The 115343-nt window shown below is 65.2% G+C and carries 98 protein-coding genes and 3 pseudogenes (2 of these 101 running past the window's edge); 34 read left to right on the top strand and 67 right to left on the bottom strand.

Annotated elements, in window-relative coordinates; genetic code table 11:
- A protein-coding gene (locus MB901379_RS01855; RefSeq protein ID WP_158015058.1) for a hypothetical protein crosses the window boundary here: on the top strand, nt 1-571 show its 3' portion. Its footprint begins 1205 nt before the window's first position; the window shows 571 of its 1776 coding nt (coding positions 1206-1776); its start codon lies off the left edge, out of view; the stop codon is at nt 569-571.
- Here MB901379_RS01855 and MB901379_RS01850 read toward each other — a convergent pair.
- Nucleotides 555-1718: a glycosyltransferase family 4 protein gene (locus MB901379_RS01850; RefSeq protein ID WP_158015057.1), complete on the bottom strand. Its 1164-nt coding sequence runs from the start codon at nt 1716-1718 to the stop codon at nt 555-557. The genes MB901379_RS01855 and MB901379_RS01850 overlap by 17 nt on opposite strands.
- A 106-nt stretch (nt 1719-1824) precedes the next feature.
- Between MB901379_RS01850 and MB901379_RS01845 the strand changes: the two genes are divergently transcribed.
- Together MB901379_RS01845 and MB901379_RS01840 are read left to right on the top strand one after the other, a co-directional pair.
- Nucleotides 1825-2604, top strand: coding sequence for a class I SAM-dependent methyltransferase (locus MB901379_RS01845; RefSeq protein ID WP_162334298.1), 780 nt, complete (start codon nt 1825-1827; stop codon nt 2602-2604).
- A 44-nt stretch (nt 2605-2648) separates the two neighbouring features.
- Entirely contained in the window at nt 2649-4124 is a 1476-nt protein-coding gene (locus tag MB901379_RS01840; RefSeq protein ID WP_158015055.1) for an aldehyde dehydrogenase, read from the top strand.
- Nucleotides 4125-4130: 6 nt separating this feature from the next.
- Here MB901379_RS01840 and MB901379_RS01835 read toward each other — a convergent pair whose 3' ends face one another.
- The gene (locus MB901379_RS01835; RefSeq protein ID WP_158015054.1) at nt 4131-4952 is read right to left on the bottom strand and encodes a crotonase/enoyl-CoA hydratase family protein; all 822 of its coding nucleotides are present in this window, start codon (nt 4950-4952) and stop codon (nt 4131-4133) included.
- Nucleotides 4953-5255: 303 nt separating this feature from the next.
- Between MB901379_RS01835 and MB901379_RS01830 the strand changes: the two genes are divergently transcribed.
- On the top strand, nt 5256-5873 hold the full coding sequence (locus MB901379_RS01830) for a TetR/AcrR family transcriptional regulator (RefSeq protein ID WP_158015053.1): 618 nt from the start codon (nt 5256-5258) through the stop codon (nt 5871-5873).
- Nucleotides 5874-5875: 2 nt separating this feature from the next.
- Here the strand turns inward: MB901379_RS01830 and MB901379_RS01825 are convergent, their stop codons facing one another.
- The 11 genes from MB901379_RS01825 to MB901379_RS01775 form a co-directional block, all read right to left on the bottom strand.
- The gene (locus MB901379_RS01825) at nt 5876-6172 is read right to left on the bottom strand and encodes a hypothetical protein (protein WP_158015052.1); all 297 of its coding nucleotides are present in this window, start codon (nt 6170-6172) and stop codon (nt 5876-5878) included.
- Nucleotides 6169-7674, bottom strand: a complete 1506-nt coding sequence (locus MB901379_RS01820) for a class I adenylate-forming enzyme family protein (protein WP_158015051.1) — start codon at nt 7672-7674, stop codon at nt 6169-6171. Before MB901379_RS01820 ends, MB901379_RS01825 begins: the two co-directional genes overlap by 4 nt.
- A gap of 196 nt (nt 7675-7870) precedes the next feature.
- Nucleotides 7871-8653, bottom strand: coding sequence for a crotonase/enoyl-CoA hydratase family protein (locus tag MB901379_RS01815; protein ID WP_158015050.1), 783 nt, complete (start codon nt 8651-8653; stop codon nt 7871-7873).
- A gap of 40 nt (nt 8654-8693) precedes the next feature.
- Nucleotides 8694-10103 carry a WS/DGAT/MGAT family O-acyltransferase gene (locus MB901379_RS01810; protein WP_158015049.1) on the bottom strand — a complete coding sequence of 470 codons (1410 nt, stop codon included), beginning with the start codon at nt 10101-10103 and terminating at the stop codon, nt 8694-8696.
- 42 nt (nt 10104-10145) lie between these two features.
- Nucleotides 10146-11345 (bottom strand): alpha/beta hydrolase, encoded by a 1200-nt coding sequence (locus MB901379_RS01805; RefSeq protein WP_158015048.1) that lies wholly within the window; start codon nt 11343-11345, stop codon nt 10146-10148.
- A gap of 93 nt (nt 11346-11438) precedes the next feature.
- Nucleotides 11439-11960, bottom strand: a complete 522-nt coding sequence (locus tag MB901379_RS01800) for a hypothetical protein (RefSeq protein WP_158015047.1) — start codon at nt 11958-11960, stop codon at nt 11439-11441.
- Between the two features lies 1 nt (nt 11961).
- Nucleotides 11962-13290, bottom strand: a complete 1329-nt coding sequence (locus MB901379_RS01795) for a molybdopterin-dependent oxidoreductase (RefSeq protein WP_158018876.1) — start codon at nt 13288-13290, stop codon at nt 11962-11964.
- 11 nt (nt 13291-13301) lie between these two features.
- A complete protein-coding gene (locus MB901379_RS01790) occupies nt 13302-13961 on the bottom strand; it encodes a class I SAM-dependent methyltransferase (RefSeq protein WP_158015046.1) in 660 nt (219 codons plus the stop codon).
- Nucleotides 13962-14362: 401 nt separating this feature from the next.
- Nucleotides 14363-15667, bottom strand: coding sequence for an amidohydrolase family protein (locus MB901379_RS01785; protein ID WP_158015045.1), 1305 nt, complete (start codon nt 15665-15667; stop codon nt 14363-14365).
- On the bottom strand, nt 15661-16842 hold the full coding sequence (locus MB901379_RS01780) for a CoA transferase (protein WP_158018875.1): 1182 nt from the start codon (nt 16840-16842) through the stop codon (nt 15661-15663). Before MB901379_RS01780 ends, MB901379_RS01785 begins: the two co-directional genes overlap by 7 nt.
- Nucleotides 16843-16940: 98 nt before the next feature.
- Nucleotides 16941-17951, bottom strand: a complete 1011-nt coding sequence (locus tag MB901379_RS01775; RefSeq protein ID WP_158015044.1) for a MaoC family dehydratase — start codon at nt 17949-17951, stop codon at nt 16941-16943.
- A 94-nt stretch (nt 17952-18045) separates the two neighbouring features.
- Here MB901379_RS01775 and MB901379_RS01770 point away from each other — a divergent pair, with 94 nt between their 5' ends.
- Entirely contained in the window at nt 18046-19179 is a 1134-nt protein-coding gene (locus tag MB901379_RS01770; RefSeq protein ID WP_232022064.1) for an acyl-CoA dehydrogenase family protein, read from the top strand.
- A gap of 95 nt (nt 19180-19274) precedes the next feature.
- A complete protein-coding gene (locus tag MB901379_RS01765) occupies nt 19275-19676 on the top strand; it encodes a CD225/dispanin family protein (RefSeq protein WP_158015042.1) in 402 nt (133 codons plus the stop codon).
- A 54-nt stretch (nt 19677-19730) separates the two neighbouring features.
- Here the strand turns inward: MB901379_RS01765 and MB901379_RS01760 are convergent, their stop codons facing one another.
- The 5 genes from MB901379_RS01760 to MB901379_RS01740 form a co-directional block, all read right to left on the bottom strand.
- Nucleotides 19731-20675: an enoyl-CoA hydratase/isomerase family protein gene (locus MB901379_RS01760; RefSeq protein WP_158015041.1), complete on the bottom strand. Its 945-nt coding sequence runs from the start codon at nt 20673-20675 to the stop codon at nt 19731-19733.
- Nucleotides 20676-20678: 3 nt separating this feature from the next.
- Nucleotides 20679-22202 carry a fatty-acid--CoA ligase FadD4 gene (fadD4, locus tag MB901379_RS01755; RefSeq protein ID WP_158015040.1) on the bottom strand — a complete coding sequence of 508 codons (1524 nt, stop codon included), beginning with the start codon at nt 22200-22202 and terminating at the stop codon, nt 20679-20681.
- A gap of 70 nt (nt 22203-22272) precedes the next feature.
- The gene (locus MB901379_RS01750) at nt 22273-24102 is read right to left on the bottom strand and encodes a phosphoenolpyruvate carboxykinase (GTP) (RefSeq protein WP_158015039.1); all 1830 of its coding nucleotides are present in this window, start codon (nt 24100-24102) and stop codon (nt 22273-22275) included.
- A 221-nt stretch (nt 24103-24323) separates the two neighbouring features.
- The gene (locus tag MB901379_RS01745) at nt 24324-25895 is read right to left on the bottom strand and encodes a hypothetical protein (RefSeq protein WP_158015038.1); all 1572 of its coding nucleotides are present in this window, start codon (nt 25893-25895) and stop codon (nt 24324-24326) included.
- On the bottom strand, nt 25892-26989 hold the full coding sequence (locus tag MB901379_RS01740) for a P-loop NTPase family protein (protein WP_158015037.1): 1098 nt from the start codon (nt 26987-26989) through the stop codon (nt 25892-25894). Before MB901379_RS01740 ends, MB901379_RS01745 begins: the two co-directional genes overlap by 4 nt.
- 156 nt (nt 26990-27145) lie before the next feature.
- On the opposite strand from MB901379_RS01740, the gene trmB reads away from it, so the two are divergent.
- The 3 genes from trmB to MB901379_RS01725 all read left to right on the top strand — a co-directional run bounded on the left by trmB (nt 27146) and on the right by MB901379_RS01725 (nt 31739).
- The gene (gene trmB / locus MB901379_RS01735) at nt 27146-27970 is read left to right on the top strand and encodes a tRNA (guanosine(46)-N7)-methyltransferase TrmB (RefSeq protein WP_232022063.1); all 825 of its coding nucleotides are present in this window, start codon (nt 27146-27148) and stop codon (nt 27968-27970) included.
- 37 nt (nt 27971-28007) lie between these two features.
- A complete protein-coding gene (locus tag MB901379_RS01730) occupies nt 28008-28751 on the top strand; it encodes an NYN domain-containing protein (RefSeq protein WP_158015035.1) in 744 nt (247 codons plus the stop codon).
- A gap of 93 nt (nt 28752-28844) precedes the next feature.
- On the top strand, nt 28845-31739 hold the full coding sequence (locus MB901379_RS01725) for an MMPL family transporter (RefSeq protein WP_158015034.1): 2895 nt from the start codon (nt 28845-28847) through the stop codon (nt 31737-31739).
- An 11-nt stretch (nt 31740-31750) separates the two neighbouring features.
- Here the strand turns inward: MB901379_RS01725 and MB901379_RS01720 are convergent, their stop codons facing one another.
- Complete coding sequence (locus MB901379_RS01720; protein WP_158015033.1) at nt 31751-32902, bottom strand: AI-2E family transporter; 1152 nt, start codon at nt 32900-32902, stop codon at nt 31751-31753.
- Nucleotides 32903-33117: 215 nt separating this feature from the next.
- Between MB901379_RS01720 and MB901379_RS01715 the strand changes: the two genes are divergently transcribed.
- The 3 genes from MB901379_RS01715 to MB901379_RS01705 all read left to right on the top strand — a co-directional run bounded on the left by MB901379_RS01715 (nt 33118) and on the right by MB901379_RS01705 (nt 38059).
- Nucleotides 33118-34356: a lysylphosphatidylglycerol synthase transmembrane domain-containing protein gene (locus MB901379_RS01715; protein ID WP_158015032.1), complete on the top strand. Its 1239-nt coding sequence runs from the start codon at nt 33118-33120 to the stop codon at nt 34354-34356.
- A gap of 182 nt (nt 34357-34538) precedes the next feature.
- Nucleotides 34539-37544, top strand: a complete 3006-nt coding sequence (locus MB901379_RS01710; protein ID WP_158015031.1) for an MMPL family transporter — start codon at nt 34539-34541, stop codon at nt 37542-37544.
- Nucleotides 37541-38059: an XRE family transcriptional regulator gene (locus tag MB901379_RS01705; RefSeq protein ID WP_158015030.1), complete on the top strand. Its 519-nt coding sequence runs from the start codon at nt 37541-37543 to the stop codon at nt 38057-38059. Before MB901379_RS01710 ends, MB901379_RS01705 begins: the two co-directional genes overlap by 4 nt.
- Nucleotides 38060-38067: 8 nt before the next feature.
- Here the strand turns inward: MB901379_RS01705 and MB901379_RS01700 are convergent, their stop codons facing one another.
- Both MB901379_RS01700 and MB901379_RS01695 read right to left on the bottom strand, forming a co-directional pair.
- Nucleotides 38068-38757 carry a hypothetical protein gene (locus MB901379_RS01700; RefSeq protein ID WP_158015029.1) on the bottom strand — a complete coding sequence of 230 codons (690 nt, stop codon included), beginning with the start codon at nt 38755-38757 and terminating at the stop codon, nt 38068-38070.
- Nucleotides 38754-39395 carry a hypothetical protein gene (locus tag MB901379_RS01695; RefSeq protein WP_158015028.1) on the bottom strand — a complete coding sequence of 214 codons (642 nt, stop codon included), beginning with the start codon at nt 39393-39395 and terminating at the stop codon, nt 38754-38756. The genes MB901379_RS01700 and MB901379_RS01695 overlap by 4 nt, the downstream gene beginning before the upstream one ends.
- 42 nt (nt 39396-39437) lie before the next feature.
- Between MB901379_RS01695 and MB901379_RS01690 the strand changes: the two genes are divergently transcribed.
- Entirely contained in the window at nt 39438-41432 is a 1995-nt protein-coding gene (locus MB901379_RS01690) for a M13 family metallopeptidase (protein ID WP_158015027.1), read from the top strand.
- A 53-nt stretch (nt 41433-41485) separates the two neighbouring features.
- Here the strand turns inward: MB901379_RS01690 and MB901379_RS01685 are convergent, their stop codons facing one another.
- The 5 genes from MB901379_RS01685 to ricR all read right to left on the bottom strand — a co-directional run bounded on the left by MB901379_RS01685 (nt 41486) and on the right by ricR (nt 47263).
- Complete coding sequence (locus MB901379_RS01685; RefSeq protein WP_158015026.1) at nt 41486-43735, bottom strand: molybdopterin-dependent oxidoreductase; 2250 nt, start codon at nt 43733-43735, stop codon at nt 41486-41488.
- Nucleotides 43722-44318: a TetR/AcrR family transcriptional regulator gene (locus MB901379_RS01680; protein ID WP_158015025.1), complete on the bottom strand. Its 597-nt coding sequence runs from the start codon at nt 44316-44318 to the stop codon at nt 43722-43724. The genes MB901379_RS01685 and MB901379_RS01680 overlap by 14 nt, the downstream gene beginning before the upstream one ends.
- Nucleotides 44319-44440: 122 nt before the next feature.
- Entirely contained in the window at nt 44441-45457 is a 1017-nt protein-coding gene (locus MB901379_RS01675; protein ID WP_158015024.1) for a L,D-transpeptidase, read from the bottom strand.
- A 119-nt stretch (nt 45458-45576) separates the two neighbouring features.
- Nucleotides 45577-46842: an MFS transporter gene (locus MB901379_RS01670; protein WP_158015023.1), complete on the bottom strand. Its 1266-nt coding sequence runs from the start codon at nt 46840-46842 to the stop codon at nt 45577-45579.
- A 130-nt stretch (nt 46843-46972) separates the two neighbouring features.
- Nucleotides 46973-47263, bottom strand: a complete 291-nt coding sequence (gene ricR / locus MB901379_RS01665; RefSeq protein ID WP_158015022.1) for a copper-sensing transcriptional repressor RicR — start codon at nt 47261-47263, stop codon at nt 46973-46975.
- A 158-nt stretch (nt 47264-47421) separates the two neighbouring features.
- Between ricR and ilvD the strand changes: the two genes are divergently transcribed.
- The 3 genes from ilvD (at nt 47422) to mymT (ending at nt 52997) form a co-directional block, all read left to right on the top strand.
- Nucleotides 47422-49116: a dihydroxy-acid dehydratase gene (ilvD, locus tag MB901379_RS01660; RefSeq protein ID WP_158015021.1), complete on the top strand. Its 1695-nt coding sequence runs from the start codon at nt 47422-47424 to the stop codon at nt 49114-49116.
- Nucleotides 49117-49372: 256 nt separating this feature from the next.
- Nucleotides 49373-52711, top strand: coding sequence for a PE family protein (locus MB901379_RS25140; protein ID WP_158015020.1), 3339 nt, complete (start codon nt 49373-49375; stop codon nt 52709-52711).
- A 124-nt stretch (nt 52712-52835) separates the two neighbouring features.
- Nucleotides 52836-52997 (top strand): copper-binding metallothionein MymT, encoded by a 162-nt coding sequence (gene mymT, locus MB901379_RS01650; RefSeq protein ID WP_158015019.1) that lies wholly within the window; start codon nt 52836-52838, stop codon nt 52995-52997.
- Between the two features lie 36 nt (nt 52998-53033).
- On the opposite strand, the gene MB901379_RS01645 is transcribed toward mymT, so the two are convergent.
- Genes MB901379_RS01645 through MB901379_RS01630 form a run of 4 tightly spaced genes read right to left on the bottom strand, consistent with a single transcriptional unit; the run spans nt 53034 to nt 57310 of the window.
- A complete protein-coding gene (locus tag MB901379_RS01645) occupies nt 53034-55115 on the bottom strand; it encodes a beta-glucosidase family protein (RefSeq protein ID WP_158018874.1) in 2082 nt (693 codons plus the stop codon).
- Nucleotides 55116-55171: 56 nt separating this feature from the next.
- Nucleotides 55172-55684 (bottom strand): TIGR04338 family metallohydrolase, encoded by a 513-nt coding sequence (locus MB901379_RS01640; RefSeq protein ID WP_158015018.1) that lies wholly within the window; start codon nt 55682-55684, stop codon nt 55172-55174.
- Nucleotides 55681-56430 carry a DUF2786 domain-containing protein gene (locus MB901379_RS01635; protein WP_158015017.1) on the bottom strand — a complete coding sequence of 250 codons (750 nt, stop codon included), beginning with the start codon at nt 56428-56430 and terminating at the stop codon, nt 55681-55683. Before MB901379_RS01635 ends, MB901379_RS01640 begins: the two co-directional genes overlap by 4 nt.
- A 46-nt stretch (nt 56431-56476) precedes the next feature.
- Complete coding sequence (locus MB901379_RS01630) at nt 56477-57310, bottom strand: alpha/beta hydrolase (protein WP_158015016.1); 834 nt, start codon at nt 57308-57310, stop codon at nt 56477-56479.
- A 39-nt stretch (nt 57311-57349) separates the two neighbouring features.
- On the opposite strand from MB901379_RS01630, the gene MB901379_RS01625 reads away from it, so the two are divergent.
- The 5 genes from MB901379_RS01625 to MB901379_RS01605 all read left to right on the top strand — a co-directional run bounded on the left by MB901379_RS01625 (nt 57350) and on the right by MB901379_RS01605 (nt 63279).
- Nucleotides 57350-58414 (top strand): sigma-70 family RNA polymerase sigma factor, encoded by a 1065-nt coding sequence (locus MB901379_RS01625; protein ID WP_408632327.1) that lies wholly within the window; start codon nt 57350-57352, stop codon nt 58412-58414.
- A 101-nt stretch (nt 58415-58515) separates the two neighbouring features.
- A complete protein-coding gene (locus MB901379_RS01620; RefSeq protein WP_158015015.1) occupies nt 58516-59940 on the top strand; it encodes an alpha/beta hydrolase domain-containing protein in 1425 nt (474 codons plus the stop codon).
- A gap of 5 nt (nt 59941-59945) precedes the next feature.
- Entirely contained in the window at nt 59946-60671 is a 726-nt protein-coding gene (locus MB901379_RS01615; RefSeq protein WP_158015014.1) for a pirin family protein, read from the top strand.
- Between the two features lie 35 nt (nt 60672-60706).
- Entirely contained in the window at nt 60707-62089 is a 1383-nt protein-coding gene (locus MB901379_RS01610; protein ID WP_158015013.1) for a YhgE/Pip domain-containing protein, read from the top strand.
- A gap of 86 nt (nt 62090-62175) precedes the next feature.
- Nucleotides 62176-63279, top strand: coding sequence for a phosphodiester glycosidase family protein (locus MB901379_RS01605; RefSeq protein WP_158018872.1), 1104 nt, complete (start codon nt 62176-62178; stop codon nt 63277-63279).
- 28 nt (nt 63280-63307) lie between these two features.
- Here the strand turns inward: MB901379_RS01605 and MB901379_RS01600 are convergent, their stop codons facing one another.
- The 13 genes from MB901379_RS01600 to fadD5 all read right to left on the bottom strand — a co-directional run bounded on the left by MB901379_RS01600 (nt 63308) and on the right by fadD5 (nt 78062).
- The gene (locus tag MB901379_RS01600; protein ID WP_158015012.1) at nt 63308-64069 is read right to left on the bottom strand and encodes a mammalian cell entry protein; all 762 of its coding nucleotides are present in this window, start codon (nt 64067-64069) and stop codon (nt 63308-63310) included.
- The gene (locus tag MB901379_RS01595; protein WP_158015011.1) at nt 64036-64590 is read right to left on the bottom strand and encodes a mammalian cell entry protein; all 555 of its coding nucleotides are present in this window, start codon (nt 64588-64590) and stop codon (nt 64036-64038) included. The genes MB901379_RS01600 and MB901379_RS01595 overlap by 34 nt, the downstream gene beginning before the upstream one ends.
- Nucleotides 64587-65564, bottom strand: a complete 978-nt coding sequence (locus MB901379_RS01590) for an RDD family protein (protein WP_158015010.1) — start codon at nt 65562-65564, stop codon at nt 64587-64589. The genes MB901379_RS01595 and MB901379_RS01590 overlap by 4 nt, the downstream gene beginning before the upstream one ends.
- On the bottom strand, nt 65561-66286 hold the full coding sequence (locus MB901379_RS01585; protein ID WP_158015009.1) for an Mce protein: 726 nt from the start codon (nt 66284-66286) through the stop codon (nt 65561-65563). Before MB901379_RS01585 ends, MB901379_RS01590 begins: the two co-directional genes overlap by 4 nt.
- Nucleotides 66256-67809, bottom strand: a complete 1554-nt coding sequence (locus MB901379_RS01580) for a virulence factor Mce family protein (RefSeq protein ID WP_158015008.1) — start codon at nt 67807-67809, stop codon at nt 66256-66258. Before MB901379_RS01580 ends, MB901379_RS01585 begins: the two co-directional genes overlap by 31 nt.
- Entirely contained in the window at nt 67803-68954 is a 1152-nt protein-coding gene (locus MB901379_RS01575; protein ID WP_158018871.1) for a virulence factor Mce family protein, read from the bottom strand. The genes MB901379_RS01580 and MB901379_RS01575 overlap by 7 nt, the downstream gene beginning before the upstream one ends.
- Before the next feature lie 5 nt (nt 68955-68959).
- Nucleotides 68960-70567, bottom strand: a complete 1608-nt coding sequence (locus tag MB901379_RS01570) for a virulence factor Mce family protein (RefSeq protein WP_158015007.1) — start codon at nt 70565-70567, stop codon at nt 68960-68962.
- Complete coding sequence (locus MB901379_RS01565) at nt 70564-72129, bottom strand: virulence factor Mce family protein (RefSeq protein WP_158015006.1); 1566 nt, start codon at nt 72127-72129, stop codon at nt 70564-70566. Before MB901379_RS01565 ends, MB901379_RS01570 begins: the two co-directional genes overlap by 4 nt.
- Nucleotides 72126-73166 (bottom strand): virulence factor Mce family protein, encoded by a 1041-nt coding sequence (locus tag MB901379_RS01560; RefSeq protein WP_158015005.1) that lies wholly within the window; start codon nt 73164-73166, stop codon nt 72126-72128. The genes MB901379_RS01565 and MB901379_RS01560 overlap by 4 nt, the downstream gene beginning before the upstream one ends.
- Entirely contained in the window at nt 73163-74482 is a 1320-nt protein-coding gene (locus MB901379_RS01555) for an MCE family protein (protein WP_158015004.1), read from the bottom strand. The genes MB901379_RS01560 and MB901379_RS01555 overlap by 4 nt, the downstream gene beginning before the upstream one ends.
- 4 nt (nt 74483-74486) lie before the next feature.
- Nucleotides 74487-75356: an MlaE family ABC transporter permease gene (locus tag MB901379_RS01550; RefSeq protein ID WP_158015003.1), complete on the bottom strand. Its 870-nt coding sequence runs from the start codon at nt 75354-75356 to the stop codon at nt 74487-74489.
- 1 nt (nt 75357) lies between these two features.
- Nucleotides 75358-76161, bottom strand: coding sequence for an MlaE family ABC transporter permease (locus tag MB901379_RS01545; protein WP_158015002.1), 804 nt, complete (start codon nt 76159-76161; stop codon nt 75358-75360).
- A gap of 215 nt (nt 76162-76376) precedes the next feature.
- Nucleotides 76377-78062, bottom strand: coding sequence for a fatty-acid--CoA ligase FadD5 (fadD5, locus tag MB901379_RS01540; protein WP_158015001.1), 1686 nt, complete (start codon nt 78060-78062; stop codon nt 76377-76379).
- A gap of 160 nt (nt 78063-78222) precedes the next feature.
- Here fadD5 and MB901379_RS01535 point away from each other — a divergent pair, with 160 nt between their 5' ends.
- Nucleotides 78223-78915: a GntR family transcriptional regulator gene (locus MB901379_RS01535; protein ID WP_158015000.1), complete on the top strand. Its 693-nt coding sequence runs from the start codon at nt 78223-78225 to the stop codon at nt 78913-78915.
- A 23-nt stretch (nt 78916-78938) separates the two neighbouring features.
- On the opposite strand, the gene MB901379_RS01530 is transcribed toward MB901379_RS01535, so the two are convergent.
- The 9 genes and pseudogenes from MB901379_RS01530 to MB901379_RS01490 all read right to left on the bottom strand — a co-directional run bounded on the left by MB901379_RS01530 (nt 78939) and on the right by MB901379_RS01490 (nt 87379).
- Complete coding sequence (locus MB901379_RS01530) at nt 78939-79379, bottom strand: SRPBCC family protein (RefSeq protein WP_158014999.1); 441 nt, start codon at nt 79377-79379, stop codon at nt 78939-78941.
- 101 nt (nt 79380-79480) lie between these two features.
- Nucleotides 79481-79987, bottom strand: a complete 507-nt coding sequence (locus MB901379_RS01525) for an acyl-CoA thioesterase (protein WP_158014998.1) — start codon at nt 79985-79987, stop codon at nt 79481-79483.
- A gap of 439 nt (nt 79988-80426) precedes the next feature.
- A complete protein-coding gene (locus tag MB901379_RS01520; RefSeq protein WP_158014997.1) occupies nt 80427-81098 on the bottom strand; it encodes a class I SAM-dependent methyltransferase in 672 nt (223 codons plus the stop codon).
- A gap of 407 nt (nt 81099-81505) precedes the next feature.
- Nucleotides 81506-82447: an alpha/beta hydrolase gene (locus MB901379_RS01515; RefSeq protein WP_158014996.1), complete on the bottom strand. Its 942-nt coding sequence runs from the start codon at nt 82445-82447 to the stop codon at nt 81506-81508.
- Nucleotides 82444-83964 (bottom strand): annotated as a pseudogene (locus tag MB901379_RS01510) (flavin-containing monooxygenase). The gene MB901379_RS01515 and the pseudogene MB901379_RS01510 overlap by 4 nt, the downstream one beginning before the upstream one ends.
- Nucleotides 83946-84131, bottom strand: a complete 186-nt coding sequence (locus MB901379_RS24305; protein ID WP_232021962.1) for an SDR family oxidoreductase — start codon at nt 84129-84131, stop codon at nt 83946-83948. Before MB901379_RS24305 ends, MB901379_RS01510 begins: the two are co-directional and overlap by 19 nt.
- The gene (locus tag MB901379_RS24300; RefSeq protein WP_232021961.1) at nt 84119-84667 is read right to left on the bottom strand and encodes a hypothetical protein; all 549 of its coding nucleotides are present in this window, start codon (nt 84665-84667) and stop codon (nt 84119-84121) included. Before MB901379_RS24300 ends, MB901379_RS24305 begins: the two co-directional genes overlap by 13 nt.
- Before the next feature lie 108 nt (nt 84668-84775).
- A complete protein-coding gene (locus MB901379_RS01495; protein ID WP_158014993.1) occupies nt 84776-85945 on the bottom strand; it encodes a CoA transferase in 1170 nt (389 codons plus the stop codon).
- 126 nt (nt 85946-86071) lie between these two features.
- Nucleotides 86072-87379, bottom strand: coding sequence for a hydroxyacid-oxoacid transhydrogenase (locus MB901379_RS01490; protein ID WP_158014992.1), 1308 nt, complete (start codon nt 87377-87379; stop codon nt 86072-86074).
- A 129-nt stretch (nt 87380-87508) separates the two neighbouring features.
- Here MB901379_RS01490 and MB901379_RS01485 point away from each other — a divergent pair.
- Nucleotides 87509-88697: pseudogene (locus MB901379_RS01485) on the top strand (phosphotransferase).
- Nucleotides 88694-89371: a DUF427 domain-containing protein gene (locus tag MB901379_RS01480; RefSeq protein ID WP_158014991.1), complete on the top strand. Its 678-nt coding sequence runs from the start codon at nt 88694-88696 to the stop codon at nt 89369-89371. Before MB901379_RS01485 ends, MB901379_RS01480 begins: the two are co-directional and overlap by 4 nt.
- Here MB901379_RS01480 and MB901379_RS01475 read toward each other — a convergent pair whose 3' ends face one another.
- The 3 genes from MB901379_RS01475 to MB901379_RS01465 are packed head-to-tail and all read right to left on the bottom strand — an operon-like array spanning nt 89372 to nt 92361.
- Nucleotides 89372-90535 carry an acyl-CoA dehydrogenase family protein gene (locus MB901379_RS01475; protein ID WP_158014990.1) on the bottom strand — a complete coding sequence of 388 codons (1164 nt, stop codon included), beginning with the start codon at nt 90533-90535 and terminating at the stop codon, nt 89372-89374. It lies immediately after the preceding gene.
- Nucleotides 90536-91456, bottom strand: a complete 921-nt coding sequence (locus MB901379_RS01470) for an LLM class F420-dependent oxidoreductase (protein WP_158014989.1) — start codon at nt 91454-91456, stop codon at nt 90536-90538.
- A gap of 14 nt (nt 91457-91470) precedes the next feature.
- A complete protein-coding gene (locus tag MB901379_RS01465; RefSeq protein ID WP_158014988.1) occupies nt 91471-92361 on the bottom strand; it encodes an acyl-CoA thioesterase in 891 nt (296 codons plus the stop codon).
- A gap of 138 nt (nt 92362-92499) precedes the next feature.
- Here MB901379_RS01465 and MB901379_RS01460 point away from each other — a divergent pair.
- The 3 genes and pseudogenes from MB901379_RS01460 to MB901379_RS01450 all read left to right on the top strand — a co-directional run bounded on the left by MB901379_RS01460 (nt 92500) and on the right by MB901379_RS01450 (nt 94643).
- Nucleotides 92500-93190, top strand: a pseudogene (locus MB901379_RS01460) (SMP-30/gluconolactonase/LRE family protein).
- A 31-nt stretch (nt 93191-93221) separates the two neighbouring features.
- Nucleotides 93222-94037 (top strand): thioesterase family protein, encoded by an 816-nt coding sequence (locus MB901379_RS01455; RefSeq protein ID WP_158014987.1) that lies wholly within the window; start codon nt 93222-93224, stop codon nt 94035-94037.
- Nucleotides 94038-94094: 57 nt separating this feature from the next.
- Complete coding sequence (locus tag MB901379_RS01450) at nt 94095-94643, top strand: TetR/AcrR family transcriptional regulator (protein ID WP_158014986.1); 549 nt, start codon at nt 94095-94097, stop codon at nt 94641-94643.
- Between the two features lie 226 nt (nt 94644-94869).
- Here MB901379_RS01450 and MB901379_RS01445 read toward each other — a convergent pair whose 3' ends face one another.
- The 3 genes from MB901379_RS01445 to MB901379_RS01435 are packed head-to-tail and all read right to left on the bottom strand — an operon-like array spanning nt 94870 to nt 98061.
- The gene (locus MB901379_RS01445) at nt 94870-96210 is read right to left on the bottom strand and encodes an FAD-binding oxidoreductase (RefSeq protein WP_158018870.1); all 1341 of its coding nucleotides are present in this window, start codon (nt 96208-96210) and stop codon (nt 94870-94872) included.
- An 8-nt stretch (nt 96211-96218) separates the two neighbouring features.
- Nucleotides 96219-96959: a glucose 1-dehydrogenase gene (locus tag MB901379_RS01440; RefSeq protein ID WP_158014985.1), complete on the bottom strand. Its 741-nt coding sequence runs from the start codon at nt 96957-96959 to the stop codon at nt 96219-96221.
- 19 nt (nt 96960-96978) lie between these two features.
- Nucleotides 96979-98061: an NAD(P)H-dependent amine dehydrogenase family protein gene (locus tag MB901379_RS01435; protein WP_158014984.1), complete on the bottom strand. Its 1083-nt coding sequence runs from the start codon at nt 98059-98061 to the stop codon at nt 96979-96981.
- A 101-nt stretch (nt 98062-98162) separates the two neighbouring features.
- Between MB901379_RS01435 and MB901379_RS01430 the strand changes: the two genes are divergently transcribed.
- Together MB901379_RS01430 and MB901379_RS01425 are read left to right on the top strand one after the other, a co-directional pair.
- Nucleotides 98163-99068, top strand: a complete 906-nt coding sequence (locus MB901379_RS01430; RefSeq protein WP_158014983.1) for an alpha/beta hydrolase — start codon at nt 98163-98165, stop codon at nt 99066-99068.
- A gap of 120 nt (nt 99069-99188) precedes the next feature.
- A complete protein-coding gene (locus tag MB901379_RS01425) occupies nt 99189-100685 on the top strand; it encodes a PE family protein (RefSeq protein ID WP_158014982.1) in 1497 nt (498 codons plus the stop codon).
- A 177-nt stretch (nt 100686-100862) separates the two neighbouring features.
- Here the strand turns inward: MB901379_RS01425 and MB901379_RS01420 are convergent, their stop codons facing one another.
- Nucleotides 100863-101486, bottom strand: a complete 624-nt coding sequence (locus tag MB901379_RS01420) for a TetR/AcrR family transcriptional regulator (RefSeq protein ID WP_158014981.1) — start codon at nt 101484-101486, stop codon at nt 100863-100865.
- 163 nt (nt 101487-101649) lie between these two features.
- Here MB901379_RS01420 and MB901379_RS01415 point away from each other — a divergent pair, with 163 nt between their 5' ends.
- Nucleotides 101650-101775 (top strand): hypothetical protein, encoded by a 126-nt coding sequence (locus tag MB901379_RS01415; protein ID WP_158014980.1) that lies wholly within the window; start codon nt 101650-101652, stop codon nt 101773-101775.
- 8 nt (nt 101776-101783) lie between these two features.
- Here the strand turns inward: MB901379_RS01415 and MB901379_RS01410 are convergent, their stop codons facing one another.
- The 4 genes from MB901379_RS01410 to MB901379_RS01395 all read right to left on the bottom strand — a co-directional run bounded on the left by MB901379_RS01410 (nt 101784) and on the right by MB901379_RS01395 (nt 105265).
- Nucleotides 101784-103208: an NAD(P)(+) transhydrogenase (Re/Si-specific) subunit beta gene (locus tag MB901379_RS01410; RefSeq protein WP_158014979.1), complete on the bottom strand. Its 1425-nt coding sequence runs from the start codon at nt 103206-103208 to the stop codon at nt 101784-101786.
- Nucleotides 103205-103552 carry an NAD(P) transhydrogenase subunit alpha gene (locus MB901379_RS01405; RefSeq protein ID WP_158014978.1) on the bottom strand — a complete coding sequence of 116 codons (348 nt, stop codon included), beginning with the start codon at nt 103550-103552 and terminating at the stop codon, nt 103205-103207. The genes MB901379_RS01410 and MB901379_RS01405 overlap by 4 nt, the downstream gene beginning before the upstream one ends.
- Entirely contained in the window at nt 103552-104652 is a 1101-nt protein-coding gene (locus tag MB901379_RS01400) for a Re/Si-specific NAD(P)(+) transhydrogenase subunit alpha (RefSeq protein WP_158014977.1), read from the bottom strand. The genes MB901379_RS01405 and MB901379_RS01400 overlap by 1 nt, the downstream gene beginning before the upstream one ends.
- 142 nt (nt 104653-104794) lie before the next feature.
- Nucleotides 104795-105265, bottom strand: a complete 471-nt coding sequence (locus tag MB901379_RS01395; RefSeq protein ID WP_158014976.1) for a nuclear transport factor 2 family protein — start codon at nt 105263-105265, stop codon at nt 104795-104797.
- Between the two features lie 169 nt (nt 105266-105434).
- Between MB901379_RS01395 and MB901379_RS01390 the strand changes: the two genes are divergently transcribed.
- From MB901379_RS01390 to MB901379_RS01375, 4 genes are all read left to right on the top strand, one after another.
- Nucleotides 105435-106655 carry an acyl-CoA dehydrogenase family protein gene (locus tag MB901379_RS01390; protein ID WP_158018869.1) on the top strand — a complete coding sequence of 407 codons (1221 nt, stop codon included), beginning with the start codon at nt 105435-105437 and terminating at the stop codon, nt 106653-106655.
- The gene (locus MB901379_RS01385; RefSeq protein WP_158014975.1) at nt 106648-107478 is read left to right on the top strand and encodes a tyrosine-protein phosphatase; all 831 of its coding nucleotides are present in this window, start codon (nt 106648-106650) and stop codon (nt 107476-107478) included. The genes MB901379_RS01390 and MB901379_RS01385 overlap by 8 nt, the downstream gene beginning before the upstream one ends.
- A 136-nt stretch (nt 107479-107614) precedes the next feature.
- A complete protein-coding gene (locus MB901379_RS01380) occupies nt 107615-109267 on the top strand; it encodes a PE family protein (protein ID WP_158014974.1) in 1653 nt (550 codons plus the stop codon).
- A gap of 273 nt (nt 109268-109540) precedes the next feature.
- Nucleotides 109541-111322: a PE family protein gene (locus MB901379_RS01375; protein WP_158014973.1), complete on the top strand. Its 1782-nt coding sequence runs from the start codon at nt 109541-109543 to the stop codon at nt 111320-111322.
- A 51-nt stretch (nt 111323-111373) separates the two neighbouring features.
- Here MB901379_RS01375 and MB901379_RS01370 read toward each other — a convergent pair whose 3' ends face one another.
- The 4 genes from MB901379_RS01370 to MB901379_RS01355 form a co-directional block, all read right to left on the bottom strand.
- On the bottom strand, nt 111374-112342 hold the full coding sequence (locus MB901379_RS01370) for an NADPH:quinone oxidoreductase family protein (RefSeq protein ID WP_158014972.1): 969 nt from the start codon (nt 112340-112342) through the stop codon (nt 111374-111376).
- A 4-nt stretch (nt 112343-112346) separates the two neighbouring features.
- A complete protein-coding gene (locus tag MB901379_RS01365; RefSeq protein WP_158014971.1) occupies nt 112347-113207 on the bottom strand; it encodes an SDR family oxidoreductase in 861 nt (286 codons plus the stop codon).
- Between the two features lie 72 nt (nt 113208-113279).
- The gene (locus MB901379_RS01360) at nt 113280-114755 is read right to left on the bottom strand and encodes an aldehyde dehydrogenase family protein (RefSeq protein ID WP_158014970.1); all 1476 of its coding nucleotides are present in this window, start codon (nt 114753-114755) and stop codon (nt 113280-113282) included.
- 158 nt (nt 114756-114913) lie between these two features.
- Nucleotides 114914-115343, bottom strand: the 3' portion of a protein-coding gene (locus tag MB901379_RS01355) for a class I SAM-dependent methyltransferase (protein ID WP_158014969.1). The gene runs 509 nt beyond the window's last position; only the last 430 of its 939 coding nucleotides appear in the window; the start codon falls outside the window, past its right edge; the stop codon is at nt 114914-114916.

Below are 115343 nucleotides of genomic sequence, written 5' to 3'. Positions count from 1 at the left end.
GGCGTGGGGTGCGTGGGGCAAGGTCGCGCCGGTGCACTACCCGGCCGGGTGGGCGGCCGTCGCGGCGGAAATCAACCGCCAGCCCGGACCGGTTGCGGTCCTGCCAACCGGCACAATGCGGCGTTTCTCCTGGTCAGGTTCCACACCGGTGCTGGATCCGCTGCCCCGCTGGGTTCGCGCCGATGTCCTCGTCGCCGGTGATCTGGTCATTTCCGGGGTAACCGTTCCCGGAGACGGCGCACACGCTCGGGCCGTGCAGGAATTGCTGCTTACCGGACCGGATTCGTCGACCCTGGCCGATGCCGGCGTCGGCTGGGTAGTCGTGGAATTGGGCGCCGCCGGCGCGATGGGCGCTGCTGCCCGCACGCTCAATAAGCTCACACCGGCCTATCGGGACGACGAGTTGGTCCTTTATCGGATCGGCGGCCACGGTGTCGGTGTCTCGTCCGGCCGCCTTCGAGCGACGCTGCTTGCGCATTGGGCGTGGCTGTTGATGCTGCTGGTGGGCGGTGCCGGCATGGCGGCCTGCCGGATACGCCTACAGGTAACCCGGTTTACACCACACCGTTGACGCGGTGGCCGGCTATCACCGATTCCAGCACGGTGCGCAGCGCTTCGGCGCTTTGCTGCCACGAGAATTCGGCACTGCGCACCTGGGCCTTGGCGCCAAGTTGATCACGCAGCACCGAATCGGACAGTAGCCGCTCGAGCCACTCCACCAGTTCGGCGTGACTGTCGACCAATATGCCGGTGACGCCGTCGATGATCGAGTCCGACAGGCCCCCGGAAGATCGGTATCCGACGGTAGGCACGTTGTGCTGGCCCGCTTCCACTACTGCCAGGCCCCAACCCTCCTTGCGGGACGGCAGCAGTTGCACCCAAGATCCTTGCAGCACATGATGTTTGGTTATGTCATCGACATGGCCATGGAAGGTCACCGCATCGGAAATGCCAAGTCGCTGTACATGGTCGACGAGTCGCTGCCGCCACCAGCCGCCACCGACCACGTCGATGTGCAGATTCGGTATCCCCGGGGTTCGTCGACGCAGCTGCGCGACCGCCTGCAAAGCGTCCTCGATCTGCTTGTGCGGCACCAACCGGGACAGCACTACCACCCGCGGCGCGGACGCACGCGGGCCGCGCAACGTTTGCGCTGGCGCCTCGTCGAGACCGTTGCGGACCACCGCAATCCGCTGGCTGTCCACACCGAGGGCGACCAGATCCCGCGCCGACGGCAACGAGACCGTCACGTATTGGTTGTGCCGGTTCAACCGCGGCGACAACGTGGACTCGACAAACCAGCCGAGTCGCCCAAGCACCGGGCCGGCCACCGGCCACTGCTCGCGATGGCAATGGTGCACCAGTAGTACCGTCCGCTGCCCGTAGAGCAGCCGGGCAAGGAACGGCAGACCGTTCTGGGTGTCGACAACCACATCCGGACGTACCCGTCGCAGTGGCCCCAAGCCGAATCGCGCGGCAGCCATCGCCAGCAACGCCCACACGTACACCGAGTAGCGTCCACCGGCTCGGCTGATTCGCACCCCGTCGACCACTTCGCGTCGAGGCGCACCTGGGTAGCGGGCGGTGCGCAGTGTGACCTCAATGCCGGTGGCGGCTAGCTGCGCGCCGATCCGCTGCAAGTAGGTTTCGCTGCCGCCGCCCTGCGGGTGTCCGGTATCGCGCCAGCACAGCAGCAACACCGAGCGCAGTTCAGACATCAGTGGTCAGCCTAGCCTGTCGACGCCATGCGCCAAGCGGAGCGCCCGGGACACTCTCGGCGGCCGGAGCCACCCTCGCGTTAGGCTCGCGGCGATGCGGTGGCGGATGAGCATTGCCCCAGGTGTTACCGACGCTTTCGCGCGGCGGGCAACGCTGCGGCGGTCCCTACAACTGGCGTCGAAATTCCGCTACGAACAGACGGACCCGGCACGCTTCTACGGCGCACTCGCGGGCGACACCGCAACCATGGTCGGCGATCTCTGGCGTGCCACCCATGGCGGCCCCCTCGCCGGCCGTAGTCTGCTCGATGTCGGCGGGGGGCCTGGCTATTTCGCATCGGCATTCGCTGACGCCGGTGTCCGGTATATCGGCGTGGAACCCGACCCCAACGAGATGCACGCGGCGGGACCGGCTCATGCACCTGCGCCGGGCTCGTTTGTCCGGGCCTCGGGTATGGCACTGCCGTTCGCCGACGACGTCGTGGACATCTGCCTGTCGTCCAATGTGGCCGAGCACGTGCCACGCCCCTGGCAACTCGGCGCCGAGATGCTGCGGGTGACTCGGCCGGGCGGACTGGTCGTGCTGTCCTACACCGTCTGGCTCGGCCCGTTCGGTGGCCATGAGATGGGGCTGACCCACTATCTCGGCGGTGCCCGGGCCGCCGCCCGCTATGCGCGCAAACACGGCCATCCAGCGAAGAATAACTACGGGTCGTCGTTGTTTGCGGTGTCCGCCGCCGAGGGGCTGGACTGGGCCACCAGCACTGGAGCCGCGATAGCTGCATTTCCCCGCTACCACCCGCGATGGGCATGGTGGCTAGCGTCGGTGCCCGTGCTGCGGGAGTTCTTGGTGAGTAATCTGGTGCTGGTCCTTCGGGCACCATAATGGAACGTGTTCTCGTTTTGCTTCGGCTTGGGTAGGGTGGCGCCATGGGCGAGAAGACCGAATACGACAAACTCTTCATCGGTGGCAAGTGGACACAGCCATCGACCTCGGACGTCATTGAGGTGCATTGTCCGGCCACCGGGGAGTATGTGGGCAAGGTGCCGTTAGCGGCAGCCGCCGACGTCGACGCCGCCGTGGCGGCGGCTCGCGCGGCATTCGATCACGGGCCCTGGCCCGCGACGCCGCCAAAGGAGCGTGCAGCGGTCATCGCGAACGCCCTCAAGCTCCTCGAGGAGCGCAAGGACCACTTCGCCAAGCTGCTCGCCGACGAGACCGGCCAGCCGCCCACCACCATCGAGACGATGCACTGGATGGGCTCGATGGGAGCGATGAACTTCTTCGCCGGCCCGGCCGTCGACCAGGTCAAATGGAAGGAAATCCGCACCGGCTCCTACGGGCAGACCATCGTCCATCGCGAGCCGATCGGCGTGGTGGGGGCGATCGTGGCGTGGAACGTGCCGCTGTTCCTGGCGGTTAACAAGCTAGGCCCGGCACTGTTGGCCGGCTGCACGGTCGTGCTCAAGCCGGCGGCCGAAACACCCTTGACTGCAAACGCTTTGGCGGAGGTGTTCGCCGAGGCCGGCCTGCCCGACGGTGTGCTGTCGGTGGTGCCCGGCGGGGTTGAGACCGGACAAGCGTTGACATCCAACCCTGACGTCGACTTGTTCACCTTCACCGGCAGCTCGGCGGTCGGCAAGGAGATCGGCCGCCGCGCCGCAGATCTGCTCAAGCCCTGCACACTGGAGCTGGGCGGAAAGTCCGCGGCCATACTCCTCGAGGATGTCGATCTGACCACCGCGATCCCGATGATGGTGTTTTCCGGGATCATGAACACCGGGCAGGCTTGTGTGGGCCAAACACGCATCCTGGCACCACGCTCACGCTACGACGAAATAGTGGACGCGGTAAGCGCTTTCGTGCAGGCCCTACCGATGGGTCCGCCGTCGGACCCCGCCGCCCAGATCGGGTCGCTGATTTCGGAGAAGCAGCGCGCCCGGGTAGAGGGCTACATTGCCAAGGGTATCGAGGAAGGTGCCCGGTTGGTGTGTGGCGGCGGCCGCCCGGAAGGCTCGGACGTCTTAGACAAGGGCTTTTACGTGCAACCCACGGTTTTCGCGGACGTCGACAACAAGATGACCATCGCGCAAGAGGAGATCTTCGGGCCGGTGCTCGTGGTAATCCCCTATGACACCGAGGAGGACGCGGTCACGATCGCCAACGATTCGGTGTACGGCCTGGCCGGCAGCGTATGGACCAGCGATATCGCCAAGGGCATCGAGATCTCGGAGAAGATCCGCACCGGGACCTTCGCCATCAACTGGTACGCCTTTGATCCGTGCTGCCCGTTCGGCGGTTACAAGAATTCCGGCATCGGCCGAGAGAACGGGCCGGAAGGCGTTGAACACTTCACGCAGCAAAAGAGCGTGTTGATGCCGATGGGCCACACCATCGAGGGCTAGCGGCGGTTAGCGGCCCACGAACCGGGCTTGCCGCCGTTCGATGAACGATTGCACCCCCTCGGCGGCATCCTCACTGGTGAACAACGCCCTCATGTCGGGAATCAGCCGCTTGATCGCGGCATCCTCGCCTTCTTGACGCGCCAGGTGCGCCGAGGCCAGGGTGGCCTGCACTCCTAGCGGTGCGGCGCGGTCGGCGATGGTGTGCGCAATTTCGCGGGCCCGGGCCAACGCCGCCGGCGCATCGTCGGCCACTTCCTGCACCAGCCCCACGCGGTGGGCCTCGACCGCGTCGAACTCGTCGCCGGTGAGCAGCCACCGCATGGCGTTACCCCACCCGGCTTCCCGAGGCAGCCGGATCGTCGCCCCGCCGAAGGGGTAGATCCCGCGCTGCACTTCCAGCTGACTGAAGCGGGTTCCCGCCGCCGCGATGCGAATATCGGCGGCCAGCAACAATTCGATGCCCAGCGTCATGCACCAACCGTGGGCCACGGCGACCAAGGGGGTGGTCCACTGGCCGTCCAGTCGCCATGGGTCGCGGCCGTCATCCGGGAACGGCGTCTGCCCGGCCGCGATGCTCGGGCCGACGTCCACGAGATCCAGACCGCCGGTGAAGTGGTCGCCATGGGCGAACAGCACCCCGGCGCGCACCGAGCTGTCGGATTCCAGCAGCGCGTAGGCACGGGACAGATCGGCGAACATCGTCCGATCGAACGAGTTGCGTTTTTGCGGTCGGTTCAGGCCGATCAGCAGGACGTGCCCGTCCCGCTCGAGGGTCACGGTCGATAGCTCAGGCAGGGCGGATTGCGGAACATGCGAAACGGTGGTCATCGGCTCAGTAAATCGCAGAAATATTTACTATGCAATAGAACATAGAAAATTGGGGTGCTATGGGCGGGCCGCCAACTCTTGCGCCGGTGTTCAGCCTAGGAATATGCTGACTTGCATAATCAATGGGCCGGGGGCCCCGGCGCATGAAAAACCACACCTGCCGGGAGTAGTCATGTGGATCGTCGAACTCAACATTGCCGGCTATCGATTCACCCGAGAACTGCGGTTCCGGCCAGCGCGGTTGCGCCCACGCAACCTGCATTTGCCGGTCGCCCGGCACGCACACGGGCACGTGCCCGCCGCATGACCCCGCCCGGCAGCACCCCCGCAAAGCGCGGCGGCACCCGCAACAAGATGCTGATCAGCGCTGCCCAAGTGATGCGTGAACGAGGCGCCGCGGGGGTGACCATTGACTCGGTGCTGGCGCGCAGCGGTGCCCCGCGCGGCTCGGTGTACTACCACTTTCCCGACGGGCGCAATCAGATTCTGATCGAGGCGCTGCGTTACGCGGGCGACTCCATCACTGCCGTGATTGACAAGGCCGCCGGCAAGGGTGCTCGAGTGCTGCTGCGCGAGTTCGTCAATTTCTGGGAACATTTGCTCACCGAGGGCGGCTTCACCGCCGGTTGCCCGGTGGTGGCAGCCGCGATCAGCCCCGCCGACGACGAACTCGAACTAGCCGCCGAGGCCGGCGCCATTCTGAATCGCTGGTGTGCGGCGTTGACGCGGGCATTCGTCACCGACGGTTTTGCCGAGTCGGCCGCAGCCTCGCTGGCGGTGACGTCCGTCGCCGCGCTAGAAGGCGCCATCATCTTGTGCCGGTCGACACGCAGCGTCGAACCGTTGCGCGAAGTCGGTGATCAGCTCGAATTCTTGGTCAAGGCAAGGGAGTTCGTCGCGCGAAACAAAGTCGTGCAGTGAACTCAGTCGCTAGCCGGTAGCGGCTTGACCTCTTTGAGTTGCAGCTTGGTGGCACCGATACTCAATGACCCAGCACCGGGTTTGGTGACCAGCAGTTCGGCGCCGTTGTCGTCGACATAGCGCTTGCCCATCACCGAGCCGTCGGCAAAGTCCGGGTCGAGCTGCCCCGACCGTTCGGCACCGATCGCCACCATCGATGCACCCCCGCATCGCAGGTCATCGAGGCTGTCGGCCGTTCTGACGACGATCACCTGGGTGTCGCATACCTGGCTGGCGAGACGGGTTCCGTTTTTGATCATGATTTCGTTCCTGCTAGTTCTTCGATGATCTCCCGGCGAAGTACCTTGCCGGTGGCGGTCGTTGGCAGCTCGTCGCGAAACACTACCCGGTCGGGGGTGCGCGACCCGCGCAAACTCTTTCGCACGTAGTCGCGCAATTCCGCCGGATCAGGATCAATCCCGCGCTCGGGCACCACCACGGCGACAATGGCCTGCCCCCAATGCGGGTCCTCCACACCAACCACGGCGACATCGCGCACCTGCGGGTGCTCGATCAGCACCTCCTCCAGCTCCGCCGGCGCGATGTTCTCGCCGCCGCGAATGATGGTGTCGTCACTGCGTCCACCAATGAACAGATAGCCGTCTTCATCGAGCATGCCGATGTCCTTCGTCGCGAACCAGCCGGCTTCATCGAGGACCGAACCGATCCCGGTGTAGCGCCCGGATACCTGCTCGCCGCGGACAAACAGCTCACCGGTTTCACCGGGCCCCAACACGGCATCGTCGGGACCGCGGATCTGCAGCTCGATGCCCGGCACCGGACGTCCTACCGACGCCAACCGCCGGGCGACGGTGGCGTCCGAGGCGCACTGCGCCGCCCGGTGATCGTCGGGGGTCAGCACCGCGATAGTCGAGCTGGTTTCGGTCAGGCCGTAGGCGTTGACGAAACCTACGTCCGGCAACAGTTCCAGCGCCCGGCGGACCAGCGGCAGGCCCACCCTAGAACCGCCGTAGGCCAGGTTGCGCAGCGAGGGCAGCTTGTGCTCGCCGGTCTCTAGCACGGTGACGATGCGATCCAGCATCGTCGGCACCACGGTCGCGGTGGTGACCTGCTCGGCATTAACCAGCCGAACCCATTCCGCGGGATCAAAGTTGGTCAGGTAAACCATCTTTCGACCGGCATACAGATTAGACAGCGCGGCACCGATACCGGCGACATGGTAGGGCGGCACACAGATCAGCGCGGCATCGGTCGGTGCGGCCGACTCGAATTCGACCGTCCCGGTGATGTAGCTGGTCAGGTTGTTGTGGGTGAGTTCGACGGCCTTGGGCTGCGACGTGGTACCCGAGGTGAACAACACGATCGCCACCGAATCCGGGTCGGGGAACTCAGCTGCCGGCTCGACGCTACGCGCGGCACGGAGAAATTCGCCGGAGTCCAGCAGCTGCGCCGACCAACCCGCGAGCAGGTCCCGGTAGCGGTCGTCGACGATGACCACGGGCCGCGGCAACCGCCCGATCAGGGCCTGGACACTCGCCGCGGATAGCCGGTAGTTGATCGGCGTGAACGGTAGTCCGGCGCGCGCCGCAGCGAAGACCAGCAGCGGCAGCATCGCGCCCCCGGCGCCAACGTACACCACATGCTCAGCGGCCGATGCCGCAATGACCCCGGCGCCCCCGTCGGCCAGATCACTGAGTTGTTGCGTCGTCAGCCGCGCGTCACCCGACACGTCATGGGACACCAAAGCCACGCGGTCAGGGTTGCTCGACGCAGCCATCTCGAGGAGCAACGCAATGCTCATCCGCAACCCTTCCGGATGCCCGCCTTTACAAAACTAGCTCTTAGTGTAACTTATCTCGGCGGTGGCGAGCCGCCCGGATAGCTCCATCACCCCACGGCCTGCCCCGCTTGCCGAGTTGCGCCGGCAAGCGACCAGATGACTGACGCAACGATCGCGAAAAATGTTGCGGACCAACGCCGTAGCCAACCTGAACCGGCTAGGTACCGGTCCAGCGGGGCGGACGCTTCTCGGCGAACGCGATCGCGCCCTCCTTGGCGTCGTTGGACATGAAGACCGGCGCCAAGATCTTCATTTGTTCGGCGAACCGGGCGTCCAGGCTCCAACCACGGGATTCGGTAATGATCCGTTTGGTGGCCGCCACCGCCAGCGGCCCATTGGCGGTGATCTTTTCAGCCAAAGCGACCGCAGCCTCTAGGGCGGCCCCGGGGTCGGCCAAGACATTGACCAACCCGAGCTCGTGGGCGCGTGCGGCGGGCAGGCTGTCTCCAGTCAGGGCCAGCTCCATGGCGATCGCATAGGGGATGCGCTCAGGAAGGCGCAACAGTCCCCCGCCGCCGGCCACCAAACCACGTTTGACCTCGGGGATTCCGAACGCCGAGTCACTAGCCGCCACAATCATGTCGGTGGCCAACGCCAGCTCCGTACCACCGGCCAACGCGTATCCCTCCACCGCCGCGATGAGTGGTTTGGCGGGCGGCCGTTCGGTGAAGCCCAGCCCCCGGCCCTGGACGACAACGTTCTCGCCGCGGGCGAACGCCTTGAGATCCATGCCCGCGCAAAAGGAACCGCCCGCGCCGGCCAGGATCCCCACCGACAGCCCGGCGTCGTCGTCGAGCCGATCCATCGCATCGGCCAGACCCCGGCTGACCGCGGCGTTGACCGCGTTCTTGGCCTTCGGCCGGTTGATCGTGATGATTAGGATCCGATCGCGTTGTTCGACCAGAACTGCGGGTTCGGCGTCGCCGGATTCTTGGCTCACAGTGCGTCACAGCTCCTTCCGATGTGGATGATGCCCTAGCTCAAGCTTGCGCCATCGCGTCCTCGACGACCGTCAGTTCTTCAGAAATCCCTGCGGCCCTGCGTATTTCGATAAAGTCAGCGATCATGGCCTCGGTCACCTCGTGCGGGTCCTCTACGGTGGCACCGTCTGTGAGTACCGAGATGTTGAGCTGATCGACATAGCTCCACACGGTGATGTTCAGCCCGCTACCAGCGGTCAACGGTCCCACCGAATACAACTCGGTCACCAGCGCACCGCCCACTCGGCCGCGTTCTCGTGGGCCCGGGACGTTCGAGATATTCAAGTTAAGGACCTTGTTCTGCCCGTCGCGGGAAGACATCCACCGAAACGCGGCTTCGGTGCCCGCCGGTGGCCAGTACGCCGCCCAACGGCTGACCAGTTCCGGCCCCAGCAGCTGGTGGCTCTCTTTTGCTGACACCGCGTTTTCGTGTGTCGCCTGAACCCTTTCCAGCGGGTCGTCGCAGTCGACCGGCAGCGCCACCAACATCCCGCTGAAGTGGTTGCCGGATATCCGCTCCGGCGAAAAGTCGTAACTCACCGGGACCGAAGCCAGCAACGGCTCGGCCTTGCCGTCGTAGCGCAACAGCAGGTTGCGCAGGGCTCCGCTGGACATGGCCAGCACCATGTCATTGATCGTCACCCCGAGCTTCTTTCCGGTCACCTTCACATCGGCGAGGGCCAACGTTGCGGTCGCAAACCTGCGCTCCGGGGTGAGCAGGTGGTTCATAAAGGTTGGGGGCGGGGTGAACGGCCGAGTCAGCTCCGGAGATAGCTTCCGTGAGCTGCGCCGCACCCGGGCCAGACCCTGCGCGGTATAACGCATCGTCGCCGGAATCCGTCCAAGATGGCGCAGATGGTCCACCATCGCGGAGCTAATCAACTCCCGCTTGGTGGGAGCCGGATCGGAGACATAGGGGTTACCTTCGGGTCCGGGCAGCAGGCCCATCCCGCGCGCCATCAGGTTTGCCGAGGCCACGCCGTCGGCAAGCGCGTGATGGATTTTGGCAACCACCGCCACTCGGCGGTTGGCAAGCCCCTCGACGAAATACATCTCCCACAACGGATACCGACGATCCAGCGGTGTGCTGGCAATGTGACCGATTGCGTCATCCAATTCGCGCCGGCCGCCTGGGGCGCCGAGCTGCCAGGGCCGGATGTGGTAATCGAGATCGACCGCGCAGTGCTCACGCCACATCGGGTGGTGGAACTTCCACGGGATATCGACCAGCTGATAGCCCAGCGGCTCAAGCTTGCCCAGGCGTTCGCCGATCACGTCACGGAACGCCTCGACACCGAATGGGCGCCGGGCGGGGTCGAGTTCGATCACGGCAACCTTGAGCGTGTGCATGTGCACATTGGGCGTCTCGCTGTATAGCAGTACGGCGTCCCAGCCACTGAGCCGTTTCACCCCAGCCCCCTAGTCATAGCCCGACCATCAGTCGGCCGACCCTCAGATGACCTCTTTCGCAATTCCTCTTCGACCGCGATAGACCTCGTTGAGAAACAGCGAAATCGCATGCGTGGCAGGCCCAGTGCGAGCGCCATCCAGTAGGTCAAAGCCGTGGCCGGCACCCGGAAGCTCCAGGTAAGCGACCAGTGACCGCGATACCGCGCGTAGTCGCTCGACGAAGCTGCGCGCCTGGGCCACCGGAATGACGCTGTCACTGCTGCCGTGTATCACCAGGAATGGCGGCGCGTTGGTATGCACCCGGGCGATCGGTGACGCGTCGCGGAACACCTGCGGATGGCGTCTGATCGACCGTTTGACCACCACTCGCTCCAGGAAGTCCACGAACCGGATGCGTTCGGGAGTGGAGCGGTCCTCCCAGTCGTACCGACCGTAGATGCCGACTACGGCATCGACCGACGTGTCGGCTTCCGGCAGCTCGGGCTGGTAGCCGGGGTCGTTGGCGGTGAGGCCGGCCAACGCGGACAGGTGGCCGCCGGCCGAACATCCCGCTACCGCGATGAAGTCGCGGTCGCCACCAAATTTGTCGACGTTGGCCCGTGCCCACGCGATCGCGGCCTTGACGTCCTGGATATGGCGGGGCCAACGGTGATGCGGCGAGACGCGATAGTCAATAGCCAGGCAGACCCACCCTTGTTCGGCCAACCGTGACAGCAGCGAATAGCCCTGGATGGTGCGACTGCCGTGGATCCAAGCGCCGCCCGGGACGAATAACAGCACCGGCGCGGGTTCGGCCGGCAGCTCCTTGCGGCGCCACACGTCAAGCAATTGGGCCGGACTGTTCCCGTAGTGAACGCCGCTCCGGTGCAAGTAACGGCGGTGCCGCAGGGCGCCCCACACCGGGGGCGTGCGCTGTGGTTCCGGCCAGTCAACGTCTAGGTCGGCGGCCGACACGATGCCGCGCAGCGCCGCTGCCGATACCGCGGTCACGCTCGCCCGGTCGCGACGGCGGACGTCGTTGAGGCCGGGGGTGAGCAGTTCTTTCGTCCTGGCGGAGAGAAATACCGGCGCCTGCCGGGCACCCCAGACACTCATCGCGGTAGCTCCGCCCAGCGGCTCGAGATGCTTACCCACCACCGGCAGCGATGCACCAGCAACACTCAAAGCCAGCAGGTAATCGGCCGGACGGGCGCGTAGCAACCACTTCATGCGGGACATCATTGTCGGACCGCTCGCCGTCATGTGGGGGAGCGTACTCCTTCAGATTGGCAAGGCCTTGAGACTTCTTGAGACTTCTTGAGCCTGTCGCCAAGTTTCCCGCTGCGCCAACCGGCGCTAGGGCGCAGAACCTATTCGCTGAGGATCCTGCCGACGCTCCAGGACGAGTCGTGCCCCGTATGCGAGGGCGCTGACGGCGAAGATCACCGCGGTCAGCAGCAGCCATCTGCCCAAGAATGGCTGTTGTGTCTGGCCGGTCGCCGCCTGATATGTCGCAGCACCCTGTTCGATGATGCCCGGCAAGAAGACGAGCAGGGTGAGGCCGGCGGCCAGCACCGGGACCCGAAGGTAATTGCGGGCCGACACCGCCGGGCGATACCGACGGGTTCTACGCCCGACCAGTCTGTCCAGAATCCAGTCGGCCAGCGCATAGAGGGGAAAGAGCACCAGGTCGTGGCAGATGACCGCGGCGGCGAGCCACACCACAATCGACTGCCACCAGGTCCCTGGATTCCACAGCGCCGCCGGCGTGAAGGTCGCCACCAGGTAGCCCAGCAACGCGAAGCCGGACAACATGGTCAGCAGGTGCAACGGATGCGCTCCGTAGTATTCGCCCAACCGCTTGCCGAATTTCCGCATCTCAGCGCGCCTCGAATTCGATCGACGCCACCCATTTGGTGTTGTGCACGCCCGGCAACGCGGGAACGATGATGCGCGCGGGGTAGCCATGATCCAGGGGCAGGTCCTGGCCGTTAACCCGCAACGCCAGCAGCGCATCGGGATCGGTGACCTGGTTGGCCTGCAGGACCGCCGAGCCAAAGGCGCCACCGCGCTGCAGTGACGCCACCCGAGCCGAGCGTGGTTGCGGCACCCCGGCCATCCGCGCCAAGTCCGTCAGACGCACCCCGCCCCAGGTCTGGACCGTCGACCACCCTTCGACGCAGGCGATCGGCAGCCGCGCAGTATGTTGCGGCAGTGCGGCCAGGGCGGCGCGATCCAGATCCACCTGCGCGGGTCCGCCACGCAGCAGCAGCCGCCAACCCGCCCCGACGCTGTCCGGCGTGATGCCGGCCGTTGCGGCGGTTTTGTTGACCGGGAAGTCACCGCCGGCTCGGGCCGACCGACCTCGGGGCAGCAGCAGAGCGAGATTGCGGGTGGCCCCGCCGAGGGTCTGCCCGACGGTCAGTGCCGCGATCAGCAACACACCGGAACCAACCAAAGCCAGCGACCCGCGCCGGCTCATCGTCGGTTCGGCCGGGTCGGCGGCCACCAGGCCGGTGGCATCGGGCGGTTCTGGGTGGGTATCAGTCACGTTGGTGCGCAGCACTTCTCGCAACGACAACGACCGCAGCCCGGTGATCATATGCGGAATTTTGACCACGATGTGCAGGAGAAAACCGGCGATGAACACCCAGGCCCCGAAATAGTGCCCGGTGTAGAAGCTGAACCCGAAGATGTAGTCATATTGGATGTTGAGCACACCGGTGACGATCTCGAACAACACCCCACCGACCAGCATCAACAGCGACAGCCGCTCAAGCAGCTGGGCGATCGAACGAGCGGGTGGCCAGACGAACAATTTCGGAATCACCGACCAAAGCTTGGCCAGCACCACCGGGATGATCACCAGGCCCAGCCCCACATGCACGCCCTGGGTCAAACGATAAAGCCACGACGGGCGGGTGGGCCAGGCGAAGCTGGGCAGTCGCAGCCAGCCGACATCGCCGGGAATGGCCTGACCGAACTGCGGCGCGTAGGCCACGTAGGACAGCAGTCCAGTCAGGGTCACGATCGGCAGTGTCACCAACAGCACCAGGCCGAACACCGATGTCAGCCACGGGCCGCGCAGCGGGCTTCGAAACCGAGCCAACCGCTGCACTCCCGGCGGCGGATGCCCTTCCAGCGTCCGCCATAGCCGAGCGGGGAACCCGTAGCCGTTATCTTGTTCGCCCTCTTCGGGGTCTGGCACCTCGTGCTCGCTCATAGGGCCACCAGATCCGCGATGACCCGGCCACCGACCAATTCAACGCTGGTCAGTGTGAGACCTACCTGCGCGGCCAGCAGGGCCGCGCTGTCCACCCCGACCGAGGCCCACCGAAACCACGGGCCGACATCGCACGCCGACTCCAGCCGAACCCAGCGGGCGTGAATACCGATGGTCTGGGTGTCGAACTCGGCCACGCAACGCCCACCGGGAGACAGTAGCTCGGCGGCGCGGCCCAGAATCCTAAGCGGGTCTCCGCCGAGCCCCACATTTCCGTCGATCAACAGGACCGTCTGCCAGCAGCCCATGCCGGGCAACGGTTCGAAGACGTCACCCAGCATGGCCGGGGCACCCCCGCGGCCGGCCAGCCGGATGGCGGCCGCAGATCGGTCGATGCCCAGCGCCGGGATCCCCCGCTGCACCAATCGTGCGATCAGCCGTCCGGGCCCGCAGCCCAGCTCGATGGTCGGGCCGCTGCACCTCTGCGCCACCGCCTCGTCGAAGATCTCATCGCTGGAGGAATCCGAGGCGGAAACCTGCCGGGACGCTCGGTCGGCCAGCCAACGGTGCGTCGGTAACAGACGCAACTCACCGTCGTCATGACGGAGCCAGCATCGCTCACCGCTAAGTGCCCGATCGTACAGATGCCCCAGCATTCCACGCCCCTTGCATCGTGCCCGACCAGGTCCACGCCCGGCTACCACGCTGGCACTATCCAAGCGCGCCAGCAAGTCCCTCGGTACCCCGATCGTCAATCGTCTACACCAAAGCCTGCCAAGAGGCACGTCCGCAAGAGGTCAAATGGTTCAGCAAGCGCCACGTTGCGGCGGAACTCGGGGATCGGCTGACACGCCGCGTGGGTTAGGCAATAATCGAACATTCGGCAGTTGGATCAGCGCCGGACACGCGCGGAGGGCATGCCGGTATCGCGGGCTCCGGTCACAGCTGTGGTTTGCCGAGCTCCCGCTGGCCGGTGATCTGCCCGGTGATCCACCCACCCACGCTGGTCGCCAAGGCCCCTGGGCACCGCTTCGCTGATTTATCACATGCCGGCGAGTCATTGTGCGTTGTAAACAATTTCACCACCGATGATGGTCGCCCGCACCATGTCGGCACTCAACTCGGCCAGCACCGCCGCGGGTGGCTGCGAAAGCACACATAGGTCGCCCGGCTGTCCGGCCGCTATGCCGCGCGGCCGGCCCGGTGCTTCTGGGAACCCCAGGAACATCGCCAAAGCCGCTTGTGCAGAAACGCATTCGCCGATGTTGAGGACGGCACCACTGGGTGTGGTGCGGTGCACTGCCGCGCGCATGGCCGCCCACGGGTCGCCCTGGCCGAACGGCATGTCCGTGGAAAATGCAACGCGAACATTTGCGTTCAACAACGACGCGACCCGCCACAGTTCACCCTGCTCGGCCGGCGGGATTTCGGCGAGGTACTGGTCGCCACGCTCGGCAACGAAGTTGGGTTGCGTCACCACTGTGACGCCCAGGTCGGCCAGGTCGGGCAGGGCGTCGTCGGGCACCACGGCGGCATGCTCGATCCGATCGAGCGGATGGCTGCCGGCGGCACGCAATGCCGCGATGGTCACCACCAGTTGTGCCGCGGTGACGCTGTGGACGGCGACCGGTCGATTTGCGTTGTGGCGGCACGAGATCCACGCGGTCAGATCGTCCAGATCCAACCGGTCGTCCTGCAGGATCTTTTTGCCCGGGGATAAGAACCGTAGCCGCGGCCGGAATTCGCCCCGCCGATGCGCCACCATCAGCGCGACCATGTCTTCGGCGCCGACATCGGGGGTGGCATCGGTGACCCCGGTGACACCGACCGCGGCGAGTCGATCGCTCAACTCCGCAAGGCCGGTATCAGCTGGCCGCAGTGCATCGGACCAACCGGGATCGGTGCTGCGCAGCCGACCGTCGACGTGGTCAACCAACCCAATTTGGCTCAGCGCGGCGGAGTTGAGGAACCACATCGCTCCGCTGCGGTGCTGCACCCGCAGGGGAACATCGGGCACCACGGCATCGAGGAGATGGCGATCCAGCCGTCCGGCCACCGATTCGTGATAGCCGACGGCGCGAATCCAGCCATCCACGCCCGGCTCCGCTTGCGAAAGGGCTTGGGCGAACAGATCTTTGGTAACCACGCCAGGCGGCCCAAGGGCCAGCGATTCCAGAGCGGAAGCCGCCGAGCGCAGGTGCACGTGGTGGTCATGCAGACCGGGCACAACGGCCCCCCCGGCGGCGTCGAGCACGCCCTCCCCCGGCCACGTGGCCAGGGCTTCGCCGACCTCGTCGATCCGGGCTCCGACCCGGATATCACACATCGTCTCGTCCAACAATGTGGCCCGCCGAATCAGCATGCTCGACCGAGCCTTTCAGAGACAAGGCGACGCACTGCGGCACCGTCGGCCCCCAGCTCGGCGGCGGCGCTGGCCGGTGGTGGCGGCGGCGCCGGCGGCCCAACCGGCTCGGCCGCGGCCGGTGTCTCGACAGGCAGCGCCGCGTACGTCGCGGCAACGGCGGCCATGGACACGTCGATGAGTTCGCCGCCCCCGCGGCGCAGCGACTCGCTGACCGCACGCGTCGCCTCCAGCCCGGACAGTGGGTCAGCGATCGCGTCGCCGCAGAATACCGGTCCTTGCGCGGACGAGCCGACCAAGCCACCGGCCACCGCCGCATCGTCACCAAACGCGGGACGGCCGGAATGCTCGCCATATCCGTTGATGCGCAGCCAGATTCGTCCAGAACGCGGGGCGACATGGTCAGGGCCAAACCCTCGGCGGGCCAGCGCGGCCGGCCGCGATCCCTCGATGACGACATCGGCAACCGCTAACAGGTCTCGTAGCTCACCGGCCTGCTGGTCGAAATCTAGGCAGTAGGACAACTTTTCACCGTTGATCCAGTCGAAGAAGCCACGATTTCCGGCGCGAGTCCCGTCCGGGCGTCGGGGGCTTTCGACCTTGACGACGGTTGCTCCGGACCGGGCCAGCAGGTACCCGCAGAGGGGGCCGGCCCACATCGACGACAGGTCGGCGACCAGCAGGCCGGCCGGGCCGCCCATGTACCCCGGCGAAGCGATGCGACGTGTCCGCGGCCGTTCGGCGACAACTTCACCGAGAGCCGCCGCGGGAATGTCCAGCAACTCGGCCCGCTCGACGATCGTTGACACCGAACGCGAGGTGGCCCACCGCCGCAGCACCGGCCAGGGATCTTCGGGGCGCTGATCGACTTGCACCAGCGCCGGAACCGCGTCAATGTCCTCGGAGCGCGAAAGAGTAACGGCAAACCAGCCGTCCATTGCTGGTAGCAACCGGCTCGCACCCCCGGGTGACGTCCGGCCCGCGCGTGCCAGCCCGAGTAATCCGGCTCGTCCAGTCAACAGAGTGGCCGCATCAGCAGCGATCGCTTCGGCGCGGGCGAGCACGTTGCAGCGAGAGAAGTCCGGCGGCCCACCGGGCTGGCCGGTCAGGTAGGCCAGCCCGCTGCTACCCCACTTGGGGGCCCACGGAGACGGCACCGAGCTCACACCACCAATGGTGCTCGCGGCCCGCGCGACGTGTCGACGGTGAGGAACATTTGCAGATCGTCGCACTTGACCGAGGCGGGCCTGAGGCGCCCCCCTAGGGAAGCCTGCTAGAACTGCAATGCGCTGAAACGCCAGTCCAACACCGGCCGGTCGGCCTCGTCCGGTGAGCCGCTGACCGCGTAGACCAGCGACCGTAATCCCAGCACCCCGCCCTGGGAGGTCGCCCCGGCGGATTCGACGTGCACCTCGCTATACAAGGTGTCACCCTCGCGCACCGGACCGGTGTGGTCGCAGTGCTCCCAACCCAGGACCGTCACCAGGTTGGGCATCAGCCGACAGGCCTGCGCAAACGCCAGACCGATGGTGTGCCCTCCGTAAACCAGGCGTTGACCGCCGATCCGCGAATCATGATGGGTGGCAGCGATGTTCAGCGTTAGTCGGGCCAATTCCGGTGCGCTACCGACCAGGTCTGCGGTGCTATGCATGACGGTACCGGCCAAGCCGGTGTCAAAGTGCGGGCCGGGCACCCGGCGTCGGAATGCGTCGGCGTCCCATTGGGCGGTGGCATCCACGCCGGCTGGGCCGACATCTGCGCCGATCGACGACAAGTCATCGCCGGGCCCACCGGGACGCCACTCGGGGCTGGCCGGCAGCATGGCACACCGGTAGAAGTCGAGCACCAACCGATCGGCCTGATCGATAGTGGTCATCCGCAGCGCCGCCATACCGGTTGGAGCCCGACCAGGTTTGGCCGCGTTGGCACGCAGCCCGACCACCTCGGTGCGCGTGTAGATGGTGTCGCCGATCACCGGGAACCGGTGAAAGGTGAGCCCACGGTAGAACAGATTCGCCTTAACCCGTTGGGTCACCAACGTCGACTGGCCGATCGCCACGTTGCACACCAGGCCCGGGTGCGCCAGCGCGGCGGACGCACCGGTCACCGCCGCGCACAGGGGCGCATCCAGCGCCAGTCGCAGCCGGTCGCCCAGGATCGCCTGATGGGCCGCCGCCAATCCGGCGGACAGCGTCATCGCCGGCGCCCAGTCGAACACCTGGCCTACGAACAAATCATCGAAGTAGGGCCCGCCCTCGCGGATGCCCGCGTACCCGGTATGCACAACGCCACATGCTGGCAGGCTGTCCAACCGAGGGTCAATACGGAGGGGCGCAAAGGTGAGCAACAAACGACACGACCTCAACAACGAAGAAGCGATGCTGGTCGCCACGGTGCGGGCATTCGTAGACCGCGATGTGAAACCCACCGTGCGTGAGGTCGAGCACGCCAACACCTATCCCGAGGCATGGATCGAGCAGATGAAGCTCATCGGCATCTATGGCCTGGCCATTGGTGAGGAGTACGGCGGATCGCCGGTATCGATGCCCTGCTATGTACAGGTCACCCAGGAGCTGGCCCGCGGCTGGATGAGCCTGGCCGGTGCGATGGGCGGCCACACAGTCGTGGCCAAGCTGCTGGCGTTGTTCGGCACCGCCGAACAACGCCAGGCCTACCTGCCACCGATGGCTACCGGCGAGCTGCGCGCAACGATGGCGCTAACCGAGCCCGGCGGCGGCTCCGATCTGCAGAACATGTCGACCACCGCACTGCCCGATGGCCCCGACCGGTCCAGCCTGGTGATCAACGGTGCCAAGACCTGGATCAGCAACGCGCGCCGTTCGGGATTAATTGCTTTGCTGTGCAAGACCGATCCGGATGCCATTCCGCAGCACCAGGGCATATCGATCGTGCTGGTCGAACCCGGACCGGGCCTGACCGTGTCGCGCGACCTACCCAAGCTGGGCTACAAGGGCGTCGAGGCGTGCGAGTTGTCGTTCGATGGCATGCGGGTACCGGTGTCGGCCGTCCTGGGCGGCAGCATGGGTAACGGTTTTGCTCAGATGATGAAAGGCCTTGAGACCGGCCGTATCCAGGTCGCGGCTCGCGCCCTGGGGGTGGCAACGGCGGCACTGGAAGATGCGCTTGCCTACGCGCAGCAACGCGAGAGTTTCGGTCAGCCGATCTGGAAACACCAAGCCGTCGGGCACTATCTCGCCGAGATGGCAACCAAACTCACCGCGGCCCGCCAACTCACCCGCTACGCCGCCGAGCGCTACGACAGCGGGGCGCGCTGCGACATGGAGGCCGGAATGGCCAAGTTGTTCGCCTCGGAGGCCGCCATGGAGATTGCCCTCAACGCCGTACGCATCCATGGCGGCTATGGCTACTCGACCGAATACGACGTAGAGCGCTATTTTCGCGATGCCCCGCTGATGATCGTCGGCGAGGGCACCAACGAGATACAGCGCAATGTGATCGCCGCACAGCTGGTCGCCCGCGGCGGAATCTAGCCGGTGCCCGAACCGCCCGTGCTGTATATTTGCCTGACTTCGCCCGCCAGCAATGCGGTGCGGGAACCCTAGCAAGGCAAGGGAAGGCAGTCCTCATGAGTTATCCGCCAGGGCCTTACGGAGGTTCCCCAGAGTGGCAGAACCCGCAGCCCGGTTGGCAGGGCCAGCAGCCGGGCTGGCCGGCTCAGCAACCCGGCTATGCACCGGAGCCGGACAACTATCTCGTTTGGGCGATTCTGAGCACGCTGTTGTGTTGCCTGCCGTTTGGCATCGTTTCGATCGTGTACTCCACCAAAGTTTCCGGGCTGTGGGCACAGGGACGATACGCCGAGGCGCAGGCCGCCTCCGCCAACGCCAAGAAGTGGGCGATCATCAGCGCAATAACCGGGGCCATCCTCGGCGTGATCTTTGCGGTGATCTACGTTGCCATCATCATGGTGGCAGTGTCGGTCGATCACAACATCCCATCCACGATCACCACCTATTCCGGCTACTGAGCCGATTACACATCGACCCTTCATGTGATGCCTTGGGCATCATCATATTTGCTGCTAGTTCGGCTCGATCGCATCGACCAGTCGCCATGCCAACGCCGTTTCGGCATCGATGGTTCGACCGGAGAGTACAAGATATGCCGTTCGCCAGCGCCCTATTCGGCGAGTGACGCTGACTGTGCCACCCGCGCCGGGTATCAGCCCGAGACTTAACTCCGGCAGCCCGAATACCGAATCTTGTTGAGCCTGAACCCATCCACAAAACGCCGCCATCTCTAAACCGCTACCCAGCACATGACCGTGCACTTCAGCGCGGCAGGCCCGGCCGAGCCGGGAGGTAAGCTCGTCAAGCGCAAGAGCCGGGCTGCACCGGGTGCGGGCGAGGTGAGCGCTAACCGGGTCGGCGAAGGTGCCGAACTCGGCGAGATCACCACCGCTGCAAAATGATGGCCCGTTGCCGCCCAGCACCACCTCGGTGATCGATGGATCCAACTGCGCAACGGTCAACGCCTCCAGCAGCGCGGCGCGAGCGGCGGTGCAAAACGCATTGTGCCGTTGTGGCCGATTGAATGTGACATGCAAGGTGCAGCCGGCACGTTCGGCCTGCACCAGTCCGTCGGCGTCCAGGTCGGGTGCCTGCGCCGGTCCACGCTCGGCGAGCCAGCGCGCGAACTCGGGCCCTGCTTGCAGCGTCGAATAGGCAAACGACTCGGTCGTCACGCCAGCCAGCACGGCACCGGTAGGATCCACGGCGCGCAACACGTCGCCGCAGACGGCACTGGCTTGTGGCCAGCGCTGGCAGCGCCGGCTCAGCTCGGCCAGCGCATCGGGCACCGAGTCCACGGTGACTACCCGCGGATCGTTGCTGGCATCTTCGGTTAGCGTGAAAGTTGCTGCATTCAACCAGGATTCATCTGATATTGGGCCATGTGCGATGATCAAACCCGCTGGCACGTCGACACCGGGGTCTGCGGCGCTCGACAGGTCGACGATCCTGAGCATGAGTCATCCCGAATATTTCTCGACCAGTCCGTTCTTGTAGAGCTTACCGGTGTCGGTGCGCGGCAATTGCTCCTCGAACGCAATGACCTGGGGACATTTGAAGTGCGACAATCGTTCTCGCAGCCAAGACAGCAATTCGTCGGCAAACGGCTCGCTGGCGTCGGCTGGATCTACGGTCTGCACGGCGGCCATAACCCGCTGACCCATCTCCTCGTCGGGGATTCCGAACACCGCGGCGTCGAGCACCTTGGGGTGTGTCACCAAGAGATTCTCGGCTTCCTGTGGGTAGATGTTGACCCCACCGGAGATGATCATATGGTGGCGCCGATCGGTCAGGAACAGATAGCCCTCGTCGTCAAGGTAACCGATATCGCCGACCGTAACCCAGCCGTTCTTGTTGTGCGCGGCAGCCGTTTTCGACGGGTCGTTGAGATACTCGAAGGAGTATCCGCCTTCGAAGTAGATCTCTCCCGGTTGGCCCGCCGGTTGTTCGTTGCCGTCCTCGCCGACAATGTGTACTGCACCCTGCATCGGGCGGCCGACCGATCCCGGATGCGCCAGCCAATCCTCGGCGGCGATCAACGTGGACCCGATGGCTTCCGAGGACGCGTAATACTCGTCGATAATCGGTCCCCACCAGTCCATCATCTGTTTTTTGATCTCAACCGGACACGGCGCGGCGGCGTGCATCACCCGCTTCAGACTCGAGATGTCATACGACTGACGAACGGATTCAGGAAGTTTCAGCATCCTGGTGAACATGGCTGGTACGAATTGTCCGTGCGTGACCCGATAGCGCTGGATGGCGTCGAGCGCCCCTTCGGCGTCGAATTTTTCCAGCACAACGGTGGTGATGCCGCCGGCCTGTGCGCTCATCGACCACACCGACGGCGCGGTGTGGTACAACGGGGCGGGACTCAAATAGACAGAATCGGGGTCCATCCAGATGTCGATCAGTACCGACATCATCCCTTGAGCGGCATCCGGGGTGACATGCTGCAGTTCCCGTTTGATTCCCTTGGGCCTACCGGTGGTTCCCGACGAGTACTGCAGCAGATCGCCCTCGCGCTCGTCGGCTATCGGTGTATCAGGTTGATCCCCAACACATCCCGGATAGGCCTCCCAGCCCGGCAACTGTCCCTCGGGTCCGGCCAACAGCAACAGGTCCGGGAGCCCGCCGGGCAGATATTCGGCCAGACCCGCGCAGGTATCTCGCAGGGCCGCGGAACCGATGATCGCCTTGGCGTTGCTGTTGTCGACGATGTAGGCGGCCTCGGGCGCGGTCAGGTGGGTATTGATCGGCACGTAATAGAGCCCACTGCGCCGAGCCGCCCACATCACCGCGTGGATGTGTTCGTTGTTTTCCATCAGGATGGCGACGGCGTCGCCCTCGCGCAGGCCCGCCTGACGAAACCGGTGCGCCAACCGATTGGCCCGCACTTCCAGCTCGTCGAAACTGACTACCGTCCCGGACGGATGCAGGATGACAGCCGGCTTGCCAGCGCCGACATGCTGGCGTATCTGCATGGGCCGACTGTACGACGGACACCCGGTCGGGCCACAACGCGGGCACTGACACCCGCCGGTCGATCCGACCTTAGTCGGCCTCGGCCAACCGCTCCTTTAGCGCGTCGAACTCGTCCTTGACGCCAGTCGGCAGCTTCTCACCGACGAATTCCAGCCACTCCTCGATCAGCGGCAGTTCCGCACGCCACTCCTCGGCATTGACTTTCAGCGCCTCGGCAACGTCGTCGGGTTCGGCGTCCAGCCCCTCCAGGTCCAGGTCCTCGACCGCAGGAACGGTGCCAATCGGGGTGGTCCGGCCACCGGCCTTGTGCTCGATGCGGTCGACGATCCACTTCAGCACCCGGCTGTTCTCGCCGAATCCAGGCCACAGGAAGCGTCCGTCGTTACCGCGGCGGAACCAGTTGACGAAGAAAACCTTTGGCATCTTGGACTCGTCGGCGTTCTTACCCAGGTTGATCCAGTGCTGGAAGTAGTCGCCGACGTTGTAGCCAAGGAACGGCAACATGGCCATCGGGTCGCGGCGCACGTTGCCGACTTTGCCCTCGGCCGCGGCGGTCTGCTCGCTACCCAGGGTGGCACCGATGAACACACCGTGCTGCCAGTCACGCGCCTCGGTCACCAACGGCACGGTGGTCTTGCGACGGCCACCGAACAGGATTCCCGAAATCGGCACACCCTGCGGGTCGTCCCATTCGGGCGCCAGGATCGGGCACTGCGACATCGGGGTGCAGTACCGGGAATTCGGGTGCGCCGCGTTGGTTTCCGTCTCGCGGAAATACCAGTCGTTACCCTTCCAGTCGATGAGGTGCTGGGGGTCGCCTTCCAAGCCCTCCCACCACACGTCACCGTCATCGGTCAGGGCGACGTTGGTGTACACCGTGTTGCCCGCGGCCAGGGTGCGCATGGCATTGGGGTTGGACTTCCAGTTGGTGCCCGGCGCCACCCCGAAGAAGCCGAACTCCGGGTTGACCGCATACAGCCGGCCGTCCTTGCCGAACCGCAGCCAGGCGATGTCATCGCCGAGTGTCTCGGCCCGCCACCCCGGGATGGTCGGCTGCAGCATTGCCAGGTTGGTCTTGCCGCACGCCGACGGGAACGCCGCCACAAAGTAGTAGGCCTTGTTCTCCGGCGAAATCAGCTTCAGGATCAGCATGTGCTCGGCCAGCCAGCCCTCGTCGTGGGCCATCGCCGAGGCGATACGCAGGGAGTAGCACTTCTTACCCAGCAACGCATTGCCGCCATACCCGGAGCCGTAGCTCCAGATTTCGCGGGTTTCCGGAAAGTGGGTGATGTACTTGGTTTCGTTGCACGGCCACGGAACGTCTTTCTGACCCGGCTCCAGCGGCGCGCCCACCGAGTGCAGCGCCTTGACGAAGAAACCGTCGTCACCCAGCTTTTCCAGCGCCGCCTTGCCCATGCGAGTCATCGTGCGCATCGAGACCACGACGTACTCGGAGTCGGTGATCTCCACGCCCAGCTTGGGGTCGTCGGCACCAAGGGGGCCCATACAGAACGGCACCACGTACATGGTGCGCCCGCGCATACAACCGCGGTACAGATCGGTCAGCGTGGACCGCATTTCGCTGGGATCCATCCAGTTGTTGGTGGGGCCAGCGTCGATCTCGCGCTCCGAACAGATAAATGTCCGAGACTCCACCCGCGCGACATCGGAGGGATCCGAAAGTGCCAGGTAGGAGTTTTGGTGCTTTTCCGGGTCGAGCCGGACGAACGTGCCGGCCTCGACCAGCTGGTCGGCGAGGCGCTGGAACTCTTCTTCGGAGCCGTCCGCGAAGACCACCCGGTCGGGCTGCGTAAGTTCGGCGACCTCTTCTACCCAGGACAGCAGCCCCTGGTGATTTGTCGGCGCGGTGTCCAGACCGGGGATGGTCGCTGAGGTCATCGAACTCTCTCCTGTTTGCTACGTAGTCGTCGGGTAGTCGTCGGGTAGTCGTCGGCTAGTTGTCGGCTAGTTATCGGCTCGCTGTCGGCTGCTGGGATTCGGTGGGTGTGCTAATGCGTTCGCTAGCACAACTGTTGACCCGGTGCCGCTTTTATACAGGTTAACGCGCATCACTTGTCGGGGAAGGCCTGGGCGGGTATAAGCCTCCTCACAGGACCGATTCAGAAGGGTCGGAAACCCTCGGAAATAGCTGTCGCCGGCGTCGACGTGTCGGTCGACGTGTCGCCGGGCTCGGCCACCGACTCCGACTTCGCTGAATCCAATGTCGTATCGCGTATACCCGATTCAGCTAGTTCTGCACGCACCGCGTCGAGCGCGGCCTGGATCGCCGGCATCTCCCGGTCCCGCGATGCGGCCGCGCGGGCCGCCGCGATGGCGTGTTCCCGCAGTTCGCTGTCGATGGCGTTGACGCGGTCTTCCACCCGAGAGTCCTCCACCTCGTCGTACGCACTCAGCGCCGTACCCAACAGCGCTTCGGCGGCCAGCACCCGACTGGCGACCAGTTGCTCGAGCGCCGACCTCAGCGATGACGTCACCTCGGCCGTCCAGCGATCCAGCATGGCGCGGTCGCTCAGCAGGCCGCGTGTGTTCACCACCCACACGGTTGTCAGCAGCCCGAGCGTCACACACACCACGATTCCGGCCGCGGTGAGGCCCGCGCCCAGGCCCGCGGCCAGACCTGACAGCAGCCGGATCAGCGTCAATGCCAGGCCCAGCCCGAAGCCGGCCCCCAACACCATCATCAGTTGGGTTTCCGGCCGCCGAGATCTCAGTGACGGCGCCGAGATGGACACCGTCGGCAGCGCATCGATGTGCGGCAGTTGCACGGGCATACTCATCGCTTCGGCTATGTCGCGCAGTTGCACGGAGATGCCGTCAGCGACCTCCGCCACCGCCTCCTCGACGCGGCGACGCGTGTACGTCTCGAATTCGGCGATCCCGCGCCGAGGCAGGCTCGCGATGTCCTCCTGCAGTTCCGCGCGGACGGATGCGCACCGGTTGTGCGAGAAATGGGACAACTCGACCCGCGCCTGCTGGATCTGGCCTCGCAGCGCAATGCCGCGCTCGGTCCGCGATTGGCGTCGGTGCCGCAGGGCCGCACTGCGTTGCTCTCGCAGCCCGCCGACCCGGGCCCCGCGCCCGGCGCCGACGGCATCACGGTCAAACCTTTCTGACACCGTCCGCAGCCTTGACTCCCAGGCCCGCAGCCTATTCCGCCGGGCGCTGTCGGCATCGGCGAGGCGGGCCTGCACCGTCGCCACCAAGTCGTCCACGTGCGGTATGCCCAGATCCGGTGCGGCCGCCACACCCAACCAGGGCACGGCGCCGTAGCGCGGCGCGTGGGCGGCCAGGATGTCCTGGTTGGCGGCCAGCACTTCCCGCCAGCTCCGGTGTATGTCGATCTTCGACACCACGCCGATCACCACATCGGTGTGTTCGGCGGCGACATCCAACAGCATGCAGTCGGATGCGGTCAGCGGGGTGGCCGCGGAAACCACGAAGACCACCGCCGTGGGAGCGTCGCCGGCAGCGAGCTCGCGTGCCTCGATGAACCGGTACGCCGGGACGCTTTCGCGCAGGGCCTTGAGCACGCTGGTTACCCCGGACAGCCAGGGGCCGGTCACCACGACCACGTCGCGGCGGTGGACCATCGGCGAACCGATGTTGGGCACGATCGCTGTCACCAGGGCGTCCACCGGGGCGGCTGGATGGTCGCCGGTCGCGCCGATCACGGAAATACCCCGGACTCCGCGGCTTCGGGCAAACCACCAGCGCGCGCCCAGAGCCGAAGCGATCCTCTGGCGATATCGGCACTGCACGCACGCAGCGCATCGCCGGCCGGGGCCGAGCTTTGCTCGCTGTGTCGGCGCCAACGCACCGCCCGCCGCAGGTGCTGGGCCGGATCGCGGGCCGGTCCGGGCTCGGCGGGTAGCCCAAACGCGCGTGCCGCATCCAGAGCGGCCGTCATCCGGGCGATCACCGTCTCGTCGCACCGCAAGAACTCGGCTATCCGCTGGTCGGTCACGGCCAACGCCTCGAGTGCGGCGACCGCGTCGAGGATCCTGCGGTAGCGCACCCCGGCACCGGCGGCGACGATGTTGGCGACCACCGCGTCGACGCCGCTGACGCGGCGCAACAGGGCAAGCGCCTGCGACCGGGTGCCACCTTGCCGCAGCGCCGCGATCGTCAGCGCGATGCCGAACAGGTCCAGGCCCTCGAGCAGCCGCAGCCTGATTGGGGCCGGCACCGGGAGTGTCGCCGCCAGGAAACCCTCGAAGGATCCATCGAGGCAGGCGACCCCGTCAGGATGAGCGGCCAGCGTCCGCAGCGCGCACCAGGACGGCTCGTCCAGATCAGTGAGAGCGGTGACCGCGAGCACCCCGATCATCGGCTGGACGGGCAGCCCGACCAGCGCAGAAAAATCCGAACATCGAGTGTGCGCCGCCGCCAGCGGCCCGGCGCCGCCGAACCCGGCCAGATCTGCCTTGTTCAGGATCACCAACGTGGGTTGTTGCGCCGCCGGTTCGGGGTGCCGGGCAGCCAGGGCGGTGCGGTCTTCAGGCTTGAGTACCTCGGCGACGACGTAGACGTGGATGTCGGCGTCGGCCGGCCGGGCGGTGACCGCGCAGCCCGACGCCGCCACGGCGCGGTGCAAGGCGCGGGTCACCGTGCTGCAACCTGCCCCGCGACGTCCATGGACCAGCACCCCAAGCGGTTCGGCGGTCCGCTGTGCAATCGCCTGAATGCGCCGGTCACCGGTACCGGCCGCGAAACCCGTCAGCTCGTCGACAAAAATGGTGAGTCCCCTGTCCGGTGCTATCCCCATGTGCGCCCATGCTCGCCGGCGGCGATCCCACCGGCGAATAGCCCCACCGAATGGTGGCAGCTGCGCCGCCGCGACGCGAGCCAGGACTCATCTGTTACCAGCCGAAGGCAACTGTTGGGTATCAATCTGGACCAGGAGCGGCTACACCCGGGGTCGATAGGCCACGATGGACGAATGCGTGCGCAACCCGGGGTGGGGTTTCGAGCCGAGTCCTCCGAAGCTGGCCAAGGGCTGGACTCCAGCAACCAGGACAGCGCGTGGGGCTACCTGCCCGCCACGAGCTTTCGCTCGCGCCGTTCTGCGCTGTCCAATGCTCAGCGCCAGACCTGGGAACGGCTGTGGCCGCGGCTGGGCATGGAGGCTATCGGGCCCTCCCCCGCCAGGTCCGGCGGCAACGGGCCGCTAGACACTCGGGCCTGGTTCGGCCGCGACGCACCCTTGGTGCTCGAGATCGGCTGCGGTAGCGGTAAGTCGACCCTGGCGATGGCACAGGCAGAACCCGAGGTGGACGTGATCGCGGTAGAAATCTATCGCCGCGGGCTGGCGCAGCTGCTCTGCGCGATCGACAAGCTGGGCGACGAGACGAGTTCCGCCGGCACCAATATCCGCTTGATCCGAGGTAATGGTATCGACGTCCTGAACAACCTGATCGCCCCGGATACGTTGACCGGTGTGCGGGTCTTCTTCCCCGACCCCTGGCCCAAGGCACGCCACCACAAGCGCCGCATGCTGCAGCCCGCAACGATGGCTCTGATCGCCGACCGGCTGCTGCCCGGAGGCATTCTGCACGCGGCCACCGACCACTCCGACTATGCCGAGCACATCGGTGTAGTCGGCGATGCCGAAGAGCGGCTGATCCGGGTCGATCCAGACACCGAATCCCTGCCGATTTCGGCGGTCCGACCCACTACCAAATACGAAAGGAAAGCCCAAGACGCGGGCAGCGTCGTCGCCGAGTTCTTATGGAAGAAGCATGGTTGATCCCGGCTGATAGGGAAAAGACTCGAGATCAGATGAAATGAGCCTGACCGAAGAAGTGACCACACCCACGTCTGAACCATTGGCTCCGACGGCAGCGCCGGTGCTGGCCGAGGACGTAGCCCAGGGCGGCCTGACGGGCTTCTCGCCGCCGGTAGCGCGCGTCCTGCTGGTCTGGGATGCCCCGAACTTGGACATGGGGCTGGGTTCAATCCTGGGCCGTCGGCCGACGGGCCAGGAACGGCCCCGCTTCGATGCGCTGGGCCGCTGGCTGCTCACTCGTACCGCCGAGGTCGCCGCCGCGACAGCGAGCGACCCGGAGATCCGAGTCGAACCCGAAGCCACCGTCTTCACCAACATCGCGGCTGGCAGCGCCGAAGTGGTACGTCCGTGGGTGGACGCGCTGCGCAACGTTGGGTTCGCCGTCTTCGCCAAACCGAAGATCGACGAGGACAGCGACGTCGACCGCGACATGCTCGAGCACATCGAGCTGCGGTACCAGGAGGGACTGGCCGCACTGGTGGTGGCATCCGCGGACGGCCAGGCCTTTCGGCAGCCGCTGGAGGAGATTGCCCGCGGCGGAACCCCAGTTCAAGTGCTTGGATTTCGTGAACACGCTAGTTGGGCGCTAGCGTCGGATACCTTGGAGTTCGTCGACCTGGAGGACATTCCTGGTGTTTTCCGGGAGCCGCTCCCGCGAATCGGCCTTGATTCGCTACCTGAGCAGGGGGCTTGGCTGCAGCCTTTCCGGCCGCTGTCCTCGCTGTTGACCTCGCGTATATGAACAGACCTCGCGTCTGAGAAGACCGAGCGTCTGACAATCGAAAAGCAGAGCAATGCAGTGCGCGGGTCGGTAACGATCCAGTAAGGAGCTTACGTGTTCGCCTGGTGGGGTCGAACTGTGTACCGCTACCGGTTCATCGTAATCGGCGTCACGGTGGCTCTGTGCCTCGGCGGCGGCGTTTTCGGGCTGAGCCTGGGTAACCACGTCACACAGAGCGGGTTTTACGACGACGGCAGCCAATCGGTGAAAGCCTCTGTGCTGGGTGACCAGGTCTACGGGCGCGACCGAACCGGCCATATCGTGGCCATCTTCCAAGCCCCCGACGGCAAGACTGTCAACGACCCGGCTTGGTCGAAAAAGATCACCGACCAGCTCAACCAGTTCGTGTCCGACCACGCCGACCAAGTCCTGGGATGGGCCGGCTACCTGAGAGCACCCGACAGCACCAGCCCGGTCATCAAGGGGATGGCGACGGAGGACAAGAAGTACACCTTTGTGTCGATTCCGCTTAAGGGCGACGACGACGACACCATCCTGAACAACTACAAGGACATCGCGCCTTCCCTGCAGAAGCTCGACGGCGGCACGGTTCAGCTCGCTGGCCTTGAGCCGGTGGCCGAAGCGCTGACCGGCACCATCGCCACCGACCAGCGACGGATGGAAGTGCTGGCCCTGCCGCTGGTGGCCGTGGTGCTGTTCCTGGTGTTCGGCGGCGCCGTCGCGGCCTGCCTTCCGGTGATGGTGGGCGGGCTCAGCATCGCGGGCGCCTTGGGTATCTTGCGGCTGATTGCCGTGTTCGGACCGGTGCACTTCTTCGCTCAACCCGTCGTCTCGCTGATCGGTCTCGGTATCGCGGTGGACTATGGGCTATTCGTGGTGAGCCGGTTCCGGGAAGAGATCGCCGAAGGCTACGACACCGAGACCGCGGTACGGCGCACGGTCATGACCGCGGGACGAACTGTTGCTTTCTCAGCGGTGCTGATCATGGCCTCCGGGGCCAGCCTGCTGATGTTGCCCCAGGGCTTCGTGAAGTCGCTGACCTACGCCTTGCTGGCCGCCGTCGGCCTGGCCGCCCTGCTGTCGATCACCTTGCTGCCGGCCTGCCTGGGCGTGCTCGGCAGGCACGTCGACGCGCTCGGCGTGCGGACCGCGTTCCGGGTGCCGTTCCTGCGCAACTGGAAGGTGTCGCGGGCCTACCTGAACTGGCTGGCCGACCGCCTGCAGAAAACCAAGACCCGCGAAGAGGTCGAGGCCGGCTTCTGGGGAAATCTCACCAACTTCGTGATGAAGCGGCCGCTGATGTTCGCCATCCCCATAGTCATCGGGATGATTTTGCTGGTCATCCCGCTGTTCAACCTCTCACTCGGCGGCATGAGCGAGAAGTATCTGCCACCCGATAATGCGGTGCGCCAGTCCCAGGAGCACTTCGACAAGCTCTTTCCCGGGTACCGCACCAATCCGCTGACCCTGGTCATTCAGAGCACCAATCACCAGCCCGTCACCGACGGGCAGATCGCGGACATCCGTAGCAAGGCGATGGCGATCAGTGGGTTTATCGAGCCGGACAACGACCCCGCCAACATGTGGCAGGAGCGCTCGCAGGCACCGGGCGGATCGAAGGATCCGTCGGTCCGGGTCCTGCAGAACGGGTTGACCAACCCCGGTGACGCGGCGAAGAAACTCGACGAGCTGCGCGCGATCACGCCCCCCAAGGGGATCGACATATACGTCGGCGGCACACCCGCGCTGGAACAGGATTCGATCCACAGCCTGTTCGACAACATGCCCGCCATGCTGGTCATCCTGCTCACGACCACCACGTTGCTGATGTTCCTGGCATTCGGTTCGGTGGTGCTTCCGATCAAGGCGGCGGTGATGAGCGCACTGACGCTCGGGTCCACCATGGGCATCTTGACGTGGATATTCGTCGACGGGCACGGGTCGGGCGTGCTGAACTTCACCGCCACCCCACTGACCGCGCCCGTCATTGCGCTGGTTGTCGCGGTGGGATACGGGTTGGCCACCGACTATGAGGTGTTCCTGGTCTCGCGGATGGTCGAGGCACGGGAAAACGGCATGTCCACTCAGGAGGCCATCCGGATCGGCACGGCAACCACCGGGCGCCTCATCACGGCAGCCGCGCTGGTGCTGGCCGTGGTCGCAGGCTCGTTCGTGTTCTCCGATCTGGTGATGATGAAGTACCTGGCGTTCGGGTTGATGGCGGCACTGCTGTTGGACGCGACCGTGGTGCGGATGTTCTTGGTGCCGTCGGTGATGAAACTGCTCGGCGACGACTGCTGGTGGGCACCGCGCTGGATGCGGCGGCTGCAGACCCGGATCGGGTTGGGGGAAATACACCTGCCCGATGAGCGCAAGCGGCCGGTGAGCAGCGGTCGGCCCCCCGTGACTGCGGGGCTGGTCGCCGCCACCCCGCGCCCAGCCCACGACCCCACGCACCCGTCCCCCCCGGAGTCGGCCCGGCAGGTCTCGGGCACCAGCGCCCGTCCGGAGCTGGGCCCGGCGCAGAGCGGGCCGTCCAGTGCCGGGACCAAGCAGATCCAGGTCAAGCCCAACCAGCCCAGCGAACCGCCGACCACTCGTCTCACCACGCCCGGCAAGCCGCCGGCGCGCGGTGTGAGTGGCCGGCCCTCGGCGCCGCCGTCGTCATCGCCGACACGACCACCGGCACCGGTACCGCCCCCGCCCCCACCGGCGCCCTCGCCCCCACCGGCGCCCTCGGCCGGTCAGACCCGGGCCATGCCCGTTCCGCGGAATCGGTCCGACGAGCCGGCCGGCGATCCAGCGGATCCAACGGCGGCGTTGCCGATCCAACGCCCCGAGGGCACCGACAGCGAGGCCGCGACCGAGCAGCTCAACGCGCGGGGTGGCAAAGGCGCGGAGAACGGCGCAGAAAATCCGCGTCAGCGCCGCCGCGGTGCCGGCGGCCTGAGCGCGCAGGATCTGCTGCGACGTGAGGGACGCTTGTAGGTCCGCGGCGCCTAGTCGGGCCCCTGGCCAGCGCCGGCATCGGGGTCATCGGGTTCGGCGGCGACCAGCGCCGGGGCATCCTCGGCCTGCTGTTCGGCTGCCACGGCCGGATCCTTGGCCAGGAGCACCTTCATCGCGTTGTTGAGGAAGGCGACCGTCGGAACGGCCAGCAGGGCCCCGATGATCCCGGCGAGCACCCCACCGGTGGATATGGCTAACACCACCCCCAGCGGGTGGATCGACACCGCGCGCCCCATCACCAGCGGCTGCAGCAAATGCGCCTCCAGTTGGTTCACCGTGATGAGCAAACCGAGGGTGATCAACGCGTACACGATGCCCTTGGCCAGCAACGCGACCACCACCGCCACCAAACCCGAGACCAGGGCACCGATCAGCGGAATGAAGGCACCCAGGAACACCAACGACGCAAGCGGCAACGCGAGCGGGATCCCCATGACCGCCAACCCCGCACCGACACCGGCGGCATCGGTCAACGCCACCAGGAAGGTGGCGCGCACGTAACCGATCAACGACCCGTACCCGGCGCGCCCGGCATCGAGCACCTTTTGCCGCGACTCGGCGGGAATGACCTTGGCGACGTACTGCCAGATATTGCGCCCCCCGTAAAGGAAGAAAATGAGCGTGAACAGCACCAATACCGCCGCGGTCAATAACTCGGTGATGGCCGCCGCGGTGGAGATCGCGCCGCTGGTCAACTTCGCTTGATGGCTGCGCAACGCCTCGATGGCGGCATTGCCGGCGTTCTCAATCTGTTCGCGGCGCAGGTGCGCCGGCCCCTCGATCAGCCATCGGCGACTGGAGTCGATGCTGTGCTCCACCTGCTCGACCAGATCCGGCAAACCAACGATGAACTGACTGATGACGAACGCCAGCAGGCCGCCCAGGACCGCGAACCCCCCCAACAACACCAGCGCCACCGCCACCCCGCGGGGCACCCCTCGGTGGTCCAGCCAGTCCACCACCGGCACCAACAGCGCGCTCAGCATTAGCGCCAGCAACACCGGAACGACAATGATTTCGAGCTTCTTGATGACCAACAACAGCGCCACGGCCGCCGCCAGGATGACCAACAAACGCCACGACCACGCTGCGGTCTTACGGACCAGAGGAACTACCGATGCATCGTCGAGGCTTGCCGACATCCGGCAAGCCTAGCCGGGTGCCTCGGGCTTGCCGGGCGCGAATCCTGACCGAATGGTCGGCCGTGTCGGGCGGCCTCGCCTGGTGATCGTTGGTGATCGTTGCTGAGTGATCGTTCGTGATCGCCGGCACGATCCGGTCACGACCCCAGAACGAGCCCGACACAGTCCGCGACGTGCGGCGATCGTTGCACCAGGTGCACGGTTACCCTTATTCGGTGTCATACGACGCCTCGGTCCGCAAACCTCGCCAGCGCGTGGGCGTGCTCACCCGCAAGCGGGTGGGGCCAGCCGCCGCGTGCGGTGGTGACCCACCGCGCGGCAAGTACTGGTGGATCCGGTGGGTCGTGCTGGGCATCGTGTCCATCGTGCTTGCCGTCGAGGTGGCGCTGGGGTGGGACCAGCTGGCCAAAGCCTGGATGAGCATGTATCAGGCCAAATGGTGGTGGCTGCTGGCGGCGATGGGAGCCGCGGCAGCATCGATGCACAGTTTCGCCCAAATCCAGCGCACGCTGCTGAAATCCGCGGGCGTCCACGTCAAACAGTTGCGGTCGGAAGCCGCCTTCTACGCGGCCAACTCGCTGAGCACCACGCTTCCCGGCGGTCCGGTGTTGTCTGCCACCTTCCTGCTCCGACAGCAGCGGATATGGGGCGCCTCGACGGTGGTGGCGTCGTGGCAGCTGGTGATGTCGGGGGTGCTACAGGCGGTGGGACTGGCGCTGCTCGGCCTGGGCGGCGCGTTCTTCCTGGGCGCGAAGAACAACCCGTTCTCGCTGCTTTTCACCCTGGGCGGGTTTCTCGCGTTGCTGCTGCTCGCCCAGGCGGTGGCCTCCCGTCCGGAGTTGCTTGAGGGCATCGGCTGCCGAGTGCTGTCGTGGGTCAACTCGATCCGGGGCCGCGAGGCCGAGACCGGGTTGGAGAAATGGCGTCAGATACTCATCCAGCTCGAATCGGTGAGCCTGAGCCGGCGTGACTTGGGGGTGGCGTTCAGCTGGTCGCTATTGAACTGGATCGCCGATGTCGCGTGCCTGGGCTTTGCCGCTTACGCCGCCGGCGACCACGCCTCGGTCGCCGGGTTGACGGTTGCCTACGCGGCGGCCCGCGCAGTCGGGACCATTCCGTTGATGCCCGGTGGTCTGCTGGTCGTCGAGGCTGTACTGGTGCCGGGCCTGGTCTCGAGCGGCATGGCCCTACCTAATGCCATCTCGGCGATGCTGATCTACCGGCTGATCAGCTGGCTGTTCATCGCCGCGATCGGGTGGGTGGTGTTTTTCTTCGTGTTTCGCACCGAGAAAACCGCGGGCTCAGACACCGACGATCCCCCGACCGATCCAGGCCTGGGACGCGTCATCAACGTCCCGGCCGATTTTTACGACGACCCCGTCGACACGGCGCTTCAGGGTCCGTTGCCACCGCCCGAGTATGGCGCCCAAAGCGATTGCGGTCAGTCCCGCTAGCTCATCGGGTGCGTCGGTCGGTGGCGGACCTCGAGGCGGTCCGCCGACCGCGGGCGGCCTCTGGCGGTGTCGGCGTTGTTGCAGCTCAGCAACCAATAATCGGACCTAGACCGGGTCGCCCTGCGGTAGGCTCGCGTGCACGCACTGCGTGAGAAAAACGGGGAGATACCATCCAGCAGTTCATGATGCGCCTAAGCCGCAACCTACGCAGATTCCGCTGGTTGGTTTTCACAGGCTGGTTGCTCGCACTGGTCCCGGCAATCTATCTGGCCATGACGCAGTCCGGGAATCTGACCGGCGGTGGCTTTGAGGTAACCGGCTCGCAGTCGCTGCAGGTCCACGATGTCCTGGTCGCCCAATACCCCGACCAGGGCGCATCGTCGTTGGCGTTGGTGGCGACCCCCCGCCCGGATGCCAGCTACCAAGACATCAACGACGCGGTGGCGCAGCTGCGGCGCATCGCCAGCGAGTTTCCGGGCGTATCGGAAGTGCCCAACCCTACCCAACGGCCGCCGCAACCCGACCGGCCGTATGTGGTGTCGTTGCGATTGGACGCCCGCAACGCCGGCACCAGCGACCTCGCCAAGAAGCTGCGCGCACGAGTTGGGGTGACCGGTGACAAACCCGGTCAAACGGCGGATGGCCGGGTGCGGCTATACGTCATCGGCCAAGGTGCCCTGAGCGCGGCCGCGGCGGCAAACACCAAGCACGACATCGCCGCCGCGGAACGCTGGAACCTGCCCATAATTCTGATCGTCTTGCTGGCGGTCTTCGGCTCGCTCGCCGCCGCGGCTATCCCGTTGACCCTCGGCATTTGCACGGTCGTGGTGACCATGGGTTTGGTCTATGCGTTGTCGATGCACACCACGATGTCGGTGTTCGTGACATCGACGGTGTCGATGTTCGGCATCGCACTGGCCGTCGACTACTCGCTGTTCATCCTGATGCGCTTCCGGGAGGAGCTGCGTTCCGGCCGTCAGCCGCAGGAGGCCGTCGACGCCGCCATGGCCACCTCCGGGCTGGCGGTGGTGCTGTCCGGCATGACCGTCGTCGCCTCACTGACCGGCATCTACCTGATCGACACCCCGGCGCTGAAGTCGATGGCCACCGGAGCGATCCTGGCGGTCGTGGTGGCCATGCTGACCTCCGCCACCCTGACGCCGGCCGTGCTGGCCACCTTTGCCAGGGCGGCGGCCAAGAGATCGGCGCTGCTGCACTGGTCGCGGCGGCCGGAGAGCTCCCAGTCACGATTCTGGACTCGCTGGGTCGGCTGGGTAATGCGCCGGCCATGGATAACCGCGTTGTCGGCGTCGATCGTGCTGTTGCTGATGGCATTGCCGGCGACGTCGATGGTGCTCGGTAACAGCCTGCTGCGCCAATTTGATTCCTCGCATGAGATCCGGGCCGGTGTCTCCGCGGCGGCACAAGCGCTTGGACCGGGCGCGCTGGGACCGGTGCAGGTGCTGGTCACGTTCCCGAATGGCGACGCGTCTGCACCGGCGCACCGCGACGCGATCGCCGCGATCCGTCAGCAGATGGCGCAGGGCCCCAACGTCGACTCGGTGGCGCCGCCAAAGTTTGCCGACGACAACCGTAGCGCGGTGCTCAGCGCGGTGTTGTCGGTCGATCCCGAGGACATGGGCGCCCGCCACACCGTCGACTGGATGCGTAACCAGCTCCCAACGGTTGCCGACGGCGCACACATCGACGTGGGCGGACCGACGGCCCTGATCAAGGACTTCGATGACCGGGTGGCGCAGACCGAGCCGCTGGTGCTGGTCTTCGTCGCCGTGATCGCGTTCTTGATGCTGCTGATCTCGATCCACTCGGTGTTCTTGGCGTTCAAGGGCGTCCTGATGACCTTGCTCTCCGTGGCGGCGGCCTACGGCAGCCTGGTCATGATTTTCCAGTGGGGCTGGGGGGAAGGACTGGGCTTCCCACAGCTGAGTTCGATCGACAGCACGGTGCCGCCGCTGGTCCTGGCGATGACATTTGGGTTGTCCATGGACTACGAGATTTTCCTGCTCACCCGAATCCGGGAGCGTTTCTTGCACACGGGCCAGACCCGCGATGCGGTCGCCTACGGGGTGAGCACCAGCGCACGGACCATCACCAGCGCCGCCCTGATCATGATCGCGGTGTTCTGCGGATTCGCGTTCGCCGGCATGCCGCTGGTGGCCGAGATCGGCGTCGCCTGCGCCGTCGCCATCGCCGTGGACGCCACCGTCGTGCGACTCATCATGGTGCCGGCCCTGATGGCGATGTTCTCGCAGTGGAACTGGTGGCTACCCCGATGGCTGGCCCGCATGCTGCCGTCGGTCGACTTCGACCGGCCACTACCCGAGGTCGACCTCGCCGACGTCGTGGTGATTCCCGACGACATCGCGGCGACGATTGCACCCAGCGCCGACCTGCGCGTGGTGCTCAAGTCGGCGGCCAAGCTCAGGCACCTCGCCCCCGACGTCATCTGCGTGGCAGACCCGCTTGCGTTCACCGGGTGCACCCGCAACGGCAAGGGGCCCGAGCAAGTTCCAGAACTCGTCAAAGACGGGCCCGACATCGCCGACTTCGGTGCGCCAGACAGCTCCGGAACGGAGCAGAAGACCAGCACTCAATCGGCCGCCCGGCGGGCGGTCGGCCTGGCCTACCGCACCGGCATCGCGCGCGCGATGTCGTGGACCGAGCGCCCCGTGCATCCGGTTACCGTGTGGCGCGGGCGCCTCACGGTCGCCCTCGACGCGCTCGAAGCCACCGCCGCCGAGCGCCGGGAGTTGACCAACGGAACCCGGCAAACCAGATATCAGCGGCGAGGCCCATTCGAGGCCACCAATGTCCAGTTGCCCACCGGCGACCGGCTGCTGATCCCCACCGGCGCGGAGACGTTGCGGCTCAAGGGCTACTTGATCATGAGCCGTAACAGCAGCCGTGATTATGCCGAATTTGCTGACATGGTCGACGCCATCGAACCCGAGACCGCGGCCGTGGTGCTGGCGGGCATGGACAGGTACTACTGTTGTCAACCACCCAGGCGGCACTGGATGGCCACCCAGCTGGTTCGTCGACTGGCAGACCCGCATCCGTCCGATGTCGACGACGAGTGGCCTCAACCCGATGCCAAGGCAGACTGGGAGGAGGTCAGGCAGCGCTGCCTGGCGGTGGCCGTAGCGATGTTGGAGGAGGCGAGGTGACGTTGGCAACCGACCAGCGGAAACCTGCGCCCACACCGGCATCGCAAGGGTCCAGCATCGAAGCCGGGGGGCCCGGTGTCGACCGGCCGGTCGAATTCTGGCCGACCGCCGCCATCCGCTCCGCGATCGCCGGCGGCGACATCGCCACCTGGAAGCGCATTGCCGCCGCGTTGAAGCGCGACCCCTACGGGCGGACCGCCCGCCAGGTCGAAGAAGTCCTGGAAGGGTCCCCGCCGTACGGCATCTCCAAAGCGTTGTGCGAAGTACTGGACCGAGCGCGTACCCAGCTGGAAGCCAACGAGCGCGCCGAGGTCGCGCGTCACGTGAAGCTACTGGTGGATCGGTCGGGTTTGGGTCGGCAGGAATTCGCATCGCGCATCGGCGTACTGGCCGAGGACCTGGCCTCTTACCTGGACGGCAGTGTCAGCCCGTCCGCCTCGGTGATGATCCGGATGCGGCGATTGTCCGACCGATTTGTCCGGGTCAAAAACACCCGCGCGGCGGATTCCGGCTAGAAGTCCGATCAGCGGGAGCTGATCGGCGTCACGTCGAGCACCAGCCAGTCACTGCCCCGCTTGGTCAGCGCCACCCGCAGCGCCGGCGCGGCCTGGTTGGTCGGCTGACCGGGAGTGTTTTGGGTAACTCGCAAGATCACCGCCACACTGGCCGCCGATGGCCCAAGAGCCTCCACACCGGCCGACAGCGTGTCGGCTTGCGCGGTGACCTTGCGTTGCGCCAGGTCGGCGCTTGACTTGGCATATTGCTCCTTGAACGCCGCCACTCGCTCCGGCACCATCATGGCCGCCGCCCGGTCGACCGCGGCGTTGGGAACACCCGGCGCGAACGACGCCACCGCCTCGGCCATCTCCGTGGCGACCTGTACCACCCTTCGGGAGTCTCGGTTGAAGTCTTGATCCGGCATCGTCCAGTGCGTGTATCCGGTCAGTACCGCCGCCACCAGAGCCGCGGCGCATACAAACACGACCGCTAACCGCAGCCCGGGAGCTTCGTCGTCGGTTCCCACGGTCACCGCATCACGGCGCAATAACCAGAAGTTGATCGCCACGCCTTCGGTAATCAGCAGCACCAGCACCGAACACGCCGATATCCACCACCACGGCCAACCCAGGACGAACCCGATCGTCACCAGTGCCGCGATCGCGGCCAACGGCGCTGCGATATCGAATGCGGCCAGCCGCCACGCGTTTCTCATCGAATCGATTCCAGGCCCGAGATCATCGGCTTGCCGTCCACCGCGGAGACCTCGATCCGCAAGCTCCAATGCACTGTTTGCGGCTTGACACCGGCATTTTCGGCGACCGACGTCGCAACGAGCAGCACCGAATCCGTCCTGGTGGCAAAGGGCGGCAACTTGGTGGTCACCACAGACCGGGCGGCTCCGGGCCGGGTGTCCAGGTCCCGGTGCACCGTTTCGATCGCCACCGCCTCTATCCGGCCGCTGCTTTGGGTCTGCAACTTCTCCACCACCTGCCGGTAGGGCAACACCGCGGCGTCGAAGTCAGTGTTGAGTTGGCCGACCGTTCCGTCGTGCAGCCGCTGCAGGCTGGCGTCCACGTTGCCGGCATTCATGTTGATCAGCACATCAGTCCATTCGGCCGCCGCCTGCATCACCCGGGTCAGATATACGCGCTCGGCCACCTCGTCACGATGGCCCGACCAGATGAGGACACCGAGCACGACCGCGACGACCGCCACCACACCGAGAATGGTCGACCCGATGCCGAAGTTGGAGAGCATCTCAGCAGGTGAATCGTCCGGTTCGGCAGCGGCTTCATCGGAATCCTCATCGGCTTCTTTCACCGGAGCTACCGCGGAATCATCGTCTGACATGGCCCGATCGTCGCACCCGAATCGAGATGGAAGGATGGCGGGGTGACGAATACCGCTGTTCGCTCCGGTATCGACCTGAGCTATATCGACCCTGACGCCCGCCCGCAAGACGACCTGTTCGGCCACGTCAATGGCCGCTGGTTGAAGGAATACGACATACCCGCGGACCGCGCGACGGACGGCGCTTTCCGCCACCTGTTCGACCGTGCCGAGCAGCAAGTGCGCGACCTAATCATCGAAGCCAGTGAACGAGCGGCACCAGCCGGCACCGACGAGCAGCGGATCGGCGACCTCTACACCAGCTTTCTGGACGAAGAGGCGGTCGAGAGCCGGGGCGTGCAGCCGCTGCGCGACGAGCTCACCATGATCGACGACGCCGCCGATCGCGACGCATTGGCCGCGGTCATCGGCGCCCTGCAACGCAACGGGATGGGCGGCGGCATAGGGCTGTATGTCGACACCGACGCCAAGGACTCGACCCGCTATTTGGTGCACTTCACCCAATCGGGCATCGGACTACCCGACGAGTCCTACTATCGCGACGAGCAACACGCCGAAGTGTTGGCCGCCTACCCCGGGCACATCGCCCGGATGTTCGCCCTGGTATTCGGTGGGGAAAGCGCAGGGCACGCCGATGTCGCAGCGACCATCGTGTCGCTGGAGAGCAAGCTGGCGGCCGCCCATTGGGACGTCGTCAAGCGTCGCGACGCCGAACTCACCTACAACCTGCGCACGTTTGCTGACATCCAGATCGAGGGGGCGGGTTTTGACTGGGCGAGCTGGCTGGCCGCGCTGGGCACCACCCCGGAGGCGGTCGCGGAACTGGTGGTGCGCCAGCCCGACTACCTCAACGCCTTCGCCACGCTGTGGAACAGTGAAAATCTCGAGGATTGGAAGTGTTGGGCGCGTTGGCGCTTGATTCGCGCGCGTGCCCCCTGGCTGACCCATGATCTGGTGGGCGAGGACTTCGACTTCTACGGCCGCAGGTTGACCGGTGCCGAGCAGATTCGCGAGCGCTGGAAACGAGCGGTGGCGCTGGTCGAATCCCTAATGGGCGACGCGGTCGGAAAGCTCTATGTCGAGCGGCATTTCCCGCCGGGCGCCAAGGCCCGCATCGATGCTTTGGTATCCAACCTGCAAGAGGCGTACCGAATCAGCATCAGCGAACTGGATTGGATGACGCCGCAGACTCGTGAGCGTGCACTGACCAAGCTGGGCAAGTTCACCGCCAAGGTTGGCTATCCGATCAAATGGCGGGATTACTCAAAACTGGTGATCGATCGCAACGACCTCTACGGCAACTTCCAGCGTGGCTACGCGGTCAACCACGACCGCGAGCTTGCCAAGCTCGGCGGCCCGGTCGACCACGACGAGTGGTTCATGACACCCCAGACCGTCAACGCCTATTACAACCCGGGCATGAACGAGATCGTCTTTCCGGCAGCGATTTTGCAACCCCCATTCTTCGACGCTGACGCCGATGACGCGGCCAACTACGGCGGAATCGGCGCGGTTATCGGACACGAGATCGGGCACGGCTTTGACGATCAAGGCGCCAAATACGATGGCGACGGCAACCTGGTCGACTGGTGGACCGACGATGACCGCACCGAGTTCGGAAGCCGCGCGAAGGCATTGATCGAACAATATGACGCATACGCGCCCCGCGATCTAGTGGATCAACCCGGTCCCCCTCATGTCCAGGGCGCGTTCACGATTGGAGAGAACATCGGCGATCTGGGCGGGCTCTCGATCGCGCTACTCGCCTACCAGCTATCGCTGAACGGTGAGCCCGCCGAGGAGATCGACGGCCTTACCGGTGTACAGCGGGTGTTCTTCGGGTGGGCCCAGGTTTGGCGGACGAAATCGCGTCAGGCCGAGGCGATTCGGCGACTGGCGGTCGATCCACACTCCCCGCCGGAGTTCCGGTGCAACGGCGTCGTGCGCAATGTGGACGCGTTCTACGAGGCCTTCGATGTCACGGAGGACGACGCCCTATTCCTGGAACCACAGCGCCGCGTCAGGATCTGGAGCTAGGTCCGCGCGTCGCCTTCTTGCGCGAGCAGACACAGAATCGCGCAATTTAGCCGTCAAACATGCGATTCTGCGTCTGCTCGGCAGGCTTCGATGCGCGCGGGCACGTGCTTGTGCCAGGGCGTGCCGGCATATGGGTCGCGCCATTGAGTCGATGTGAGCGAGTTGGGGGCTACCCCCGGAACAACGGTACGGCCATCCGCGTCGACGTAGTCGAGCCCAAAGCCGTTGGGCAGCGCGGCATGCCCGGGCAGCATTGTCTCGCTGATCTCGATGGTGGCTTCCGCACTACCAGCCGCGGTGGTGATGCGGGCCCGACATCCGTCCACCAGCCCGAGCGCATCGGCGTCCTCGACACTGACTCGCAACGCTCCGTCCACATCACGTTTGCGCCAGGACGGATCACGGAATATGTCATTGGCTGTATAGGCGCGGCGTTCCCCCACGGATAGCACGATCGGCATCTCCGGGGTTGTCAGCTGCGCCGGTGCGTGAGTCAACGACCGTATCTCGTCCAGCAATTCGGGAATCTCCAACGAGATCTTGTGGTCGGTGTAGTTGATCAGCGCAAAATCATCCTGGTAATTGTGCGCGGTAAAGGTGACTCCGGAACGGCTGTTGAGAATCGCGTCGAACAACGCGTTGCCGTCGGCGTGCCCGGCTCGCCGGACTGCATCGGGATAGGTCATCGCGGTCTTCTGGGCTAACCCCCATAGCGCCGCGGCCCCGGCCAGGCCGTCAGGCAGTGTCGGGCCCAGCGTTTCGTAGAGCACGTAAGGGAGCAGCTTGGCCATCGAAGGGTTGGTGGCCGCGGCGCCCATAACTGCTTCGGCATACGCTTGACGACCCTGCGCCGCGGCCTCGTGCAGCGGCCGCAGATCCGCGTCATCCACGACACCCAGGGCCCGCACCAATCGCGCCCAGATTTCGGGTTCGGGCAATGTCCCCGGCAATGGCTCGAATAGCGGGTGCCGCAAATGCACGGCGTTATGCGGAAATTCCAGATTGAAGAACGTGGTTTCGGGCTTTTCGAACTGCGACGCTGCGGGCAGCACGTAGTGGGCCAATCTGGCCGTTTCGGTCATCGCGACATCGATAACCACCAACAGTTCCAGCGCTTCAAACGCCTCTCGGCAGGCAGCCGAGTTAGCAAGGGAATGCGCGGGATTGGCGCTCTCGACAATCATGGCGCGGAATCGGTCCGGGTGGTCGGTGAGGATCTCCTCGGGAACCACGTTGCCCGGTACCAGCCCGGCGATGATGCGAGCACCGGTGACAGGTGTGCGGCCGGAGACCATGCTGAACAACGGTGCGAACGACGAGTGCAGATGTTGGCCACCTTTTTTCGCGAAGTTACCGGTAAGAATCCACAGCATCTTGTTCAGGTACGAGCACACCGTGCTATTAGGCGCCTGTTGGATGCCAAGATCTTCGAATACCGAAACGCTGCCTGCGGTGCCGATGCGGCGAGCCGCCGCACGCAGCAGCTCTTCGTCCACCCCGCAATGCTGCGCGTAGTCACCGACCGGAATCTCGCCAAGTACCGCGCGGACAGCGTCGGCTCCGTGTACGTGTTCGGTGAGAAATTGTTCGTCACAAAGGCTTTCCTGCACCAGGACGGCCGCCAACGCCGCGATGCACCAGGCATCGGTACCAGGGCGCACCCGCAGATGGAAGTCGGCCATCTTGGCGGTGTCGGTAACGACGGGATCGACCACGATCATCGACCGCGCGGGGTCTTTGGCGATCTCGTTGAGCACCACCCGAGCTCTGGGGAAACTCTGCGACATCCACGGGTTTTTCCCGATGAAAACCGACACTTCGGCATGCTCGAACTCACCGCGCGTGTGACCGCCGTATAGCTGGCCGTCAACCCACGCCTCGCCGGTTTTCTCCTGCGCCAGTGCATTTGACCGGTACCGTGAGCCCAGCGCCTTGAGGAATGCTCCGCTATACGCGCCGCCCAGGTGATTGCCTTGGCCGCCACCGCCGTAGTAGAAGATTTTGTCCCCGCCGTAGACATCGCGGATATGCTTGAACCCTTCTGCGATCTCGACAATTGCGGTGTCCCAGTCGATCTCCTCGTAGGTCCCGTCGGGACGGCGCCGCAGCGGCGAGGTGAGGCGGCCGCGGTTGTTCTGGTAGTGATCCAGCCGCAACGCCTTATTGCAGGTGTAGCCTTGCGATGCCGGATGAGCTTTGTCTCCCCGGATGCGCGCTAGCCTGCCATCTTCGACTTGCACGACGATGCCGCAGTTGCATTCGCACAGGATGCAGGCAGTGGGCTGCCAATCAGTGGTGGTCATCGGTTTCCCTTTCCGGCAGCTCTGCCAGCAGCAGGCCGTGCAGCTGGCGATGAACGACATCCAGCGGCGCCAGGTCTCGCCGCACCCGGGCCAGCAGAAGCGCGCCCTCCAGCGCCGACGTTGCCAGCACCGCTAATTCCGCGGCCCGGTCCGCCGCTATGCCGTCGGCGAGGAAGCGTTCGGCGATCAAGTCGGACCACCGGTCGAACACCGCCGCCGCATGCTCGATCACCGGCGCCATCCGCTCCCCGTCCGCCGCCTCGCCGGCTTCAACGGACACCGCCGCGATGGGACAGCCGGCGCGGAAGTCGCTGGCGAGCAGCTGCTCCCGATATTTAGCGACCAGCGTGTTCAACAGATCGAGGGACTGATCGGCCTCGGTGATGATCTTCGCGACGTGCTCGCCTGCGAAGTCGACCGCCTCGCACAACAACTGCGTTCGTCCACCCGGGAAGTAGTGGTAGGCCGACCCGCGCGGCGCACCGCTGTGCTGCAGAACGTCGGAGATGGCGGTGGCATGCGCGCCGCGTTCCCGGATCAGCAGGGCGGCGGACACCACCATCCGGTCGCGAGGGCTGCGCATATGTATGATGCTATACATAATCGGCACCCAACGGGAGTGCCCTACGGTGAACTTCACCGACCATGCAGAAGCTATCGCTGGCGAAATCCGAGCCGGCTACCTCAACCGCCCGGGGGTGGGTGCTAGATCTGCCAGTCCTGGGCGCCGTCGTTTTTGTTGTAGGTTCCCACCGAGTTCTTGACGACGATCGGGTCACCACTGCCGAAGTTGTCGTAGAACCACTTAGCGTTGCTGGGGCTCAGATTGATACAGCCGTGGCTGACATCGCGCTTACCCTGATCGCCCACCGACCACGGCGCGCTATGCACGAAGTTGCCACTGTTGTCGATGCGGACGGCGTCCGACACCGTCACCTTGTAGCCCTGCGGTGAGTTGACCGGAACACCGTACGTCGAGGAATCCATCACCACCGTGGGCATCTTCTCGAGCACGTAGTACGTGCCGTTGGGGGTCTGGTGGTTGCCGGCCGCCATACCCATGGACATCGGGAAGGTCTGCTGTACGACGCCGTTGCGGCTAATCGTCATCTGGTGGGTGGCATCGTCGGCGGTGGCCACCAGCGAATCACCGGTCCGAAAACTGGATTTGGTGCCGGCGGCATCGATGTTCACCGCGGTGTTGGCCGGCCAGAATTCAAAAGGCCGCCAGCGGACCTGGGTGGGACTCATCCAGTAGAACTTGCCCGGCACCGGCGGGATCGACGAAATGTGGATGGCGCTTTCGGCCATCGGTCGGTCGGCGATGGGCACCTCGAAGTTGATGATGATCGGCTTGGCCACCCCGACCATCGCACCGTCGACGGGATTGAACGTCGGCGGCCGGAAAGGCGGCGGACCGATAAACGGCGTCGGATCCTGTCCGGCGACCGGGCCGGCCGCCGCGGGCACCGCCAGCGGGTTGGGCGGTGGTGGCGTAAGCGGGTCCGGCATCGGCGGCAACGCCAGCGGATCGGGCCCCGGCGGCGGCGCCAATGGGTCCGGCGCGGGCGGCGCCGGAGCAACCACTACCGGATCGCCGGGCGCGTCATCTGGGTCCGCAAGAGCTGGACCGGTGCCCAGCACCAGCACAGCAATCACTCCGGCCGCGTTCGCAGCGGCAAAGAGGCTTCCCCTCGTGCGGCCCCTTGTCCAGCGCGACATAAATCATCCCTCCGGTCACGTTCTGCAACCCAGTGTGGCATAGCACAACGGCCCGTTGCCTCTTCCACCGCCTCCCGATAGCGCTTCAATCGCGTGATTCACGCCGCTGAGCTGCACCGTTAGCGCGTGTGTGAAGTTGCCTCCACGGCCGGCGCATCGAAGGCCGGCGCATCGAAAACGTACCTGGCAGCGGTCATCGCGGCCAGAGCCATCGCCATCAGGCCCGCCGACGCGGTCAGCATGAGGGCCACACTTCGTTGGTATAACAGGCCACCGGCCAGTGAGCCCGCCATGATGCCGACCTGAAACGCGGTCACATAGAGGCCCGAGGCGCCGTCGGGGTCGTCGGCCGCACTACGCATCGCCGCACATTGCAGCATCGGCGACACGGCGGTGGCCGCAGCACCCCACAGCACGATCGCCGCGATGCCGGCCACCAAGGCCGTCACCGGCGACCAACGACCGCCGAATGCCAGCGCGGTCAGCAGGACAAATGCGGCCGTCAGTGCGGTCAAGCAGAAGATGATGGTGGCCTTGGGCCGGCGGTCCAGCGGGCGCGCCACCAGCCCCACCGCAATCACACCCGCGACACCATAGGCGGCCAGCAGCCACGCCTGGTTCGGGCCACGCACACCGACGACCTGACGGATGATCACCACGATGTAGGTGTAGGAGACAAAATGGCCGGCCACACCGACCATGGTGATCAGGCTGACGATGACCAGCGCCCGGTTGCGGTGGTGCCGCGACTTCGCCCCCACATGTTGCAGCTGGTCGGTGGTGAGCACCATCTCGGGTAGCAGCAGCCGCGCCGCCACGGTGACGATTGCTGCCGCGACGGTGATGCCTACGACCGCCAGTCGCCAACCCCACATCAGGCTCAGGGCGGCCGTGAGCGGACTACCGACGATCAGCGCCAGGCTGGTTCCGATGTAAATCGACGTGGTGGCGCGGCCGGCGTGACTTGGGGGCACCAGCCGGGCCGCGATCGGGGCGATGACCGACCACAACAAACCGTGGGTGACCGCGCAGAACACCCGCCCAACGGCCAGTACCGCGAAGGTAGGCGCCAGCGCGGAGATGAGTTGCGAGACCGTCAGACAGACCAGGCTGATCACCAGGGCACGGCGGCGAGGCCAGTGCGCGGTCCAGCGCACCAGGACAACCGTCGTCACCGCCGCGACCAGTGCGTACCAGGACAGGAGGGTGCCCACCACGACGACACTGACGTGCAGATTCCGCGCGATCACCGATAACGCGCCGACCGGCAAGATCTCCGCGGTCACATAGACAAATGCCGCGGCGGAGAGCACGGTCAGCTGCGCAGCGACCCGTGGCGTCCACGGTCCTGCGGGCGCGGTGGCGGTTCGGGTATCGGCAGTCATGAGCTGGGCCGCGGCGTCGTTCGGGAACTGGTCGGGAAATGCTCCAACCCGCCGAGTGACGGCGCTGCTCTCACCGTACGTTCCGCGCGGACGGGTTCAAACCAGTTCCCGCGTCAACACGCCAGCGCTCTTAAGAACGAACCAGGCGCGCGATCGCCGCGGAGGCTTCGGCGACCTTGCCGTCGGCCTCGGTACCACCCTCAGCCACGGCGCGGGTGACGCAGTGGCTCAGGTGCTCGTCGAGCAGATTCAACGCGACCGATCGCAGGGCGCTATTGATCGCGCTGATCTGGGTAAGGACATCTATGCAGTACTTGTCCTCCTCGATCATGCGCGCGATGCCGCGTACCTGCCCTTCGATCCGGCGCAGCCGCTTGGCGTAGTTGTCCTTCTGCTGCGAATAGCCGTGTGCGGTTTCCATGACTCTCCCAAAGATCGGAACGCTCTAAACCTGCGGAACGCAGCAATCCGACGGAAATTCCCGATCAGACCGAGTTGGACCCCGATTGTACTCCGTACCCGGCCCGGGTATTCGACCCGAGTTTTGGCAACGGCGACCGCGCTGCGCATACTTGGACCATGTCCAAACCCGATATCAAACCGCGTAGCCGCGACGTCACCGATGGCCTGGAGAAAGCGGCCGCCCGGGGCATGTTGCGGGCGGTAGGCATGGGCGACGACGACTTTGCCAAGGCCCAAATCGGGGTCGCGTCCTCGTGGAACGAGATCACGCCGTGCAACCTTCCCCTGGATCGGCTCGCCAAGGCCGTCAAGGAAGGGGTGTTCGCCGCGGGCGGCTACCCACTTGAGTTCGGCACGATCTCGGTTTCCGACGGCATCTCGATGGGGCACGAGGGAATGCATTTCTCGCTGGTGTCCCGCGAAGTCATCGCCGACAGCGTCGAAACCGTGATGCAGGCGGAGCGCCTGGACGGCTCGGTGCTGCTGGCCGGGTGCGACAAATCGCTACCCGGGATGCTGATGGCCGCCGCGCGGCTGGATCTGGCGGCCGTCTTCCTGTACGCGGGCTCGATTCTTCCGGGGGTAGCCAAACTTTCCGATGGCAGCGAGCGCGAGGTCACCATCATCGACGCATTCGAGGCCGTGGGGGCGTGCGCGCGCGGCTTGATGTCACGCACGGACGTCGACGCCATCGAGCGCGCGATCTGCCCGGGCGAGGGTGCCTGCGGCGGCATGTACACCGCCAACACCATGGCCAGCGCCGCCGAGGCGCTGGGCATGTCACTGCCCGGCAGCGCCGCGCCGCCGGCAACCGATCGCCGCCGCGATGGGTTCGCGCGTCGCAGCGGTCAGGCCGTCGTCGAATTGTTGCGCCGTGGCATCACTGCCCGAGACATCCTCACCAAGGAGGCCTTCGAGAACGCCATAGCTGTGGTGATGGCTTTTGGCGGGTCAACCAACGCGGTGCTCCACCTGCTGGCCATCGCCCGCGAAGCCGAAGTCATGTTGACCCTCGAGGACTTCAGCCGGATCGGGTCGAAGGTGCCCCACCTGGCCGATGTCAAGCCGTTCGGCCGCCACGTCATGTACCACGTCGACCACATCGGCGGCGTGCCGGTGATCATGAAGGCACTGCTGGACGCCGGCCTCTTGCGCGGCGACTGCCTGACGGTCACGGGCCGGACGCTCGCCGAGAATCTGGCCGACATTGATCCGCCGGACCCGGACGGCAAGGTACTGCGCGCATTGGACAACCCGATACACCCGACCGGGGGAATCACCATCCTGCGTGGGTCGCTTGCACCCGAGGGCGCAGTGGTCAAGACGGCCGGTCTGGAATCGGAGGTGTTCGAGGGCACGGCAAGGGTTTTCGACGGCGAGCGAGCCGCCCTGGACGCGCTCGAGGACGGCACGATCACCAAAGGCGACGCGGTGGTGATCCGCTATGAAGGACCCAAGGGCGGCCCGGGAATGCGCGAAATGCTGGCGATCACCGGCGCGATCAAGGGAGCCGGGCTCGGCAAAGACGTCATGCTGCTGACCGATGGCCGGTTCTCCGGTGGCACCACCGGCCTCTGTGTGGGACACATTGCGCCGGAGGCCGTCGATGCCGGACCGATCGCGTTCCTGCGCGATGGCGACCGGATCCGGCTGGACGTGGCAAATGGCACCCTCGAGGTGCTCACCGACCCAACTGAATTCGCAAATCGGCAGACGGATTTCACTCCCCCGCCGCCGCGGTACAAGACCGGGGTGCTGGCCAAGTACGTCAAGTTGGTCGGCTCGGCCGCGACTGGCGCGGTCTGCGGTTAGCCGGACCGCATTCGGCCCTGGGCAACCGGTCGCCGGGTGCGGTTCGAATCCGCGGATGGGTCGTTGCATCGCATTGCTGAATGCCCAATGGCAACAGCGCTTTTTCGCCAGCGGCCAGCCGAATCCGGCGCACCAGTCCGGCACGTGGCGAACCCGGTGATTCTCAGTAACCGTCCAGCCGCGGCAGCTAGCATCATGCAATGCTCCGCTCGGCCCAAACCGGGCGATGTTCGTCGTGAGTGCAGCGAGGTGCCCGATGACATACGTGCTTGTCTCACCGGAGACCATGGCCTCGGTAGCCATCGATCTGCAGTTCATCGAGACGACGGTGTCCAATGGGAACGCCGCGGCGGCCGGCGCGACGACGCTCGTGGCCAGCGCGGCCGGCGACGAGGTATCGAAGGCAATCGCGGCGTTGTTTTCCCGGCACGCCCAGGAGTATCAGGGGTTGGCCCGGCAGGCCGCGGCATTCCACGACGAGTTCGTGAAGAACCTACGGGCCGGCGCGATTTCGTATGCTTCCGCCGAAGCCGGCAACGCGGCGCAGGGTCTGCTGGGTCTGGTCAACACCCCGACTCAGGCGTTGCTGGGTCGCCCGCTGATCGGTAACGGCGCCAACGGAATGACCGTCAATGGGGTGGGCACGCCAGGCGGACCCGGTGGCATCCTGTACGGCAACGGAGGTAACGGCGGGGCAAGCACCACCGTGGGAGTCGTTGGCGGCGCTGGCGGGTCGGCCGGCCTGATCGGCAACGGCGGCATCGGCGGCCGCGGCGGCCCCGGCGGAACGGGTGGTGCCGGTGGCAACGGCGGGTTCCTCTTCGGCTCAGGTGGCGCCGGTGGGGCCGGCGGGATCGGGATTACCGGCGGGGTCGGCGCTGCCGGCGGCATGGGCGGTGACGGGGGCGCCGGTGGCAGCGCCGGATGGTTCGGCAATGGTGGGGCCGGCGGGATCGGTGGCGCCGGCGGCGGTGGCGGCGCCGGTTTGCCCAACGAGCAGGGCGGCACGGGCGGGACCGGTGGTCACGGCGGAACCGGTGGCAGCGCCGGACTGTTCGGCAATGCGGGTACCGGCGGTGACGGCGGAGCCGGCGGCGCTGGCGGCAACGGTTTGGCGGCCCAGCAGGGTGGCGACACCGGGGGCGATGGCGGCCAGGGTGGTCTCGGCGGCGACGCCGGGACCGGAGGCCACGCCGGGCCCCTTGGCACCAACGGCAGCGGTGGACGCGGGGGTAGCGGTGGGATCGGCGGCACCGGCGGCACGGGTGCGGCCGATACCGGTAGCAACCCGGGCGCGGGCGGCAAAGGTGGTGACGGCGGCGACGCCGGTGTGGGCGGTGCCGCCGGCACCGGCGGATTCGGTGGAGCGGTGGGTGCCTACGGCAACGGCGGCGCGGGCGGCACCGGCGGCACCGGCGGGGCCGGTGCCAACGCGCCGGCCGGCACCGGCGACAGCGGCACCAACGGCGCGGCCGGCGGTCAGGGTGGCTCCGGCGGCAACAGTGGCGCCGGCGGAGCCAACGGCAACGGGGGTGACGGCGGCCTGGGAGGCGCCGGTGGTGACGGCGCCAGCGGCACCGCCGACAACGGCGGGGGTGCCGGCAGTGGCGGCCGTGGCGGTGACGGCGGCACCGGCGGGGTCAGCGGTCCGGCCGGTCATGGCGGCTCTGGCGGCACCGGCGGCTCTGGCGGCACCGGGGGTGCTGGAGGTTCCGGCGGTATCGGCGCCGACGGCAAGGCCGACACCGGTCACATGGGCGGGTATGGCGGCGCCGGCGGAAACGGCGGCACCGGCGGCAACAGCCTGCGCGGTGGTACCAATGGCAACGGCGGAGTGGGCGGCGCCGGCGGAGCGGGCGGCGCCGGCGGCAGCGGCACGCCGGATGCCGGCAGTGGTGGCGGTGACGGCGGCGACGGCGGCTACGGCGGCATGGGTGGGACCGGCGGCTGGCCCGGCCACGGCGAAGGCGTCGGCGGTAACGCGGCTACCGGCGGCGCCGGCGGCGCCGGTGGGGTAGGCGGTGCCGGCGGCGACGCCATCCAAGGTTCCGGCCACTACGGCGGCTACGGCGGTTATGGCGGCGGCGGAGGAGACGGCGGCTACGGAGGCAACAGTGTCACCGGCACCGGCGGCACCGGCGGTGCCGGGGGCAACGGCGGCCAGGCCGGTGCCGGCGGCATTTCCGGCGACGGCGTGCAATTCGATTGGGGCACCGGCGGCACCGGCGGCAGCGGCGGTCAAGGCGGCTACGGCGGTGCCGGCCGGCTCGAGGAAGCTGGCGGCGCCGGCGGGTCCGGTGGCACCGGCGGCACCGGCGGCGACAGTGGCCCCGGCGGCACCGCAGGCAATGGCGGCACCGGCGGGACCGGCGGTGGCGGCGGCTATGGCGGCCCGGGCGATTACCAGGAAACCGGATTCGCGGGCGGCGTTGGCGGCACCGGGGGCACCGGCGGCAACCCGGGGACCGCCGGACCCAACGTGCACCCGGGCGTCGGCGGTAATGGCGGCACCGGCGGCGTCGGCGGCACCGGCGGCTATGGCGGCACCGGCCGGGGATCGGCGGGCGCCGTGGGCGGCACCGGCGGCACCGGCGGTACCGGCGGTGACCCGGGTCCGGGCGGTATCGGCGGCAACGGCGGCGACGGTGGCGTCGGCGGCCCTGGCGGCTACGGCGACACCGGCTTCGGAACGTCCGGCTACGACGGCGGCACCGGCGGTACCGGCGGCACGGGCGGTCAACCGGGCCCCGGGGGCATCGCCGCGGGCAACGGCGGCCAGGGCGGCTTGGGTGGCAGCGGCGGCTACGGCGGTTCCGGCAACGGTACGGCGGGCTACGCGGGCGGCGACGGCGGCAAGGGCGGCACCGGAGGCGTCGGCGGCACGGTCGGTGTCGGCGCGAGCAACGGCAACGGCGGCGCCGGCGGTGAAGGCGGTTACGGCGGCAAGGGCGGTTACGGCGGTATCGACGCCAACACTGGCGATGGCCTGGCCGGCGGGATTGGCGGAGCCGGTGGCAACGGCGGCGGGGGCGGGCAAGCGGGCGCGGGCGCGGGCAACGCAGGCAACATCGGGGGCGCGGGCATCGGAGGGCAGGGTGGGCTCGGCGGTACCGGCGGCACCGGCTATTACGGCGCTAACGCCGGCCCGGGCGGTCAAGGCGGTCCGGGTGGCGCCGGTGCCGACGGACCTGCCGGGCAGGCCGGCGGCGCAGGCGGGTCCGGCGGATTCGGCGGGACCGGTGGCACCGCGAACGGGACCGGCAACGCCGGAGCCGGTGGCCAAGGCGGCACCGGCGGGAGCGGCGGTCAGGGCGGTAACGGCGTGCTGTCGGGCCAGGCCGGCGGTAACGGCGGGGCCGGCGGGTTGGGCGGCACCGGCGGGTACGGCGGAAGGGCGTCTGGCAGCGGCAACGGCGGCAATGGCGGCACCGGCGGTGACGGCGGCGAGGGCGGGACCGGCGGGGACGGCGACGGCGCGGCGAGCGGTACTGGCGGCAAGGGCGGTGCCGGCGGCCACGGCGGCACCGGTACCCCACCCGGCGGCGTCGATGGCGGCAGCGGCAACCCCGGACTGGACGGCCTGGACGGGACGTAGGCCGCGGTAGCAGGCACATCACTTGCGGGTTTGCCGCACCCGCCCCGAATGTTTACCTGGTACCCATACGGGGTATAGACTAGGTTCCGGAGTCAACCGCTGGGACTACAGTCCCCCAACCTGAATGAGGGTGAAACAGATGGCGACCCATGAAGCCGGGACCGTGTTGACCTGTGGCCACGAAGGCTGTGGGTGTCGCGTTCGTATCGAGGTTCCCTGTCACTGCTCGGGAGCCGGTGAGCCTTACCGCTGCACCTGTGGCGATGCGTTGGTTCCCGTCCAGTAGATCAACCCGGCCGGTGGTGCGTTCGGTGCCGGTCGATCATCGCCCGAACGCACGACCGGCCAGCTCAGCCTGGGCCACCAGGGGCAGAGATGCCGCCGAGGCACCTACCGCCACGGTGTATACACCCGCCGTGATGCGCCAGCACCGGGCGTCGGTGTCGTAGCTGGCAAGCAGTCGCGGATCCGCTTCGATGCTGACGCGGGTTGAGCTGCCCGGTTCTAAATCCACCCGCTGGAATCCCAATAGGCGCACCCATCGACCACCGGAACCGCTGCGGATATACAGCTGCGGGATATCGGTGCCGCGGCGTCCGCCAGTGTTGATAACGGTGAATCGGGCATTCACGGTGTCACCACCGGTGACTACCAGCTCGCGATATTCGAAGCTGGTGTAGGACAAGCCGTGCCCGAAGGCGAATAACGGGGGCTGGTCCATTTTGGCGAACCAGCGGTAGCCCACGTCGGCGCCCTCGAGATAGTGAATCGTGGTCGGTGCTCCCGCTGGCGCTGCCGGGCCGGGTAACATCGGCCGCGGCGTCTGAGAAAGATCGATGGGGAACGTCATCGGCAGCCGGGCCGACGGGTTCACCCGGCCGGCAATGATTTCCGCAATCGCTTGGGCGCCCGCCTGTCCCGGGTACCACGCCTGCAAGATCGCGTTGACCGAGTCTTGCCAGGGCATCGCGACCGGGTTGCCGGTCTCGAGTACCACAACGGTGTTCGGGTTCACCGCCGCGACCGCAGAGATTACTGCGTCCTGACCCCAGGGCAACGACAGGTCCGCGCTATCGAAGCCCTCCCCTTCGGCTCGGATCGCGAACATCACCACGACATCGGCACGCTCCGCCACCAGCATCGCCTCTGCCGGGTTGAGGCCGGGATCAAACTCGATCTGGGCGCCCGGGAATTGCCTTCCCAGCTCGTCGAGGGGCCGCGATGGCAGCAGGTAGAGATTCCGCAGACCGGCCTCGAGACCCGTCCCGCCGATGGGAATCACGCTCGCGTAGCCACCTGGCGGCACCACGGTGCTTGACCCGAAGCCTGCAGGCACGCCGAGCTGGGCATAGCCGCCGATGACCGCGATACGCAGGCCCGAGCCGGGCTCAACGGTCAGCGGCAACAACCCCCGGTTCTGTAGCAGTACGATCCCCTGTCTCGCTATCTCCAGGGCAATCTTGTTGTGCGCGTCCAGGTCCGGTGCGCGCGCGGGGTCCCATCGATCGACGCCGACAGCGAACATCGAACGTAGGATGCGCCGGACCATGTCCGACAACCGATCCCTGGGCAGCGCACCCTCGGTGTGAGCGGTCCGCAGGCGCTCGCCGAACGCCTCGGACTGCCACAGAATCGCGTCGATCTGGGCGCCGCATTCCTGGTCAAGGCCGTTGAGTGCGCATTCCCAGCCCGGTGTCCCGCCCCAATCCGACATGACCCAACCGCGGTAGCCCCAGGCGCCCTTGAGCACATCGTTGAGCAACGCACCGTTGGCTGCGGCGTACTCCCCATTGATCTTGTTGTACGCCGTCATCACCGCACCGGGCTGCGCCCGCTCGATGACGATCTCGAAGGCCAGCAGGTCGGATTCACGGTGCGCGCTCGGATCGATGACGGCATCCAACCAGTGCCGGTTGGTCTCGTTGCAGTTCAGCGAGAAATGCTTGGTCGTCGAGATCACACCCTGCTCTTGGATGCCGACGATCGACTCAGCGGCGATGGTGGCAGTCAATAGCGGGTCTTCGGAAAGGTATTCAAAGTTGCGGCCATTGCGCGGATCGCGCACCAGATTCATCGCGCCCGCCAATTGGACGTTGAATCCGCGGCTGCGGGCCTCGCGGCCGATCACCTCACCCGCGGATCGCGCAAGGGCGGGGTTGAAGCTGGCGGCCAGTGCCAACCCCGCCGGTAGCGCGGTGGCCGTGTCGCCCGGCCGGTATCCGGGGTTGGTGACGCCGAGGCCGGCGTCGCTCATCAGCAGCGCCGGAACCCCGAGCCGGGGAATGCCGGGTACATAGCCGGCGCTCATCGGGACGCCCGGCGGGATGCGGTCATCGCGCAGCGGCCACGCATCACCGGCTCCCATGACACCGATCAACAACGAAAACCGTTCGTCGTCGGTCATTTGCGACTCGACCTCTCGCGCCCGTTCGTCGGCACCTGCATCGTCGCCGGACCGGGTCACCGCGCCCCCTCTTTCGCATATACCACCCGCAGCACGTGGCCAGCCTCGGGTCCCATCACCAACTCGGTCAGCCTGCACATCGTCGACACGAAATCCCGGCCGTGCGGTGGCGTCGCCTGGCACAAATGATGCGCCACTTCGTGGAGCACGACCAGCTCACGCATCGCCCAGTCAGCGGTGCCACGATCAGGCACAGCGATTGTTGCTGTACCGTCACGATTTTCGTAGTGCGCCGCCGATGCGGCGCGGCGCGTCCGCACCCGCAGCGGCGCCACCCGCGGCCACTCTTGGCGCACCGACGTCATCGCGAGCACGTCGTCGACATAGCGTTGTACCGACGCCACCGACGCGAACCGCCCTTCGGGCGGGAGCGTCAACTGCGTCCCAAAAAACTCCACGCTGGGCGATCCATGCTCGGCGGCTCGGTCGAACAGGGTCCGGGCGAACTCCTCCGCCGCATAGACTTTGGCACGCTGAGAATCCCGTCCGGAGGAATCGGGCCGATTCACTGATCCAGCGGGGTCCGTGCCCCGGGCAGTTCCTGGCTCTTGCCCAACTGCGCTCGCCGCCCGGCTCGGTCACCCGCGCGCCGTGCCGCCGACGAATATCCGGCCGAAGCCCTGCTGGCGCGCCAAGTGCCGCGCGCCTTTGACGTGCTGCGGTAGTAGTCGTGCAGCTCGATATCCTTGTCCCGCAGCGCAATTTCAGTTCCCGGGGCTCTCCGGCAGTCCTCGGCGACTTCCCGTCGGGCCTGCTCGCGGGCTTCGGCCAAACGCTGCCCGACACGAGACCCGAAGGCCAGCTGGAAATTGAGCCTGGCAGTAATGGTCGGTGTGGGCCGGTGCGCGCCCGAGGCAAGATAGGTATCCGAGGCCCGTACCATCTGAACGACGAGGCTCGCGTAGAGCGCATGGGTGGCGTCGATGTCCTCGGGAAACCCGTAGGCGTAGAGAAACGTCGAATTCGACGCGATATCGCAGCGCACATCGTTGGCCGCGGCGATGAGCACGAACAACTGCGCGTAGGTCCGCAGACCACGCGTTCCTGCCGCGCCGATGGTGACGGTCCGCTGCATCGGCGCCTGCGCGGCCGAACGAGTGGCCGAATGCGAGCGAGCCACGGCAAGATCGATGGACGCCGCCGTCGCCAGCCGCTGCGCGGCGCCCATGAAAGCGTCCGCCTCGTGGGGATTGTCCGTGCCCTCGGCCTGACGTAGTAAGGCCGAGATGCGCGCCAACATCTTGTCGTCGGTCATGGCGCCAAACTACTAAAGCGGTACGACATTTCGACTTGGTCGAGGCCTACAATCGCGTGCTGATCCAGGAGACCACATCATCGAGCACCTGGTAGCGCTCCGGCTCATTGAATACTTCATGGTACAGACCGGGATATTCCTTGAGTTCGACATCGGCCGATCCCACGCATTCGACCAGGCGGCGGCTGCCCTCGATGGGAATCAACCGGTCGCCGGTGCCGTGTACCACCAGCAGCGGCGCCGTCAAGGCGGGGGCCCGCCGCGGCATGGTCTCGCCCACCTGCAGCAGGGCACGGCCGAGGCCGGCGGGTACTCGCCCGTGATACACCAGCGGATCGTTCTGGTACTCCGCCACCACCTGCGGGTCGCGTGAGATGGCATTGAAATCGAGTTCCTGGACCGGCAGGCCGGGTATCACCACACCGAGAACCTTGGCGGCGAGCGCCACCACGGACGGCACCAGGTCTTGGGCCGCCACCGCCGGCGCGGACAGCACCATCAGGTCGTAGTCGTCCGGGCGCTCAACCCCGTAGGCAAAAACGATCCCACCACCCATGCTGTGCCCCAGCACGATGCACTTGAGTCCGGGATTCTCGCGCTTGGCGAGGCCGACCAGGGTGTCGAAGTCCGCGGTGTATTCGGTGATGTCTCGCACTAGGACCCGCTTACCGCCCGAGCGGCCGTGCCCGCGGTGATCAAGCGCGTAGGTGGCCAAACCGGCCTCCCCGAACCGCTGCGTGACGTGGTCGTAGCGGCGGGCATGCTCGCCCAGGCCGTGCGCCAGCACAACCACCGCTTTGAGCGCGGTGTCCGGTGTCCACGTGTCGTAGACGATGTCCACCCCACCGACACCGGCGAACTTGCGTTCAGCGCGCTTCATGGAAAGTCCTGGTCATTTCGAGTCACTACGGGCAGCGTAGTGGTTCCCGAGGTGGGATTGTCAGCGGCTCTGCGTAGGCTCGGTCGGGTGAGTGTTCTGTCCGCAAACTCGGAAAACTCCACCGACTGCATTCCCGTGCCGAGCGGGGCCCATACCGGCGACTTCGCCTCGCACGCCGAGCCATACCGGCGTGAACTGCTCGCGCACTGCTATCGGATGACCGGGTCCCTGCACGATGCCGAAGATCTTGTGCAGGAGACGCTGCTGCGGGCCTGGAAGTCCTACGACGGCTTCGAGGGCAAGTCCTCGTTGCGCACCTGGCTGCATCGGATTGCCACCAACACCTGCCTCAGTGCATTGGAAGGTCGGCAGCGTCGGCCGCTACCGACCGGGCTGGGAGGGCCCAGCTCGGATCCGACTGCGGAACTGGTCGAGCGCACCGAGGTGGCATGGCTGCAGCCGCTGCCGAACTGGACGGAGGATCCGGCCGATCCTTCCGTCATCGTCGGATCGCGGGAATCGGTTCGGTTGGCGTTTGTGGCCGCGCTGCAGCACCTTTCCCCCCGACAGCGGGCGGTGTTACTGCTGCGCGACGTGTTGCAGTGGAAGGCTGCGGAGGTGGCCGACGCGGTCGGTACCACCACCGTCGCCGTCAATAGTCTGCTGCAGCGCGCCCGTGCACAGTTGGAGATTGCCCGCCCCAACGCCGAGGGCCCGCTGCCGGCGCCGGATTCGCCGGAAGCCCAGGACCTGCTGACCCGCTACATCGCCGCGTTCGAGACCTATGACATTGACCGGCTGGTAGAGCTGTTCACCGCCGAGGCGATTTGGGAGATGCCACCCTATGTTGGCTGGTATCAGGGTGCGCGCAACATCGTTACGCTCATTCACCAGCAATGCCCCGCCGAATCGCCCGGCGATATGCGCCTGATTCCGTTGGTGGCCAACGGCCAGCCCGCTGCGGCCATGTACATGAGGTCGGGGGACGTGCACGTACCCTTCCAATTGCATGTGCTGGACATGGTCTCCGGCCGGGTAGCACATGTGGTGGCGTTCTTGGACGACACGCTATTCCCGAAATTCGGTCTGCCGGATTCGCTGTGACGTCGCCCTCCAAAGTTCTTGGGCTCACCCGGATCAAGCGGCCGGGCACTCTCCCCGGGCCAGCCGATTCACCGGCACGACCCGATTAGTAGCCTTTGACAATGCCGGATTCGTTACGCGTGACACCTACGCCCGGTAAGCCCCTCCTCCTGTTGGGCGCTTTCGACGTCGCCAGCCTGGGATATGTCGTGGAGGAGTTCTTCGTTGCGGGAACCGCCCGCTGCTATGCGCCGACGGCGGCGTTCGGCGACGACGGCCGGTGGCATGTAATACCAAAGGACACCGCCGATTACACCACTCGAATAGTGGTTCTGACCCCATCCGACCCGGCGCGGTTCAACGGTACTGTCCTGGTCGAATGGCTCAACGTCAGCGGCGGTATCGACGCTCCGGCGGTGTGGATGACCGCACACCGGGAGATGCTACGAGCAGGCTATGCCTACGTCGCAGTCTCATGTCAGCAGGTCGGGGTGCAAGGTGGCGCGAACCTGCTCGGCGTGGACATGTCCTTAAAAAGCCAAGATCCGGTCCGCTATGCCGCCTTGGATCACCCTGGCGACGCTTTCTGCTATGACATCTTTTCCCAGGTCGGCAGGCTCATCACTCGAGAAAAGCACGTCGGCGTACTGCGCGCACTGCCGGTGCGACACGTGCTCGCACTGGGTGAGTCCCAATCGGCGATGTTCCTCACGACGTACATCAACGCCATCGATCCACTCGTGGCAATCTACGACGGATTCCTGGTTCATTCCCGATTCGGGCCGGCCGCTCCGCTGGAAGGCGGCTCCATCTTCGACGAATTATCCGACGGTGCACCGAATGCCGCTTCCTTCCGCGCCGACCTGCGCGTTCCGCTGATGACGATCATCACCGAAACGGACCTGTTCGGCGACCTGCGACGCGGCTACTACTACGCACGACAGCCCGACAATCGTCGGCTGCGGGTGTGGGAGATTCCCGGCACCGCGCATGCCGACAACTACACGATCCAGGTAGCACCGATCGATTCCGGCTCCGCACCGTTGAAGCACATCGCGGCCGCCTACACACCCACCAACGATCTGATGGGCCAGCGACTGGGTCACTACATCAATTTCGCCCCGCAGCATCACTACGTGGTGCAAGCGGCGCTCGCCGCGCTCAACACCTGGGTCCGCACCGGCAAGCCGCCGCCGAGCGTATCACCCATTGCCATGCAGGAAACCGATCCGCCCCAACCCCTTCTGGATGCCAACGGCCTGGCCCGAGGCGGCGTCCGGACTCCATGGGTGGACGTCCCGGTCGCGCGCACCTCCGGCATCGGCAGCCAGGAAAGCATCATGGCAGCGATCTTCGGTTCCGGTGAACCTTTCGACCTCGCGACGGTGCAACGCCTCTACCCTGGCGGCCTCGAGCAGTATCTTGAACACTTCGCCGTGGCGCTGGACCGGGCCATCCACGGCGGATTCATCTTGCCCGCCGACCGTAGCGAGATCCTCGCGCTCGCGGCCGCGACGTACCCCCGCGACGATGCGGTTCCGGTGTAGGGACCATGCCAGCAACCGTGCAGGTTCGACGGGCGGCCGAGCGGGCCGTCACCACCACATCCTGGCTGGATTCGAGGCACTCCTTCTCGTTCGGTGACTACTACGATCCCGAAAACACCCATCATGGGCTGCTGCTGGTGAGCAACGACGACCGGGTGGAACCCGCCTCAGGCTTTGCCGCCCACCCACACCGGGATATGGAAATCGTGACGTGGGTGCTGGAAGGAGAGCTGACGCACCAGGATTCGGCCGGCAACCGCGGCGTCATCTACCCCGGTCTGGCTCAACGGATGTCGGCGGGCAGCGGCATTCTTCATTCCGAGAAGAACGACTCTTCCACGCGACCAGTGCATTTCGTGCAAATGTGGATAGTGCCCGACCAGATCGGCATTGCGCCCAGCTACCAGCAACACGAAATCGACGAGAAATCCTTGCGCGACGGTTTGGCCACCATCGCGTCAGGTATCCCCGGACGCGATGCCGCGATTTTCCTGCACAACCGCGACGCCGCGCTGCACGTCGCGCGGTTGCAGCCGGGTGACTCCCTCGACGTTCCGGCGGCCCCCTATCTGCATCTGTTTGTCACCCGGGGCCGACCAGCCCTGGAAGGGGTCGGCGATCTCGACGAGGGAGATGCTGTCCGGTGCACCGATGTCGACGGTCGACGACTGAGCGCGGGTGCGCCGGCGGAAATCCTGATCTGGGAGATGCACGCAAAACTGGGCGGCTAGGGCCGCATAGAGTGGGCACGACAGACGGGAGCCACATGTCGCAATCGCAGCCGCGTCACGCGGCGCCGAACCCCAAAAGGAACATCAAAGCGCTTCGGACCGTGCGGTTCTGGGCGGCACCGATCCTCATCACGCTGGCTCTCATGTCAGCGCTGGCCGCGCTCTACCTGGGCGGAATCTTAAATCCGACTACCAACCTGCGCCATTTCCCCATCGCGGTGGTCAACGAGGACGCCGGCCCGGCAGGGAAACAGATCGTGGACGGCCTGGTGGCCGGCTTAGACAAGAACAAGTTCGACGTGCGGGTGGTCTCCCATGACGAGGCCAAACGGCTGTTGGACCGTGCCCAGGTGTATGGCTCCGCCGTGATACCGCCGACCTTCTCCTCCCAGCTGCGCGATTTCGCGGTCAGCGCGGTTGAACCCACACGCGCGGATCGACCCACCATCACCATCTCGACCAATCCGCGCGCCGGCACGCTGGGTGCCAGCATCGCCGGGCAGACCCTGAACCAGGCAATGGCGGTGGTCAATAGCAAAGTCGGCGAGCGAGTTACCGCCGAAGTCACGGCGCAAACCGGTGGCGCACCCCTGGCCGGTGCGTCGACGCTGGGACTGGCCAGTCCGATCGACGTCAAGGCGACCGTATACAACCCGATGCCCAACGGAACGGGCAACGGGCTCTCGGCGTTCTACTATGCGCTCTTGCTCCTGCTGGCCGGATTCACCGGCAGCATCGTGGTCAGCACCCTGGTGGATTCCATGCTGGGCTACGTACCGGCCGAATTCGGCCCGGTCTACCGCTTCGCGGAGCAGATCAATATTTCGCGTTTCCGCACATTGCTGGTGAAGTGGGGACTGATGACGGTGTTGGCGTTGCTGACCTCGGCCGTCTACCTAGCAATCGCCCATGGCCTCGGCATGCCCATTCCGCTCGGGTGGGAGTTGTGGCTTTATGGGGTCTTCGCGATCATCGCGGTCGGCGTCACATCCAGCTCGTTGATTGCGGTCCTGGGCTCGATGGGCATGTTGGTCAGCATGCTGATCTTCGTCATCCTCGGCCTGCCGTCTGCGGGCGCCACCGTCCCACTCGAGGCGGTGCCGCCATTCTTCCGCTGGCTGGCCAAGTTCGAACCGATGCATCAGGTATTCCTGGGTGTGCGCTCGCTGGTGTATCTCAATGGCGAGGCGGCCGCCGGGTTGTCCCAGGCATTGGTGATGACGTCCATCGGCCTGGTAGTCGGTCTGTTGCTGGGAGGCATCGTCACACACCTCTACGACCGCAAGGGTTTCCACCGGATCCCGGGAGCGGTCGAGATGGCCATCGCCGTGGAGCATCAAGCCCAGCACCAGGCGCGGGAAAAGGCACGAGCAAGTTCCGCCGAGGGCTCAATCGAAAGTTCAAGCGAGCAAACGTAATTCCAGCGCCGCCGAACCGTCACAGCGCCGTTACTTAAGTTGACAGTGTGACGTATGTGACTAATCCTGGGATGGTTGCTTCCCGGATTTGGGCCGAAAGGGCTACCGTGCTGACGGCATATGCCAGGCTGCGCCGATTTACGGCTTGCATTGCCGCTTTGGCTACGTGTGGCACGCTCGCGATCACCACGGGACAGCCGCTGGCGCGTGCCGCGGACGGGCGCGAGATGCTGGAGCACGCCATCGCCACCACCAGAGGCTCATACCTGGTGTATAACTTCGGCGGCGGTCACCCCATGCCGCTACTCAACGGCGCCGGTCACTGGTACGAGATGAATAACGGCGGCCATCTCATGATCATCAAGAATGCGTCGCAACGGCTTCAACCTCACCTATTGGTAGACAGCCACACCGGCGACCAGGCGCGGTGTGAGCACAACCCGGGCGCACGCACCGGTGAAGGCCTCTGGCAGGCATCAGAGATCTATGCGCCGCTGCAAGCGTGGCAGCGCATGGGACAGCCGACGATCGCGATCAACGCCAATTTCTTCGACGTGCGTGGGCAAAAGGGCGGCTCGTGGCGATCGACAGGCTGCAGTTCGCCGTTGGGTGCCTTTGTCGACAACACGCACGGGCAGGGCCACGCCAACCAGGTTGTCACCGGCACCGTCGCTTACGCCGGAAAGCAGGGCCTGTCGGGCGGAAACGAGGTCTGGACTTCGCTGACGACCATGATTATTCCGGTCGGTGGCGCACCGTACGTGCTGCGACCCAAAGGGCGCGAAGACTACGATCTGGCCACCCCGGTAATCCAGGATCTGCTCAACAAGAACGCCAAGTTCGTCGCGGTTGCCGGGATCGGACTGCTGTCGCCGGGCCGGATGGGACAGCTTCATGACGGCGGTCCGAGCGCGGCGCGCACGGCTCTTGCCTACGCGAAGCAGAAAGACGAGATGTACATCTTCGAAGGTGGCAGCTACACCCCGGACAACATCCAGGACCTGTTCCGCGGCCTGGGCAGCGAATCGGCGATTCTGCTGGACGGCGGAGGGTCCTCGGCGATTGTGCTGCGCCGCGACACCGGGGGAATGTGGGCCGGTGCGGGAACGCCGAAGGGATCGTGCGACACCCGCCAAGTCCTCTGTGACTCGCATGAGCGGGCGCTACCCAGCTGGCTGGCGTTCAACTAGTCCTGATAACCCGGCCTGGTCGGTCCGGCTAGAGGCGCGGCGTCAAATCCAGCGAGGTAATCGTCGTCATCCTGGTGACAAACCAGCGAGAATTATCCCGCTTCATGATCAGCCGATACGACAAGTACTTCATCGACGGGATGTTTTTGGTCAGCGGGCTTGTGGTCGTGGTGTTCGTGTAGACAATGGCGACGGCGTTCGGACCGTCCAGCGATTCCACCGCGACGCCGGTGACCTCGGTGCTATTGGTGATCTTGGCCTGCTTGTTCGGCGCCGCGATCGTGTCGACGAATTTGCGGTATTGCGCTCCGAAGTCACCGCTGAGGTAGGTCGCCGCGCGATCGGCAAGGCTATCCATGTTCTCCGGTGTATAGGTCCATAAGGTGGTGATCGCATTCGCGGCCGTCCGTGCCACTTTCAGCTTGATGGCCACGACGGCGCGATCGGCCAGGTATGGCTGCACGGCGGCGCCCGCGAAAGCGGCAGAACCCACAAAGAGCAACGCGGCAAGGCCCGCGATGACCGTACCGACCCGCTTGCCGGTGAAGAGTTTTCGGCGACCGCGCCGGTCACGACCGCCGCCCTTTTTCTTGTCGGCGTCCGCAGCGTCGTCGCCGCCCTCCGGGGCAGCCTGCTCGGCGTCCGGATCCTGCGCCGCCTCGGTTGCGGTCTCCGTTTCCGCGGCTTCAGCAGGTTGGGTGTCGTGGTCTGCTGCACCGGCGGCTACCTCGGTGTCGGCATCCGCGGGGTTGTCGGCTAGATCACCTGCAGCAGGTTGCTTATTTTCCACTGATTCCCTTCCTGCGTCGCGGTGGCGGCCCAACGATTCGTGTTTTCGAAAACCTGTTTTCCATCGGGCGACTTTGATGTGACCTCGGTAGCCACCAATACGTTGGCGCTGCCATCGTCGTTCCACCGTTCCACGCCGGCGTCCAGGACGGTACCGGTGGCCGGTTCCGCTTGCGCAACCTGAATCAGTATCTCGTTCGCCTTCTCCTGGTACTGCTTGGCGAAGTCCCCCGTCGCCTGCGCCAAGATCCGCTCAACGTATTCGTTGGCGTGATACGGATCGACCGACGTGAACTGCCTCATGAACCAATTCACATAGTTGACGACGTCATGATCCCTTCGGGCGACGTCGTCACGGTGTGCCCGAGCCAGGAGCATCAGGCCAGATACCGTGATCGCCGCGGTCATGACCAACGCGGCAAGCGCGGCGAGCACGGGCAGGCCCCACGGTCGGCTTGGCCGGTCGGCGGGCGCGACGAGCAGGATTCCCTGTCCGGGCTGATACTTGCGCCGGGGACTCATTTGCCGCTCCCGGATGGTTTCGGTTTGGTCAGTACGGTGAGGTTGTCAACCAACCAACGGTTGTCTCGATCCCTGACAAAACTCACCCGGACCGTGGCGCTGATGTACCGCATTTCCGGCGGCAAACCGCGTCGCCCCTGCATGAATAGCAGCATCGTCGCGCGATCCGGCGACGCCGACTGTATCGAGCTTTCGGTCACCCAATATTCGTTGAGAACCGGATGCCCTTTCGCCACCGTGTCCTGTTGGGTGGCCAGTTGGGGGCGATAGTTGTCCGTCGTCAGCGACTGGGCACGGGAGAAATCCTCACGCAATGTCTTCGGGTCATAGGTGAGCATCTGCGCGACCAATTTCGGCCCCTGTATCGCGACCTCGGCGCGCGTCTGGTCGGTCGCCCGGTCACGTGAGTACGACACCGCATAGCTCACACCGGCACCAGCGAGACACAGCGCTGCCGCGGTCAGCAACACCACAGCAACCCACCGCCGCACCTGGGGCCACCGGTCATCGGGTTCGACACATCGCACTTCGGTGCGCAACAGCATGTCGGCGAAAGTCCGGCGCCCCGAGTCCCACAGTGGCCAAAGCCATCCCACCAGCACCGGGGCGGTATCCAACGCATGGGCCAGATCCCTGAACAACAGCCGCCATGGGCCGATGGCCTGACCGTCGCGCCGGACCACCGCGATGCCGAAGAACGCGCGTCCCAAACTCCAACCGACCAGGGTCGGCAACAACAGCCGGTTCACCGAGACCAGTAAGACGACGACGGCCAGCACCGAAATGCACGACCACCACCAGGCGCTATCGGATGGCACCGTGAAAGAGACCAACGCCAGCGTCGCCACCACAGCCATGCCCGGTAGGACGTCAATCGCGAAGGCCGCCGCACGCAAATGCCATGGCGCCCAGTCCTGTTCGGGTGCGTCGGGGATAGGCTGGGTGGTCTTGATCTCCTCGACCACCACCGTCACTTCGCCACCTGGTCAAGCCTGGATATCTTGAACTGCCCATCGGTCGGTGTCATTCGCACCCGCAGGCGGTATCCCGTTTCCTGATTTTGGTCTTGATCGTTGGACATCCTGACCCGAAGTGCCACCAGCACGTCAACCGATCCGTCATCGTTGTTGCGTTCGACCGCCGCCCGCATGTCGGTCAATTGAACATGCACATTCGCGGCCTGATACGCCTGAACGAGCATGCTGCTGTACAGCACCGCTTGGGAGCGGTACTGATCGGTGCCGCAATCGATGATTTTCTGTTCGCTGGCGGCCATTGCGCTGGTGTCCGGCGCCTGCGTGATCGCCACACAATCCTTCGCCGCCTGTAACGCCTCGGCGTCCTGGCGGGCGATAGCTTGACTTTCCTGATGGGAACGGAGTGCAAAGTAACCGCCGGCTCCCACAGCACCGGCGGCCAGGAGCATCGCCGCGCTGACGCCGACCACCCAGCCCCGACGAAAACGTGAAGGACGACGATCGATCGCCGGCTCCGCGACGCTGGCCTGGTCCGCCACCTCGGGGCCGGTCTGCCCGGCTTCGCCCTCGGATTCTACGGAATCCTCGGCCGTCACCTCGGGGCCGGTCTGCCCGGCTTCGCCGTCGGATTCAACGGAATCCTCGGGTGTCACCTCGGGGCGAAACGAATCATCCGCGTCGGTGGGGTTCAGCCGGCTGGCGCCAGCATCTCCTTCCATCCGTCGTCTCCTGTTTTGGTCGAGTTTTCGACGGAGTATTTCACTCCGTCGGGCCCTACCAGTTCACCGCTCTGGGGACTGTAGACCGCTGTTGGTGGCCCCGGAGTGTAGACACACGGGTTGGGCTGTTGGCCGTTGCACTGCACGGTACCCGAACCGGGTCGCTGCAGCGGATCACTCACCGGAGGTGGGGTCCCGCCCGGGGGGAGCCTATCCGCCGGAGCCGGGTTCATACCGTTGTTCACCGATGGTGCCGGGATCACCATGCCGGGCTTGACCGGCTGGTCGCAGCGTGCCGCCGGCGCCGGGCAGGTCAGCAATTGGTTCGGATCGCCGTACCAGGGATTGGTACCAGCCGGCACGTACGGCTTGGGGTCTCGGCACTCTCGCGGCGTCGCAGCTCGCTTACCTGGTACATCCACACACGGAATATTGCGTGAGCCGCGCACACTGTTGGCGGGCGTATCCATCGGAATCTTGCAGTATGTCCCTTTCGGCAGCGGTTGCAGGCTGGTGTCCGCGAAAGAACGCCACTGCTCCGCCGGGATGAAGCCCGTCAGGCACGGCGGCGGCTGGTTGATAGCCAATGCCATGTCCAGTGCGGCCATGTTCGGGAATGGTGCGGCCACCGTCTGAGCGATCGACGCCCCTTGCGGCAGGAACACCAGAACCTGCTCAACACCTTTGTGGTAGCGCTTGAGCAGGTCAAACACCACCTCAAGATTCGCCAGTGTCTGCGGCAGCGACTCGCGCACGTCGCCAAAGACCGAGTTGACCTGATCCGCGGTAGGAGCGGCCTGGGTCAGAATGCTCTTCACATTTTGGTCGCGCTCCGCGGTCTGCGCCGACAATTCGTTGAGGTTATGCGCCCAGCGCGCGATGGCGTCACCCGACCTGACCTGGCTGTCCAGGACAGGACCGGAGTGCTGGATGATGTCGTTGATGTCGGTGATCTGGGTGTGGAAGTCACCCACGAGCGCCTGGGTGGCATCGACCAGCCGTTGCAGCGCTGGCCCCAGCCCACCGACCGCTTGCGCCGTCTCATCGAGCAGCACCGGGATCTTGTCTGCCGGCAGCACCTCAAGCCCGCGGTTGGCGGTGTCCAGCGCGGGCCCGATTTCGCTGGGCACCGTGCCCTTGGTGATGGTCTGCCCGGGTGCGAAGAATCTTCCCGGGTTTCCCGTCGACACCAGGTCCAGATATTGCTCGCCGACCGCCGACACCGAATGCACGTTCGCCGACGCATCGACCGGAATCTTGTAGCGGCTGTCGATACTCATCGTCGCCTCGGCACCCGTCGCCGTCGGCTCCACGTCGGTAACCTTGCCGATCGTGATGCCCCGGTAGGTCACGTTGGCCGTGGGATAGAGACCGCCCGATGCCGGCAGCTCGGCCTTGAGGGTGTAGCGACCAACACCCATCAGAGCCGGAATCTGCAGGTAGTACACGCCCAGCACCAGCAGCGAGATGACGGTCAGCGTTCCGAACATGATCAGCTGACGTCGAATAAAGGGAGTCAGCATTGCCGATCACCCCTTTCCACCAACGGTCCGCCGGGAGCGTCGTTCGGGTTCGGCGTGTAACGCACGTCGGGAATCATGGTCTCCGGGTCGCGTCCGAACGACTGCTCGAGCGCGCGCAGCGCTCCGGAAAAGCCGGTACCGGTCAGCACGGCGTTGTCCATGGCGCTGAAGGTCACGTCGAGTGTCGCCGACACATTCTGGTAGTCACCGCGGAAGATCTTCGGCACGGCGTCGATGTCGAACGGCTGGGTAAGAATCAACTTCAGCGCACCGATCAGGTACTGCGAGCCGCGGCCCAACTCCTTCAACGGGCATTGCAGCGATTGCAGATCGGTATGCAGATTGCTCCGCGCCTCCGACAGGTACTGATCGGTGACCTGGCTAAGTTGTCCCACCGCGTTGACGGCGTTGATGAGCAGATCGCGGGTGTCGGCGAAATGCTTGATCAGCGGCGGCAGATCGGTGAGCGCTCGATCGACAACGTCGGCACGACGACCCACATACGTCAGCAGCCGGTTGGTGGAGTCGATGGCGTGCGTGAGGTCATCGCGTTGCTGGTTGAGCTGGTCGGTAAACGTGTCCAGCCTGGTGAGGAAACCCCGAATCTGGTCGCCGCGGCCGTGGAAGATGTTGAAGACCTCGTCTTGCAGCACTTCGAGGTTGGGGATACCGCCACCACGCAAGATCAGCGAGATGCTCGCCAACGTTTGCTCGGTGTTGGGGTACGCCGACGAATGCTTCAGCGGGATGGTGTCCTCGTTCTTGAGCAGTTCCGGGGACGGGTTGGGCGGCGCGGCAAGCTCCACATGCTGCGAACCCAGCAAGCTGGTCTGGCCGATCTTCGCAGTCGCGTTCTTCGGCAACTTGACACCTTTTTCGATGCCCAGCGTCAAAGTCGCCACCCAGTTCTTCAGGTTGATGGCACGGATCGATCCGACCGGCACGTCGGCAACCAATACCTTGCTGTTGCCGTTGATCGCCAGGGTGTCCGGCACCTGCACATAGATGATGTAGGAACCTGCCCCGCTACCCGCGCCACCGGGAATCGCGACATTCGAGATACCCCGCCAGCCGCAGGAACTCAACACCATCGCGACGATCAGCAACACCAGCGCTTGCCAGGATCGACGGCGGACCACCCTCATCGCGCTCACTGGCCCGCTCCTGCCTCAGCGGGCAGCGGTGCACCTACCGGGGCAGGTGCGGGTGCCGGGGCGGGCGTCGGAGCGACCGGCCCCGGGACCACTTCTGGGCCGGGCGGCGGCGGTTGTATCGGCACCGGTGCCTGCAAGCCGATTGGCGGCAGCACCGGGTATTCGTCGTAGGCATTCGGCGGTCCGGGCGGTGTCTGCAACGTCGATTGGACCGGCTCGATGTCGGGACCGCCCATGAGTTCGGAAAGCGATTCAGGAGTTAGCAGGCCCGCCGTGATCGGCCCAACCTGCTGCCCTTGCATCCCCGGCGCGACAATCCAGCCCGTCTGGGTGTTGCGGTGCGACAGCGGTGTGTCTGGCACCCAAATTCCGGGCACGGTGGTGTCTTTGTACCCGTTGGGGGGTTGCAGCCGCGGCTCGGAGTAGGCGACCTGTTTGGGAAGCACCTCGGCGGTATTGAACGCGTTCAAGCCAAATGGGAAGTAGTTGAACTTGATCGCGTCGAGGACTGGGGCCAGGTATTGCGCGCAAAGCTCGGCGGATTCCTGATACCCCAGCCGGCTACCGGCCTGAATCGAGCTGCAGATGAATTGCATCGGGTTGGCAAAGGAAGTGATCTCCGGAACGGCGACCACAGAGCCATGCGCCGGGTGGTAGATCTGGTTTACGTTCGCCGCAGCCGTGGGCAGGACGTGCAACGCGGTCTCCAGGCCGTTCAGTGAGTCGGGCTGCAGCAGCGTGTTGGTCGCCTCGGCCAGGTTGTTGACGTCTTGAGTCAACACCTCGCGGTTCTTGTCCAAAAACGGGCGCACGGTGGTGAGCAGGCTGTCGAACTGCTGTAGGGCGTTGGCAAGGTCGCGGTCGTAGCCGACGAGCCGACCGGTGACGTCCGCCAGATTCTGGTTCAGCGCCACAAACTGCTGATCATCCTGATGCAACGCGTTGACGAAAAGCGCCAGGCTGCGCACCACCGCAAAAAAGTCGCCGCGGCCTTCGTTCAAGGCGGTCAGTGCCCGCGACAAACTGTCCAGGGTGGTGTTGATTTGCTGCCCCTTGCCGGCCAGCCCGTTCGCGAACGACTCGAGGACCTCACCGAACGGGCCCGTGGGCTGTTCTTTGGTTGGGCCGAGCTTGTCGATGATGTTGGTGATGCTGTTGCGCAGCTCGTCCCATTCCACCGGCACCTGGGTGCGCTCCAACGGGATCACCGCGTTGTCGGCCAGCACCGGACCACCTTTGTACGGTGGCTCCAGCTGAATCGTCCTCGACGCCACCAGCGTCGGGTTGAGAATCACCGCTGAGGCGTTGGCCGGCACCTTGTATTTGTTCTGGTAGTGGAACGTGACCTTCATCTTGTTGCCGACCGGCTCGATGCTGTCGATCTTGCCCACCTGTAGGCCCATGATCTGGACCTTGTCACCCGGGTACAGCGCGTTAGCCGCCGGGAAATAGGCGACCACGGTGTTGTTCGTCAACTTCTGGTAGAGCTTCCAGCCCACGAACAAGGCGACCAGGCCCAGGACCACCACCAGGGTCGCGATGATGACCGTCGCCCGGGACATCTTGGGAAGCCGGATGTTGCGGATGTCGAAGATGGTGCTCAATTCTCGCTACCTCCCGTCGCACCGCTACCGCCCGTTCCGCCTGGCGTGATGTACGGGTCGGGCAGGAGTGGCCCAGGCCCCGGCGGTGCGGGCGGACCCGGAGGCAGCCCCGGAGCGAACGTTGACGGTGGCGGTGTCGGTCCGGCCGGTCCCACCGGCTCGGTGCGTGCACCCGGCGGTGCGTTCGGCGGCAACGGCACGGGGGTACCCGGAGCGTTCGGCGCCGGTTCGCCCGGCCGCCCGGCAATCGGAATGCCCGGCGTGGGGGGCAAGCCATTGGGGTTCGGCGGCGAAACGTCGACGCCGTCTAGCGGCGCGGGGAAGTTGGGGCCCCCGAACGGGCCTTGCAGCACGCCCGCGCACGGTAGCGGGTTTTCCGGCCGCGGGAGCGCGTCGGCGGCCGGCGTGTACGAGCAGGGCGATCCGGGCGGAACGGCGGGTCCGGGATGCTCCGGTGTTCCTTCCAGCACCAGCGGTCCTGGCGGTGGGGCACCGTTGGGGAACCGGGTGCCGTTCGGGTCGGGGAATCGGTACTCGGGCAGCCCCGCGCTGCGCCAGAAGTCCTCCGGGCTCAACCCGCGCTTCTTGAACGCGGCATCGATGAACGGCTGCAGAATCTGCCCCGGGACCAGGTTGTGAATGACCACCTTGAAGAACGGCCCCGATGCGATGGACTCATTCAGCGACGGTAGAAATGCGCCCACCATTTCGAGCCCGCGAGCGAGGTCGTTTTTGCGCTCGACCAGGATGCCGCTGACCGTACGCAGCTGTTCCAGCACGTGGTTGAGGTTGGGGTTGTCGTTGATCAAGCCCTTGACCTGCACCGAGAACGAAGCGACGTTGCTGAGCAAGGCGTCGATTGCACGTCCGCGTTCGTTGAATGCGGCCAACAGGATCTTGGCGTTGACCAGCAGCCGGTCCACTTGCTCGCTGCGGTCGCCAAGGACGCTAGCCACCTGATTGGCCTGGGCCAGCAGATGCTTGATCTCGTCGTCTCGCTTGCCGAGCGTGTCGGAGAATTTGGCCACCCCATCCAGGGCGGAGCTCAGGTGCGGATAAGTCTGATCGATGGTCTCCGACAACACGTGCAGCGACTTCTTGACCGTGTCGATGTCCCAGCCGGTGGCCGCCTTCGTCACGTCGAAGAAGGCATCGTAGATCTGGTACGGGGTGGTGCTTTGCCCCAGCGGCAAAGTGCCCCCGGGCCGCAGCGGCTGGTTGCCGCGGGCCTCAATCTCAAGGACCTTCTTGCCCAGAATGGTGTCCGTCCGGATCGCCAGCCGGCTTTCGGTGCCGATCGTGTTGGTGCCGATCGAGAACTTCAGCAGGATGTGGTCACCATCGATCTTGAGGCCCTCGACCGTGCCGACATCCATGCCCGCGATGCGCACCTTGTCGCCTTTGTTGAGGCCACCGGAATCGGTGAACTGGCCGAAGTAGCTCGGCCTGGCGAACACCATCGGGACGCTGGTAAAGCTTTGGCCCACGCCCACCACGATGAGCATCACCACGATGCCCATGAGTCCGATTCGAAGCCGGTTGGGAGGTTCCAGTGTTCTCATTGCGGTGCGCACCTACCCGTCGGCTGCGAGAACAGCCGGACCGTGCGGACGGGACCGCCGGCCTGCAGCCCGTTGATTTTGAGGCTGATGTCGCAGGAGTAGAAGTTCACGAAGTCTCCGTAGGAGCCGATGGCGCGCCCAATCATGTTCAGCGCGGTGGGCACCTTGATGAGGAAGTCATTGAGCTGCTCGCGCTGATCGATGAGCGGCTGCTGAACGGCATCGAGGTAGTTCACGGTCTTGTGCAGCAAGGCACGGTCCTCGCCTAGCAGGTCGGCGACCGTTCCGGCGGCGTTGCTGATATGTGCGACGCCGCCGGCTAAGTCCTCGCGATGATCTTTCAAACCGGTGATCAGCACCTCGAGATTGTTGACGGTCTGATCGAAGTCCTTGCGATGCCGCACCGTGGCGTCCAGCACGGTGTTCAAGTTCTTGATCACCTCGCCGATCGCCTGGTCACGTTCGGCGAGCTGGGAGGTCAGCTGCGAGGTTTGGTCCAGAATGTCGTTGATGGTGCCGCCCTGACCCTGAAACACGGTGATCAGCGCCGAGGCGATGGTGTTGACCTTGTCGGGGTCCAACGCCCGAAACACCGGCTTGAAACCCCCGATCAGCGCGTCGAGGTCCAGCGCCGGCGAGGTCCGCGACATTGGTATGAACCCACCCGGCGGCAGGATCTGCTCGGCGCCTTCACCCTGGCCGCGTTTGAGTTCCAGGTAACGATTTCCGATCAGGTCCAGATAGCGGATCTGTGCGGTCGTGGATTGATACAGCGGTATCGACCGGTCGACGTCGAACTCGACCCGCACCCGTTTGCCACCGTCGATCAGCGATACCGAGCTGACCTTGCCGATCTCCACACCCGAGGCGCGGACGAATTGGCCCGCCCGCAATCCGCTGATGTTGCTGAATTCCGCTGAGTAACCGTAGGTCCGGTCGAAGCGGATTTGACCGAACACGACGATGATCATCACGCTGAACAGCAGCAGCACCAGTGAAAAGATGCCGAGTTTGATGGCGGTACCGGTGATTTTCATGGGTTGATCGTGTAATCCCCTATTTGACGGCCCCAGACATATTCCAGCAGGAAGGGCGAACCAACCTCCAAGTGGTTGTACGGTGCCAGGCTGTTCCCGGTGTCCATGACCAGCTCGGGCGCGGGCCAGAAGTCATGGGTGATCTGCTGCCAGCAGCCGGGCGCGCCCCCAGGCCCACCGCGCGCGTTAACTCGCGGAAGGTTTTCGGGATAGATATAGGGATTTGGCGCCCCGCCGACCAGGCCGGCGGCCAGCCCGCCGACCTGTGAAAGCAGCAGGGGTACCAGCGATGCGGGGTTAAGCATCATGCCCAACGCCGACAGCGGCGTGGTGTGGCTGTTGAGCGAATAGCCGTTACCGCCCAGGAACTGGTAGGCCTTCGGCTCGACGTCGTGGTAGTTACGCAGGGTGCAGAGCAGTTCCGGGCTGTAGGTGTCCAGCAACTGGGCACTGGGCACCAGGTCGGCAGCGCCGCGCGCCAGGTACGGCCCGCCCCGCCCGAAGATGTCCGCGCCAGTGTTGCCGAATCCGACCGCCGCTAACAGCGCGGCATCCAATTCGTGTTGCTGCGCGTTGATGGTGCGCGCCGTGGGCACCGAGTTGTCGAGAAAGTCGAACAGGTCCGGTGCGGCGTCGGCGTAGACGTCGCCCAACGCCGCCAATTGCTGAATGTCGCGACGGGCCTGCGGCATCTGCGGGTTGATGTCGTCGAGGATCTCGTTGCCGTTGACGAGCGCTTGTCCGAACCGATCGCCCAATCCGGTCAGCGCTTGTGCGGCCGCACTTAGTGTCAGGTTCAGCTTGACGGGGTCGACCTTCTCGGCGATCGAGGTGATGGTTTGGAACAACGTGTTGATCTCGGTAGTCACACCCGAGACGACGATCACGCTCTTGGGAGTGAGGTGCCCCTTCGAGATCACATTGCCCTTGGCGTCTTTTGGCGTCGTCAAGGACACGTACTTACCACCGAACACCGTGGTCGCCTTGATTTGTGCGTCCACATTCTCGGGGATCAGCGGCAGGTATCGCGGGTAGACGTTCAACACGAACTTGGCGGCCGGCTTGCCATCGCGAGTGATCTCCGAGATGGTGTCGACGCGGCCGATCTGCACCCCGTTGTAGGTGACCTTCGAACCCGGGTCCATGACCAAACCGGCCCGGTCGGAAAACATCGTCAGCCTGACCTTGCGGTCGAAATCCCCACGAAACTGCAAGTACACCAAGGCAAATACCAGGAGGAGAACCAAGAACAGGGCAATTCCGGCGATCTTGTACGGCGGATTGCTGACCTTGTTGACCTTCCCCGGCATCGTCATGGTGCTACACCGTCAGTGCGAAGTTGGGGTTGACGCCGTACAGGGCCAACGCGGCACACAGAACGACAACGTTCACCGAGACCAGCGAGAAGCGCATCGATCGTCCCACGGCCTCGCCGACGCCGACGGGTCCACCGCCGGCGTTGTACCCGTAGTAGCAGTGGGTGACCATGACGATCGCCGCAACGATGATGGCTTCCAGGAAGGACCAGAAGACGTCGTCGGGGCGCAGGAATGTCCGGAAGTAGTGCTCGTACGTGCCCGACGACTGTCCGTACAACACCGTCGTAACCATCTGCGGGGAGAAGAAAGACATGATCATCGCCAATGCGTACAGGGGGATGATCACCACCAGCCCGGCCATGATCCGGGTGGACGCCAGATAAGAGATCGACTTGATGCCCATCACCTCGAGGGCGTCGATCTCTTCGCTGATCCGCATCGCTCCCAGCTCCGCGGTGGCGCCGGCACCGACCGTGGCCGCCAGGGAGATGCCGGTCACCACGGGGGCGGCGATGCGGACGTTGACCAGGGCCGAGAAGAAGCCCGTGAACGCTTCGACACCGATGTTGCCCAACGACGCGAAGCCCTGGATCGCGATCAGCGAGCTGCCGGACAGCGTCACGAAGCCGACGATTGCCGCGGTGCCACCGACGACCGCCATCGCCCCGGTGCCCATGCCGATCTGGGCGATCAACCGCAGAATTTCTTTGCGGTAGTAGCGCAGCGCGTGCACCGACTGGCCGAGGCTGGTCAGGACGAACCAGGCCAGCCGACCCGATTCGTCGAGTCCGCGCGTGACGGAGCCCGCGTAACGATTGACATTGGAGATTGCCCGCGGAAACCGGGCGCGCAGGACGGCGGCTGTCGACATGTCAGTGCCCCGTCCCGAACCGCACACCGATCGTGGTCAAGATGACGTTTACCGCATACAAGGCGACGACGCACAGCACCACCGTCTCGTTGACGGCGGTGCCCAGCCCCTTGGAGCCACCGCGCACGGTCAGTCCGCGGTAGCAGCCGACCAGACCGGCGATCAAGCCGAAGGTCGCAGCCTTGACCATGGCTATTGCCACCTCGGGCATGCCGGTGATGGTGGTCAACGTGGCCAGGTAGGCGCCGCCGTTGATGTTCTGCAGATAGACACCAAAGAGGTAGCCGCCCACCAGGCCGACGGTGATCACCAGGGCGTTGAGCAACGTGGCGACAAAAGTAGCGGCGATCACCCGCGGCACCACCAACCGGTGGATGGGGTCGATGCCCAAGACCTCCATCGCGTCGATCTCTTCGCGGATGGTGCGGGCGCCCAAATCGGCGCAGATGGCCGTGGACCCGGCGCCGGCGACCACCAGCACCGTGGTCAGCGGCCCGAGCTGGGTGACCGCACCGATGGCCGCACCCGCACCCGAGATATCGGCGGCGCCGAACTGGGCGAGCAAGACGTTGAGGGTGAAGATGAGCAGGACGGTCAACGGGATCGAGACCATGATGGTCGGCAGCAGCGCGACCCTCATGACAAACCAGCACTGCAGGATGAGCTCTCGCCACTGGAACGGCCGACGGAACAGCGCCTTGCCGGTCAGCACGCACATTCGGAAAAATCCGCCGACCATGGTCAGCGGTGTCTCCAATTGGTCGCGGAGGTATCCCATTAGGTGCGGGCCGGTAGACGTCGTCACGGCTGCCCCCGCACGATGGGGCTGCGAGTGTCACGGCAATGCGGCCGATTCTGTCGCACGCCTCCTCCTTGCCCCATCCCTAGGTGTGTGACCGACGGCTCTCTACCCGCAGGTAGTAACCGAGACCACAGGAATGTACCTGATGGCCGTCGACGTGTGAACCGCATCCACACAATTAGCACTCCGTCACCACGTAGCGAACATTTTTGACCTGCTTAGCTTCCCTCTCCAGTTCCAAATACCCTTGACACAGAATGACTTTCGGAGTAGGTGCCCACTCCGTAGCGCAAACGCAATTCAGTTTTGAGCACCTTGCCGGCGGGGTTGCGCGGCAGCACCTCTACGATCTCGAGCGCCTTCGGATGCTTGTAGCGCGCGAGCCGCTCGGTTAGGTACTCAGTAAGGTCTTCGATCCGGAGGTGGTCATCCGTTACAGTCGCGACCGCAATCGGTACCTCACCCCACTTCTCGTCGGCGCGACCAATGACCGCGACCTCAACGATGCTGGGGTGACTGGCCAAGACGTTCTCCACCTCGGCGCAGTAGATGTTTTCCCCGCCGGAGATGATCATGTCTTTCTTGCGATCCACCACCCAGACGTAGCCGTCCTCGTCCATCCGAACGAGATCCCCGGAATGGAACCAACCGCCGGCGAACGCCTCCGCGGTAGCCTCCGGATTGTTCCAGTAGCCACTCATCAATGTCGGTGCCCGGTAAACGATTTCACCGACCGCACCGATCGGTACGTCGTTCATATTGTCGTCGACCACGCGCGCGGACACCGTCGGGATCACTCGTCCGACCGATCCTCGCTTCCGTCTCGCGTCTTCGCCGAGCAGCATGCAGGTGACCGGAGACATCTCGGTCTGACCGAACGCGGCCAGGATCTGCGTGCCGGGGAAAACCTCCGACATCTGCCGCAGCAGCGCATCCGGCGCTGGGGCGGCCCCCCAGGACATCACCCGCAATCTGAGATCGCGCGGACGTGCTTGCTGTTCGGCGCATACGGCCTGCCACTGCGCGGGCACCAGAAAGATGCCGGTGACCTTTTCTTGCTCCAACACGTCGAGCAATTGAGCAGGGTTGAAAGCGCCGAGCGGGTAGATCACGGTGGGGACGCCAAGCAACATCCCGGTCAGCATGTTGCCGATACCAGCAATGTGGAAGAAAGGAACACCGATGAAACCCACGTCGCCGTTGACGTTGGCGCTACTGGTGTACAACGCGGTCATGGTTTGGCCGGTGAGGTTGGTGTGCGTGAGCACCGCACCTTTGGGCCGACCTGTCGTGCCCGAGGTGTACATGATCAAGGCTGGCGAATCGTTGGGAATGTCGACCGGTTCCGGCGGATCACCCCGCTCGTTGATCAGATCCTCATACTCCTGCGACGCATCGCCGGATCCGCCACCGGCTACCACGATCGTGCGCAGCGACGGCTGGATATCGCGGACACCGGCGGCAACGGCCGCCAGCACCTCCTCGGTGATGATGACCCGCGGTGCGCAGTCCTCCACCAGGAAGGCGATTTCGGGTGACGTGAGTCGAAAATTCAACGGGACAGCGATCGCCCCGAGCATGTTGGCAGCCAGCACCGATTCGACAAATTCCGTGCGGTTGAGCATCAGGATCATGACCCGGTCGCCAAAGCCGACCCCTCGGCGGCTTAAAGCTCCGGCCAACGCCGCGACCCGATGTCTCAAGTCGGCCCACGTCACCGTGTGCCCCATGAATCTGAGCGCCGTCGCCCGCGGCTGCATCATTGCGTGCCGCTCCAGCTGGTTCACCCAGTTCTGTCGCCGAGCCAGGTAGGGCTGCTCCAGGAGCTCATTCGAATCCTGCTTCGAGCCATGGCTGGAGCCATGGCTGGCCTGGTTCAAGTGGCTGGCGAGTTGCGCGGTCAACTATGCCATCCCTTCACTTGCGCACCGCTTGCGTCAGACTGATATTTGATAAAACATAGTGTTGTCTGGGTCACATTAACGGGCCCAGCGGCCCCAAACAAGACCTGAGACCAGACCCTGCATAAGTCCCGCCAAGTCCCTGAAAGCCCTGGCAGGCCCCATGAACGCACCGCTATCCGCCCCGCGTCGCAGCCGGCGGCCGCTGCGCCGGGCGCAGTTATCCGACGAGGTTGCGGGCCACTTGAGGGCTGCGATCATGTCGGGGACCTTGCGTCCGGGAACCTATATCCGCCTCGACGAGACCGCCGCCGGGCTCGGGGTCAGCATCACGCCGGTTCGTGAGGCGCTGCTCAAGCTGCGCGGCGAGGGCATGGTGCAGTTGGAGCCACACCGGGGTCACGTCGTATTGCCCTTGACCCGGCAGGACATCGACGACATCTTCTGGTTGCAGGCCACGATCGCGCGGGAACTTGCCGTCACGGCCACCGAGCGCATCAGTGAACTCGACATCGGCGAAATGGAACACCTCAACGAGGCGTTGGCGACCGCCGTCGGATCCGATGATGCTGAGGCCATCGCCGCGCTCGAGTTTTCGTTCCACCGAGTCTTCAACCAGGCGAGCGGGCGGATCAAACTGGCCTGGTTCTTGCTCAGCGCCGCCCGCTACATGCCCGCGCAGATGTATGCCGCCGATCCGCAATGGGGCGCGGCCGCGGTGGACAATCATCGGCTATTGATCGCGGCGTTGCGGACCCGCGACGTCGCGGCGGTGGTCGAGCACACCGTTTGGCAGTTCACCGACGCGGCGCGTCGGCTGACGAAAACACTGGAGAGTAACGGGATCTTTGGCTGAGGCTGAAGGTTTTGCCTGGTCGCCTAGTCGGGCGTCAATTGTTCGGCGCGCAGCTTGAGATTTGCTGCCAGCTGCTCGAGCACATTGTTGAGCAACAGTTTCACCATCGGTGGTGGCACGGGCATGCTGGGCTCGACATCGATGTCCACGGTCAACAAGCTCAGCGCTCCGGCCTCTACCACGCTGAACAGCTGCTCCTGCTTGAGGAACAAGTCGCCCTGCTGCATGACGGTCTGAATCTGATTGTCGCCCGGGTAGTACACGGCGTGGATATAAACGCCCTCGAAGCCTTGGATAGAGGTGTCCAGCCGCACCTGGCTGGGGCGGCCATCGTCGTATCGAGCCAGCACCCAGGCGCCCTTGACCCCTTCATTCCATTCGGGGTACCGCTCAATATCGGAGACGATCCCCATGATCGCCGCGGCGTCGGCACTGACCTCGACCGTCTTGCTCATAACTGGCATTGGCGAAGCATACCTGGGCGCAGCACCCGCCCAGACAAGTGCAGCCGCCTCGCGATCCCGGCGAAACCGACAGCCTCAGATGCCATCTCGGCGCAGCGAAGCTATTCGTTCACGCGGGCCGTCGACAGCAGCGAGCGGATCACTTCGGGCATGGGGACGGGTTTGCGGGTGATCCGATCGACGTAGACGTGCACCCAATGCCCGAGTGCGGTGATCGGCTCCCGTGCGGTGCTGTCGGGCTGCTCCCGTCCGGCCCTAAACACCCCAAGGCGGTACGTGACGCTACTGCGGCCCAGCCGGGTCACCGCCAAGCCCACCACCAGGCCCTCCGGAAATCGCAGCTCGGAGAAGTACCGGCAGCCCGACTCGGCGACGATGCCCAGGGTGGACATGGTGAGCGGGTCGACGCCGGTAAGGGTGACGATCCAGGCGTTGATCGCAGTGTCGAACAGCTGGTAGTAGATGGCGTTGTTGAGGTGCCCGAACATGTCGTTGTCAGCCCAGCGGGTGAGTACCGGCCACAGCACGGGAAAGTCCGCACTGGTCAAGGTGTTTGCCGACCCGCCGGGCACCGACGGGACTGACGGGACTGACGGGACTGAAGCCATGGTTGTATTCCAACATTTTTCACATCCGGAGCCGCGGTGTTGGAGCGAATCGGTTCACCGCGGCCGATCAGCGTTGTCGACCTCAAACTGGATCCGCAGGGCCCGGCGTGGTCAACGGCGAGCAGGTACGGCCGGTTCCGAAGCTGCTCGGACGCGAGGCCGCCGGCATCGTCCACAACTCGGTTTTGTCGGTAGGGGTCAACCGGGTGAGCGTCGTTCCGGTACCCGACCACGTGCCCCAGGGGTGCCGGCGCGAAACCGCTACCAGGACAATCGGTCGCCGTTGGGAACACGTGCCGGGATGGCGGGCGCGACATTCCGCGATTCGTGTCACTGTGGAGACCCGGGCGGCCGCCACCTTGCCGACTCGGCGGTGCGCCAACTCCTCACGTTCGATGCGGGGTAGCGCCTCGCCCGCGGTTCGCGGATGTCGAATCGGTCAGCGTTGCGGGGACGCCTCGAGCCATCGCGCCGATTCCGGATCGGGTGTGTTCAAGCGCAATCCGGCGTGTTCGAGCACGGACCTGAGTTCGTCGACACTTACCCGTTGCACGCAAAGCGGTTGGGTCAGACTCATTCCGTCGAAATCCAGGGTGAACTCTCCGATAACGAACTCGCCATCGCTGGTGTGGATCGCCATGGTCTGCATCGTTTGACCGTCCATTCGCCGGTAACGGCCCGGCGGCCGCTGAGCGAACCAACTCGGTGAGCTCCACTGGATGAGTGCCTTGCCGGTCAGCTTGAGATGATGCGCGACAGTCGCGACGACGCCCCTGCGCAGTTGCGTCCCCGGATAGTTGACCAGGCTGCTCATCAGGAGTACTGCATCGAACCTTTCGGGTAACCGCACGTCTTCGATGCGGGCTTGGACGGTTCGGGCGCAGCGGACGTGGGCGAGCATGTCGGCCGAGTCGTCTACCGCAGTGACCTGGTGTCCGAGTTCGGCCAGCGGATTGGCGATGCGTCCGGCACCGGCTCCTAAGTCCAACACCGTGCTGTTTGGTTTGAGCCACGCCGCAATGGTTTCCACCTCAGCGGTCCCCGACATGCGCCGATAGATCTCGACCAGGCTGCCGTCCTTGGTTGCCGTGTTGAGGCGATCGTCTGTCATACGGGTGGACTATGCACCTTCCTGCCGGCGCACCGCCAGGGGCCACCGTGCGCGCATCGTGGCAACTCTACGTGAGCCCGCCAAGATGACCGCCCCGGCCAGCGGGAATGGCGAATTGCGACATCCATTTCCGTGATGCCCGCCGGCCCGAGCTGGCCGATCGTAGCGGCCTAGAGGTTGTTCGTCGGTCGCAGACATCGTCGACGATGAAGACGGCCATCCCAAAAACTGTCTCGTCTGAGTTGAATAGGACCCCATGTGCCACGGTGACGCACTTGCTTCCACCAAACGGGTGTAGGAGCCCCAACGGTAGACACAGTTCAGCAATCAGAGTGACCGCCGCAAGGGCAGCATTTCCTCGTTCGGGCACCGTCAGCTGGTGCCCCACTTTCGGTGGACACCGTCGCCTACCCTTCGCGGAACGCGGTCGACAATGCGTTTCCCTGTAGTGCGAAAAGCCTTTGCGTCGTGGACCATTCGGGCAGCAACGAATCGAATCCGTGACAGGCGCCCGGAAATACATGTAGCTCAGTGGATATCCCCGCACGAAGCAGCCGCAGCGCGTACTCGACCGCTTCGTCACGAAACGGATCGATTTCTGCGCATGTGATCAACGTTGGTGGCAGTCCGTTGAATACGGCCCTGCGAGCGGGGACGGCGTCCGGCGAAGCCGGTTGCCCGGCCAGATAATGTCGCCACATGAGTTCTGCCGCCTCACCATCGAATGCCGGGGTGCCGCGGAATTCGAGCATGGAGGCGGTAGGCCGATCATCGAGCACCGGTTGGTGTAACAACTGAAAGGCGATCGGGGGCAGCAAGCCGTCAGCGGCCCGATGCGTCAGACATGCGGCCAGGGCGCCGCCGGAGCTGCTACCGGCAACGGCCAGCCGATCGGCATCGATACCCAGCCGGGCCGCGTGGGTGACCGTCCACTGCAACACGGTGATCGCGTCATCGAGCCCCGCTGGAAAAGGGTGTTCCGGCGCCAGCCGATAGTCGACCGACACCACGGAACACTGGCCTCGCCGGGCCAGTTCCAGGCATTGCCGATGATCGGTGTCCAAGTTGCCCAGGGCGAACCCGCCAGCGTGGCAATAGATCACCGCAGGCGCAGGCGCCGACGCGCCCTGGTAGATGCGCACCGGCACCGCTGCACCGGACTCAGCGCGCGCGACGTCTTCGACGACGGGCACCCCCGCGGCGGCCGTTTCCGCTTCGGCGGACGCCCGGCGCCGATCATTCATCGAATCGCGGATCATCGGAATCGATTCGGAGGAGAAGTTTGTTCGGGTCACCGCGACAGCGCGCAGCGCGGCGTCGAGCCGATCGATCGCCTCCAGATCGCTCACCGGCGCCCCACCGTCGAGGTGTCGCTGTCCAGGACGGATTCGGCCCGGGTCAGAAACTGGAAGTCAGCGCGCCGGAAGCGACGTGTCATGCCCCAGAAGCTACGCGCACTACGCGGCCATTGGGTGACCACCCGCCCGTTTGGCGCCCGGAAGTAATTGCTGCACTGCGTGGTCCAGACAGTCCCCTGCATCCAGCGGTCGATCTTGGCGGTAAATTCCGACATCGCCGATGGCCGCACCGCAACGTAGGTCTTACCTTTGCGCCGAAGGTAGACCAACGCTCGCGCGATGTAGCGGGCCTGCGCTTCCAGCATGAAGATCACGCTGTTGGAACCGACATTGGTATTGGGTCCGTACAACATGAAGAAATTCGGAAACTCGGGCACGGCCATGCCGAGGTAGGCATGCGCTCCATCGCGCCAGACTTCGCGCAGCGTGACTTGGCCTTCACCGACGACCGTCATCTGCCCCAGATAGTCGGCGGCGGCATAGCCGGTGGCACACACCACCACGTCGACGCCGCGTTCGGTGCCGTCTTCGGTAACCAGCGACCGGGCGCGCAGGTATCGCGCGGGGCGGGTCACCACTTCCACATTTGGACTAGTCAACGCGGCCAGGTAGGCAGACGAAAGCACCAGCCGCTTGCATCCCATCGGATGATCCGGCGTGAGCTTGCGACGCAATTCTTCATCGCTGACCGTGTTTTCGAGCATGCGCAAAGCTATGGCAGTAAATTCTTGTGTCTTGTCGCTGCCGTGCTCGATCACGGTTATGTTCGACTCGCTGCGCATCCACAACCGCATCCGGTACAACCTCTTGGCGAATGGGATGTGGGCGAATACCCAGCGTTCCCACCGGGTGTACGGCCGATCCGGCTTGGGCAGAATCCAGGTCGCCGATCGCTGCACCGAATACACCTTGGCCGCCACCTTGGCCAATTCCGGCACCAGCTGCGATGCCGTCGATCCAGTACCCAGCACGGCCACTCGGGCCCCGGCAAGCGGAACCGAGTGATCCCATCTTGCCGAATGCATGACTGTTCCGGTGAATCGTTCCTGTTCCACGAGTTCCGGAAACACCGGCCGGTTGAACAGGCCCACCGCCGACACCACGATGTTGAAATGGTGCTGTTCCCCCTCCACCGTGGTCAAACACCATCGGTGTGTCGTGTTATCCCATTGCGCCGCCCTGATTTCAGTCTGTAGCCGCAGATGCGGACGCAGGCCATGTTGGTCGGCGCAGCGCCGGAAGTGGGCCAGGATCTCCGGCTGCCTGGACCACAGCCGCGACCACGCGGAGTTCAACTCGAAGGAGTAGGAATAGAGATGGACTTCACATCGCACGCCAACCCCGGATAGGTGTTGACGTGCCACGTTCCACCCACATCGGCCTCGCGGTCGAAGATGGTGAAATTATGAAAGCCTTTTTGAATCAGCATGATTCCCATCGCGATCCCCCCGGGGCCCGGCGCCGATAATGCCGACAGAAAGTTGGGTTCTCATCGGATCTGTAGACATTGCCCACCGTCGACTACCAGTTCCGTACCGGTGATGAACGATGCCTTTTCGGAGACTAGAAACGCGGCCGCGTCGGCGATCTCCCGCGGCCGCCCGAGCCGCCCGAACATCGCTGTCGCCACCAACCGGGCCTGAGTCTCTTCATCGCTGCTGTCTAGCCGGTCCACATCGTGTCGCCAAGTAGCGCTTCGACATAATCGATTGATACGTGCGGAGTTCCGGCCGCGGCGAGCGCCTGGCGTTTGAATGCCCGCGCGGCCGCACTGAGTACGTGGTGCACAGGACGGGTTCCACGGCTGACTCGTAATGGCCACCCGTCGCCCCATAGCGCAACCTCGGCCAACCGGTGATCCAGCGACTCAAGGACCCGCTGGCGAACGTGATCATCCGCGGCGAACGCGCTGGCGCTGACCGCCAGGGTTGGGCTCGTCCGACCGGGCAGGGCAAGACCCGCCGGCATCTCTGCGGTGCTCGCCCCGAGGATCCGCACCGGACGGGTGTCGCATCCGGGCGGCAACAGCACGGTCACCTGCCAACCGGCCAGTGCCCGGTCGCAGACCCAACCGCCAGCGGCGGCTACCACGTCGATGACACTGGTGGCCACGATCTCAAGTCGATGGCGCAGACATTCGCCCTGCGTGCCGAGGCGCGGTTGGGTGTGCCGATCCGGGTAGCCACGGATGTCGAACGTTGGAGTGACCATCGATCCATTCCTCTTGCATCGAAGCACAACCGGTAGGACTGCCCGGTGACGCGGCTCTCCGCACAGCGTGACATTTTTACGCTATTTTGTAAAGGTTCGGCGGGTCTGTCAGGACGGGCGGCGTGCCGCGAGTTCAGCAAGAATCTCTTCGGTGTGCTGGCCGAGTTCAGGTGCCACGGATCGGGGCGCGCACGGCGTGCCGTGGAAATCGGCTGGCGTGGCAACCATCGGCACGCTCGATTCGCTATCCGGCACATCGACGATCCCGCCCGCCGCGTGAAACTGCTCGTCGGCGACAACGTCCTCGAGCGTGTTGATCGGCGACCAGAAGAAGTCCGGTTCGCCCGCGAAGACCTCCGCCCACTCGGCAAGCGCCTTGGTCGCGAAGATCTCGTCCAGCTGAGCGATGAGGTCGACCGCATGCGCCGCGCGCCCACGAGCGTCGCAGTACCGCGGGTCGGTCAGCCATTCGGGCCGCGCGACAGCGCGACACAGGGACGGCCAGTGCCGCTCGACCTCCAGTCCAACGATCCAGAAGCCTCGCCCATCACCGGCGGTGTAATTGTTCATGCACGGATTACCCATCGACTCACGCTGTCCGATCGCGATCTGCTGGCCGGTGAGCAGGTAGGTGTTGAGGTCAAAACTCACCGTGTAGGCACCCTGGCGGTACAGCGAGGTGGTCACCAATTGCCCCGCACCCGTGCGCTCACGCGCGAGCAATGCCGCGCACACGGCCGCGGCTAGGGTCATGCCCGTCGAGTGATCACCCATGCCGCCGCGCTGAAACGGGGGCGTGTCGCCGGGCTTGGTGAGCAGGTGCGCGACCCCGGCGCGGGACCAAAACGCCGCCACGTCGTAGGCCGCACGGTCCGCGTCGGGTCCGGTTTCGCCGTACCCGGAGATCAAGCCGTAGACCAGCCGGGGATTGCGGCCGGACACCGAATCGAAGTCGAGCCCCAGCCGTCGCAAGGCACCGGGGCGTAGGTTGGTCACGAAAACGTCTGCGCCCGCGAGCAATTCGAACGCCGTATCGCGGCCGGCATCGGTGGTGAGATCGAGCACGATGCTGCGCTTAGAGCGGTTGTCCATCTCAAACGGCGGGTTCAACCCGAGATCACAGCCCAGCATACGGCCGAACATCCGGCCTGGATCGCCGGCCGGAGGTTCGATCTTGATCACGTCGGCGCCCCAGTCGGCCAGGATCGCGGCGGTGGCCGGAGCCGCGACCCACACCCCGAGCTCGACGACTTTGATGCCCGCCACCGGTCCCACCATGACTGGCACCTTAGTCAGCGCCGCGCGGCCAGATCACCTGGACCAATCCGCGGGGTGCATCACCGAATGCCGGTCACCGCCTCGCGCAGCACCGAAGCTCGCCCGCATTGCGCACCGGTCATGCCCTTACCAATAGCGCAGGGCTTGCCGAAACAGTTCGGTCAGAACCGGTTTGTTCATCTCTCGTGGCGCGTTCTGCAGAAGGCGCTGCTGCGGGTGCGCCCCCTCCGTGAGGGCGACCACGTCATCTTCTGTGTAGCCCAGCCCACCGAGCCCGTTCGGCATGCCCACCGCACGCATGATGCGGACAATCTCCCCGGCAAGCACTTCGCCCGCGTCGCGTGGGCCGGCGCCCTTAGGGTCAGCGCCGAGCAGCCGGGCGGCCTGCAAATGGCGCTCTGGGCTCGCCTCCGCGGTAAAGCCAAAGACCGAGGGCGCATTGACGATGACGGCCATGCCATGGGGCACGAGTGGCTCATCGGCTGGGTAGCCCGCGGGCCGAAAGTCACGGACCAGCCCCGCCACCGCGTAGGCCATGCCGTGCGGCGCATGTACGCCGGCATTGCCGAAGGCGATGCCCGCCAGCGTCGCAGCCCACATCATCTGTTCGCGAGCCTCGGTGTCGGAAGCGTCCTTGACCGCTCGCTCTAAAAATTGCCCCAGCAGCCGCATCGACTCACGGCAGCCCAGATCGCTCCACGGGTTTGCGCCCTGACTCATCGGCCGCAGACTGGGGCGCAGCGGACGGGGTCTATGCACATAGGGCCGCGCGGTGTAGGACTCCACGGCGTGCGACAACACGTCGAGTCCCGCCGACGCGACGACCTCGGGGGGCAAGCTCACGGTGCAGTCGGGGTCGATCAGAGCCTCGGTGGGACGCAGCGCGTGGGACGCAATGCCCGTCTTCGCCGACATTGACAGCAGGTCGAAGATCGCGATCCCGGTTACCTCGCTGCCGGTGCCCGCCGTCGTGGGGCAGGCAATATGCGCCTTGAGCGGGCCGGGTACCGGCTTGCCCGCGCCGATGGGCGCGTTGACGTAGGTGTACAAGTCTGCGGGATGGCTGGCGTACAGATTGGCAGCCTTGCACGTGTCGATCACCGAGCCACCGCCCAACGACACGTATCCATCGGGGTTGGCCTCTTGCGCGAAGCGTGCCGCTTCCAGAAAAGACGCGTCGGTGGGTTCGACATGGACGTCGGTGTAGGTGATCACGTCCAGCCCGGCCGCGACGAGCGAGTTGTAGGCTTTCGCAAAGACCGGCAGCTTGGCCACCCGGGCATCGGAGAACAGCGCCACCCGACGCAGCCCGAGCGCACCGGCTCTGTCGCCCACCTCGCCGAGACAGCCGCGCCCGAAAGTGACCCGGGACGCGTCGACGGTGAAGGCTCCGTCACCGCCCTCGGACACCGTTGGGAAGCCACAGCACGCCATCGCGTCCTCCTGAGTCGCGACGGCAATCTACCGCACGGGCGAAACGGCGACGTCGCCTGACCCCGATTGATTGTCCGCCGCCAGCCCGGCCCGAAGGATCGTGGATTTACACTATTGCGGCCATTTGTAATGGTTTGTCGGGTCGTTGATCGTCGAGGTGGTTCGGTGTCGGGAAACAGAGCTGTCGCGCTGGCTCGATTGGCCGCGCATCTAGGGCGTGGTGTCCAGCGGGTCTGCGACCGACGGCGCGCTGCGCGGCGCCCGAAGGTTCCCCCGGCGGATCGAGGACCTGAGCGCGGCGACGATGTCGCGGATCATGGGACGCGCGGTGACCTCGATATCGGTGATCGCCGATACCAGCGGCACGACATCGCGTGCCCGGCTGGCGGCGCACGGCGACGAAGTCCCGGATTCGGTCTTCGTCAAGATGGCCGCCCAAACGGGCGCCACCAGGCTGATGGGTGAGCTGGGCCGTCTCGGCGAAACCGAAGTGCAGTTCTACCGGCAATTGTCGGCCGAGCTGGCCGGCGCAGTGCCCGCGGCATACGGGTCGTCGTTCGATGGGCCGACGGGCCGGTTCGTGCTGGTGTTGCAGGACTTGGCGGATGGTCAGTGCCAATTCCCAGATACATTGCACCCGTTCACCAAAGACCAGGCAGCCTTGGTCGTCGAGCTGCTCGCCCGACTACACGGGACATTCTGGGGACGAGTGGACTCCGGCAGGTTCGGCTGGCTGTATTCGGGCTCCGACGACCCCAGCGTCCCGCTGGTTCCCACCATGCTGCGCACCTCGGCGCGCCGGTTGGCGACCCGAACCCCGATTCCGGTGGCAGATGGCGAATTCATCATCCAGCACTACCCAGCGGTCGCCCGGCTCATCGATACGCCGCCGCATACCGTGTTGCACGGCGACGCGCACCGCGGTAATTGCTACTTTCGCGGTGCAGGGCAAAACGTTTCGGCCGGACTGCTGGCCTGGCAGGCGGTCCGGTGCGGTCACCCCGCCCGCGATCTCGCCTACACATTGATCACCAGCATGAGCACCGCGGACCGGCAGCGATGCGAGCGTGAATTATTGGACACCTACCGGCGGGCGTTGGCGGCTGCCGGGGGTCCCGATCTGCAGCGCGATGAGCTTTGGCGACGCTATCGGCAGGCGGCCGCCTACGCTTATGTGGCGACCACGATCGTCGCCGGACTAGGCGGTATGCAGTCGGCCGATATCGCGCTCGCGGGTTTGGAATTGGCGGTCGCGGCCGTCCACGACCTGGACACCGTAGCCGCGCTGCAAGGGCCCGACTTGGGAGGAACATCATGAGCCTGGCGGCAGGGCATGGTCCACTCAGCAAGAATCCGGCCGGACGGTTCTGCCCACCGGTGACGGCCAACCTTGTCTATGTCGAACCACATCCGCGGCGTGTCCAAGCCTTCCGCGACGGGCTCCTGGTCATCGACACCGAGCGAGCGCTCCTGGTGCATCGACGCGATCAACCGCTTAGTTATGTCTTCCCGGCCGAAGAGATCGTCGATTTGCCGACCGAGTTCGAGAGCGAAGCGCCTGGCTTTGTGCACGTGCCCTGGGGCGCCGTTGACAGCTGGTGGGAGGAGGGCCGCAAGCTTGTCCACTACCCCCCAAACCCTTACCATCGGGTCGACTGCCGGCCAACCACGCGCCATCTGAACGTCTCTCTCGCCGGCACCACTCTGGTGGATACCCGTGACACGGTGATCGTCTTCGAAACATCGCTGCAGCCAAGACTTTACGTGGATCCTACGCTGGTACGCACCCATCTGCTGCGAAAATCGGCGACATCAAGCTACTGCAACTACAAGGGTGTGGCAACATACTGGTCCGCCGTCGTCGACGATATGCTCGTCGACGACGTCGCGTGGAGCTACGCGGATCCGTTGCCGGAAAGCCAACCGATCAAGGGATTTCTCAGTTTCGACGCCACTCGCCTGCACGTCGCCGCGCAGCTACCGACCCCATAGTCACGGACGCCCGAGCCGGAGCTCCCGCTGAGCAATCATGTTGCGGAACACCTCGAGGGTGCCACCGTAGACGCCGGTCGGTAATGCCAGCCGAAAAAGATGCTCGATCGCTCCACTACCGACGGCCCCGTTGGCATCGGTCGGCAACGCCGAGGCAGTGCCAACCACATCCATCAAATCCGTTGAAATGTCTCGCATTGTCTGCGCTATTGCGACGCGACCGAACATGCCCGGAGTCGACAACGCTGCTTCCGTCCGCGCGATGGCGCGTCCGAGCCGATATCTCACCGACGCGTCGTCAATCAGGCGACGTCCAGTGCAGTCCGACCGCGCCACCGCCGAGGCGATCTGGTCAACCGCCTCGGCCATCACCACACCATGCCCCGCCATCGCCGCCACGTCCTGCAGACCATCGCCGCCGGTAGCAACAATGCCGTGCTCGGAGTCAAGCGCGGACCGCATCACCGTCCAACCACCGTTCACCTCGCCGATCCGATAGCGGTCGGCGACGCGCACGTCGCTGTAGAACACGACGTTGGTGCGGTCACCGTCTATCGTTCGGATGGCCTGCATCTCGATACCCGGCGATTCGAGCGGCACCAGAAACATGGTCAGATTCTTGTGCTTACACCCCTGCGGGTCGGTGTTAGTCAGCAGGAACACGTACTTGCTGTTCTGGGCATTCGATGTGAACATCTTGGAGCCGTTGATGATCCAGCTTTTGTCATCACGAACTGCTCGCGTCTTGCAGGTGGCAACGTCGGAGCCGCCTTCTGGCTCGGTGTAACCGAGGCACAGCCGGGTGTCACCGGACAGCACCTCGGGTAGTACCTCGTCGATCAGCTCGGCGGCACCGAACTGCTGCACCACCCGCGCGACGACCGAGGTGGTACCCCAGTGATACCACGGGGTGTGAGCGCGGCCGATCTCGAGCTCGAAAATTCGGCGGCGGATGGCACTGAACCCACCGTCGCACTCGGGTTTCCAATCCGAAGCCAGGTAGCCGGCCGCCCCGAGCGCCAGATGGACTTGCTCGTCAAAGTTTTCTCCTGTTCTGCGATCACGACCACGCACTTCGTCGGTGACGTGCTCGGCCAGCAAGGCCCGGGTCTGACCGCGGAAAATCCGGTTCTCGCGGGAAAGTTCGACGTGTGAGAAGTCCATTTATCCGGCATCAATGACAAGGGCGCGGAAACGCTCCACGCTATCGAGCGCATGCGAAAGGCTGTCGCCAGGCAGACCAACGTGAACCCAAGTGACGCCAAGCGTCGCCAGTTTATCCAGACCGCCGAGATAGGCAGCGGCGTCGAAGTCATCGGCGCCGAGGCTGCCGCCCTCGAAATTGGTGAAGATGATGTCGATTTCGGACCAGTCCCGACCCGCCTCGTCGCATCGGCGCCGCAAGTCATCGATTCCGGCGGCGAGTCGGTCGACCGAGTCGATCGCCGCGGTGCCGGCGGTTTGGGCCAGCCGTGCCGGCGCCGGAAACGGACACCAGCCATCACCGTAGTCGGCGACTCGCTGGCGGGCCGCCGCGGTGTTGCCGCCTATCCATATCGGTGGGTGTGGCCGACTGATTGGTCGTGGGTGGGCGGTGATCCCGTACGCGGTGAAATGCTTTCCATCGAAGGACATGTCATCGGTGGTCCATATCAAACGAATCACCCGCAGCGCCTCTTCGAATAGCTCGGCGCGCTCGTCATAGTTGACCCCCAGGGGGGCGAACTCACGTTTGAGGTAACCCACGCCAACCGCTAGGGTGAATCGGCCACCGGACAGCAGATCCAAAGTTGCACCGGATTTGGCTACTAGGAATGGGTTTCGATACGGCAATACTATGATGTTGGGAATCAGGCGCAGTGTCGCAGTTCGGGCCGCCGCAAAACCCAAGGCGACAAAGGGATCTAACGCGTCGTGGCCGCCGGCGTCGAGCCAGCGCTGCGACGGCGCCGGGTGGTCGGTGAAGCCGAACCCGTGAAAACCCGCGCCTTCGGCCGCCGCGGCGACCGACGCGATGCCCGATCCGGACAACAACTCGGGGTGATACGGTTGACTGTGCATCGGGTGGGTGATGGCGAAACGCACCGAAACTCCAGCCGCTAGAACCGTGAGCGCGCATCGATCACCGTGTCACTGGTGCGCAGTGGCCGGATCAGCGCTTCTTGGGCGAAGGACGCGATGAGCTGCCCTTCCTCGGTATGCACGGTGCCGCGGACGTACGACATGCCCGCGCCGACCTGCGTGCTCTCGTGGGTGTAGAGCAACCAACCGTCCCAGCGCACCGGTTCATGGAAAGCCACCGATGTCGTCATCGGCGCGGTGGACACGCTCAGATGCGCCTGGCTGGTGCCAATGCCCGGATGCGCCCGCATCGTGGTCGAAATCCCTAGGTGGCCTGTGAAATACGCGATGAGCGCCTTGGCCAGGTCGTCCCGACTCGGGATCGGATCGTAATGCAGCCATGCATAGAGTTCGGGAGGACCCACCTCGTCGGGACTGTTGACGTCGGCCACGTCGACAAGCCGCAACTGCCGACCGATCATCGGCATCTGGCAGACGTTGGCATCCGCCGGCGGCGCCACATCGGGTCGTGGCAAGTGGTGGCGAATCACATCGCCGGTCGGGACGTCCGCCAGGACGGTGGCGGTCAAGCAGCGCTTGCCGTGCTGATGTGCGGCGACAATCGCGGTTGCCGTCGACCGGCCTTCGTGTGCGACGTCGACGACAAACTCGAGCGGTGGACCAACCGCGACGGCACGAGAGAACACCGCGTGCGCCGAACGCACCGACTTACCCTCGAACCGCTGCGCCACGGCCACAATCGCCTGCGCGACCACTTGCGTACCTTCCACCACCTGACGGCCATCCTGACCGCAGAGTCCGGTCGCAGCGGTGAACCGATCGGTCCCGGCGGCCTGCACGTCGAAAAGCTCCAGCAGGTCCGCAACCGACCATCGGATTTGTTCAGACTCCGTCGTCAATGCGCTCACCCCTCGTTCCGGCGGCCCACGGCCCAGCGTGACACTTGGTGACTTATTTGTAAAGCTCGTCCAAGAACTCGGCCCGCGTTGACAGCGGCGCCCGCTGTGCGTGACACTTTTGCGGTGTTTTGTAAAGGCGCGGCCGGACTGGTCCCGACACCGTTGGCCACTGGCTTCGGCTTCGGCGAGGGCCCGCGCTGGTTCGAGGGACTGCTCTGGTTCTCTGATCTGCTCGGTGAAGCCGTCCACACGTCGGACATGCACGGATCATTGACCACCCTGCAGCTGCCCGGTCACTCCCCGTCCGGACTCGGGTTTCGCCCCGATGGTTCGCTGCTGATTGCGTCGGCCGAAGACCGGCTGGTACTGCGCTACGACGGCGAAACCGTTGTCACGGTCGCCGACCTCACCGATCTGGCGCCGGCCAACCTGGGCGACATGGTCATCGACGACGTCGGTCGGGCCTACATCGGATCCCAAGCCTTCTCGGGTGGTGTCATCGTCCGCGTTGATCCCGACGACAGCGCGCAGATCGTCGCCACGGACCTCGCCTTCCCTAACGGGATGGTGATCAACTCGGACCGCGACACCTTGATCGTTGCCGAGTCGATGGCCCGCCGGCTCAGCACAGTTCGAGCGAATCACCGCGGGCGGCGACGTGACCGACCGCATCGATATGGGCGATCGTGTCGCGGTCGCCTGCGCACTGGGCGGTCCCGAACGCCGCACGCTGTTCCTGCTGTCAAGCACGGCGGCATATCCCGAACGACTGATCGGCACCCGACTTGCCCAGCTGGATGCCGTGACGGTTGCCACCCCGGGGGCGGGCCTACCCTGACCTCGAACCCCGATACGCAAAGGTGTGAGCCATGACGGATTCCTACTACGAGTTGATCGCCACTGCCGACGCGCTCGGCGAGAAGCTGGTCGCGACCGACCTGGCGCGCGGTACTTGGTCGGCTTCGATACAGCACGGCGCGCCAGTATCGGCGCTGTTGGTCCGGGCGTTGGAGCGGTGCGCTCGGCGCGAGGACACCAGGCTGAGCCGGGTGGTCATTGACTTGTTGGGAGCGGTGCCGGCCGAGGGCGACCTATGGGTTCGCTCGCAGGTGATACGCGGTGGCAAACAGATCGAGCTGATCGGTGCCGAGATGCTGGCGGCGGGGCCGGACGGTCAGCCCCGGCCCGTCGCCCGCGCCAGCGGTTGGCGGCTACAGCAACTCGACACCGAGGCCCTGGCTCACGCGGCGGAAAACCCGCCGCGCCCAGTTGCCGAGGCGCACGGCCGCAAACTGGCCCCGATGGACTGGGACCGCAACTACGTACACAGCCTGGATTGGCGCTGGCTGACCGAACCCATGACCCCGGGTCCGGGCGAATCTTGGATCAAGCCCACTGTGGACCTGGTCCACGGCGAGACAATGACCCCATTGCAGCGATTGTTCGCGGTAGCCGACTGCGCCAACGGCATCGGCAGCACGCTGGACATCACCAAGTGGACGTTCGTCAACACCGATCTGGCCGTGCACGTGTTTCGCGTCCCGAATGGGGACTGGATTGGAATTCGGGCCGAGACCAACTACGGGCCAGACGGCATCGGGACAACCGTCGGCGCATTGTTCGACCAGCAGGGCGCGATCGGGGCGATTCAGCAGTCCGTGCTGGTGCGCCCGCGGCACCGCTGATCGGACGCGAGAGCGAAACAACATGACACTTGTGCAATCTTTCGTAAAGTTTCACCTATGAGCCAGGCGTTCCAGGCAATCGATGGGCCCGAGACCGACACCTCGACGCGCAAGCGCATTCTGGCGGCCACCGCCGAGGTGCTCGCCCGCAGCGGCAAGACCAAGCTCAGCCTGTCCGAAGTTGCGACCCAGGCCGGCGTATCGCGCCCTACGCTCTACCGGTGGTTCGCTTCCAAAGAAGAGCTGCTCGCCACGTTCTCTCGATACGAACGACAGGTTTTCGAGAGTGGCCTGAGCAAGGCCACCGCCGGATTGAAGGGTGTCGACAAGCTCGATGCCGCGTTGCGATTCATCGTTGACTACCAATACTCGTACTCGGGCGTGCGGATGGTCGACATCGAGCCGGAGCTCGTCATCGCACAGATGTCCGGCGTCATACCGGAGATGCGCGAAGGTCTGCAACGCCTCCTGCCCGGACCCAACGGCGCGGTCAAAGCGGCGACGGCGATCCGAATCGCGATCTCGCACTACATCGTTCGAAGTGATGATGCCGACCAGTTCCTGGCGCAGCTGCGCCATGCCGTCGGCATCAAGGGTTCGGACTGAAACCGACTGATCCGACCAAACGGGCCGCCGGCCCGATCGCAATGGACCCGTCTGCCACCGCTGTCCCCGCACCGACGGGCACACGTTCCGCCCGCCTTCGAGCGACAATGGGTCCGGGTTGGGCATGGCGTCGCTATAGAGGCGGCATCGTTAAACGTCCCTTCCGGCAGGTGCCCACATGGCGGATGTGGCAACATGTCACCGAGCGCCGCCAGGCGGTCGAAAATCAGTCGAACAACACCGCGGCGTTGAGGTATCCGGTGGGATCCATCGCCGCCTTCAACGTCCGCATCACCGCGATGTCAGCCGCCTCCCGGGACATCGTCAAGTACGGCCGCTTGCGACTACCGACGCCGTGCTCGGAGCTGACGTTGCCGCCGCATCGTGCGATCAGATCCATCATCTCGGCGTACAGCGCCGGCTCCCGGTCCGCCGGGCAACGCAACACATTCAGGTGCAGGTTGCCCTCGGCGATGTGACCGAATAGCACCGCAAGCGCGTCCGGCACATGCGCGCGGACCACAGCGTCCGCGTCCCGCCCGAAGGCACCGATCGCCGGCAGGGGCAGCGACACGTCGAACTTCAACGGTGGCCCGTAGCACCCCAATACCTCGGCCAGCGCTTCGCGGGTGCGCCACAACCTTTGCTGCGCGGCCACATCCACGCCCACCGCGGGCTCACCGCACAGCTGGGTCCCGTCGAGCAGCCGCGCGAGCCGTTCACTCGGGTCATGGTCGGCGGCCAGTTCTACCAACAGCAGCCAGTCGCCCACGACCGGTGGACTCACCCCGAGGCGCTCGGCGGTCAGCTCGGCGGCGCGGCCATCGATCAGCTCCAGCGCGGCGATGCCGTCGATATCGCGAAAGGCCCGACCGGCTTCGACAACCGCCTCCAGGTCGGCAAACCCACAGACGGCGGTCACCCGGTGCGACGGCATCGGGTGCAGCCGCAGCTCGAGCGCGGTGATCACACCCAACGTGCCCTCGGCCCCGACGAACAACGACGGCAGATCGTAGCCGGTATTGTCCCGGCGCACCCGGCTGTGCCGGTGTAGCGCCGAACCGTCGGGTAGGGCCACGTCCAGGCCGACGACCTGATCGCCCATGTTGCCGTAGCGCACGGTACGCAAGCCGCCGGCGTTGGTCGAGGCCATGCCGCCCACGGTCGCGCTGTCGCGTGCCGCCAGGTCCACGCCAAACACCAGGCCGGCCGCGACCGCGGCGTGCTGCACAGCGGTCAGCGTCGCGCCGGCGCCCGCCAGCATGCGCCGCTCCACGGTGTCGACATCACTTATGTCACAAAGTCTTTCGGTAGAGAGCAGCACATCATCATGTTCGGGTACGGTGCCGGCCACCAACGACGTCCGCCCGCCTTGCACGGTGACATAGGCCCCGGCGTCCCGGCACACCCGCAGCACCTCGGCAACCTGTTCGGCCGACCCCGGCCGCACCAACGCGCTGGCCCGGCCCCGATACCGCCCGGTGTGGTCCACGCTGCGCCCGATCAGGACATCGGAATCGGTGATGACGTGACCCTGGCCCACCACGGCGGCCAGACTTCGCAGCATCGGCACCGTCAGAACTGTTTGTGCGGAACGTCGGTCACCAACCCACCGTCCATCACGAACTCACTGCCGGTCGAATACGACGATTCATCGCTGGCCAAGAACACCACGAACGTCGACACTTCCCTCGATTCACCCGGGCGACCCAGCGGGACGGTGACCATGTCCTCGGGCAACTTGGCGGTCATCGGCGTGCGGATGAAACCGGGATGAATCGAGTTGACCCGGATGTTCGACGGCGCCAGCTCCAGGGCCGCCGACTTTGCCAAGCCACGCACCCCCCACTTCGAGGCGACATAGGGATGCACGGCCGGTGCACCCCGCAGCCCCTCGATCGACGACACATTGATAATCGAGCCGCCACCAGCTGCCGTCATCGCCTCGACCGCCGCCCGCATGCCCAGGAAGGTGCCGGTCAGATTGACGTCAATCACCTTCTGCCACTTATCGAGATCGAAATTCTTCAGTTGGCCGAGCGCCACGATGCCAGCATTGTTGACCAGCACGTCCAGCTTGCCGAATTCGCCGGTGGCCGTCGCCACCGCGGCGTCCCACTGGTCGGGCTGGGTGACATCGAGGTGGACGTAGCGTGCGGCCGCACCGATTTCGGCGGCGAGCGCCTTGCCCTCGTCGTCGAGGACGTCACCGATCACCACCTTGGCACCCTCCTCGACCAGCAGCCGCGCATGCGAGGCGCCCATCCCCCGGGCACCGCCGCTGATGAGTGCAACTTTTCCGTCAACGCGTCCCATGAAGTCGAAATCCTTTCGATTAGATGGCCACGATGGGCGCGTAGAGCCCGGTACCGGTGACTAGCGGCAGATCCAGTGTGGTCCTGATGCCCGGCGGGGCCGCAATCACCGCCGGAATGGCATTGACGATGCGGCCCGCGGCGCCGACGATCGCCGCGTGGTTGTGATCGCCCTTGCGGCTGCTCGGAACGATGTCCACGGCGTAGGACGGCTCGCCGGTGATCTCGATCCGATACGAACCGCCGCCCTGTGCCGGTTGCGGCCAGTCGGGCCGCAGGTCGGGACGCAACCGGGTGATGTGTTCGATCACTATCGCCGGGTGGCCGTTGACCAGGCCGCAAATCTCGAACCGCAGCGCCGCCAGCGTGCCCTGCCTAACGCGGCCCACCGCAATGTCGAAGTCATCTGGCGCCGGTGCCCGCTCATACGACTCAGTGATCTCGTCGACCTTGATGCCCAGGCCCGCGGCCAATGCACGGATCGCCGTGCCCCAGGCGATGCCGAGCACGCCCGGCTGCAGCAGCATCGGCACCTCGTCCAGCGGCCTGCCGAACCCCATGTAGTGCATGACCTCGGAGCCGTTGTAGGACGCGTAGTCGGCGATCTCCAGGCAGCGCACCTGCTCGATGCGCTGGCAGGTGCCCGCCAGGGCGAATGGGATCAGGTCGTTGATGAATCCCGGGTCCACACCGTTGATGAATATGCTCGAATTTCCCTGCCGGGCAGCATCTTCCACTCGGGCAATGTACTTGTCGGGCATGACACCCCATGGGTACTGCAGGAGTCCGGGCGAGGATCCGACGACATTGACGCCGGAAGCCAGAATGCGCATGACGTCCGCCATCGCCTCGGGCAACCGAGTGTCACCCATGGCGCAGTACACCACGCATTCGGGCCCGGTGGCCAGCACGGCGTCCAGCTCGCTGAGCGCCGCGATGCCGGTGGTCACGCCAGTTCCGGCGAGATCGCCGGCATCTTTGCCGACCTTCTCGGGAGTGGAGACACACAACCCCGTCAGCTCGAACTGTGGATTGGTGACGAGCTCGGTCAGGGCCAGTCGGCCGACGTTTCCGGTGCCGACGTGAGCGACTCGGATGGCCATGGGTGTCCTCCGCCTGAGTGCAACAGTGCAATTTTTCTAGACAGTAGTCCATAATTTTCTTTCAGGTCAGGGCAGCACGCGATCTTGACGGGAGGCGCGCCGTGGCACAGCGCGAGGATGTCTGGTTTACCTCCGGCGACAGCCGGATCAGCGGGTGGCTCTACCGGCCTGCACCCGGCGGCGACGGCAGCGACGTGCCACTGCTGGTCATGGCGCACGGGCTGGGCGCGGTGCGCACGATGCGACTGGACGCCTACGCGGAACGATTCAGCGCGTCCGGCTATGCCTGCTTGGTGTTCGACTACCGCAACTTCGGCGACAGCGAGGGGCGGCCGCGCCAATTGCTGGACGTGGGCCTGCAGCTCGCGGACTGGGCGGCCGCGGTGGCATATGCACGGAGACTGGACGGCATCGACCCAAACCGAATCGGCCTGTGGGGCACGTCTTTTTCGGGCGGACACGTGATTGCCACGGCGGCCCGGATCCCGGGCATCGCCGCCGTCGTAGCCCAATGCCCGTTTACCGACGGCATCGCCTCCGTTCGGGCGATCGCGCCAAGCACCGCGGCGCGGGTGACCGCACGAGCGCTGCATGACCTTGCCGGCTCCTGGCTGGGCAGGCCTCCGCTGATGATTCCCACCGCCGGCAAGCCCGGCGAGGTCGCGTTGATGACCGCACCAGACGCGTATCTCGGCTACCTGAAGCTGGTGCCACCGGGCGCGCAGCTGCGCAACGAGGTCGCCGCGCGCATTGGGATCAAGGTGATGGCTTACCGGCCGGGGCGCAGCGCCGCCAAGGTCGGCTGCCCAATCCTGTTCTGCGTGTGCGAAACCGACTCGGTGGCCCCGGCCGGCCCAACCCTGCGCTACGCGAGCAAGGCTCCGCACGGCGAAGTCGCGATGTATCCCGAGGGCCACTTCGCCATCTACCTGGGCGCCGCGTTCGAGCGCGTCGTTGCCGATCAAGTCGGCTTTTTCGACAAGCACTTGACAGGTAGTGCGGGCTGAATTGATCAATCGCCGGACGTCCCGCTGGGACCGCTCTACTCTCATAAATACCTAATACCCGCGGTCCCAGGTCGGTGCAGGTTTGACCGTAAGCGGCCCCGGTTTATGAAGGACGGGGAGATGTCCTACGTAGTTACTTTCCCTGACATGCTGGCGACGGCCGCCACGGAGGTGGACGGGATCGCATCGGCGATCAACGCCGCCAATGCGACCGCGGCAGGCCCTACTACCGGCCTACTGGCTGCGGCCGAGGACGAGGTGTCGGCGGCGATCGCGAAGCTGTTCGGCGCTTTCGGCCAGGACTACCAGGCGGCTGTCAGGCAAGCCGCCGCATTCCACAACGAGTTCACCAAGGCGCTGGCCGCTGCGGCCGGTGCCTACGCGCAGGCCGAGGCCGCAAATGCGGCCTTCGTATCCGGCGTATCCCACGCGCTGGGCAGCGCCACTTCGCCGTTTCAGTCGTTATTGACGCCGACCGGAACCGCTGGATCCGCCGCCCTGTCGGTTACCCCTGCCGCGGCGGCGACCCAAATCGCGCTGATCATGGGCGGCACCGGCAACCCCGATCCCGACCCGCTCTACCTCGACCTGATCAACAACAACTACATTCAGCAGCTCTTTCCCGGGGCAATCCCGACGGCCATGCCCACACCGGAGCAGTTCTGGCCGGTCACCCCCCAACTGGGCAATCTGACTTTCAACCAGTCCGTCACGCAGGGCGTGACGGCGCTCCATAACGCCATCAACACCCAGCTGGCCGCCGGGAACCAGGTCATCGCCTTGGGCTACTCGCAGAGCGCCACCATCGTCAACAACGAAATCAACGCGCTGATCGCCGCGGGTTCACCCAATGCGGGCGACATTTCGTTTGTCACGATCGGCAACCCCAACACGCCCGAGGGCGGACTGCTCTCCCGCTTCCCCGGCTTCTACATCCCGTTCCTCGACGTGCCGTTTAATGGCGCCACGCCGCCGGACGCGCCATACGCGCACACGATCTACACCGCCCAGTACGACGGCATCGCCAACGCCCCGCGATACCCGCTGCACATCCTGTCGGACATCAACGCCATCATGGGGTACTTCTACGTGCACAACACGTATCCCACCCTTACCCCCGATCAAATCGCGAACGCGGTACCGCTGCCGACCTCGCCCGGCTACACCGGCAACACCCAGTACTACATGCTGCTGACCCAGGACCTGCCGCTGGTCCAGCCGATCCGCGACATCCCCTACGCAGGTCCACCGCTCGCCGACCTGATCCAGCCGCAGCTGCGCGTGCTGGTGGACCTGGGCTACGCCGACTACGGACCCGGCCTGAACTACGCGGATATTCCCACTCCTGCCGGGTTCTTCTCGATCCCCAACCCGTTCGCTGTCAGCTACTACCTGGCCTTGGGGAGCCTGCAGGCCCCCTACGGCGCCGCGGTGGAAATCGGGGTGGAGGCCGGATTGTGGGGCCCCGAATGGTTCCCGGATGTCTATCCGTGGGTCCCCTCCGTCAATCCCGGACTCAATCTCTACCTCGGTCAGCCGAGTGTGACGTTGCTGTCGTTGTTGAGTGGCGGTCTGGGGGACATACTTCATTTGATCCCGCCCCCAGTCTTCCCGTGAGTCCTTTCCCGTCGTGAGCCGCGGGCGGCCCGGGTCAACAGGACGGCGAAACCTTGTGGCTGATCACAACCCCCGACGTGTTGGCGACGGCGGTCACCAACGTGACCGAAACCGGGCCACCGACCTGTGGATTTGCGTATTGGACCTTAGGTAACGGCGCCGGGGCGTGGCCGAAATTCAGGGCCCCAGGGGAGATTGCTCACGAATCGTCTCGTCCCGGATGAGCCCACGCAGCAACGCGGTGCTGAACTCCGCCGCGATTTCCGTGGCCGTGCGCCGCCCGTGCGGGCGCAACCAGCGGTAGCTTCCCAGCGTCATCCCGATGTAGCCGAGGGCCACCACGTGCGAGTCGCACTCATAGAACTCGCCGCTGGCAATGCCGCGGTCGATGAGGCCGTGCACATGCTCGTAGACCTGGGCTTCCTTTTCGCGGACCTCGGCGACCTGTTCGGCGGTGAACCACTCGGTGATATATGGCTGCTCCTGGAAATACACGGCGGCCCGCTCGGGATTGCCGGCGATCCCGGTGAGCAGCCGCACGGTGTACTGATAGAGCGCTTCGCGTGCCGTCCACGACGGCTCGGCATGCAGGGCGCCCAGGGTTCCTTCGGCGGCCTGGCGGTAGATGTCGAACAGGATCAACGACTTGCTGGCGTAGTAGTGGTAGACGGTCGCCTTGTTCAGCCCAATCACATCGGCAACGTCATCCATCCGAGTGCCGTGATAGCCCCGGGCCGCGAACAGCTTGGTAGCCACGGCCAGCAACTCCTCACGGCGCGTGAGTCCGTTCTCGGATGGCATCTGTACTCGCTATCGTCACTGAGGCAGGGGTAGGCGGCCCCGGCCAACGCTAATTATCAATCAACTGGTTGGCCAGTTTAGGCAAGGCCGCCAGCGCCTGTCGCACCGGCGCGGATCCAGCTAGACTGCCTAACGGAACAGTCGCGAGTCGAGAGGTGGAGTAATGGATCCGAGTCCTGACTACGACGGAAGCGACGAAATCGAGTTCTTCTTCCGGTATCTCACGTGGGGTCTGCGCGGGGTCGAAGACGGCAACGGCTACCCGCCGCCCGCCTACCCGCCGGTCTGAGCCGCCGGCTACAAAGCCTTCAGTTCCTCGGCGACCTCGGTCACCGATTTCTTCGCATCCCCGAACAGCATTGTTGTCCCCTCGCCGTAGAACAGCGGGTTGTCGATACCAGCGAACCCGGAATTCATCGACCGCTTGAGCACAATCACCGACTTGGCCTTATCGACGTTGAGGATCGGCATGCCGTAAATCGGACTGGAGGAATCGTTGCGCGCCGCCGGGTTGGTGACATCGTTGGCGCCGATGACGATCGCAACGTCAGTGCGGGCGAACTCGTCGTTGATGTCGTCCATGTCCTTCATCGCGTCGTAGTCGACCTCGGCCTCGGCCAGCAGCACGTTCATGTGGCCGGGCATCCGGCCGGCGACCGGGTGAATGGCGTACTTGACCGCCACACCCTTGTCCTCCAGCAGCGACGCCATGTCCTTGACCGCGTGCTGGGCTTGCGCGACGGCCAGGCCGTAACCGGGCACCACGATCACCTGATTGGCGTAGGCCATCTGGATCGCGGCATCGGCGGCCGACGTGGCCTTGACGTGCTTGTCGCCGCCGCCATCGCCGCTGGGGGCCACCCCGCCGCCGCCGAAGCCACCCGCGACGATCGCCGGTATGGACCGGTTCATCGCCTTGGCCATCAGGTTGGTCAGGATCGAACCCGACGCGCCGACGATCATGCCAGCGACGATCATGGCGGTGTTGTTCAACGCCAGACCCGCGGCCGCGGCCGACAGGCCGGTCATGGCGTTCAGCAGCGAAATAACGACCGGCATGTCGGCGCCACCGATCGGCAGCACCACCATCAGGCCGAGCACTCCCGCCGCGGCGAGCAGGCCGATCATCCACCACAGCGACACCCCGCCGGAGCCGGGGTGCGCGTCTAGGCCGATGACCACCGCGGCGGCCACGGCCCCCGCTAGCAGCAGCAGGTTGATCGGCTGTTGAGCCTTGCCGAAGCCGATCGGCGATCCGGAGATGATCTCCTGCAGTTTGCCGAACGCAATGATCGAACCCCAGAACGAGATCGATCCAATGATCGCGGCGAACAAGGACGCCACCACGATGTGGACGGTCGGTGACTCACCATGCTGAAACGCGGAAAAGCCGCTGGTCTCGATGAACTCCGAAAGGGCGATCAGCGCCACCGTCCCGCCGCCGACGCCGTTGAAGAACGCCACCAGTTGGGGCATGGCGGTCATCTTGGTCAACCGCGCCGGCGGCACGCCGAGTACCACACCCACCACCAGGCCGGCGATGATGAGTGCCCATTGGCTGGTATGTCTGATCATGACCAGGGTGGCCGCCACGGCGATGGTCATACCCACCGCGGCGATCAGGTTGCCGCGCACCGCGGTCTTGGGCCCGGTCAAGCCCATCAAGCCGTAGATGAAGAGGGAGAACGCGAGGATATAAAGACCGATCACCAGGTAGTTCATTTGGCCGCCGGCTCCTCCGTCTGGTCGGCTTGGGCGGGCGCCAATTCCCGAGCCTTTTTCTTGCCCTTGAACATGCCCAACATCCGGTCGGTGACGATAAACCCGCCGATGACGTTCAGAGTGCCGAACACTACCGCGACGAACAGGATGATTTGGATGGCCAGCGAGGGATGCTCCACCGTGCCGAACACCACCAGCGCGCCGAGCACCACGATGCCGTGAATGGCGTTGGTGCCCGACATCAGCGGGGTGTGCAGCGTGTTGGGCACCTTGGAAATCACCGCGAACCCGACGAATCCGGACAGCACCAGGATCGCCAGATTGGCCAAAAGTTCGTCGTACATCAGGAATCCTCCCCGCGAGTCACACACGATTCCGCGATGACTTCATCGTCAAAGTCGGGGGCCAGCGCGCCGTCCTTGATCAACAGGTCCAGCAGCGCGGTGATGTTCTTGCTATAGAGCTCGCTGGCGTGCTCGGGCATGGTCGCGGGCAGGTTCAGCGGCGAGGCGATGGTGACATCATGCTTGACCACCGTCCGGCCGGGTTCGGTGAGTTCGCAGTTTCCGCCGGTTTCTCCCGCCAGGTCCACCACCACGCTGCCGGGCTTCATCGCCTCGACCGCGGTGGCGGTCACCAGCTTGGGGGCGGGGCGGCCCGGCACCAGCGCGGTGGTGATCACGACGTCGAAACCGCTGATCGCCTTTTCCAGCGCCTTCTGCTGCTGCGCGCGTTCCTCGTCGGTGAGCTCCCGGGCATAGCCACCCTCGCCGGCAGCCGAGATTCCCACATCCAGCCACTGCGCGCCCACCGAGCGCACCTGATCGGCGACCTCGGGCCGTACGTCATAACCGGTGGTGCGGGCCCCCAGGCGCTTGGCCGTGGCCAATGCCTGCAACCCGGCCACACCGACGCCGAGCACCAATACGGTGGCCGGCTTCACCGTGCCCGCCGCGGTGGTCAACATCGGGAAGAACCGGGTCGACTCCGACGCCGCCAGCAGCACTGCCTTGTAACCCGACACGTTGGCCTGCGACGACAACGCGTCCATCACTTGAGCGCGGGAGATGCGCGGGATCGCCTCAAGCGCGAACGCCTGTACACCCGCTTGCTTGAGCGCACCGATCGCGTTGTCGGCATTGCGCGGTGCGAGGAAGCCGATCAGCGTCTGCCCGCTACGCAACCGGCTGACCTCGTCTTTGGTCGGCGGCGCTACTTTGACCACGATGTCAGCAGCCCACGCATCACCGATGGTGGCACCGGCATCGGTGTAGAGATCGTCGGGAAGCAGCGCCTGCTCACCTGCGCCGGCCTCGACCACGACAGCCACACCACTGTTCACCAGCGAGGCGACCGCCTTGGGTACCAGCGCAACGCGCCGCTCGTCGGGCGTGGACTCAGCCACCACCCCGACCACCGTGGGGCGGGTCTGCGGATCTGTCATGGCGCGAACATCTACTTTCCTCACGTAATCTCGATAGATTGCCCGGTCGGCTAGCGCCGACGTGCTCAGACACCCTATCCCGCTCGTCCGGTCTTACCGCAGGCCGCTACCCGGCCCGCGGTGTCGCCGCGCCAACCCGCGGCTACCACAGCGGCGGCTCCTGCCCGTGCTCCGATGCGGGTCGTGGCCCGAAGTACCGGCGTTCGGACGCGGCGATGGCGACGTCGTTGATGCTGGCTTCGCGACGTGCCATTAATCCCGATGCGGTGAATTCCCATAGTTCATTGCCGTAGCTGCGATACCACTGCCCGGCGCGGTCGCGAGATTCGTATTGAAAGCGCACCGCGATGCGGTTGCCGTGGAAGCTCCACAAACTCTTACGCAGTGAGTAGTCCAGCTCGCGCTGCCATTTGCGGGTGAGAAAGGCCACGATCTGCTCTCGGCCGACGATGTGCTCGTCGCGATTTCGCCAGTGCGAATCGATCGTGTAGGCGCCACTGACCCGCACGGGGTCACAGGTGTTCCAGGCGTCCTCGGCGGCTTGAACCTTCTGCAGGGCAGATTCGAGAGTGAACGGCGGCAGCGGGGGCCCGGCAGGCGAATTGTCGGTCATGACGTCTATCGTGCGCGCTGAGGATCGCGACAGACCGCTACGTCAGGTCCCGCGCCATCGCACCGGAGCGAACCCGCCGGCGTTTCTGCACGCTGTTTCGGCATCGCGACCGACCACCTGAAACCGCGCAGCGCAGTGCGTGTCCTATCGTGGCGGAATGGACTTCGCGATGTCGGCCAAGGCCATCGATTACCACCAACGGCTGTCCGACTTCATGACGGAGTACGTCTTTGCGGCCGAGGCCGAATACGACAAGTACCGCGATGACGCCGGCCCGAACGATCACACCGTGCCCCCGATAGTCGAGGAACTCAAGATAAAGGCCAAAGAACGCGGCCTGTGGAACCTGTTCCTTCCGGCGGAATCGGGACTGACCAACGTGGAATATGCCCCGCTGGCCGAGCTGACCGGGTGGAGCCTCGAGATCGCGCCCGAGGCACTCAACTGTGCGGCGCCGGACACCGGCAACATGGAGATCTTGCACATGTTCGGCACCGACGAGCAGCGCACCCGGTGGCTACACCCGTTGCTAAACGGTGAGATTCGCAGCGCCTTCTCCATGACCGAGCCCGCGGTGGCCAGCAGCGACGCGCGCAATATCGAAACCACAATTGCCCGCGACGGCAGCGACTACATCATCAACGGCCACAAGTGGTGGACGTCGGGCGCGGCGGACCCACGCTGCAAGATCCTGATTGTGATGGGCCGCACCAACCCCAATGCGGCCGCTCACCAACAGCAGTCGATGATCCTGGTGCCGATGGACACGCCCGGTGTGACGATCGTGCGCTCCACCCCGGTGTTCGGCTGGCAGGACCAGCACGGTCACTGTGAGGTGCGCTACGACAACGTCCGGGTGCCGGCGACCAACCTGCTGGGCGAGGAGGGCAGCGGATTCGCGATTGCCCAAGCCCGGCTGGGGCCGGGCCGCATCCACCACTGCATGCGTGCGCTCGGCGGCGCCGAACGCGCGCTCGCCCACATGGTGGACCGGGTCCGCCACCGGGTGGCGTTCGGCCGTCCGCTGGCCGAACAGGGCGTTGTACAGCAAGCGATTGCCACGTCGCGCAACGAAATCGACCAGGCCAGGTTGTTGTGCGAGAAGGCGGCCTGGACGATCGATCGGCACGGCAACAAAGAAGCCCGCCACCTGGTCGCGATGATCAAGGCGGTGGCACCGCAGGTGGCCTGCAATGTTATCGATCGTGCCATCCAGGTGCACGGCGCCGCCGGGGTCAGCAACGACACACCGCTGGCCCGGCTCTACGGCTGGCATCGCGCCATGCGCATCTTTGATGGCCCCGACGAGGTGCACATGCGATCCATCGCACGCGCCGAACTCGGCCGGGAGAAGTCCGCGTTCGCCGCCGCGGTCACCCCAGATGGCTGAGCCGGCTCCGGCGTTGCCGGGGGCATGGAATTTCCGGGACGTCGCCGAGGGCAGCGCCGCACTGCGCCCCGGCCGGTTGTTCCGGTCCAGCGAGCTGAGTCGCCTCGACGAGGACGGCCGCGCCGCCTTGCTTCGGCTAGGCATCACCGACGTCGCCGATCTGCGCTCCGCCCGAGAAGTCGCCCGCCGCGGTCCGGGCCGGGTGCCCGCCGGCGTGGATATCCACCTGTTGCCGTTCCCCGACCTCGCCGACACCGATACCGACGCCGACGACTCGGCACCACATGAGACGGCATTCCGGAGGCTGTTCACCAACGGTGAGACCGGTGAGTCCGCCGAGTCGATCGATAGCGCCGCCGCCCGGTATATGACCGATGAATACCGCCAATTCCCAACCCGCAACGGGGCACAGCGCGCGGTGCATCGGGTATTCACGCTGCTAGCCACGGGACGTCCGGTGCTGACGCACTGCTTCGCGGGCAAAGATCGCACCGGATTTGTGGTCGCGACGGTTTTGGAAGCCGTAGGTCTGGCCCGCGACGACATCGTCGCCGATTACCTGCGCAGCAATGACGCGGTGCCGCAGTTGCGTAATCGGATTTCGGAAATGATCCAGCAGCGTTCCGACACCGAGGTCACACCCGAGGTCATGATGTTTACCAAGGCACGGCTTTCCGACGGTGTACTCGGCGTTCGTCCGGAGTATCTGGCCGCGGCGTGGCAAACGATCGATGAGGCCTACGGCTCACTAAGCGGCTATCTGCGCGACGCCGGAATTACCGAGTCCGACGTGCGTCAATTGCGCAGCGCCTTGCTGGGCTGAACCGATCTCCTGTTCATTTGGTGTGGGGCCTTACAAAGCTCTTTAAAGGCCGGACATCACAGCCGAATCGCCCTACTCTCAACAGATACCGGCTTGATGGGTGGCAAGCGGGGCCCGTCGCCAGGAGGGATAGGCGTTGTCGTACGTATTCGCGCAGCCGGCGGCAATAGCGACAGCCGCCGCCGAACTGACCGGCATTGGCTCGACGATCAGCGAGGCGACCGCGGCCGCAGCGGGCCCAACGACCGAGATCCTGACCGCCGCCGCCGATGAGGTGTCCACCGCGATCGCCAAGCTGTTCAACGCGTTCGGGCAGGAATGCCAGCTGATCAGCGCGCAACTCGGGACACTTCACAGCGAGTTCACCCAACGGCTGGCAGCGGCCGCGAACTACTTCATCGCGGCCGAAGACATCAACACCGCCACCCTGGCTCAGGTCGCGACGGCCGGGCTCTATGCGCCGAGCACGCCCCCGGGTTTGCCGGCGGTGTTCAACGAATACACCGCGATTGTCATGGGCGGCACTGGAATGCCGATCCCCTCGGCGAGTTACCTGGCGGCCATCGACACGCTGTTCGTCCAGCACATTCAACCGGGCGCCATCGCCAGCGCCCTATTCACCCCCGAAGAGCTCTACCCGATCACCGGCGTCAAGAGTCTGCCGTTCCAAACCTCGGTTCAAGAGGGCCTACAGATCCTTGATACCGCGATCTGGCAGCAGATCAACGCCGGAAACCACGTCACAGTTTTCGGCTATTCCCAAAGCGCGGTCATGGCGTCTTTGGAAATGCAGCACTTCATCTCGCTGGGCCCGAATGCCCCGCATCCCGACCAAATCAATTTCATACTGACCGGCAACGAGATGAACCCCAATGGCGGCATTCTCGCGCGCATACCCGGTCTGAATATCGCGTCGGTGGGTCTGCCGTTCTATGGGGCGACGCCAGACAACCCCTACTACACGACGACCTACACGATCGAATACGACGGTTTCGCCGACTTTCCGCGATACCCGCTCAACGTTTTATCCGACGTCAATGCAGTTTTCGGGATTCTCACGCTGCACCGGATGTATCCAGACCTCACGCCCGCCCAGATCGCTGCTGCCACGCAGTTGACCACGGAGGGCCCCACGACGAATACGTATTACATGATCCGCACGGAGAATCTGCCGCTGCTGGACCCGGTACGAGCAATACCGGTCGTCGGGCAACCCTTGGCGGCACTAATCCAGCCAGATTTGAAGGTCCTGGTCAATCTGGGCTACGGCGATCCGAACTACGGCTATTCCACCAGCCCCGCCAACGTGCCCACCCCGTTCGGACTCTTCCCAGACGTGCCCTTTCCGGTGATCGCCGATGCGCTGGTCGCCGGCGCACATCAAGGCATGAACGACTTCTCGGCAACCTTGCCAACCGCGTTGAGCACCCTGCCGACGATTTCGGCGCCGGAGTTCTCACCGTATTTGCAGTCGATCGTGCCACCACCGCCACCCCCGGTGCCCGCGACACCGGTCAATATCGCCAACACGATCGCATCGGTCGTCTCGACCGGCTATTCGGTTCTGCTGCCGACCGCGGATCTGGGTTTGGCGTTCATCACCACCCTGCCGGCCTACAACCTGACGCTATTCGTGAGCCAGCTCGCGCAGGGCAACCTCGTCAGCGCGATCGAGCTTCCACTTGCGGCCACTTTCGGATTGGGTGCGCTGGCCGGCATGATCGAATTCATTGCGATCGCCGAGGCGGCGATAGAGATCTCGCAAGATTTGCAAAGCCTCACCTTCTAGCGGTTCGCCACTTCCGTCGGAAGCGGCCTGGAAGCCTGGTCTGCCATGATCGCTGCCCACCCCGCCCTGAAACGCGGCGGATCTCGGGTCGGCAGTCACGACACCCAGACCGCCGCGGTGGTAACTCAATAGGGGAAGCGGGCGATACGGTCGAGCAGGCCAATCTCCGCTGACAATCGCCGGATCTCACAACCGCCCGTTCCGCCGCGTCACCGGTCGCATAGCATCGCCGGTATCAGAACGAAAAACCCTGTTTTCGAAGGGAATTAACCGATGACGTACGTGATGACGCAACCGCAGCAGATGGCCGCCGCGGCCGCGAACGTGGACGGTATCCGGGCGGCGATCGCCGAGGCGAGCGCGGCCGCAGCGGGCCCAACCTCCGGTCTGGCCGCGGCGGCCGCCGACGAGGTGTCAGCGGCCGCCGCGACGCTCTTCGACGTGTACGCCAGGGAGTACCAAGCGGTCATCAACCAGGCGACCGCGCTTCATGACGCGTTCGGTCAGACGTTGGCCGCCGCCGGGACCGCCTACGCCGAGGCCGAGGCCGCCAATATGGCAGCGTTGCCGAGCGCGCTCAGCGGGGTCACCTCACCCATCCAGTCACTACTGGGCACGACCGCCAGCACCGCACCCGTGGCCGGCGGCCCAGCCGCAACACCATTGGCGGCCGTCTCTTACGACGTCGCCCTGATCATGAACGGCAGCGGCGCACCGATACCGTCGCAGGACTACATGGCCGCCGTTCGCCCGTTCATCACCGCCAACTTCCCGGTGACCGGCGCGTCCATCGGCCTCACTACACCTGAGGGCCTTTATCCGCTGACCCAGATCAAGGATCTGCCACTCACTCAGTCGGTCGACACCGGCGTAGAGATCCTGCACAACGCGCTGTTCGGTCCGCAAGGGCTGATCACCCAGGACAATAACGTTGCGGTTCTGGGCTACTCGCAAAGCGCCGCTCTCTCCTCGCTGGAGATGCGCCACCTCGCGGCCCTCGGCAGCCCCAACACGGACAACCTCAGCTTCACGATGCTGGGTAATCCGATGGCACCCAACGGCGGTCTGCTGTCGCGTTTCCCCGGTCTATCCATGCCGGCCGTGGGTCTGGAGTTCTACGGGGCGACACCGTCGAACACGGGCTACCCGCTCGCCCAGTACACCCTTCAGTACGACGGATACGCCGACTTCCCTAAGTACCCGATCAATTTCCTGGCGGACCTCAACGCATTTTTGGGCATCCAATTCGTGCATGGCAACTACCCGGGCCTAGATCCGAACAACCTTCCCGCGGGCTACAACCTGGTGGAATTGCCGGTGTCTCCGACCAATAACGGCCTCGAGCACTACTACATGATCACCTACCCGGGTCTTCCACTACTGGAGCCGCTGCGCGCAATTCCCGTGATCGGCAATCCGCTGGCGGACCTCGTCGAACCGGATCTGACGTATCTGGTCAACCTTGGCTACGGCGACCCGCACTATGGCTATTCAACGGGGTACGCCGATGTGCCCACGGCGTTCGGGCTGTTCCCCGAAATCAACCCGATTGCCTTTGCCGGCGACATGGTCAGCGGCGCCCGGCAGGGCATGACGGCCTTCGTCAACGACCTCCAGGCCATGGCGCCACCGTCGTTGCCCAGTTTTTCGCTGCCAGACCTGACGTCGACGGGCGGCTCGTCGATTCCGTTTGCGCTGCCCGGCGTCCCCGCGGCGACCGGTTCCCCTGTCGACGGCATCATTGACGCCCTCAAGGCGGCCAACACCACGTTCACCAACGTCATTACGAATGTGGCCGCCGACAGCTACGCCATTGCGTTGCCGACCGCGGACATCATCAACACCATGGTGACCACCATCCCGTCCTACAACGTCAACCTCTTCTTGGACGGAATCCAGCACTTCGCCAACGGCGACCCAGCGGGGCTCATTAACGCGATCGGCTATCCGATCGCGGCCGACGTGGCGCTGTTTACCCTAGCCGGTGGTTTCGAGACGATTGTCGCCCTGGACACGGCGGAAGCGATCATCGAAGACATCGCCGACGCCTTCTAACCGCATCGTCGCATCGAGCGGCGTGCCGCGCGGAGTCGCGGCAGGCGAAGCTTACGGCTCGAGCACGACTTTCCCGAGCACACCGCCGTCGGCGAGGCTCTGCAGTGCCGCCTGAGCTTCGGACAACGGATAGCGCTGTGGCGGAGGCGGCCTGAGGCCACGAGAGACCAAGTGGTTAAGGCCCCAGGAAAACAACCCCGCCGAGCCCGGAACTCGATTGAGGTATTCCCCCCACGCGACGCCCAGCACGCCGATATTGCGAATCAATAGCCGGTTCACCGCGAGCGTTGGGATGCTGCCAGCGGCAAAGCCGATGACTAGCAGCTTGCCGTCGACCGCCAGCACCCTAATCGCGTCCTCGAAGCTGGAACCTCCGATTGGATCGACCACGATATCCACGCCGCGCCCGGCAGTGTGCTCGTGCACCTGCTGGACCCAGCCGTCCGCCAACGGAATTACCTCGTCAGCGCCGAGCGACCCGACATAGTCCACCGCGCCCTCTCGGTGCACCACGGCGATGACTCGGCCCGCGCCCATCGCCTTGGCAATCTGGACGGCAGCCGTGCCTACCCCGCCAGCGGCACCGAGCACCAGCACGGTGTCCCCCGGCCGCATCGCGGCGCGTCGGGCCAGCGCGAAGTACATGGTGTTGTAGTTGACCAGCAACGACACCGATTCCGCGTCATCGAGCTCGACCGGGCTGCGCACCACGTTGGTAACCGGGACCGCCACTTGCTCGGCATAGCAGCCCAACACACCGAACGCCGAAACCCGCTCGCCCACACGGAAGCCGGATCGTGGCGGAGCGGAACGGACCACCCCGGCGGTTTCCAGCCCGGGCACGAACGGCGGCGGCAGCTTCAGCTGATACTCACCCTTGCTCAATAGCAGGTCGGGAAAGCAAACTCCGGCTGCCCGAACATCGATGATGATGCTTTTGCCATCATCGGCAACATCATCGACCTCGGTATAGACGATGCCGGACGGGCCGGAAAGCTCTTCTACCACACAAGCTTTCATGTAGCTACAGCTTGAAGCCAGCTTTTTGCACGTTGGACAGATCGGTGATCTCGCCCCACTGCGCCGCGACATCCTGCACCGAAGGCGGTGTGTGGAAGTTGGCCCCGTCGTTCTGAAAAAGCGCGACCCGCTGCACCTTGCCACCACCGACGACAAACACCGACGCGTTGTCACCACACTCCTCGGTGCACAGATAGGCCACCACCGGCGCCACGTACTCCGGAGTGAGCTTTTCCAGCACCTCGGCCGGCATGATGTCCTGGGTCATCCTGGTCGCCGCGATTGGGGCGACGGCATTGGAGTGAATGTTGTACTTGGCGCCCTCTAACGCAAGCGTGTTGATCAGGCCGACCAGGCCAAGCTTGGCCGCACCATAGTTGGTCTGACCGAAGTTGCCGAACAACCCGCTGGTGGAGGTGGCGACGACAACCCGCCCGTAGTTCTGCTCGCGAAAGTGCGGCCAGGCCGCGCGGATCACGTTGTATCCGCCGTACAGATGGACCTTGAGCACCGCGTCCCAGTTTTCGAACGACATCTTGTGAAAGGTGCCGTCCCGCAAGATGCCGGCGTTGCTGACCACACCGTGCACGGAACCGAACTCATCGAGCGCCGTCTTGATGATGTTCGCCGCGCCCTCCTCGGTGGCGACGCTGTCATAGTTGGCGACCGCACGACCACCCGCGTCCCGAATCTCGGCGACAACCTGGTCGGCCATCGCCGATCCCGCGCCGGTTCCGTCGCGGGCTCCTCCGAGGTCATTGACCACCACGGAGGCCCCCTCCTTGGCGAGCGTGAGGGCGTATTCGCGGCCCAATCCCCCGCCGGCTCCGGTGACGACGACGACGCGATCCTGCACTCCAGGCATCAGGTTCCTCTCTGTTAACACGATTAAGGTCGGCCCGGCGCTCGGCCGGGTCGTGTGGGCATGGGCCTCAGGCTAGAACAGCCTGCGAGCCAGCTTGAAGGCCCGCTCGGTGTAGGGCGGGTAGATGAAGCTCGACAGGTCGGGGCGGGTCGGTTTGGTCAACACCGACTTGCGGTGGCTGAACTCATCGAATCCCCATTTGCCGTGATAAGCACCCATGCCCGAAGCGCCGACGCCACCAAACGGCAGCTTGGCAGTCGACACCTGGAAAGCAAGGTGGTTGACCAGCATGCCCCCCGCCGGCACCTCCTGGATCACCCGCTCGCGGGTTTCCCGCGAGCGGGTGAACAGGTAGGCCGACAATGGCTTGGGCCGCGAGTTCACGAACGCGATCGCCTCATCCACCGACTTGACGGTGAGCACCGGCAGGATCGGCCCGAAAATCTCATTTGACATCAGTGGGCCGTTTGGGTCGGGGTCCACGACGACAGTCGGCTGAATGCGCAAACTCGACGCCGCGCACTTGCCACCGACGGCAACCTTGCCCCTGCCGTCGGCTTCGGCAGCGCTGATGTAACCGCTCAGTCGGTCGAACTGGCGCTGGTTGACGATGCGCAGCCCGTTCGGGTCATCCTGAGCGCGGAACCGGTTGACGGCCACACCGATCTTGTCCACGAGTTCGTCGCGAATCGTTGCATCGGCCAACACGTAGTCGGGGGCCACGCAGGTCTGGCCGCCGTTGAGTAGTTTGATCCAGGCGATCCGCTTGGCCGCGACATCGATGTCCGCGTCGGCGGTGACGATCACCGGGCTCTTCCCGCCGAGCTCGAGCGTGACCGGAGTCAGATGAGGCGCTGCGCCTTGGTACACCTTGCGACCGATCTCGGTACCGCCGGTGAACATCACCCGGTCCAAGCCCTGCGCAATCAACTCCTGGCTGACCATGCCGTCACCCTCGATCACCGCGATCGCGTCGCGGTCGAGATAGCGCGGCACCAACTCAGCCATCAAATGCGATGACGCCTCGGCGATTTCCGAGGGTTTGAGGATGACGGCGTTTCCGGCGGCGATCGCCCCGACCGCAGGACCCAGCGTCAAATAGAACGGGTAATTCCACGCACCAATGATGAGCACCGTGCCATAGGGCTCGTACTGGACCCAGCCACGGCCGGGCAGCTGTGGCGCCTCGAGCAGCACGTATTTGCGGCGCATCCACCGGCGCACCCTCTTCACTGCGTACTTCGCTTCGGCGGTCGTGGTTGCGATGTCGGCGATAAATGCCTCAACCGGGTTGCGGTCCAGATCCTCGGCGAGCGCCTTGGCGATCTCGTCCTCGTTCTCTTCCATCAACCTCTGCAACTGCAGCAGTTGCTGCTTGCGCCACTCGACACTGCGGGTACAGCCGGTGGCGAATGTCCTGCGTAGTCGGGCCACTGTTGCGGCGACATCGGTTGGCTTCGAAGCGTCGGACTTGCCCGCGGCGGGTGCGGCTGCGGCCTCTACGGTCTCGAGTTCCTGAGCTTTAGGTGCAACCGATTCGGTGGTCATCGTTGTCCTTCCTTACCCGGAAGTGCCCACGCTACGTCGCGTGGCCGCACACCGGGTGATAACCGCGATCCTAGTCATCCGGCTAGCAGCGCAATAGGAAAGATCCGACCCGATCTTGAGCGGGCGCTACAGCACCCGGCCAGCCCAGCTGCAGACGGTCACCGCTTGGCCGCTGTCACGAAGCGGTTGGCGAACGGCCGATCCGCCAACGGCGGCGTACGACCCAGGCGCACCGTCTCCTCGTCCGCCTCCACCGATTCGGTGACCCATCCGTGCGTGGCGAACCACCGGGCAGGATCAGGCCGGCCTTCGTCGTTAAACCACAGGTCGAACGGGTCGAACGAGGTGGACTCGCCGCGCGCCTCCCGCCGGGCACGCAGCTGGGCCCATTTCTGCTCAGCCTCCCGACGCCGCCCGTCGTCGACCCCGAAAATCTCCACCGCCACCCGGCTGCCCGGTCCGCTCAGGGTGTCGACCGATGCGAACATGGCGTGCTGCGCGGCCGCCGGCAGAAACGGCAACAGACCCTCGGCCAGCCAGGCCGTGGGGCGGGTCGGGTCGAAACCGGCGTCACGCAGTGCTTTGGGC

Source organism: Mycobacterium basiliense, assembly GCF_900292015.1.
In the GTDB taxonomy this organism is placed as follows: Bacteria; Actinomycetota; Actinomycetes; order Mycobacteriales; family Mycobacteriaceae; genus Mycobacterium; species Mycobacterium basiliense.
This window is presented reverse-complemented; position numbering and strand designations above follow the sequence as displayed.

Bases quoted from the DNA above. Each gene is read 5' to 3' on its own strand.
- MB901379_RS01360 (WP_158014970.1), bottom strand. From the start codon at position 114,755: ATGACCACCGAATCGGTTGCACCTAAAGCTCAGGAACTCGAGACCGTA.
- MB901379_RS01520 (WP_158014997.1), bottom strand. From the start codon at position 81,098: ATGACAGACGATCGCCTCAACACGGCAACCAAGGACGGCAGCCTGGTC.
- MB901379_RS01685 (WP_158015026.1), bottom strand. From the start codon at position 43,735: ATGACCACCACTGATTGGCAGCCCACTGCCTGCATCCTGTGCGAATGC.
- MB901379_RS01595 (WP_158015011.1), bottom strand. From the start codon at position 64,590: ATGAGTCCCCGGCGCAAGTATCAGCCCGGACAGGGAATCCTGCTCGTC.
- MB901379_RS01850 (WP_158015057.1), bottom strand. From the start codon at position 1,718: ATGTCTGAACTGCGCTCGGTGTTGCTGCTGTGCTGGCGCGATACCGGA.
- MB901379_RS01555 (WP_158015004.1), bottom strand. From the start codon at position 74,482: ATGACGATGCCGGGGAAGGTCAACAAGGTCAGCAATCCGCCGTACAAG.
- MB901379_RS01565 (WP_158015006.1), bottom strand. From the start codon at position 72,129: ATGAGAACACTGGAACCTCCCAACCGGCTTCGAATCGGACTCATGGGC.
- MB901379_RS01370 (WP_158014972.1), bottom strand. From the start codon at position 112,342: ATGAAAGCTTGTGTGGTAGAAGAGCTTTCCGGCCCGTCCGGCATCGTC.
- MB901379_RS01635 (WP_158015017.1), bottom strand. From the start codon at position 56,430: ATGACCGACGACAAGATGTTGGCGCGCATCTCGGCCTTACTACGTCAG.
- mymT (WP_158015019.1), top strand. From the start codon at position 52,836: ATGAGGGTGAAACAGATGGCGACCCATGAAGCCGGGACCGTGTTGACC.
- MB901379_RS01450 (WP_158014986.1), top strand. From the start codon at position 94,095: ATGAGCCAGGCGTTCCAGGCAATCGATGGGCCCGAGACCGACACCTCG.
- MB901379_RS01480 (WP_158014991.1), top strand. From the start codon at position 88,694: ATGAGCCTGGCGGCAGGGCATGGTCCACTCAGCAAGAATCCGGCCGGA.
- MB901379_RS01615 (WP_158015014.1), top strand. From the start codon at position 59,946: ATGCCAGCAACCGTGCAGGTTCGACGGGCGGCCGAGCGGGCCGTCACC.
- MB901379_RS01675 (WP_158015024.1), bottom strand. From the start codon at position 45,457: ATGTCGCGCTGGACAAGGGGCCGCACGAGGGGAAGCCTCTTTGCCGCT.
- MB901379_RS01575 (WP_158018871.1), bottom strand. From the start codon at position 68,954: ATGAGGGTGGTCCGCCGTCGATCCTGGCAAGCGCTGGTGTTGCTGATC.
- MB901379_RS01770 (WP_232022064.1), top strand. From the start codon at position 18,046: ATGCTGGTCGCCACGGTGCGGGCATTCGTAGACCGCGATGTGAAACCC.
- MB901379_RS01800 (WP_158015047.1), bottom strand. From the start codon at position 11,960: ATGCGGAAATTCGGCAAGCGGTTGGGCGAATACTACGGAGCGCATCCG.
- MB901379_RS01400 (WP_158014977.1), bottom strand. From the start codon at position 104,652: ATGACAGATCCGCAGACCCGCCCCACGGTGGTCGGGGTGGTGGCTGAG.
- MB901379_RS01645 (WP_158018874.1), bottom strand. From the start codon at position 55,115: ATGACCGACGACGAACGGTTTTCGTTGTTGATCGGTGTCATGGGAGCC.
- ilvD (WP_158015021.1), top strand. From the start codon at position 47,422: ATGTCCAAACCCGATATCAAACCGCGTAGCCGCGACGTCACCGATGGC.
- MB901379_RS25140 (WP_158015020.1), top strand. From the start codon at position 49,373: ATGACATACGTGCTTGTCTCACCGGAGACCATGGCCTCGGTAGCCATC.
- MB901379_RS01420 (WP_158014981.1), bottom strand. From the start codon at position 101,486: ATGCCATCCGAGAACGGACTCACGCGCCGTGAGGAGTTGCTGGCCGTG.
- MB901379_RS01550 (WP_158015003.1), bottom strand. From the start codon at position 75,356: ATGTCGACAGCCGCCGTCCTGCGCGCCCGGTTTCCGCGGGCAATCTCC.
- ricR (WP_158015022.1), bottom strand. From the start codon at position 47,263: ATGGAAACCGCACACGGCTATTCGCAGCAGAAGGACAACTACGCCAAG.
- MB901379_RS01700 (WP_158015029.1), bottom strand. From the start codon at position 38,757: ATGAGAAACGCGTGGCGGCTGGCCGCATTCGATATCGCAGCGCCGTTG.
- MB901379_RS01365 (WP_158014971.1), bottom strand. From the start codon at position 113,207: ATGCCTGGAGTGCAGGATCGCGTCGTCGTCGTCACCGGAGCCGGCGGG.
- MB901379_RS01720 (WP_158015033.1), bottom strand. From the start codon at position 32,902: ATGTCGGCAAGCCTCGACGATGCATCGGTAGTTCCTCTGGTCCGTAAG.
- MB901379_RS01405 (WP_158014978.1), bottom strand. From the start codon at position 103,552: ATGTACGACGAACTTTTGGCCAATCTGGCGATCCTGGTGCTGTCCGGA.
- MB901379_RS01790 (WP_158015046.1), bottom strand. From the start codon at position 13,961: ATGCTGGGGCATCTGTACGATCGGGCACTTAGCGGTGAGCGATGCTGG.
- MB901379_RS01785 (WP_158015045.1), bottom strand. From the start codon at position 15,667: ATGCTGATTCGGCGGGCCACATTGTTGGACGAGACGATGTGTGATATC.
- fadD4 (WP_158015040.1), bottom strand. From the start codon at position 22,202: ATGCAGATACGCCAGCATGTCGGCGCTGGCAAGCCGGCTGTCATCCTG.
- MB901379_RS01830 (WP_158015053.1), top strand. From the start codon at position 5,256: ATGACCCCGCCCGGCAGCACCCCCGCAAAGCGCGGCGGCACCCGCAAC.
- MB901379_RS01490 (WP_158014992.1), bottom strand. From the start codon at position 87,379: ATGGCGTGCTGTGGCTTCCCAACGGTGTCCGAGGGCGGTGACGGAGCC.
- MB901379_RS01610 (WP_158015013.1), top strand. From the start codon at position 60,707: ATGTCGCAATCGCAGCCGCGTCACGCGGCGCCGAACCCCAAAAGGAAC.
- MB901379_RS01525 (WP_158014998.1), bottom strand. From the start codon at position 79,987: ATGGCTTCAGTCCCGTCAGTCCCGTCAGTCCCGTCGGTGCCCGGCGGG.
- MB901379_RS01580 (WP_158015008.1), bottom strand. From the start codon at position 67,809: ATGCTGACTCCCTTTATTCGACGTCAGCTGATCATGTTCGGAACGCTG.
- MB901379_RS01560 (WP_158015005.1), bottom strand. From the start codon at position 73,166: ATGAAAATCACCGGTACCGCCATCAAACTCGGCATCTTTTCACTGGTG.
- MB901379_RS01840 (WP_158015055.1), top strand. From the start codon at position 2,649: ATGGGCGAGAAGACCGAATACGACAAACTCTTCATCGGTGGCAAGTGG.
- MB901379_RS01395 (WP_158014976.1), bottom strand. From the start codon at position 105,265: ATGACCGACAATTCGCCTGCCGGGCCCCCGCTGCCGCCGTTCACTCTC.
- MB901379_RS01425 (WP_158014982.1), top strand. From the start codon at position 99,189: ATGTCCTACGTAGTTACTTTCCCTGACATGCTGGCGACGGCCGCCACG.
- MB901379_RS01765 (WP_158015042.1), top strand. From the start codon at position 19,275: ATGAGTTATCCGCCAGGGCCTTACGGAGGTTCCCCAGAGTGGCAGAAC.
- MB901379_RS01375 (WP_158014973.1), top strand. From the start codon at position 109,541: ATGACGTACGTGATGACGCAACCGCAGCAGATGGCCGCCGCGGCCGCG.
- MB901379_RS01730 (WP_158015035.1), top strand. From the start codon at position 28,008: ATGAGCCTGACCGAAGAAGTGACCACACCCACGTCTGAACCATTGGCT.
- MB901379_RS01710 (WP_158015031.1), top strand. From the start codon at position 34,539: ATGATGCGCCTAAGCCGCAACCTACGCAGATTCCGCTGGTTGGTTTTC.
- MB901379_RS01620 (WP_158015015.1), top strand. From the start codon at position 58,516: ATGCCGGATTCGTTACGCGTGACACCTACGCCCGGTAAGCCCCTCCTC.
- MB901379_RS01530 (WP_158014999.1), bottom strand. From the start codon at position 79,379: ATGCCAGTTATGAGCAAGACGGTCGAGGTCAGTGCCGACGCCGCGGCG.
- MB901379_RS01695 (WP_158015028.1), bottom strand. From the start codon at position 39,395: ATGTCAGACGATGATTCCGCGGTAGCTCCGGTGAAAGAAGCCGATGAG.
- MB901379_RS01390 (WP_158018869.1), top strand. From the start codon at position 105,435: ATGTCGGCCAAGGCCATCGATTACCACCAACGGCTGTCCGACTTCATG.
- MB901379_RS01670 (WP_158015023.1), bottom strand. From the start codon at position 46,842: ATGACTGCCGATACCCGAACCGCCACCGCGCCCGCAGGACCGTGGACG.
- MB901379_RS01495 (WP_158014993.1), bottom strand. From the start codon at position 85,945: ATGGTGGGACCGGTGGCGGGCATCAAAGTCGTCGAGCTCGGGGTGTGG.
- MB901379_RS01445 (WP_158018870.1), bottom strand. From the start codon at position 96,210: ATGCTGCGAAGTCTGGCCGCCGTGGTGGGCCAGGGTCACGTCATCACC.
- MB901379_RS01750 (WP_158015039.1), bottom strand. From the start codon at position 24,102: ATGACCTCAGCGACCATCCCCGGTCTGGACACCGCGCCGACAAATCAC.
- MB901379_RS01475 (WP_158014990.1), bottom strand. From the start codon at position 90,535: ATGGACTTCTCACACGTCGAACTTTCCCGCGAGAACCGGATTTTCCGC.
- MB901379_RS01535 (WP_158015000.1), top strand. From the start codon at position 78,223: ATGAACGCACCGCTATCCGCCCCGCGTCGCAGCCGGCGGCCGCTGCGC.
- MB901379_RS01760 (WP_158015041.1), bottom strand. From the start codon at position 20,675: ATGCTCAGGATCGTCGACCTGTCGAGCGCCGCAGACCCCGGTGTCGAC.
- MB901379_RS01585 (WP_158015009.1), bottom strand. From the start codon at position 66,286: ATGGAAGGAGATGCTGGCGCCAGCCGGCTGAACCCCACCGACGCGGAT.
- MB901379_RS01435 (WP_158014984.1), bottom strand. From the start codon at position 98,061: ATGGCCATCCGAGTCGCTCACGTCGGCACCGGAAACGTCGGCCGACTG.
- MB901379_RS01805 (WP_158015048.1), bottom strand. From the start codon at position 11,345: ATGACGGCGAGCGGTCCGACAATGATGTCCCGCATGAAGTGGTTGCTA.
- MB901379_RS01385 (WP_158014975.1), top strand. From the start codon at position 106,648: ATGGCTGAGCCGGCTCCGGCGTTGCCGGGGGCATGGAATTTCCGGGAC.
- MB901379_RS01845 (WP_162334298.1), top strand. From the start codon at position 1,825: ATGAGCATTGCCCCAGGTGTTACCGACGCTTTCGCGCGGCGGGCAACG.
- MB901379_RS01440 (WP_158014985.1), bottom strand. From the start codon at position 96,959: ATGGGACGCGTTGACGGAAAAGTTGCACTCATCAGCGGCGGTGCCCGG.
- MB901379_RS01835 (WP_158015054.1), bottom strand. From the start codon at position 4,952: ATGACCACCGTTTCGCATGTTCCGCAATCCGCCCTGCCTGAGCTATCG.
- MB901379_RS01410 (WP_158014979.1), bottom strand. From the start codon at position 103,208: ATGAACTACCTGGTGATCGGTCTTTATATCCTCGCGTTCTCCCTCTTC.
- MB901379_RS01630 (WP_158015016.1), bottom strand. From the start codon at position 57,310: ATGAAGCGCGCTGAACGCAAGTTCGCCGGTGTCGGTGGGGTGGACATC.
- MB901379_RS01455 (WP_158014987.1), top strand. From the start codon at position 93,222: ATGACGGATTCCTACTACGAGTTGATCGCCACTGCCGACGCGCTCGGC.
- MB901379_RS24300 (WP_232021961.1), bottom strand. From the start codon at position 84,667: ATGGTCACTCCAACGTTCGACATCCGTGGCTACCCGGATCGGCACACC.
- MB901379_RS01820 (WP_158015051.1), bottom strand. From the start codon at position 7,674: ATGAGCATTGCGTTGCTCCTCGAGATGGCTGCGTCGAGCAACCCTGAC.
- MB901379_RS01680 (WP_158015025.1), bottom strand. From the start codon at position 44,318: ATGCGCAGCCCTCGCGACCGGATGGTGGTGTCCGCCGCCCTGCTGATC.
- MB901379_RS01740 (WP_158015037.1), bottom strand. From the start codon at position 26,989: ATGGGGATAGCACCGGACAGGGGACTCACCATTTTTGTCGACGAGCTG.
- MB901379_RS01825 (WP_158015052.1), bottom strand. From the start codon at position 6,172: ATGATCAAAAACGGAACCCGTCTCGCCAGCCAGGTATGCGACACCCAG.
- MB901379_RS01415 (WP_158014980.1), top strand. From the start codon at position 101,650: ATGGATCCGAGTCCTGACTACGACGGAAGCGACGAAATCGAGTTCTTC.